This is a genomic window from Staphylococcus sp. 11-B-312 (assembly GCF_016743055.1).
Classification (GTDB): domain Bacteria; phylum Bacillota; class Bacilli; order Staphylococcales; family Staphylococcaceae; genus Staphylococcus; species Staphylococcus ureilyticus.
Map to the genome: position 1 here is coordinate 403701 of NZ_CP068241.1, position 115343 is coordinate 519043.

The following is a 115343-nucleotide window of genomic DNA, read 5'->3' on the forward strand; positions in this document are numbered from 1 at the left end:
CTTAATATTTGTTTTCCATAACTCATGAGCTCTGCTACTGATTTCCCATCGCGTGCGCCTTCTAATAATTCAAAACTAATGATAGCAGCTGCTTCAGGATAGTTTAATTTTAATCCTCTTTGTTGACGTCTACGTGCTAAATCGGATGCAATGACTAACATTAATTTATCTTGCTCACGTTGTGTAAAATGCACGTTTTTCACTCCCTTTCCAAAACTGTTAAAAACAACACTCATGTATAAGTGTCTACATTTTTATAATAAAGGGTTGCTAGGCTAACTACAAGAATTACACATTAGTGAAAAATGCAAAAATAACAAATTCAGTAAAATTTGAAAGACTTTTAATTATAGGTTGTATGATATAAGATGAATAACGTAAATTTTATAGAAATCAGGTGACATTGTGAATGCGATTCAAATATTATTAAAAAATATCGCGCAGGTTTTGTTGTTGAACAATGCATGGACAGGTTTATTTATCTTAATAGGCCTATTTGTAGGTAGTTGGAAAGTCGGTTTAATGGCACTTATTGCTAGTTTAATATCGTTATTATTAGCTAAACATACGAATTATTCAGAGGAAGAGATTAATAGTGGTTTAGCAGGGTTCAATCCAGTATTGACAGCAATTGCATTAACGTTATTTTTAGTACCTGAATGGTACAGCCTATTGATCGTCTTAGTTGCAATAGTCATAACAATGCCATTAGGATCTGCATTCAGGGAATTTTTCAAACCTTTTGGTGTACCAATGTTAACGATGCCATATGTGTTTGTAAGCTGGGTCGTTTTATTGATGTCTTTCCAATTCAAATTTGTAAATGCAGATGTAAAGATATTGCCTAACACAGTCAAAGAAATTACATTTTCGGGACATCAAATCGATTTTATCAGTGCCTTTTTATCAGGTTTTAGTGAAGTTTTTTTATTGAAAAGTGTTTTGGCAGGTACATTCATTTTAATTGGAATTTTTATTGCTTCCAGAAAAGCAGGATGCTACGCAATGATTGCTAATGTTATTGGCTTTGCAGCAGTTACAATACTCGGTGCAAATCATGATCAGATTAATGACGGTTTATTTGGTTATAATGTCATTCTTACAGTTTTAGCGTTAGGCGTGGCATTTAAAACTAGAATTCCAAGGTATATGAGTATTGTACTGGGTGTTTTACTAACAGTGGTTATACATGCAGGCATGATTACATTGCTAACACCATTTGGATTACCTGTATTTACCTTACCGTTTATTATTGCTACATGGATTATGTTATTCGCAGGCAATAGTATGCGTGTACAAAAATAAGTAACCACTGAGGCATGCGGTTTAATTAAATGTACAAACTAAGTATAATGAAAAAGGATGAACTTTGATTATGCGTTTATTATTTAATAAAAATTGTTGAAAAGAGGTATATTTATGAAAAAAATCATCACAGTATTAGCTTCTGCAGCAGTGATTTTGGCTGGTTGTAGTGGCTCTAACAGCGAGTCTAAAGGCAAAACTTTAGATGTAGAGTTACCTTTAAAAACGACATCTATCGCACCATATGAAACGGATGTGCCTGTGAAAATAGGTGCTGCAGAATCATTGTTTAAAGCGACATCTGATGGCAAAGTTCAAAAGTTGTTAGTTAAATCTTATGATCAAACATCACCGACTCAATTAGATTTAACATTAAAAGATAATATTAAATTCCAAAACGGCAAAAAGGTGACAGGCGAAGCGGTTAAAGCTAGTTTGGAGGAAAGTATTCAAAAAAGTGATTTAGTCAAAGGTTCACTACCAATCAAAGATATCAAAGTGAATGGACAAAAGTTGCAAATCACCACTAAATCCGCATATCCTGAGCTCATTTCAGAATTAGCTAGCCCATTCTCAGCTATTTATGATACTAAAGCTAAAGGAGATATCAATAAAACCCCTGTAGGCACTGGTCCATATCAAATCAAAGATTATAAACAATCACAGAAAATTCAATTGGACCGAAATAAAGATTATTGGCAAGGCAAACCTAAACTAGACCACGTCAATGTTACATATCAAGAAGACGGCAATGCCCGCACGAGTGATTTAGATTCTGGAAAAGCAGATGTTATTACAGATGTACCAGTTGAAAAAGTTAAATCATTAAAAGAGAGTGATAAGACAAAAATTTCATCTGTCTCTGGTTTTAGAACTGGATTATTATTATATAATCACACGAGTGACAAAATGACAAAGCAGGTTCGTGAAGCCTTAGATAAAGTCATTGATCGCAAGCGTATTACAGATAATGTTTCAAAAGGTTATGCAACACCAGCAACTGGACCGTTCAACAATAAACTCGACTTTATAGAAAATAAAGATGTGCAAAAACAAGATATTGCGCAAGCTAAGAAAATAATGAAAGATGCTGGATACAGTGAAGCACACCCATTAAAGCTGACGATATCTACGTATAATGGTCGTCCCGAATTACCTAAAATTGCACAAGTGATTCAGTCAGATGCTAAAAAGGCAAATATTGATATCAAATTACGCAATGTGGATGACATACAGGGGTATTTAAAAGATAAAGAACAATGGGACGCCTCACTTTACAGCTTCGGTACAATCCCTAGAGGAGATACAGGTTATTTCTTTAACCAAGCTTATAAACCAAAAGGTGCAATTAATGCAGGGGGTTATGATAATCATAAGGTCGCAGCATTAATAGATGAGTTAAATAAAACAGTGGATAAAGAAGAACGAAATCGCATTACCAATCAAATCATTGATATTACAAATGATGACATCGCAAACAGTTATATTTCTTACAATGACAATATTGTTGGAATGAATAAGGATGTAGAAAATTTAACTTCAACACCAGAAGGTATTTACCTTATTGATTATAAGGTTGATAAAAAAGAATGATATTAAAACAGATACTTTCTAGAATTGGACAAATGATCATTGTATTGTTTGTCCTTTCTACTATTACTTTTATATTAATGAAACTTACACCCGGAGACCCAGTTGACAAGGTTTTGCACTTAGATGTAGCGAATGTTTCGAGTGATCAAATTGAAGCTACGAAAGAGCGATTAGGGCTTAATCAATCCCCGATAATGCAATATTTTCAATGGTTAGGTCAAATAATACAATTGAACTTTGGTACCAGTTATCAAACTGGTGAACCTGTGATTAAGGAATTGATTTTCTATACACCTCCAACCTTAACGATTGCAATATTAACGATAGTTATCGTATTTCTAGTTGCCATTCCTTTGGGTATGTTAGCAGCTAAGCGTTATCATACTTGGGTAGATACATGGATAAGAATACTGACTTCATTTACAGTAAGTGTGCCTTCCTTCTTTTTAGGAACGATATTAATTTATATATTTGCACAACGATTAAATATACTTCCTTCATCAGGTTTAGATTCCATTGCTGGTTATATATTACCTGTCATTGCATTGAGTGTTGGAATGAGTGCATATTATGTAAGATTGATGCGTTCGACTTTAGTTGAATTGTATCAATCTAAAGAAGTTGAAGCGGCTAGATTAAGAGGGATGTCAGAACAATATATATTATGGAAAGATTTATTTAAGCCAGCTATTATTCCCGTGATTACTGTATTAGGAATGTCTGTTGGGAGTTTAATTGGTGGTACGGTAGTGATTGAAAATTTATTTGGTATACCGGGCCTAGGTCACTTTCTTGTGGATAGTATTAGAGCGAGGGACTATCCGGTAGTACAAGGTGCCGTTATCATGATTGGATGCTTTGTGGTGTTAGCCAATACGATTAGTGATTTGTTACTTTTATGGATCGATCCTAAACGTCGTTTTAATAAAATCAATGATACATTAAAACGCCACGGTCAGGATGGTGATATGGAATGAAAGACATGAATAAAAGCAGTTTTATCTTTTACGTGTTTGGTATATACGTATTGTTGCTCATCATTGCTCAATTTTTTATTTCAACAGATAGTGCTTTGGAGGTACATTTGAATCATACACTAGAGCTTCCTAGTAGTTCACATTGGCTAGGTACAGATGATTATGGTCGCGATTTACTAGCAAGAGTAATCATAGGTGCTAGATATACATTAATCATCAGTTTAATCACATTGTTAATTACTGTAATAATCGGTGTACCATTGGGGCTTTTAGCAGGTTATAAAAAAGGCTTTGTTGATACTGTAATTATGCGTGTTATTGACATAGGATTAAGTATTCCAGAGTTTGTGTTAATGATTGCTATGGCAAGTTTCTTTAAACCTAGTATTTGGAATTTAGTGATAGCAATTACGATTATAAAATGGATGACATACACGCGACTGACACGTTCGATTGTAAGTAGTGAAATAGGGAAACCATATATTCAAATGGCTAAACTATTTAATGTACCAACACATCGTATTATTATTAAACATTTTTTCCCACAAGTGATGCCATCTGTGATTGTTTTAATGACCGTAGACTTTGGGAAGATTATACTTTATATTTCTTCACTCTCATTTCTAGGTTTAGGTGCACAGCCACCTTCACCAGAGTGGGGGGCAATGTTAAATGCAGGTAGAGATTATATCAGTTCATATCCTTTACTATTGATTGTACCAGCATTTCTAATCACATTAACTATTTTATTGTTTAATTTAACTGGTGATGCATTGAGAGATAAACTTTTAAAAAGAAAGCGTGATGTAGATGGCTAATAGTAACCTTTTAGCAATAGCGAACTTAACCATCACAGATAACAGCGGACAAAGACTTGTAGATCAACTTGATTTAGCATTACGAAAAAGTAAAGTGAATGTTTTGGTGGGTGAAAGCGGTTCTGGAAAAAGTTTAACTGCAAAAGCACTTGTGCAACAAGTTCCTAATATGCTAACCACACATTTTGATTCACTAGTTTACAAAGGGCAATCCATCACAGGTGTGCGTAATTTACTAGGAAAAGAAATTGGATTTATATCTCAGGATTATACACATAGTTTTAATGATCATACAAAATTAGGTAAGCAATTACTTGCGATTTATAAAATGCATTATAAGGTAGACAAAACAACGGCTAAAAAGTTTGTAAAACAAGCACTTAAATGGGTGGATTTAGATCCAGAAACAGTGATGCCGCGTTATAGATTTAACTTGTCAGGAGGTCAACTTGCAAGGGTGCAAATCGCCAGTGTTTTAATGTTAAAGCCAAGTGTTATTATCGCTGATGAACCTACAGCATCATTAGATGCAATCACTGGCTATAATGTGATGCATTTAATCAAGCACTTAGCGGAAGTCCATAAGGTGACTTTATTGATGATTACACATAATCTATCTCATGTGCTCGATTTTAGTGACTGGATTAGTGTTATTCAACATGGTAAGGTCATAGACTTTAACCATGTACAAGCATTTAAAGAGGGGAATGTAAAACCATATAGTCTTAAATTATTTGATGCGCGTAGTCAGTTAAGGAAGGATGGCATAAATGATTAAGTTGAAACAGGTTAACTTTGCTTATAAAAATGCGCCCATTTTAAAAAATATTAACTTAACTATATCTCCAAATGAAAAACTAGGTATTGTTGGTGAAAGCGGTTCTGGTAAGACGACCTTGGCTCATATCATGCTAGGATTATTAACTGATTACCAAGGTTATTATTCAACACAAGGATTAAGTATGCTTCCAATATTCCAACATGCATATGACAGCTTTAATCCCAAATTCAAAATACAAACCGCGCTTGAAGAGCCATTACGATATTACAAAGGTTCACAATCAACATCAGATATTCGCTCAAACCTAAAATATTTAATGTCATACATGCAGTTAGAAGAAGCATTATTACAAAAATTTCCAGACGAGTTAAGTGGTGGTCAGTTACAACGATTTAACACCATACGCACGTTAATGCTAGAACCTGATATGTTAATCTGTGATGAAATAACAGCGAGCTTAGATGTCATCGCTGAACAAAGAATGATAAAAGTTTTGAAAGATTACTGTGATCAAACAAACAACGGCATCATTATGATTTCTCATGATATCGCATTTTTAAATCAATTTGTTGAGCGTATTGTTGTTATGAAAGATGGAGAAATTGTCGATGATTTTATGATTACTAATTTATTTTCTGAAGATCGCCATCATTATACGAAAGCGCTACTTTCTCTATATTAAGCTGGGCAATAATTAAAGTACAATCAACAAATTTTTGTGGTTTGCTCAATATAAATGAAGTATAATATATAATTAAGCTCAGTTTAAATTGTAATTATATGAAAAGGGGATATTTAGAAATGAAAAAATTATTATTACCATTACTTGCACTTATTTTGGTATTAGCAGCATGTGGTAATCAATCAAATAATGAATCATCCAAAAGTAAGAAAGAAACAAAGACGTATGTTCAAGATTCAGGGGATAAAGTGAAAATTCCTAAAAAACCTAAACGCATTGTCGTACTGGGGGCTACTTATGCAGGTGGCTTAAAACAACTTGATGGGAACATAGTAGGTGTAGCTAACATCGTGAATGATAGCAAAGTGTTAAAAGATAAATTTAAAGATGTCAAAAAAGTAGATGCAGAGAATGTGGAAAGTGTCGCAAAATTAAAACCAGATTTAATTATTACTTACAATACAGATAAAAATTTAAAAAAATTAAATAAAGTTGCTCCTACAATTGCTTTTGATTATTTGAAACATGATTACAAAGAGCAACACCAAGAATTAGGGAAAATTATAGGTAAGGAAAAACAAGCGAATGCATGGATTGATAAGTGGGATAAAAAAACAAAAAATGATGGTAAAACAATAAAAGAAGCTATTGGTGAAAACACAACAGTTTCAATTATTAAAGATTTTGATAAAAAAGTGTATGCACTCGGTAAGACATACGGTCATGGTAGTGAAGTGTTGTATGATGCATTTGGCTTAAAAATGCCAGAGAATGTTGAAAAAGCTACTAAGAAAAATGATTTAGCTGATATCTCTGAAGAGGAAATTCCAGATATGGCGGGTGATTACGTGGTTACACCTGTCGCTAAAGGAACTAAATTATCTTTTGAAAATAAAGATCTATGGAAAAGTACCGAGGCTGTCAAAAATGGACATACAATTAAAGTAGACGAGGGTATTTATTGGCTAAATGATCCTTACTCTTTAGAATATGAACGTAAAGATTTGAAAGATCAATTATTGAAAAAGCAATAAATATAAACCGGATTAATTTTATAAATTAAAACCATTTTAGTTACTATTAACAGTTTAAACACTAATAGAATTGAACTTATTTTATTAGTAGTTGTTGTTAGTACACTAAAATGGTTTTTGTATTATGCTCAATGATAAATAATGTCCTAATTATATAGGGTTGATGAAAGCATATATAATTTTTAAAATGTTTTAAAATGAATGTAGGCAAATGGTTTAGAAAATAACAAAATGATTAGCTGTATATAGTAAGGGTTGTGAGTATCTAGTCTTTAACTCGATATTTTTATCCTTTAAACTAGAAAGAAAATGCTAAAATGTTGAGTATATTGAATGATATAGATTGCCAAATTTATTGTTGAAGCCAAGTATTTATATAGGTAGTGTTAGACAAAACCCAGAAGCTAGAATTAATATTTTTTGTACAACATCATTTAAAAATTAATTAATGAACTAAAGAAACTTTCAAATGTATGGTTAGTGGGGAGATATATCATGAAAAAAGAACAAAAAGTGGATAACTGGATTAAAATGACGAAATATATACATTATATTGAAGCGATGATCGAGAGGAAATTGAAAGAACAATACCATCTAAGTATTAAAGAGTTTTATGTATTATATGAAATTTATAAGTCAAAAAATAAAAAATACAAGATCAATGATTTGATAAAAGTGGTTGATTTAAGTCAAAGTGCGATGTCTAGACTTATTGTAAGGATGGAAAATACAGAGACTGCGCTTGTATATAGACAAGAGTGTGTAGAAGATCAACGAGCCATGTATATTTACTTAACTAGTAATGGAGAAAAAGTAACCCAAAAAGCACTTCATACTTACGACCAATTATTAAAGCAAGTGAATTTAAAGAGTATTAGAACACTAGCAAAAATGGATGATAGTGATTAATGTTTGTCGTATGAAATAAAAATTTTAAAACTTTACGCTATTGAAATGTAAAAATGATTAAGTCATGCGTTCTAATGTATTTTATGTTTTACTATAAGTGTGTAATACATTGAAAAATTTGAAAAGGGAGAGAATGCTGATGGAAATTAACGCTGCATGGCTCAATTTACCAGTACAAGATTTGGAAGCAAGTGAAAAATTTTATGATACGATTGGGTTTACAATCAAAAAACATAAAGACATGATGAATAAAATGCGAGGTATTCAAACGAAAGATGGCCAAATCATTATGCTGATAGAAAAAGAACAATTTGAAAATGTTTCTAGACTTTCATCTATAGGTAGTAATGAAGCATTAGTATCACTTTCAGTTTCAACAAAACCTGAAGTTGATACGTTGGTTTCATTGGTTGAACAGGCAGGTGGAAAAGTACTCGAAACAGGCACAGAACATGAAGGGTATTATGGGGCGTTATTTAGTGATATAGATGGCCATTTGTTCAATGTTATTGTAATGTAATGACTTACAAGACAATCTCATCTTTGAATGATTTGTACAGGAATGGAAGGTGTAACATTTGATAAAAGCAATAGCGGTAGATAAAGATGGTACTTTTTTTAAATCTGATAATACCTTTGATGAAGCTTATTTCAATAAAATTTTTAAGAGCATGATGGACAGGGATATGAAATTTATCATTGCTAGTGGAAACCAATATGCGCAATTGCGTTCGTTTTTTCCTGACAAAGATCAGCAGATAGCATATATAGCCGAAAATGGTGCAGTGACGTATCAAAATAACAAGTTAGAAGCGGCTGAATATTTTGATCAACAATTGGTTTTTGACGTTTTGAATTTGATCATTAATCATTATCATATTGAAGATATTGTGTTAAGTGGAGTTAAAACGGCTTATGTATTAGAAAGTGTGAGTAACGACTTTTTATCATTTTTATATAAATATTATTTTAATATAACAAAAGTTACAGACTTTAACACAATTAATCAAGATAAATTTGTTAAAATTGCGCTTAGAATTAAAGACCCACAATTTTTAGATGAAGTGATGAGAGGCTTGACTGAACAATACGGAGAAGAAATAAAGCCAGTAACGAGTGGAAATGATAGTCTAGATTTAATATTACCTAAAGTGAATAAAGGTGTGGCGATTAAAACACTTTTAGATAAATGGAAGATTCAACCTCATGAATTGATGGCTTTTGGAGATGCAAATAATGATATAGAAATGTTAGCTATGACGCCAAATAGTTATGCAATGGCTGAATGTAGTCCAGAAGTGGCTGAAGTCGCAAATTACAAAGCACCATCTAATGATGAATCAGGTGTGTTGCAAGTCATTGAACGATATTTAAAACAAGCTAACAATATGACAAACTAAAGCAACGACAAAAAACTCATTATTCCATTACGACATATCCTTACAAGAGATTTGTTAACAGAATAATGAGTTTTATTAATGGTGTAACATTATTTTATAATAAGTACAGGAATATTTGCGCTATTAGCGATTTTATGAGTAACATTACCTAGTACATTTTTTATGTCTGGTTTGGCACGTTTATTACTCATAACGACGATATCATAGTTGTTTTCTTCGATTTCATTTAATATTTCTTGTTTAATGTAGCCAGAACGAAACTTCACTTGGATTTTTAAGCCGAGTGATTCTAGTTTTTCTACAAAAGGTGATATCTCTTTGCCTTTTTCTTCAGCTAATTCTTCAAAATGTTTGCCATCATAGCGAACTGAGGTTTGTAAATCACCTTCAGGTATCACGTTGAAAATAGTGATTTTTGCATTATCAACACCAGTAGTTAAATTTTGTAATTCTTGAGGAACATTATTAAAAGAATTATCAAAGTCATATGCTAATAATATATTTTTATACATTTTAGCGCCTCCTTCAGTAATTATTTACCCTATATAATAAAAAATTATCATAATTTCACTATTAATATTTTACAATAAATAATTCGATTAGAAAAACTAAAATATTTTACACATCTAATCCTATGATATCACTGACATGATTGTATCCATTGTTTTGCAAATATTGTACGAGTTGTTTGTTCATCTTTTTAGTTAATCCGGGGCCTTCAAATACGAGAGAACTATAAATTTGCACCAATGATGCACCATGACGTAACATTTTGATGACATCATTCACTGTGAAAATACCGCCCGTACCAATGATCAAAAACTGCCCCTGCGTTTCCCTATATGCTTGTGCAATAAGTTTTAAATTACGTTCGAATAAAGGTTTACCACTTAACCCACCAGTTTCTTTTTGATTAATGGAGTGTAACTGTTCGCGTTTTTGCGTAGTGTTAGCTAAAATGATGCCATCAAACGTTTGTGTGATAGGTTTAAGCATTTGTGATAAACCTTCTGGACTAAGATCAGATGTTAATTTAATAAAAATAGGTACATCTAGTTCATGCTGGATTTTGTAATTTTGTATAGCAGAACATAATTGAGAAAATTCATTTTTATCATGAAAACTTTGCAAGTTTTCCGTGTTAGGCGAACTGATATTAACAGTGAAAAATGTAACGTCATTTTTAAATGTGTCGATGACTTTTATATAATCTTGATAACGTGATTCATATGGTGTTGTTTTATTTACACCTACATTTATACCAATAGGTGTATGGTAACTAAATTTTCTTAAGTTGCTCAATGCTTTGTTCATACCTAAATTGTTGAATCCCATACGATTGATCAGAGCATGGTCCTCTACTAAACGATACATGCGTGGTTTAGCATTGCCAGGTTGTGGTTTAGGTGTTATTCCACCTAATTCTAAAGCACCAAAACCTACTTTATCTAATGCTTTAGGAACTTCACAAGATTTATCAAATCCTGCAGCTAATCCAATTGGATTTTCAAAATGTATCCCTTTCATATTTTGCGATAATATCGGATGTTGATAATGAAATAATTTTTCAAGTATCGGCAACAATTTAGTATGCTTTTGTGGGATTTTAAGAGCATTTATCGTCATGCCATGTGCCTTTTCAGGGTCTAATTGAAATAATATAGGTTTAATTAACTTGTACATGTTGTCATCGCTCCATTTGTTTAAATTAGTAGTAGATGAAATGATTTGTCTTTAATAGACTAGCATTTTAGCATTCATATGCCTAGTGTAAATAAGTAATGTTAATACAACCTTCAAATTATCGGGGAAGACATTGATTTTGATTAAATTTTATATTAAACGGTAATAGTATAATTGTGTGATGGAATGATGGAGGGATAATATTATGAAAACACAATGGCAATCACAATTACCATTAGACAACATACGGTCTATCGTACCAGTAAGTGGTGGAGACGTTAACGAAGCATATAGAGTAGAAACATCTCAATCACCATATTTTTTATTAGTACAGCGTCAGAGAAGTAAAGATTTTTTTGCTGCAGAAGTCGCTGGGCTCAATTTGTTTGAGAAATCTGGCATCACTGCGCCAATCGTTATTGATAGTGGTGAAATCGATGGTGATGCCTATCTGTTGCTAAGCTTTTTAAATGAAGGAACACAAGGAAGCCAAGCCGAGCTTGGATCCTTGGTGGCTAAAATGCATCAACAACAGCAGCCAGATGGTAAGTTTGGCTTTGATTTACCATATGAAGGTGGTGATGTATCGTTTAATAATAATTGGTCAGACAGTTGGATGACTATATTTGTTGAACGACGTTTAGATCATTTAAAAGATAGATTGGTAAATCAAGGTCTATGGATAGAGGATGATGTACAAACTTATCATAAAGTGAGAGAAAAAATTGTAAGTTCATTAAGGAATCATACGAGTAAACCATCATTATTGCACGGTGATTTATGGGGTGGTAACTATATGTTCTTAGAAAATGGACAACCTGCATTGTTTGATCCGGCGCCACTATATGGTGATAGAGAGTTTGATTTAGGTATAACCACTGTGTTCGGTGGTTTTACTCAAGCTTTTTATGATGCTTATAATAAGCATTATCCTTTAAGTAAAGGTGCGAATCAGCGATTAGAATTTTATCGTTTATATTTATTAATGGTGCATTTATTAAAATTTGGAAGTATGTATGCAGGCAGTGTAGATCGCTCCATGGAAAACATATTAAATGGTTAAACATGATAAAGATGATTTTCTATTGTTATAAAGTGATGTGGCACATTGTATTCACGATGAATATACAATTTTTAAAAATGAAATAGACGGTAATAGCCATTTAGAATGATGAGATTAGTATAAAATTAAATATGATGAACTGAATCATTAGTATATTTCAATCTAATTGATATAAAGAAAACCCGTTAAGCATTTGCTGCTTGACGGGTTTCTTATTAATCTAAATTTAGCGTGCCCATTTCTTCACGCAATTTATAAACTTTATCAGGCGTAACATCTTCACCTAAAGGATCCACAACTTTTAAAGTAGAAAATGTGTTAACGACTTGGCCACGAATCATTTGAAGATATTCTTGTCTTAATACTTGCTGTTCTTGTTTTTCTTCTACAGTCAAAGGCTGTACTTTTTCTTTATTTGCTAATTGGTTAATTCTATCTAGTAGTTTCATAAATTTTGTCCTCCTGTAAATGTCGAGGTGGAAAGTGTGGGATTATTTCATTGCCGACCTCTGTTAATATATCTTTATAAGTTCTGTCGTTGGTTATAAACTGCAACATGATATGATTGGTTCCGATGCGTTCGTACGCTTTTAGGATGTTTAACAAAGTGTTTCTTCCTAAGCGATAACCACCTTTAACTGGTTTTACAAGTTCATTTGGATTCGCTGATAAATCAATGACTAAAGGATGCATAAATGGTTTGAATGTTTCATTTTGATGCCATTGCTGTAATAATGCCTTTTGTTGTTGGAATGGTTGAGGATAAAATAGCCACCCATCCAAATGCGTTTTTAACCAATCTATATGCTGTTTGGCGTATCCTGTTGCGAAAATTGGAATATGCTTATGCTTTGGTAATACTTGTAGACCAGAATCTTCATACAGTTCAAATAAATGATTTGACGTTTGTGGTGATGATGATTGCCATAGTTCTTTTAAAGATGATACAGCTGATTGAAAATGTTGACTTAGCTCATTCGGATTGATTTTAAAAGTTGGAAATTCAAATTGCCGATCTCCAGTAGCAATCCCTAATAATAATCGCTCGTTTGATATTAAATCAAGAGAAGCAGATGCTTTAGCTATATGCACAGGATGACGTAATGTTGCAACAATACTAGATGTTCCGAGAGCGATTTTGGATGTGTTGGCAGCGATAAAAGTTAAAAATACAAACGGATCGTAGTTTGTCGTTACATTACCAAGATGCGGACTATATAAAGGACTATCTCGCACAAATAAGCTTGTGAATCCAAGTCTTTCAGCATATTGAACTAATGCTATTTGTTGATCAAACGGCAATGCGATATTTTCAGAATCGTCAAAGGGTAACATTAATCCTAAGGTTAAATGTTCCTGTTGAAAAGTTCGTTTGAAACCATTGTGTGTTTGAATTGTTGTCACGTCTATCCCTCCTCTTCAATCATATTAAACAACGATTGTAAACTAAGAAACATCTGTTGTTTAGATTGATTATATGTCACGACTTATTATAATGCAAACAACATGTTTATAGATTCATTGTGTAAACAACAACGTGAGCAATATGTTGTTTAAGTTATTTAGTTAATGTCTCAATAATTGTTGAATTTGTGAATGAATATTAACGATTTATAAAATCATAATGAAACATTAATGATTATTGATTAAAATCTTAAAATTCTGTAAATTTAAAAAGTAATATCTTTTAAATAGGAGGTACTTTTGTTGAAAAATATTTTAGTTAGCATCGTTATAGGTGTTCTATTATTTTTATCAAGCGCTATCAATGATGAGACGCAAGCACAAACGCAAAATGGAACTTTGCCAGATTCACAACAGAGTAATGAACACAACCAAATAGGTACTGCCACGCCAAGGGTAATGCTACCAGGTGAAAATAGACATCAAATTAAAAATACTCGAACGAGTCATTACCAATCAATTGGCTACATAGAAAAAGGAGAAATGATTGCTACCGGTGTGGTTATTGGTAAAAATACAGTGCTGACGAATAAACATGTAGCGGATAACAATAATGCAAATCTGTCGTTTGCGCCCGCTGCTGAAAATGAAAATAGTTTTCCGTACGGTACTTTTAAGGCAAAAGAAGTGATAGCATATCCTGGTGATGCTGACTTAGTAGTTATTCATTTTAATAAAAACAGTGAAGGACAATCGGTTGGTGATGTTGTGACACCTGCCACTATTGGAGAATCTACCACTGTGTCGAGCAATGAGCCAATAACAGTTACTGGTTATCCAGGTGACAAACCCTTAGCAACGATGTGGGAAAGTTCCGGTAAAGTCAAAAGTAATAATGATAACATATTGACGTATAGTGCTAGCACATTTGGTGGGAATTCAGGCTCACCTGTCTTTAATGATAATAATGAACTAATCGGCCTACATTACGGGGGAGTGGAAGGAGAAAGCAATAATGCAGTGGCGATAACAGGTGAAGTATTAGAATTTATCAAGAAACACAATGTTTAAACAATTGTTGTACTCAAATATATTATCCCCCTCGTGAAATAAAGTTATGATAACTGATGGTTTAACGAGGGGGTGAATGTTTACAGAACAACTATTTTCATTGTCTAAACTCATTGTATGTGAATTATTTTTGTTTTGAAAGTTGTGATGTAATGAAGGGTAATGACTTGTTGATATACGTTTCAGCAGGCAATTTACTTGAATGAAACCAATGTTTGGCAATGCCGTATAACCCCCATGAAAGAAAACGTGCACTTGTAGCAAGCGTTTCTCTATCTATATCTTTGTGCTCATCAGACATTAATTTTAAAAAAATATCTTCTAATTCTTCTTTAATTCTTTTTTCGACAATTTCACCATATGCTTCACTGTTTAGACGGCACTCTTCGTGCGTATCTTGAATATAGCTAGTGATTGTAATAAAACATTGACACAATGCATTTTCATTTAATTCTGCAACCATACTGAGTGATTGATTTAAATTTTTTAAGATTGTTTCAGACAATGTATAATCCATAATGTCATATTTATCGTAAAAATGAGCATAAAAAGTAGCGCGATTGACAGTAGCACGTTCGGTGATATCTTTAACTGTAATCGATACTAACTTTTTTTCTTTTGCAATTTCACGAAAAGCATCCATTAATAATTTCTTTGTTCTTATAATACGGGGATCTATATGAGTATGATTCAATTGATTACACCTCTATATTTGTTATTAGCATCAGACAAATTATCTTGCTTTACGCACAAGTTGTCAATAAACATAACTGACTATAACATTATTTTATTTCTATTTTACGATTATTTATTTTACTATTTAAAAAACAATAGATAATGATACCAAATGTGATGATCATAATACCAACGATACTCAATATATTTGGTAACGCTAAACCTAAAAGTAACATTTCACCAATTAATGTAAAAACGATTTCCATCGCTTGTGTTGCTTCAACTGCAGCTAACTTAGTTTGATTGTGTTTTACCATATTTGTAGCATAGAAGAATAATGTTGTTGCGATAATACCAGAGAAAATTGCAACTAAGAAAGTTTGCATGATTTGATTTGAAGATGGCGGTCCTTGCCTAGCCAATCCAATGAGAAAGATGAGCAACCATAATGGTAAGGTGACTAAGGTCATACCATAAATCCGTTCAATCGTATTTAAGTCATTGCCAACAAGCACCATCATTTTACGATTGCCTAATGGATAACAAAATGCCGCAACGATTAACGGTAAAACCGATAATAAAAATATATGCAAGTCTATATTTGAAATGTGTGGTATTTGTACAATAATAACACCTAGAATCATAATGCTCGATGTAATTAACGGGCGCCATGCGATTCGTTCTCGCACTTTAATTGTAGCTGTATCTTGTTGTATGTATGTGTAGAAAAAAGGAGCAGTGAGAAGGCCGCAAATAATAGTTAATTGCCATGTTGCAGAAATAAGCCAGCCCGGGCTATAATTTGATACAAAAGTTATAGGCACATAGAAAAAGACAAAGGCAAGAGAACTCCACAATAGCCACGCGAAAAAATGTTGTTTAATATGCAACAGAACAACATGATGGCGGGTTTTATGCTTCCCAATAACCATTATTAATAAAAACGGAAACATAAAAATAAAACGTAGTGACGCACTAAAAAGCCAACTTCCGCCGTCGTTAGACATTGCATGGTTTAATATGAATGTAATAGAAAAAAAGAAAGCAGCTAATATACCAATTAAAATTGCTCGCATTTAAGACCACCTCAAGTTGTTTAATGATACTAACTTACCAGTTTTTTTAATTACAGCAAACATAATTCGTACAAATAAGATGATATTTTATAAAAATAAGTGAATTTTCGGAAAAATAAAAAGCGGATGCAATGGAAAAGTAGTATGATAGATTTAACAGTAGTATAAAAAGACAGAGCAATATAATTGAAAGCATGTTGTTGCGATTTAGGTAGTTGTGTTTAATAATAAAATATTAATTTCAAAATGATACTTAGATAAAGTTAGTACAATTTATTTTTATATAGGAAGATTGGAGTGTGTTAAATGACTAAAAAATAATCATGGATTGTGACCCAGGTCATGATGATGCGATAGCATTGATTCTTGCAGGTGCGAAATATAGCACGCTTGATATACTAGCAGTGACCACTGTAGCTGGAAATCAAGCAGTTGAAAAAAACACCAAAAATGCACTTAATGTATTAGAAGTTATGGGAAGACGAGATATCGAAGTATCAGTAGGTGCTTCACGTCCGCTCATAAAACCTGCTTCGTTTGCTTCTGAAATTCACGGAGATTCTGGATTAGATGGACCTAAATTACCAGAAGTACCATCGTTGAAACCAACACAATATCACGCTGCAGATGTAATCATTAAAACATTGAAACAAAGCTCTGACCCTGTAACAATTGTAGCAACGGGGCCGCTTACTAACGTTGCTACCGCATTAATTAAAGATCCTAGTATTGCTCAATACATTGATTCTATTACTATCATGGGGGGCGGTACTTTCGGAAATTGGACACCTACTGCTGAATTTAATATCTGGGTAGATGCAGAAGCTGCTACACGTGTATTTGAAAGTGGTATTAACATTAATGTTTTTGGGCTAGACGTGACACATCAAGTTTTAGCAACAGATGAAGTTATTCAAAGGTTTAGTGCTATTGATAATAAAATATCCAAATTTGTTGTTGAACTACTAAAATTTTTCAAATCTACGTATAAAACGCATTTTAATATGGATGGCGGTCCTATTCATGATGCGTGTACAATTTTATACTTATTGCAGCCAGACTTATTTACCATGCAACAGACACATATCGACATAGAACATCAAAGTTCACTCACTTACGGTACAATGTCAGTCGACTTAAATAATGTTACAAACAAAGAAAAAAATGCATATTTTGCTACATCAGTAGATGTTGAACGCGTTTGGACTTTGATGGAACATATGTTAGAAAGTTATAACGTGTAATTTAAATGAATAGGTATTACTTCATAAATTTTGAAGATATTAATATACATCACTTGTAAGAATGTGCGCGTTAGCATTTCTTAAATTTTATTAAAATAATAGAAAAGCATAGAGCTTAAATATTTGTCACTGAAAATAAACGTCGGTTTCTAGTAAAATAAATTAGAAATTGACGTTTATTTTACATTAATGGTATCAAGAGATTTTCATATCTGAATTCAATGGATATATGTTTACTAAAAGTGTTTTGATATTTTTGTGCCATTCATTTAGTACGAAAGTATGAGAAGATTTTAAGTTGAATAATTAGCAAAATATAGATGAAAGCATTTATTATGATATTAATATCATAATTTAAAAGGTGAATCAGATAGTGAAAAATACATTTAAAATGATACTATTATTAATTATTGTGTTAGTGCCGTTAATACTATTATTAACAAATATAGATACGGTACAACGATATATAAGAGAAAATTTAGTGCAACAAAATGATGGAAATAAAGATGAAAAAGAAACAGATAGAAGTATTTTTAATATTAGTAGAGAGACAGAATCTTTTGGTGATTATGAATATAATGACTTTGATGGTAAACACTATGGCATCGACTATGGTATAGCTAAAAACACACCAGTAACTGCCGCAACAGATGGTAAGGTAACTAGAACTTTTGAAAATGAGTTAGGTGGTAAGGTAGTGCAAATTAGGGAAGAAAATGGTGTATACCATCAATGGTATATGCATTTAAATGAATTTAAAGTGGAACCTGGAGACAAAGTTGAAGCTGGAAAAATCATCGCACTTTCTGGTAATACTGGTTCTCAAACTTCAGGACCGCATCTACATTTCCAAAGAATGAAAGGTGGCGTTGGCAACGATTATGCGGAAAACCCAAGAAAATTTATAGAATCATTGCCAAAAGGTGAAAAAAGTTTGTATAAGCAATAAATGTCTAGAAAATATTTTAGCCTATCACGGCACAATTTACCACATTGAAGGCATAGTTAGGAACTATAAAATTAACTTATTAAGAAGTTGATTTATCTATAACTGAGTCAATAGAATCGTAATTTAATAAATTTCGATGAATTGCTTCCCACAAGTAAAATGCTCTATATGAAGCATATGGATGCCATTGTTTTGCACAGAGAGTGAGCTGTTTTTTTCTTTCTGCGGTTGAGGTTTGATATAGCCATTGTGCAGCTCTCTGTAAACCTACATCAAAAATGGGCAATATATTTTCGCGTTTTAATGTAAAAATTAAAAATATTTCTGATGTCCAACGACCAATCCCTTTGACCTGTGTTAAAACTTGTTTTACAGTTTTATCATCTAATTCATGTAAATTAGCAAAATCCAATTTATTTTGTTCTATATATGCAAGCAAATTTTGAATATAGTTGATTTTAGTTTTTGAAAGACCAATATGTTTCATTTGTGTTTCCTTCAAACTTAAAATCGATTCAAGGGTCCATTGATTGTGTATAGCATCTGAAAATTTTTGGGAAATTGCTGAAGCGGCAGTATTGGTAATTTGCTGTCCAATGATAGAACGAATTAACGATTTTAGCGGATTGGTACGTAGTGTTATTTCTATGTTGCCAATTTGCTTTATAAGTTTTGCAAGTGTCTCATCTTGATTCATAAGTGTTTGTACAACCGGATCATTTATATCAATTTGCCACTGAGTCATCGTACTCACACCTTATTGTAATAATTGTTGCAACACAATTGCTTGGTTATGTTGCTCATCTTTTGCACCATATAGCAAAATGACATCTTGCTTACTGTTAGCAATAATATCTTGCAATTCATTAAAAGCTTCTTGTTGTTCCTCATTTTCACGTAATTCTTTCTCGTATTTTTCTTTAAATGCAGCATAAAGTTGAGGATCGTGATTAAACCATTTTCTTAACTCGGATGTAGGTGCAATATTTTTTAGCCAATGGTCTAAATTGGCCTGATCTTTTGATATACCTCTTGGCCAAACACGGTCTACAAGTACACGAACGCCTTCTTTAAGTGGTTTTTCATAAATGCGTTGTATTTGAATAGTCATAAAATACTCCTTTAATTTGAATTATTTCAATTATTTTTCTATAGCCTAAAATTTAATATTAAAAACATCAGAGGTCTCAGAAGTCATATATTCTACCTTAAAGGGTATAGATAAATACAATGCTGAAAAGGAGATTTTAACTATGACGAATTTTGATCAAGTACAACCACCCGAACAATTTAAATACCGTAGTAATGCAGTGCTTATTAAAAATTATTATGAATTCACTTGTGATAATCGAATATATTTCAGTCAAACAGCACACAAAGATTTAGCAAATCAACATTATAAGTTCGATATTGAAATTTTATCTGAAATAGACGATACCGGATTGGCATTAGATTTTAATGAAGTAGATAAAATATATAATCAAAAAATCGCAACTTATTTGGATGGTCAACTCGTTAATGAAACATTGCCATCAATGAATACAACTGCTGAAAATATTGCCTTTTGGATATGGGAACAATTTGAGCAACACTTGCCAGAGCAAAATACACTACAAAAGCTAGAATTTTTTGAGAATGCAACACAAGGTTTAGTATTGACGCGTGAATTCATGGACGAAAAATAAGGTATGTTAATAACACGGTTTCATCAATAATACGCATGTACTAGAGTATGTTAAATTTTAGCGACAACAAGGTTTAATATCGTTTTGAATAGCAACCAAAGTATATGGATAGACAAGTTCATGCAATAGATATGAATGTCTGTCCGTATTTTGTGTGCAATTTTTGTGATTTGTAAGCATACTGTAGAGTTGGAAAATTTTGAGAATATACTTAACTACATTTTTAATTTGAAATGGAAAATTTTACATAAATAAATATTCTGAAAATTGCGATAATATGGTATATTTTATTTATCACAACATAGGAGGCACACAATGATTAAAGTAAGTCCGAAACAATTTATTAATAATGTATTATCTGGAGTAGCAATTGCAATTGTTGCTGGGCTCATACCTAATGCTATTTTAGGTGAGGTGTTTAAGCTTTTAGCGCCGAAACATGCCATTTTTGAATCTTTACTACAGGTTGTTTTAGGTATTCAATTTACAGTTCCACTATTGGTAGGTGCTTTGATTGCAATGCGCTTTAGTTTAACGCCTTTAGCGACCGCTGTAGTTGCTAGTTCAGCTTTTGTTGGCAGTGGTGTTGCGCAATTTAAAGATGGCGTATGGGTACTTGCTGGAGTAGGAGACTTAATTAATACAATGATTACAGCAGCAATTGCAGTATTTTTTATATTGGTAATTGGTGAACGTTTTGGTAGTCTCACATTGATTATTTTACCAACCATCGTTGGTGTAATTTCAGGTTTGATTGGTTTGACGTTATTACCATACATACAATTAATTACGACTGGTATCGGTAACTTAGTTAATACATTTACAGAATTACAACCTATCATCATGTCAATGCTTATTGCACTTGTCTTTAGTTTCATCATCATTTCACCAATTTCTACAGTGGCTACAGCATTAGCTATTGGTATTAGTGGTTTAGCAGCAGGTTCAGCCTCATTAGGTATCGTAGCATGTGAAGGAGTTCTCGTTGCAGGTACGATGAAAATAAATCGATCAGGTGTACCTATCACAATATTTTTAGGTGGTGTAAAAATGATGATTCCTAATATGGTTCGACATCCTATCATTTTATTACCTATCTTTACCAATGCGCTAATCACTGGTTTTTTTGGTGCATTGCTAGGTATTGCAGGTACCAAAGAATCTGCAGGTTTTGGTATCATTGGACTCGTTGGGCCAATCAGTGCATTTAGACATATGGAAGCGCCGTTACTACTTAATCTATTATATGTATTTATCGCTTTTTTTGTCGTTCCGTTTATGATAGGTTTCTTAATCCATATGTTCTATATGAAAGTTTTGAAATTATATAATAAGGAAGTATTTAAATTTTTAGCATAAAATAAGCAGATATATGCTTGATTAATGTAATATATTGAAAATACGTATAGTTAAAATGTAAGAGAAAACATTAAAAAAGGCCTCAAATCAAAGGTCTTTTTTAATTTTGTACAAAAAAATTTGCAAGTTTGACCCCAATATATAAAAAAAGATATCGAAATATATTATTACAGTTATGTAACAAAACGGTTGTTTGTAATTTTTCAGACAATATAAAAAATGAAGTGGTTCAAGTGAAAATACTTTTTTATGCCAGTATTCATAAATCGTATGAGCAATAATAATTATTTGAGAACGTTGTATAAAATGATTACAAAAGATTGCAATGTTACAAATCAGAATAATTTTTGTAAAGTTTTGTTATGTAAGTGTAATATGTTTGATAAAAATATGTGGTATATTAACTATGGTCAAAAAACAAAACATAAAATTTAAAGAATTTTAGCAAATACGACAAAAAAATTATCGAAAATATATTTTATTAGAAATTAAATTTGGAGGATTTATTTTATTATGAAAAAATCAATTTTAGCTTCATCATTAGCAGTAGCATTAGGCGTAACAGGATATGCAGCAGCATCTGACAACAATCAAGCTCACGCTTCAGAACAAAACATCGACAAAGCACATTTAGCAGAATTAGCATTAAATGATTCAGCTGAATTAAATCAAAAACCATTACACGCTGGTGCGTATAACTATAATTTTGTACTAGATGGTAACGAGTTTACTTTTACATCAGACGGTAATACATGGTCATGGGAATACCATGAAGTTGGTGCACAAGCTTCAACACCTAACACTACACAAGATGTAAGTTCAGAAGTTAGTGTTAATACAAATGAAAAATCTGCAAGTGAAGTACGTTCACAACAATCATATACTGCTCCAGCAGCAGTAGAAGCACCAAAAGCTTCAGCAACTACAAATGTTAGAACAGCACAAACAAGTGCAAAATCTACATCAGTGACTACAAATACGTCAAGTATTGATGCAATTGCTAATCAAATGGCATCGCGTACTGGTGTGTCAGCTGCGCAATGGAAAGGTGTTATTCAACGCGAAAGCGGTGGTAATGCAAATGCTGTTAATGCTTCATCTGGAGCATACGGATTATTCCAACTATTAGGCCATGGCGAACATTCGGGTATGTCTGTTCAAGACCAAATTGATACAGCAGTTGGAGTTTATAAATCACAAGGTTCTGGCGCTTGGGTTGGTTGGTAAGATTCAATCAAAAATTAATGTGATAACTATATAGATAAAGAGTGACTCAAGCGAGTCACTCTTTTTTTATATTGACATGTTAGAATATTCTGATAAAATTAATATTAATTTAATTATAAAGTAACTTATCCAGAGAAGTGGAGGGACTTGACCCGTTGAAACTTCAGCAACAGACTTATCTATTATCATAAGTACTGTGCTACATTCAACAAGTAAAATACTTGATAGATAAGTGTCATGTGAGAGCTATATGTCACTTAAGGGGCATATAGTTTTTTATTTTAAGGAGGACTTTTAATGGTAATATCAGATCGATTATCACAAATTCCGGATAGTTACTTTGGCAAAACGATGGGGCGTAAAATAGAGCCTGGTCCTTTGCCATTGATTAATATGGCAGTAGGTATACCTGATGGTGCAACGCCTAAAGGTATTCTTGATTGTTACGCAGAAGCCATCTATAAACCAGAAAATCAAAAATATGTCGCTTTTCATGGGAAAAAAACATTTAAGCAAGCAATCGTGGATTTTTATAAAAGACAATATGAGGTTGAATTAGATAAGGATGAAGAAGTTTGTATCTTATATGGTACGAAAAACGGCTTAGTCGCTTTGCCTACATGCATCGTTAATCCAGGGGAAAATGTGCTGCTTCCTGATCCAGGTTATACAGATTATTTAGCAGGTGTATTATTGGCAGATGCTAAGCCACAACCACTTGTGTTAAAGCCACCTTATTATTTGCCACAATGGCATACGATAGATAAAGATGTCTTATTGAATACGCGCTTAGTTTATCTAACTTATCCAAATAATCCTACAGGTTCAGTTGCTACAAAAGATGTGTTTGATAAAGCAATTAAACAATTTCAAGGCACAAAAACTAAAATTGTTCATGATTTTGCCTACAGTGCATTTGGTTTTGATTATAAAAATCCAAGTATTTTACAATCAAAGGGTGCTAAAAACTTAGCAATAGAAGTTTTCTCTTTATCAAAAGGATATAATATGTCAGGTTTTAGAGTTGGTTTTGCTGTAGGAAACAAAGATATGATACAAGCATTGAAAAAATATCAAACACATACGCACGCTGGTATGTTTGGTGCACTGCAAGATGCGGCTACCTTTGCTTTAAATCACTATGATGATTTCCTCTTGAGTCAAAATGAAATATTTAAAGTTCGTAGAGATAAGTTCACTGCTAAATTGAATGCAGTGGGAATCCCTTTTGAACCGATGAATGGTGGCATATTTTTATGGTTGAAAACCCCTAAACATTATGATGGTGAAACATTTGAAACGTATTTATTAAAAGAAAAATCCATTTTGGTTGCGCCAGGTGTTCCATTTGGTGAACATGGGCGGCACTATGTACGTATTTCATTAGCAGTGGATGATGATAGCTTAATGGAAGCCGCAGAACGCATTCAATCATTAAAACATTTATATGAAGCAGATTAGGAGTGAAACGATTAATGAAAAGCATTAAACTTTTTGGTGTCAGAGAAGAAGATATCCCTTTTATTAATGAATGGTCAGAAAAAAATCAGGTTTTAGTAGATTTAGATAGTGACATTTTATCTTTGGAAACGGTAGATCGTGTCAAAGGTTTTGATGGGGTGTCATTGTCACAACAAATTGAATTAGATGAAACAGTATATAAAAAATTACATGATTATGGCATTAAGCAAATTGCTCAGAGAAGTGCTGGATTTGATAGTTACAATCTTGAGTTAGCAAAGCAATATGAACTAGTTATAACCAACGTACCTTCATATTCTCCAAATTCAATCGCTGAATATACCGTATCCCAAGCATTAAATTTAATTAGAAATTTTAATGATATACAAAATAAAACTACAACATATGATTTTAGATGGCAACCAAGTATTTTGTCACGTTCTATAAAAGATTTAAAAGTTGCAGTTATTGGTACAGGTCGTATTGGTTCCATTGTTGGTAAAATTTTTGCAGAAGGTTTTGGTTCAGAAGTAGTAGCATATGATATTGAACCTCAAATTTCATGCGAAGCGTATTTGACATATCAGGAAAGCATGAGTGAAGCAATTAAAGACGCGGATATTGTCACTGTACATATCCCAGCGACAAAGGATAATACATATTTGTTTAATGAGACAGTATTTACAGAAATGAAAACTGGTGCCGTGTTTATTAATTGTGCGCGCGGTACGATTGTTGATACAAAAGCGCTTATAGATGCATTGAATAGTGGGAAATTAAAAGGAGCAGCATTAGACACTTATGAAGGTGAGAAAGGCTTATTCCCAAGTGATCAACGCAATACACAATTGGATGATGCAGTATTAGTTGAATTGATAGAGCGACAAGATGTCATTCTATCTCCACATATTGCTTTTTATACAGATGCAGCTGTGAAAAATCTTATTGTGGATGCGCTAGATGCAACATTAGAGGTAATATATACAGGGGATAGTAAACTTCGCGTTAATTAAATAGGTAATATAAAAACAGGGCTAAGACGTTTGATATCGTCTCAGCCCTTATTTTATAAATGTACAGGTTATTTAGCATCATAGCCTTGATCTTCGATAGCATCTTTCATGCTTGTCATTGTAACTTTATTGTCGTCAAAATTGACTTCAACATTACCAGCCTCAAGGTTTACATCAGCTGTTGATACGCCATTTAGATTCGTCAGCGTAGATTCTACTGCATGCTTACAATGATCGCAGCTCATGCCATCAACTTTAATTGTTTCTGTTGCCATAAGAATCACCTCCTTAAATTAAGGATATTTATTATTAGTATTATTACAAAATTGAGTTATAATTTCATTCGTTTTAATCTAAGCGAATTGGTTACTACACTTACGGAGCTTAATGCCATAGCTGCGCCAGCTACCCATGGTGCAAGTAAACCTAAAGCGGCAATAGGGATACCGGCAACGTTATAGCCGAACGCCCAAAATAAGTTTTGTCTGATATTGCTTATCGTTGAATTACTAGCTTTGATTGCTTTAGGAATTAATAATAATTCTCCGCCTAAAATAGTGACATCCGCTGCTTCTATTGCTACTTCTGTACCTGTACCAATAGCAATACCAATATCGGCTTGAACTAATGCTGGTGCGTCATTAACGCCATCTCCAACCATAGCAACAATTTTATTATTATCTTGTAGTTCAGCGATTTTTGAAGCTTTTTCTTCTGGTAATACTTCTGAAATTACAGCGTCTATACCTACTTGTTTAGCAATCGCTTGTGCTGTTCGTGCATTATCTCCTGTAAGCATTGTTACGGAAATACCTAATTCGTGTAGTTGTTGTATTGCTTCCTCGGCAGAGTCTTTGACTGTATCAGCGACTGCAATCACACCTTGCAGTGTTTGATTAATAGCAATGAGCATAGCCGTTTTACCTTCGTATTCATATTTAACTAAATTATCTTCATACATTGAAACATCTATATGCGCATCTTTCATGAATTTACGTGTGCCAACAAATACGTCTTGGTTATGAATCATTGCTTGAATACCGTGTCCAGGTACGGCTTCAAAAGCAGATGTTTCTAATAAGTCGATGTTTTTTTCATTTGCATAATTGACGATTGCTTCAGCTAATGGGTGTTCAGAATCTTTTTCTGCGCTAGCTAATAGTTGTAGGGTTTCATTATTACCCTCAAAATCAGTCACAATTGGTTTACCGTTTGTGATTGTTCCTGTTTTATCTAGAACAACTGTATCGACTTGGTGCGTACGTTCTATGTGCTCGCCGCCTTTAAATAAAATACCATTTTCAGCAGCCTTACCAGTACCCACCATAATTGAAGTGGGTGTTGCGAGGCCCAATGCACATGGGCAAGCGATCACTAATACAGCGATTGCTGCTACAAGCGCAGGTTCAAATTGGCCCGTTTGAACAAAAGCAATCCAAATGATAAATGTGAGTATAGCAATGCCTACGACAATAGGAACAAAGTAACCAGAAATCGTATCAGCTAAACGTTGTATAGGCGCTTTTGAACCTTGAGCGTCTTCAACTACTTTAATAATAGAAGATAAAGCAGTGTCTTTTCCTACTTTTGTTGCTTCTATTGTAATCGTACCGTTTTTATTCATTGTTGATCCTATCACATTATCGTTTAATGTTTTTTCAACAGGGATAGATTCACCGGTTAACATAGATTCATCTATCGCAGTCATACCTTTAATTATTTGACCATCAACTGGTATTTTTTCTCCTGGTTTTACTTGTATATAATCTCCCACAACAACTTCACTGAGTGGCACCATCTGTGTTTTACCATTTCTGATTATACGTGCTTCTTTGGCTTGTAAGCTTAACAATTCACTTAAAGCATTGGTAGTTTGTGTTTTGGCACGACTTTCTAAATATTTACCAAATAAGATAAGTGTTATTAATACGGCACTCGTTTCAAAATACAAATGAGGTGTATTATTTGTATTGCTCAACCATTTTATCATTTCATAAATACTGTAAAAGAATGCTGCGCTCGTACCTAAAGCAACTAATACGTCCATATTGGCTGAGCCATTTCGTAGATTTTTGTAAGCGCCTACATAAAATTGCCAACCAATTATAAATTGAACAGGTGTAGCTAATATGAATTGAAACCAGGGATTCATTAAGAAACTCGGTAATGGTAGTCCGAATAAATGGACAAACATCGTCAATAATAAAGGTAAAGAAAGGATGGCTGAAATGATTATTTTGTTTCGTTTCCCTTTTAATTCTTGAGCTTTGCGTGAATTCTTTTCTGAAGGAGCTGCTTTGGTTTTTGCATCATAGCCGATGTTTTGTATTTTCTTTATCAATCCATCTATAGATGTCACTTCTGGATTATAATTTATCGTTGCATTTTCGGTTGTGAGATTGACGTTGGCTTGTTCAACACCGTCAGTGCGATTAAGAACTTTTTCAATACGATTTGAACATGCAGCGCAAGTCATACCGATGACATCTAAATCAGCTTTTTCAGTGACAACATCATAACCTGTATCTTTAATTTTTTGAGTTAAAGCATCGATTGAAGTATGATCTGAATTATATTCAATCGTTGCTTTCTCGGTTGTGACATTGACATTTGCTGTGACATCTTCCATTTTATTTAAATTCTTTTCGATACGGTTTGCACACGCGGCACAAGTCATGCCCGTAATGCCTAGTGTCGTTTTTTTGTTGTTACTCATCTCAGTGACTGCCTCCTTTTGTTTTATAGATTTATAACGAAACGCTATTTGTATGTCATCTGTTAAATTTAATATACCCCCTATAGGTATAAAAGTCAATGTGTTTGTTTGAAACAAAATAAGCTAACATCAGTATGTATGTAACAAGTGATGTTAGCTTATGATTTAAATCAAAGTTATATTAGATGTTGCTGCTGATTGACTTTGCTGAGTTCAGAAACAATTTTACGGCTGTCTTTATTAAGATGTTTTACATAAATCATATTATTTTTCTTTTTATAATTTTCTATTAAAGTATCTATTGCATTGACAGCTGAATCATCCCATAGATGTGCTTGGCTAAAATCGAGATAAATTGTTTGATCTCTTATTTCTAAATCTAATTGATTCATTAAAGAATCGATAGAGACAAAGAAAATTTGTCCTTTAACTTTATAATAGACGTGATGATTTTGTTCCTCATATTGGACAGAAACATTGGATATCTTTGTAGCAAAACATAATGCGCTGATGATAACACCAACAATGACGCCAAGCGCTAGATTACTTGTGAACAAAACGATAACGACCGTTAATATCATCACAAATGCATCAGAACGTGGGGCTTTTTGAATAAATTTAAATGATCCCCAGTTAAATGTACCTACCGAAACCATCACCATGATGCCTGCTAAAATTGGCATTGGAATTTCAACAACCCAGTCACCAAAGACCATAATCAAGATAATTAAAAATACACCCGCTGTAAATGTGGAAAGTCGTGTGGTTGCACCTGAGCGCACATTAATAACCGACTGTCCAATCATAGCACAACCTCCCATTGCACCGAAAAAGCCTGTGATAAAGTTTGCGATACCTTGTCCACGAGCTTCTTGATTCTTGTTGCTATAACTATCGGTTGCCTGATCGACGATGCGTGAGGTTAATAAGCTTTCTACAAGACCTACGATTGCCATTGATATGGCATAGGGAAATATAATTTTAAAAGTCTCCATATTAAATGGTACATTTGGGATTATTAATTGCGGTAAGCTTTTTTTAATTTCGCCTAAATCTCCAACCGTTTTAACGTCTGCCCCGGTAACTAAATATGCGATTGTTAATACGACGATAGCAATTAATGGTGCAGGTATACGATTGAACACACGAGGTAATAAATAAATGATTAATAGTGTGATAATGACAAATAAGTATGTAGGCATGGAGATGCCAAAGATATGTTTAAGTTGTGTCATAAATATCATTATAGCTAATGCGTTCACAAACCCAATCATTACAGAATTTGGAATAAATTTCATAAGTCTACCTATTTTCAACAACCCAAAGATGATTTGAATGATTCCCATTAAAATGGTGGCAGCAAGTAAATATTGAATACCATGATCTCGAACTAATGGCACAATAACTAAAGCAACAGCACCAGTAGCAGCTGATATCATTGCGGGTCTACCCCCAACTAATGAAATGACAACAGCGATGATAAACGAGGCATATAATCCAACCATTGGATCTACACCTGCAATGATAGAGAATGAGATTGCTTCAGGAATTAACGCAAGTGCTACAACAATACCTGCTAATATATTTGTACCTGGTGCAGTGAGCCATTCTTTCTTTAATTTATTTAGCATAAACTGTGCTCCTTTATTAAAAGTCAATTTTAATAGTATAGCACATAGCATAAAAAAAGTTTATAGTACTTTATGACAAAAAAATTTAAAAAATATAATTTATTACGAAATAAACATGTGACAGTTTTGTAATTTGAAAATATGTATTTGTTAGTAAAATCAAACGAGAAAATAAAGTGAATTCGCTATGATACAAATATAAATAAAAGTAAAGTGATTGAAGGAGTGTAACACATGTCTATTCTTAAAGTAGAAGGATTAACTAAAAATTATGGTAATAAACATAGAAAACAAGAAGTACTCAAAGGCATAGATTTTGCAATAGAAAAAGGTGAATTTGTGACGATTATGGGGCCATCAGGCTCTGGAAAAACGACATTGCTTAATGTGATTAGTTCCATAGATTATATAACGAGTGGTACTGTTGAAATTAATGGCCATCAAATTAATAAAATGAGTAATAAAGCATTAGCAGACTTTCGTAAAAAAGAAATAGGTTTTATTTTCCAAAATTATAGTGTGCTTAATACATTAACTGTTAAAGAAAATATAATGTTACCACTATCTATTCAAAAATTATCTAAACAAGAAAAAGAGCAAAATTATAACGAAGTCACGCAAGCATTAGGTATTAGTCAACTGGGCCATAAATATCCCAATGAGATATCTGGAGGACAACAACAACGTACTGCTGCGGCAAGGGCTTCAGTACACAAACCTGCTATTATTTTTGCAGATGAACCAACGGGTGCCTTAGATTCAAAAAGTGCACAAGACTTACTAAACCGTTTGGAAGAGTTAAATCAAAAGACGAATGCTACCATCGTAATGGTCACTCACGACCCCGTTGCAGCTAGTTATTCAAATCGTGTCATTATGCTAAAAGATGGTGATATACATTCAGAAATATATCAAGGTGAGGATAGTAATCAAGCATTTTATAAAAACATCATTCACATGCAAACTGCCTTAGGTGGTGTGGCAAATGAATTTTAATCAAATCGTTATCAAGAATTTAAGGAAAAACGTTAGACATTATGCCATGTATTTATTTTCCTTAATTGTCAGTATCGTTTTATATTTTAGTTTTGTAACTTTAAAATATACAAATAGTATTAATAATGAGCAATCATTAAAGACAATTCAAAAAGGTTCAGAAATTGGCGCAGTATTTTTATTCTTTATAATTGTTATATTTTTAATGTATGCAAACCAACTATTTATTAAGCGTAGAACGCGTGAATTTGCGCTGTATCAATTGATTGGTTTAACAAGAAACAACATCATGAGAATGTTAGTCATTGAGCAAGCGATGATGCTTTTATTAACTGGCGTTATCGGAATGATTATCGGCATATTTGGTTCGAAATTGCTGCTGATGATCGTGCTCAAAATATTAGACATCAATATGAGCGTATCGTTATCGTTCCAATTGCCAGCAGTAATACAAACATTGATGCTTATTGTGGTGTCATTTGTACTCATACTCATACAAAGCTTTATCTTTTTACGTAAGCGTAGTATTTTAATGATGATGAATGACAATGCACGCACAGAAGCAACCAAATCTCAAATCACTGTGATCGAAGTGATCTTCGGTGTGTTAGGTATTGTGATGATTGGTGTAGGATATTATATCTCAACAGAAATGTTTGGTAAGTTTCTCAATATGGTTATCTATTCACCATTTATCATTTTATTTTTAACGGTGTTAGGGGCATATTTATTTTTCCGTAGTTCCGTTTCGCTTATATTTAAAACGTTAAAACGTTCAAAAAAAGGCAATGTGTCAATCACTGACGTTGTGTTTACATCATCTATCATGCACAGAATGAAGAAAAATGCATTATCATTAACAATCATTGCAACTATTTCAGCGGTAACCGTAACGGTATTATGTTTTGGTGCAATTAGTAAATCAACGATGGATGAAAATACAAAGTTAATGGCACCTCATGACTTAAATTTTAAAGATAGTAAACAAGCAAAACAATTTGAAAGTAAATTACAAAAAGCACACATTGAAGTAAAGAAAGACTATAAAGAAGTGACACGTGGCGATATATTAAATGATCAAGTATTTCAAAAATCAAATATGGGTAATATGAAAACCTTGTTTGTTACGAGCAATCAATACTTTAATGATAAAGCAGTTTCTGGAAATAAAGCTAAATTGATTAACTTAGCAGCTGGTTCTGGAATAGTAAAATATGATTTAAATAAAGAGATTCAGTTAAAAAATAGTCATACGGAAACATTCAAGGTGATTGGCGACAGTAATAAAGCGACATTTATGAGCGAAGTAAGTTATGGTGGTCCAGTATTATTAGTAAGCTCGGATAAATATGAGCAAATCAAGCAAGAAGGTAAAGAAACGAATAAACAATACGGTTATGATTTGAAACATCATACAGATTTGACAAAAGCAACGAAAATTGCACAATCTATTGAACCGAGTATCCAATCACAAGGTATGATAAAACAAGAAATGAATGAAAGTGTCGGCATTTTATTATTTGTCACTTCATTTTTAGGTTTGGCATTTTTAGTGGCAGCAGGATGTATTATTTATATTAAACAAATGGATGAGACTGAAGATGAAATCCCGAACTTTCGCATTTTAAGAAAAATTGGTTATACTCATCAGGATATGTTGAAAGGACTAGGGTTAAAAGTAATTTTCAACTTTGGCTTACCTTTAGTTGTGTCACTGATGCATGCTTACTTTGCAGCAAAAGCTTTTATGGGTATTTATAATGCGACAAGTATGACACCAGTTTATGTTGTCATGATAGTATATTCAATTGTGTATTGTATATTTGCAATTATGTCTTTTATACATTCAAGCCGAATTGTAAAACATTCAATTTAAAAAATAAAACATTCTATTAATAAGCTTAAATAAAATGCTGTGAATGAAGTTATAAACATATAACATGATTCACAGCATTTTTAGTTTATGTATCGGGTTTTTTTAAATATGTTTGTCGTTGTCTATTCGTGGTATGTAGTACACGACACAATGATTACACATGGGGGTATAATGATGAATTTATTAGAATTTCATAAGCAAATTAAAGGTTATACACAAAATAAACAACCAGGTATACAAAAAGAGATGAATCCACAGCCTATAACAGAGATGGAAGGTTATAAAAGCGGTGGCAAATTAACGGGCAAGGTTGCTCTGATTACTGGCGGTGATTCTGGCATTGGGTGTTCTGTAGCGATGCTATTTGCAAGAGAAGGTGCAAATGTTGCTATTGGCTATTATGATGAACATGAAGATGCTCAAAAAGTAGTGGATGATTTGAAAGGAATAGGTGTAAAAGCTAAAGCCTATGCACATGATTTAAAGGTAGTGTCAGACGCTCAAGCTTTAATTGATAAAGTAGTTAAAGACTTTGGAGGTTTAAACATTTTAGTAAATAATGGTGGCGTTCAATTTCCACAGGATAGTTTTCAAGAAATTACGCCAGAGCAAGTGAAAGAAACGTTTGAAACTAATATTTTTGGCATGATGTTTTTATCTCAAGCAGCAGCGCCACATTTAGCAGACGGTGATGCCATTATCAATACTACAAGTGTAACAGCATATAGAGGATCAGCGCATCTTATTGATTATTCAGCAACCAAAGGGGCAATTGTAGCGTTTACAAGATCTTTAGCGACAAGTTTGATAGAACGGGGCGTACGTGTAAATGCTGTTGCACCTGGTCCGATATATACACCTTTAATACCTGCTACATTTTCAGAAGAAAAAGTAGCACATCAAGGTGGAGAAACGCCAATGGGGCGTCGAGGACAACCCGCAGAACTAGCACCGTCGTATGTATTTTTAGCGTCTTATGCAGATAGTTCTTACATTACAGGACAAGTCATTCATGTAAATGGCGGTGATTATATTACTTCTTAAGTATAGTGTGTAGCTTGATTATTATGGACTAACGAAATAACAACTTACTGCAACTTTGATAGTAAAACTTACTCTATAAAATTAGTAATGAATGTAGGGTGTGTCTTGTTTTAAAGTTAATTGAAATATTTGATTTAGCATTATCATTTTGTAGCCCTTAAGGGGATAGACTTTGGTTATGCTTCTATATTAAGTAGTAGTAAAAAACACTTTCATATCAATTCATGTAAAAGCATGAATTGAACGAAAGTGTTTTGTTATATTTTATAGCAAATGTAAAATCCTTTGAAAGATGAAAGTGCTTTTGCAATGTTTGTAAAGTTTTCTAAAGTTGAACGTGTATTGTTAATATGATATTTAACATAGATATGTTATTGATCTAGTTTTGAATTGAGAGAAGCTAGGTTGAATGTACATCTATATCTAAAAAGTATGTTAATCATTTATAACCAAGGCATCAAGTTTGATGCATACGTTTTAAAATGCTAAAAGAAATCTGAAGGAATGAAATCATCGACATTGATATTTTTTAAAGAGTCAAAGTTAACATTTTCAATATTTTGTAGTATTTCTCCTTCTTTAAATTGTTGATAATAATTTGTAGTTTCTGCTACGATATCGTGATCTTGAAATGTTTTTACGACACCTAAGATTAAGAGGACTGCTATTGCACCTTTGATGATTGTTTTCATAAGTAATGACTCCTTTTAATGATAATACATATATTATAAATGAAAATTTAGTCTGTGACATGCGTCCAGAGTATTTACATACTATCGTACCTTAGTTGTATACGACGTGCTTATGAAAATATATGGTTATCAATTCTAATTAAAGTTTCAATTAGAGACCAAAAGCAATTGGTAACCAGAAATAAGCAAATAGTGATATGACAATAATGATGAATATATTTAATATAAAACCAGCTTTTACCATATCTTTCATTTCTAATTCATCAGAACTAAATACCGCTGCATTTGGTGGTGTTGAAATGGGCAACATGAAAGCACATGTTGATGATACTGCTACAATACCCATAATTATGAAAGGGTCTTGGCTGATAGCTGCAGCAAATCCAATACTGATTGGCATTAACATATTTGATACGGCTGTATTAGACATCACTTCGGTAAGGAATAAAATGCCAGTCGTAAGCACGATAACAATTAAAATGAGTGGCAACGGTTTTACAACGCCTAGCATACCCCCAAACCACTTTGTTAAACCAGAGTCTTCAAAAGCAGCAGCTAACGAAAGACCGCCACCAAACAATAGTAATATACCCCAAGGGAGTTTGCTCATATCATCCCAAACAAGTAAACCACCTTTGTGGGATTTAGCTGGAATTAAAAATAAAAGCACTGCACCTATCATTGCAATAACTGTATCTGATAAGTGGAGAGAAGATGGAAGCAGGCTACCACAAATCCATAATATACTGACAAATAGAAATACAATACCTGTTAATTTTTCTTCTAGACTCATAGGTCCTAAATCACGTAATGATTTTTTAGCAAAATCAGAAGATATTTGATCTGCATCTTCAATTTTAAAGAGCCATTTTGTCATTAACAAATATAATATGATAAGTAATATAATTGTTAATGGTAATGCAAAAATCATCCATTGTGCAAAAGAAACTGTTCTATTTAAGCTTGAAGAAGCGATTGCAGCAAAAACTGCATTTGGCACTGAGCCAATTAATGTTGCGAGACCACCTATAGAAGCGGAATAAGCGACCGTAAGTAATAAAGCTTTACTGAACTTATGTGCTGACTCAGGCTTTAAAAATTGTGCGTTTTGGATTTCATGTATTAAAGCTAATGCAATCGGTAACATCATTAAGGCTGTTGCAGCATTTGAAATCCACATCGATATAAATGCCGTTGCAATCATGGTACCTAAAATAATCCTATTGCTATTAGAACCCATCATAGCGATAATCGTCATAGCGATACGTTTATGTAAGTTCCATTTTTCAATTGCCAAGGCAATAATGAAGCCCCCCATATACATAAAGACGATCGGATCAGCATAAGCACTTGCAGCTACTTGTTCGTCTGTGCCTCCACTTAAAGGTAGTAGAATAAGTGGTATGAGTGAAGTAGCCGGAATAGGAATCGCTTCTGTAATCCACCACGTGGCGACAAAAAGTGTTACAGCAAGTACGGCCCTAGGAGCGTCATCTAGCCCAGTAATCTCAGGAATAAAATAAAAAGTAAGAAAAAGCAACGGTCCTAGTATCAAACCAATTTTTTGTTTCATAAAAATCCCCCTTGTTTGTACCCTTGCATTAGTAAGAATATCAAGTTGGAAAAGTAATGACAATTTATTTTTCAGAAAATTGTAAAAAAACAACTGTTTTATTGTTAGAATAAATTTAATCTTATGCATGCAAAATAAAGGGGAGTGATTTTATGGTTTTGGGTACACTAGTAGGAAAAGATGATACATGGGTATTATGGGCGATTATTATAGTTTGGGCCACAATAAGTATCTTTTTAGAACAACGATATCAATGGGCAAGTACGATTTCAGGAGCGATTATTGCATTGGTAGGAGCGATGTTACTTTCTAACTTTAAAGTTATCCCAACGAGTGCACCAGTTTATGATACCGTGTGGGATTATATTGTTCCTTTATCTATACCGTTGCTACTTTTTAGTTCAAATATATTAAAAATTTGGAAAGAAAGTCGGCGATTGTTATTTATTTTTTTAATTGCGTCAATAGGGACCATGATAGGGACAACTGTAGCTTTTATTATATTAAATCATTCAGTGCCTTATTTATCAAAAATAGGGGCGATGATGACTGGAAGTTACATTGGTGGGGGTGTGAATTTTGCGGCATTAAGTTCCAAATTAAAAACGCCTGGAGAAATGGTTTCATCCACAGTTGTTGCAGATAATAGTGTCATGGCATTATATTTTCTGTTATTAATTGCTATACCATCCATTCCGTTTATTAAAAAACACTTTAAAACACATTATCATAGTGATCATACACCGGCAACACAACAATCATTTTGGCAACCAAAAAAAATTCAATTATTAGATATCGCATTTTCAATCGCTGCAGCAATAGCAATCGTTGCAATCAGTTTTAAACTTTCTGAATTAATACAACATGTTGTACCTCAAAGTAATTTGATCTTAACTATACTTGTGTCATTTTTTGGGGATTTCTATCTCTTACTTACAACTTTAACACTTGTCATCGTTGCAATTTGGGGAGACTTCTTTGAAAAATTAGCAGGTGCCTCTGAAATTGGAACATTCTTAATTTATATTTTCTTTGTTGTCATAGGTACACCAGCCTCGTTTGTTACGATTGTAAAAACGGCACCGTTGTTATTTATTTTTGTTATGATAATTTTAATATTTAACTTGGGTTTGAGCTTGTTGTTAGGAAAATTGTTGAAATTCAACATTGAAGAGATATTACTTGCAAGTAATGCAACCGCTGGAGGTCCTACTACTGCAGCTGCATTAGCTATTGGTAAAGGTTGGACTGATTTAGTCGGACCTATATTAATTGTAGGTACATTAGGTTATGTGATTGGCAATTATGCAGGTACATTAATGTATCAATGGTTATCTTATATTGCATAGTGGTAAGACAATTATTTAGAAATATCATGACGCGATGATATAGTTAATCTGGTAAATTATTATAGATGAGTGAGGGATGTAATATGAGGGAAAAAGAAAAAATGTTAGCTGGACAATGGTATGACGCAAATTACGATGAAAATTTGAATAAAGAAAGAAATATAGCTAAAGACTTATGCTTTGAATTAAATCAAACGAAACCTAGCAATAAAGCAAAGCGTCAAACTATTTTGAAGGCATTGTTACATGCTGAACCAAATAATTTGGAATTATTAAGTCCATTTTATGTCGATTATGGTTATAACCTTTTTTTAGGTGAACAGGTGTTTATCAATCATGATTGTTATTTTATGGATGGTGGTAAAATTTTTGTGGGCAATCATGTGTTTATTGGACCAAAATGTGGATTTTACACTGCGATACATCCATTAGCATATCAAGATAGAAATCAAGGATTGGAACAAGCGTTACCGATAAATATAGGAGATAACGTATGGATTGGCGCAAATGTCATAGTCTTACCTGGAGTAACAATAGGTAATGGCTCTGTAATTGGTGCGGGAAGTGTTGTATCTAAGGATATTCCTGAGAATGTAGTTGCAGTTGGTTCTCCGGCAAAACCAATAAAAACGATTGAAAACAACGCATCGACATGATGATATTAAATATTGAACTTTTTCGATAGGAGTTAGTGACATGATTCAACGTTTGCAACGGATCATGTTACGACTCTTTTTTATTTTTCAACAGGATAAATAAAATATTATTGCGTGAAATTTTAAAATAAATTAAATTTGTTTTAAAAAATGTTCCAGGAGCTTAATTAGAAATTAATAAAATTGTTCGGAATATAATAAAAAATTATGTTAGAATATATAAATATGGAAATTGAAAAGTTTATATTTTGTGATTTTCAAATATTTTAATATTTATTTTTTGCAAGTAGCTTTGCCATCCATATTTAGAAAGGATTGAACGATTTATTGCACAAATTTATTGTGTGAGCAGTTCAAAGAAAGAGGAGAATGATTCATGGATATTTTAATAGGGACCTTGTTTTTAATCGTTGTACTAGTGTTATTTACATTATTTACATATCGTGCTCCTAATGGCATGCGTGCAATGGGAGCATTAGCTAATGCAGCGATAGCAACATTTTTAGTGGAAGCTTTTCATAAGTATGTTGGTGGAGATCTGTTTGGTATTAAATTTTTAGGAGATCTTGGTGATGCTGCTGGTGGACTTGGCGGTGTGGCAGCTGCAGGTTTGGTAGCTTTAGCAATCGGGGTTTCGCCTGTGTATGCTTTAGTGATTGCAGCAGCTTGTGGCGGTTTAGATTTAATACCAGGATTTGTTGCTGGTTATGCAATTGGTTATTTAATGAAGTTTGCAGAACATAAAGTGCCGGACGGCGTAGATTTAATAGTGGGTATTTTGATTATAGCGCCACTAGCAAGATTAGTAGCTACTGTAATTACGCCATTAGTAAATAATTCATTATTGAAAATTGGGGATATTATTCAAAGTTCCACAGAAATTAACCCGATTATTATGGGTCTTATACTTGGTGGCGTCATTACAGTTGTTGGAACGGCACCATTAAGTTCCATGGCATTGACTGCGTTATTAGGTTTAACTGGGATGCCAATGGCAATTGCAGCCATGGTATCATTTGCATCATCTTTCATTAACGGTACGATGTTTAATAAACTTAAACTAGGAGATCGTAAATCTAGAATTGCAGTTTGTATTGAACCATTATCACAAGCAGATGTTGTGTCAGCCAATCCAGTACCCGTCTATACCGCTAACTTTATAGGTGGTGCTTTAGCAGGTGCGGTGATAGCATCATCAGGTATGATTAATGATGCGACAGGTACAGCTACCCCGCTCGCAGGTTTTCTTGTTATGTTCGGTTTCAATAACCCGATAAAAATAATTATTTATGGCGCCATTGTAGGTGTTATAGGTTTAATCGTAGGATATGTATGTTCAGTTTGGTTTAAAAATTATCCAGTCGTTTCGAAAGAAGAGATAGAAGCACGATAATGCTACGTTATAAGTAAATGATGTAAATGTTAATCTTAAAATAGTCAACCGTGTTTCATACTGATCATAAAAACCATTATAAAAATGAAAAGCAGCATATAGCAGCCATTTAGTATTTGTGGATGCTATCATGCTGCTTTTTAAATTTCCATCATTAAAATTAGTGTGTAAAAATGTGTATCATGTGAAATTAATCGCTTAACTGACTATCTGGGACGTCAGTGATAAACATATGTCCTGGTGCATGTGTAATCATCAATTCTGGTTTAGCATCTAACGCAACAGATTGAGGCGTAACACCACAGCCCCAAAATACTGGTACTTCATTTTCTTTAATCGTGACAGGTTCGCCAAAATCAGGATTTGTTATGTTTTCGATGCCAATTGTTGATGGATCTCCTATATGTATTGGCGTACCATGAACATTTTTAAAGTGTGTCGTAATTTCTGTTGCTTTTATAGCTTGTTGCATAGTCATCGGTCTCATACTAACAGTGATATTTCCTGAGAAATGACCACTTGGTGCGGCTGGAATATTTGTTATGTACATTGGAACATTATGTTCTTCTTCAATGTGACGTATTGGTAGACCCGCCTCCAACAAAGCATGCTCAAAAGTGAAGCTGCAGCCAATCAAAAAACTGACCATGTCATCATTAAATAAATGAGATATGTCAGTAGGAGATTCTACTAATTCGCCATAACGGTATACTTTATATTGTGCTACTTCATTTGTGATGTTAGCTTCTTTACCATAAGTAGGAAAAGAGATTGAACCAATTTCTGAAACATCTAAAAGTGGGCATGTTTTTGGGTTTCTGAAACAGAATTTAAAAAAATCATATGCATAAATAGAGGGTAATATGACTACATTAGCTTGGACATAACCTTTAGCCATTCCGCTTGTATGACCTGTAAGTTCATTTTTACTAATCATTTTTCTTAATATACTTGGGTGTTGGTTTTGTAAATTCATTAAGTGTTCATCCCCTTAAATTTAACGTCTTAGCTACATTTTAGCAAAAAGTAGCATATAAGTTGTATAAAATGTTCAGAATCTTTTGGAAAATATAAATAGACATCGTATTGAAATTAAAGTACATTTGGATTTCAATACGATGTCCGTTTGTGATATTTAATACTCAATTAAACAATGGTAATTTATTGGGTCAGCTGGATGAGTTTAAACAGTATGATAGATTAATCATCTTTGTTTTTGGTATCTTTATCATGGTTTTTGCCATTATCGTTATGATTACTTGGTTCATTTTCTTCTATCGGGGCATCCTCATCGGTTTCTAAATGATTTGTTTCGCGTTCTTCTAGTGGTATAGAATAATCTTTATCATCATTGATGTAGGTCATTTTAAAGTGTTCCGTTGGTTCTCTTCTCAATGCACGCATTAGAGAAAAAATCATGAGTAATAAAATAATTGAAAATGGTAGACCTGTTACAACTGAGGCAGTTTGTAAACTCGTTAAACCACCTGCAATTGTCATAGAAACAGATATAGCACCAATTAATATGCCCCAAATAATTTTATGTTTGATTTTAGGATTAGCAATACCACCAGTTGCCATACCCGCAACAATATGTGTAGTAGAATCAGCACTTGTAATGATAAATATAAAGATAAGTGCGATTGCTAATGCACTTGTGATGTCAGCGATAGGAAATTTGGATAATAATTCAAAAAGAGCAACAGTATAATCCTTGTCGACAATATTAGCGATATTGTCGTTACCATTCAATGCTATTTTAACAGCTGTACCACCAAATCCAGCTATCCAAGTAAATGAAATTAAAGGTGGGATAATTAATACACCAATAACAAATTCTCTAATCGTTCTACCGCGAGAGACACGAGCTACGAAACCACCAATAAATGGTGACCAAGATATAACCCATGCCCAATAGAAAACAGTCCATTGTTGTATCCAACTGTTATCGCCTGTATATGGGCTGATGCGTAAACTATATTCAATGAAATGACGTAGATAATCACCGATTGCTAATGTATAAGATTCTAAAATAAATTTAAAATCACCAAAAATAAACATGAAGATAAGTAATATTGCGCCTAAGCCAATATTGATATTACTTAACCATTTTACACCTCTATTTAAACCAGTAATCGCTGATGTTAAAAAAATACCTACCATTAAAATAGTGATTGATATTTTGGTAACATTATTGTTAGGAACGTTAAAGACATGTTGTAGACCACCACTAATTTGCATAATACCTAAACCAATAGATGTGGCAATCCCCATTACTGTAGCTATAATGGCTAATACATCTATCACATTTCGATATGGTCGTTTATAAGATTCACCAAATACAGGTTCCATCGCCGTTGAAATGAGACCATCACGTTTTTTTCTAAATTGGAAGTACGCCACTGTTAAACCGGCAATTGCGAAGATAGACCATTGAGAAATACCCCAATGAAAAAAAGTATAGCCCATAGCAACACGCGCTGATTCTGATGAAGCGTCTGGCGTTTTTCCAGGAAATGGAGAGTGTAAATAATGCGTTAATGGTTCTGCTACACCCCAAAATACAATGCCGACACCCAAACCTGCAGAAAAGAGCATCCCAATCCAAGACATCATAGAAAATTCAGGAGCTTCATTATCATCACCCAATTTAAAGCGACCATAACGTGAAATGGCTAACGCAATTAAAAATATATCTAAAATAAAAATAATTACTAAAAACAGCCATCCAAAACTATTTGCTATATAATCGTAGACTTGTTGTGCGTGATTACCAAAACTTTTAGGGAAAATACCTGCAATTAATGTTATAAGTACAATAATTGCAACAGATATCATATAAACAAGATTTCTATGTTTCTTCTTTCTGTCGTGTGCATTTTTGTCACTCATAATAGTGTTAAATCATCCCTTTGTTTCCATTTATATTAAGAAATTACCCTAATACAATGACACTATTCATTGAAAATGCTAGCGAATATTATAATATGGATGACGTTGCATGATTCATATTTTTGTGGGTATAGAACATATGAAAAATTATAAATTGCAAAGGAGGTTGCATATGAAACGTACTTTGGAAAAAGTACTAATTTGGCTAGGAATTTTCATACAATTTGTACTGATTTTTTTAATGGCTATTGCTGCACCATTTTTAAACGATCGGAGTTTTAAACGTTCATTAATGGGTTCTTTTAAAAATCAAGATGCTATTAGCGATAATTTAACTCAAACAGAAACATCACAATTATTAGATAGTATTAGTCAATTATTTATCGTTGCTTTAGGCTTAGTTATTGTAACGACAATCTTAGCATTAATATTTGTTTTATTAATCAAGAAGATACCAAAAACTGCAGGTGTTGTATTTATATTACTTGCAATTGTCTGTGTGTTTACATTAAATATATTTACAGCATTGTTATGGCTAATTGCAGGCATCATACTGTTAGTTAAAAAACCACATAAACATAATAAAAGTCAAAAAAGTACATAAAAATTAAATATTGTTTGTTGACTTGATAAATGTCATTATTCAACGATGGTTGAATTGAATGGACGTTGTAACAATTTTAATGTGACATTATACGAATTAAACACTTTCTTTAAGTTCATAAATGTAAAAAATTTAAAGAAAGTGTTTTTTGAAATCACTTGAACGATATAAATCAAGCGCAATACAGTTTTTAAAAGTAAAAGTTAGACATAAAATACGATTTATTTTTATAAAAGTTATTGTAAGCGATTGCATTTGTTGTGTGATACCTATACAATGAAAATAAGAATGGAATTTTTCCATTTTAGTTTTCTATTTACAAACTTACATGGGGGTAGAAAAAATGGTTGTCAACTATACAAATGAACCAGGCATTGACTTTACTGATAATAACAATGTCGAATCATTCAAAGAAGCATTAAAGAAAGTTAAAGGTGAATTAAATCAAAAACTTCCGTTAGTGATTAATGGGGAGAAAATTTTTACTAAGGATACATTTCAGTCTATCAATCCTGCGAACACTTCTGAAGTTATTGCTGAAGTATCAAAAGCTACAACAAAAGAAGTAGATAAAGCTTTTGATGCAGCTAATGAAGCTTATAAATCTTGGAAACGTTGGACGCACAGAGATCGTGCTGAATTTTTAATTAGAGTTGCAGCTATTATTAGACGACGCAAAGAAGAAATATCAGCAGTGATGGTGTATGAAGCTGGTAAACCATGGGATGAAGCAGTTGGTGACGCAGCTGAAGGTATTGATTTTATCGAATATTATGCTAGATCAATGATGGAATTAGCAGACGGTAAACCAGTATTAGATAGAGAAGGCGAACACAATAAATATTTTTATAAACCAATTGGTACTGGGGTAACAATCCCACCATGGAACTTCCCATTTGCAATTATGGCGGGTACTACTTTAGCGCCAGTTGTTGCTGGTAATACAGTTCTTTTAAAACCTGCAGAAGATACCCCGTTAACAGCGTATAAATTAATGGAAGTATTAGAAGAAGCAGGTTTACCAAAAGGTGTTGTGAATTTTGTACCAGGTGATCCAAAAGAAATTGGCGATTATCTTGTTGATAGTGTTCATACGCACTTTGTTACGTTTACAGGTTCACGCGCAACAGGTACACGAATCTTTGAAAGAGCCGCAAAAGTTCAAGAAGGACAGCAATTTTTAAAACGTGTTATCGCTGAGATGGGCGGTAAAGATGCGATTGTTGTTGACAAAGAGATCGATACAGACTTGGCAGCAGAATCTATTGTTTCATCAGCGTTTGGCTTCTCAGGTCAAAAATGTTCTGCTTGTTCACGTGCGATTGTTCATCAAGATGTATATGATGAAGTATTAGAAAAAGCAGTTAAACTTACACAAGATTTAACTTTAGGAAATACAGAAAATAACACTTCAATGGGACCAGTTATTAACCAAAAACAATTTGATAAAATTAAAAATTATATCGAAATTGGTAAAAAAGAAGGTAAGTTAGAACAAGGTGGCGGTACAGATGGTGCTACTGGTTACTTTGTTGAACCTACGATTTTCTCTGGACTTAAATCAAGCGATCAAATCATGCAAGAAGAAATCTTTGGGCCTGTTGTTGGTTTTGTAAAAGGAAAAGATTTTAATGAGTTATTAGAAATCGCTAATGACACAGATTATGGATTAACAGGTGCAGTTATTACTAATAATCGCGAAAACTGGATTGAAGCTGTTAAAGAATATGACGTTGGTAACTTATACCTAAACCGCGGTTGTACTGCAGCGGTTGTTGGTTATCATCCTTTTGGTGGTTTCAAAATGTCTGGTACAGATGCAAAAACAGGTAGCCCAGATTATCTATTGCACTTCTTAGAACAAAAAGTTGTTTCAGAAATGTTTTAATTGTTAACAATCGGCTAGGATAACATTTCTAGTAAAATAAAGATTCTGGGATAAATCCCAGAAAAATAGCACTCAGATGATTTAATTCAATTCAATTCATCTGAGTGCTTCTTTTTATTCATCATTAACTTGAATATTAATCATTTTATGAAAAAGTGCATCAATGGCTTGAGGCGACATATTATTATTATGTTCATGCATCCACTCCATAAAACCATATAAGGTAGCACCATAAACATAAAACACTAAATCTATTGGAACGCTTTGGTCAACCGTTATACGGTGTTCGTTTGCTTTTATATCATTTTGTAGTATACGGATAAAATGATTTTCAACTGTACGTTCAAATTCTTTATCGTCTTCTTGTTTATGCTTTATTTTACTAAATTCATCAATGTGTGTAATTGATGAATCTAAGCTAGTAAAAGGGTTATTGATACGATCTTTAATATCTGTGGAAAAGTAATCTTGAGTTAAGTAAGTCATTAAATAAATAAGTAAATCGTATTTATCATAGAAATGCTTATAGAAGGTTGTACGATGAACTAACGCTTCATTGCAAATTTGATTAACAGAAATAGTTGAAAACGCATATTTTTCTAATAGTACATATAAGCTTTGAGATAATGCCCGTTTTGTTTTGATTACACGCAAATCTTTTTCATTCATTCTACAATTCTCCTAATCTGTAGTTTAAATATACGGAATTGGATATTTAGTTCTTTTTTAAATAGGGTAAATCATTATAAGATGTCAATAGAAATAATCTACAGTATATGTATAAACTATAACGTTGATTAATTAAGGAGGCAATAGTTTGGCGAAATTTTTATACAAATTAGGTTCATTTGTTGCAAAGCACAAATGGTGGAGTGTTGTTGCTTGGGTGATTATTCTTGCAGCAATTATTATACCGCTTACAATAAGTTCACCTAAGTTTGATAATGATATAACTATGAATGGATTACAGTCATTAGATACGAATGACAAAATAGAAGACGAATTTGGACAAGACAGTGAGAAAGCTCAAATTAGAGCAGTCTTTAAAAGTGATTCAGATAATGGCATAGTGAAGCAAGATATGACTAAAGATATCAAAGATACATTGAAAGATATTAAAGATGATGATGGAGATATTAAAAATATCTCAGACCCTTATGACAATAAACAAATCAGTGAGGATAAATCGACAGCCATCGCTGATATTAATTATGATGTGTCTGCAACATCATTAAAAGAAGATTCAAAAGATAAAGTGAAAGACCAAGTTGAAAAATTAGAAGATGAGCATAATGTACAAGTAGAACTGATGGGTACAGGTATGGAATCGACTGAAATTGGCGGTTCTTCTGAATTAATCGGAGTGATTGTCGCATTTGTTGTACTTCTAATTACGTTTGGATCGTTTATTGCAGCAGGTATGCCAATCATTAGTGCTTTACTTGGTTTAGGCACGGGTGTAGGTATCATATCGTTATTGACGTATGCATTTGATATTCCAAATGTTACTTTAACATTAGCGGTTATGATTGGTTTAGCAGTAGGTATCGATTATGCACTATTTATTTTATTTAGATATCGTCAAATTGTTAAAAGCGAACCAAATCATATTAAAGCAATAGGTTTAGCTGTAGGAACTGCAGGTAGTGCAGTCATCTTTGCAGGTGTTACAGTCATTATTGCTGTTTGTGGATTATCACTTGTTGGTATAGATTTCCTAGCCGTAATGGGCTTCGCTTCTGCAATTAGTGTATTTGTCGCAGTGATTAGTGCATTAACTTTATTACCAGCATTGATTAGTATTTTCCATAAGCAAATTCATCCTAAACAAACGAAAACTGAGTTTGATGGAGATGTAGATACGAAATGGTCCAAATTTGTAGTTGGAAAACCACTTGCAGCAGTGCTTATTGGACTTATTATCTTAGTTGTAGCTGCTATACCGATTAATGATATGCGTTTAGGTATACCTGATGATGGTATGAAACCAGCGGATACAACTCAGAAAAAAGCATATGATATTGTATCTGATAAGTTTGGAGAAGGATATAATGGTCAAATTGCAATGCTTGTCAATGTGAAAGATCAAAATGATAATCCTGAAGCGTTGCAAAAAGACTTACAAAGCTTGAGCAAAGATATTAAAGATATGGATAATGTGAAAATGGTTGCACCGCCACAATTAAGCAAAAATAAAGATTATGCATTAGTAGCGGTAATTCCTGATAAAGGTCCAAATGCTAAATCTACCAATGATTTAGTTCATGATTTGAGAGATTATAATGATGATGCGAGAGACAAATATAATTTCAAAACCGAAGTATCTGGACAAAGTGTAATTAATATAGATATGTCGCAAAAACTAAATGAAGCTATCCCATTATTTGCTGGCGTAATCGTAGCATTAGCGTTCGTACTATTAATGGTTGTCTTCCGTTCTATCATTATTCCACTAAAAGCAGTTCTAGGTTTCGTCCTTTCTTTAGTGGCAACATTAGGCTTTACGACTTTAATAATGCAAGAAGGATTTATGTCTGAACTGTTTGGCGTAGATACAACGGGACCATTACTAGCTTTCTTACCGGTTATTACAATTGGCTTGCTCTTTGGTTTGGCGATGGATTACGAAGTATTTCTTATGTCCCGTATTCATGAAGAGTATAGTAAAACAGGTAATAATGAACACGCGATTAAAGTAGGTATTAAAGAAAGTGGTCCAGTCGTTGTTGCGGCAGCACTTATTATGTTCAGTGTGTTTATTGCATTCGTCTTCCAAGATGATGTGATGATTAAATCTATGGGATTATCACTTGCCTTTGGTATATTGTTTGATGCATTTATCGTACGTTTATTACTGATTCCTGCATTGACACAATTATTTGGCAAAGCATCTTGGTATATGCCAGCATGGTTAAATCGAATATTACCACATGTAGATATTGAAGGGCATGCCTTACAGGGTGAGATGCCAGCATCTAATTATGCACATATCAATCAGTCTGCAGGTAATGATAGCTATGATCGTACATTTAGCATCCGCAAACAACAAAACACATATAATGAAGAAAATAATACAATATCTGTGGATCAAAAAACAAAAAGGCTATATAACGAAATTGCACAACAAACAACACAACAAGCATTCTTATATGAAGCTTTAAAATCATATAAAGAAGATTTAACACAGTTGCAAAATAATAGTGATCAATCAACATCCTTCGCTATACACGTAGAGAATAAAAACGAAAGTACGCGTGGCCATGAAGATGATGAAATTGTTAAGCTATTAGCACAACAAAGTGAAAACATTCGACATTTAAATGAACTAATTGAAAAAACAATTAATAAAAAGTAAAAATTCCGGGAATTAACACTGTTCTCAGAAAAATACTAATCCGTTGTGTACGGATTAGTATTTTTTTTATTTATAATATTCCTAGAGCTAAAGTTTTTTTAAAAGTCTGTTGGAGTATCGTTCGATTCTGTATCTACTTCACTTGAAGTGTTAAAGCATACCAGTTTAACACACTTTAACATCGTTTTAGCATATCCATAAATTAGCAAGATATATTAAGCACATAAATGACCGTCAACAAAATCAGAGACTTTATTTGAAGCTAGGCAGTTTTTTGTCCAATTAACGACAAATTAAAATCAAAATAGAAAATACGCACTTATTTTATTAAAATATATTTTAATAAAGAGGTGTGTTATGGAAAAATTTTATGATATCGAATTTAATCCAAGCAATAATTCAGTATTTAATTTTAATGATGGTGTACGTATCGTTCTCGTATTAAAAAATAAATTAAAATTTGTCAGTGGGACTAGTATTCATAAATTTCAAGCAGGTGATGTTTTTATTATCAATCATCGAGAGCGTTATCGACTGATTGAGGAGGATGACACTTTATATACCGCTATTCATTTGAAAGCATCGTATTTAAAACAATATATCAGTGATTATAATGATAAAGTATATATTTTAAATTCCCAGACATTGCAAAACGTCATTTATCAACAAATTCTGAATGTTGTGGCTAAGATAGGTGTCGTCTATATTCGAAAAGGTAAATTTTATAGATTATATATGGAACAACTGTTAATTGACTTAATGTTTATGATTGTAAGATATTTACCAGCTTATGAAAATATAAATCATGAACATCATGTCAATGATCATCGTCTAGCATTTGTATGTAAATATATTGAAAGAAATTTCACCAAACCAATCACATTAAGTGAAGTAGCTGAAAAGGTGCATTTAAGTCACACATATTTGTCTAAATTATTTACAAAACATATGGGTATCGGTTTCAATCACTATGTTAACCATATTAGAATTGAACATTGTAAAAATGACTTAATACAAACAGATGATGCTATTACTCAAATTGCTTTTAAAAATGGCTTTAGTAACTCTAATATGCTGTTGAAATATTTTAAATTAGACACAGCATTAACGCCTTCGCAATATAGAAAAAAATATCAGGTAGAAGATATAGTGAGCACCGCCGAAAAAACCAGTGAGTCAGAAAACTATCAAATGTATCTATACTATTTAAATTCTTATATACAACAAACGCTAGGTACTATGATCCAATCCCCCTATAATCAAAAAGTTATTGATATTACATTGAATTACGATCAAACACACGATTTATCAGATTATAACCATGTGATTCAAATTGGTAGTTTTGATACATTGCGCCTTCAAAGATACAGAAAACAACTGATAGAAGTTCAACAATTTTTAGGCTTGGATCATGTTTTGATTAAAGATCCTATTTTAAAAGGCTACATTGATCATAAAGTTATTGAAAGTGATGAACTTATTCCTACTATGCATCCTTATATGAAAGTAGATGAATGCTTAAGTTTTTTATTTGAACATCACATAGGTTTAGGAATTGAAATTGATCCTCCAACATTACCATCCCAATTTGCGGAATATACAAAAGAATTAAGATTTTTATTAGAGCATATTTATAATACTGTGCCGAATAGACAACAATTCAAATTAGTCATTTACTTGAAGGGCAAAAAAGCCAATATACTATTAAAAATAATAATGTTATTTAAGGAATACTTTGAACATACTCAGATTATACTTAATACGGATATCACTGATATTAATGAAGTGACAACTGCCCAACAAATCTTGGATAGTTCCAGTGAAGATGTTGATAGTATAGCGTTTAGCGCAAACCAAAATGATATTATTAATTTCAAATCAATTGAAAGTCAACAGTATGATTTAGCTAAAAGACATATCATAGAACAGTATAATAAGATCACTGAACGATTTAATATAAAAGGAAAAGATGTTTCATTTGTCCTACTTAATTGGAACACTTTAACAGGTAATACAAGCCTTACAAATGGTGAATATTTTAGAGCAGGTATCATATTTGAGCAATTGATTGATATGAATCATTAAATTAACGCAATTGGGTATTGGCTCAATCACGAATTACACCATCAATATAATTCAAATGAGGTTACTTCTGAATTAAATGGTATTGATTTATATCATCAGTTTGATGGAAAAAGACCTGCATTTTTTACAAGTATGTTTTTTAAAAAATTATTTAATCAAGTACTTTTTAAAAATGAAGACTGTATGGTTGTAGGACAGAGTGATCATTTTCAAATCGTAATATGGGATGCAGAACATTACAATCCATATTATATGACGAATGAACAAACAGATTATTTAAGTCATAAAGAGTATCAGCTCAATATATTAAATGCTACTACTGGATCATATAAAATAAAGCATTTAACACTAGATAAAAATAATGGTGCGCTTTATCAAGTTTGGCAACAGTACAATACACAACATGGTATGGATATAGAAACAATTAATTATGTGAATAGAATCTCTTATCCTAAATTAGATGTCAGTGAAGTTGATGTCGTAGATACGATATCTTATCATTTGAAATTACAAACCAACGCCATACAGATAATTGAATTTAAAAAATACTTTTAATTATATTTATAGAGAAAAAATACAATATGATTCGCTGAGTAGTATGTTTGACGATAAAATGGTCATCAAATTTGTTTAATGTTAAATGCAAAATGACAAAAATAGCATAGTCCATTTTTGTCATTTAAAACCACAAATGCTATTTAGAAAATAATCGATACTAAAACCACAATTATTATATATTTTAGCAAAATTTATCCGACTACTATATTTTATAGAGAGGATAGCAAGTATCATTTATTGATTTATTGAAAATGTCGAGAGATAAGTACATTTTCCAACTAAGCTAATCTTCCCTATTTGTCATTTTAAAAATATTTTAGGAGGATGAACAAATGACGCAACAGGGAAATACGAAGAGTTATCAAGGTGACAACAAATTAATATTAGGTATTGTATTAGGGGTTGTCACTTTTTGGTTATTTGCGCAATCTTTATTAAACGTAGTTCCTACGTTACAACAATCATTTAATAGTAATATTGGTACAATCAGTATTGCTGTTAGTATTACAGCATTATTCTCAGGGATGTTTGTTGTTGGTGCAGGAAGTCTAGCGGATAAAGTAGGACGTGTGAGAATAACATATTTTGGTTTATGGTTAAGTATCATTGGTTCTTTATTGATTATAATTAGTAATCTACCAATACTACTTATCATAGGAAGGGTAATTCAAGGTTTATCAGCAGCAGCAATCATGCCTTCAACTTTAGCAATTATGAAGACATATTTTGAAGGTAAAGATAGACAGCGTGCACTGAGTTATTGGTCGATTGGTTCATGGGGTGGCTCAGGTTTAGCATCCTTATTCGGTGGTATGGTTTCAACTTTTATTGGTTGGAGATGGATTTTTATTTTATCTATCATTGTTGCACTAATTGCAATGTTATTAATAAAAGGGACACCGGAAACGAAATCTGATAGTACAACAAACTTGAAATTTGATTTTACTGGGCTAATTCTTTTTGTAGTTATGATGTTAAGTATTAATGTCGTGATTACGCAAAGTGGTACATTTGGCATGCTTTCACCTATAATAATAGGATTGCTTATTGTATTTATTATCACAACTATAGCTTTTGTCATAGTTGAAAACAAAAAGCATAATCCATTAATTGATTTTAAATTATTTAAAAATAAAGCTTATACAGGCGCGACATTATCCAATTTCTTACTTAATGGTGTTGCAGGTGCCTTGCTGGTAGCCAATACATTCGTTCAAAAAAGAATAGGTTTCAACGCATTCCAAACAGGACTTTTATCGATTACATATTTGGTTACTGTATTGTTGATGATTAGAGTCGGTGAAAAAGTTTTACAAAAAGTGGGTGCTAAAAAACCGATGTTGTTAGGTACAACATTTAATATGGTTGGTATTATTTTAATATCATTTACATTTTTGCCAAGCGCACTATATGTCGTAGTATGTATCATAGGTTATTTACTATATGGATTAGGATTAGGTTTTTATGCGACACCTTCTACAGATATGGCGATATCTAATTCTCCTGAAGATAAAGTTGGTGTAGCATCGGGTATTTATAAAATGGCTTCCTCATTAGGTGGTGCGTTTGGTATAGCTTTATCAGGAGCATTATATGGCGTTGTTACAGAAGCTACAAATGTGAAATTTGGAGCGATGGCTGGTTTATGGCTAAATGTATTAATGGCATTGCTTTCATTCGTTATTATTCTTTTAGCTGTGCCATCATTTAAGAAACAAAATAAAGCATAATTCAATATTACAACGTTGTCATTTGAAAAGTATATAATGACATTAAGGTATCGTATATTTCATTGGAGGAATGATTATCATGAAACAACTGATTGAAAAATTGAAAGAAAAAGAAGCACGTATGATTGAGATACGTCGATACTTACATCAACACCCAGAACTATCATTTTGTGAAAAAGAAACACCTAAGTATATAGAGTCGTTTTATGAAGGTAAAGATTGTAAGGTTGAAACGAATGTAGGACCAAATGGTTTGAAAGTTATTATAGATAGCGGTAAACCAGGTAAGACAATCGCAATTCGTGCTGACTTCGATGCTTTACCAATTCAAGAAGATACGGGTCTAGCATTTTCTTCTAAAAATGATGGTGTGATGCACGCATGTGGGCATGATGCACATACTGCATATATGTTGATTCTTGCAGAGACACTTATTGAAATGAAAGACCAATTTAATGGTAAAGTGGTTGTTATACATCAACCTGCCGAAGAAGTACCTCCTGGTGGTGCTCAGTCAATGATTAAAGATGGTGTTTTAGATGGTGTTGATCACGTACTAGGTGTTCACGTCATGAGTCATATGCCTGCAGGTAATATCTATTATCGAGAAGGAAATGTACAAACTGGGCGTGACTTCTTTAAGCTTAAAGTCAATGGTCAAGGCGGACATGGCTCTTCTCCACATACAGCAAATGATAGTATTGTAGCAGGTGCATATTTTGTAAATGCTTTACAGACCGTTGTTTCCAGACGCTTAAATCCATTTGAAACAGGTGTTGTTACCATAGGTTCATTTGATGGTAAAGGACAATTCAATGTGATTAAAGATAGTGTTGAAATAGAAGGTGACGTACGTGCGTTAACAGATGATACTAAAAACACAATTAAAAAAGAAGTGACGCGTTTGTCAGATGGATTGGAAGCGATGTTTGGTGTCAAATGTGAATTAGACTACCATGATGATTACCCAGCATTATACAATGATCCTGAGTTTACAAAATTTGTTGTAGACACAATAAAAGAAGCGGATACTGATGCCATTAAAAATGTTGAAAGATGTGAACCACAACCGCCTTCAGAAGATTTTGCTTACTATGCAAAAACAATTCCAGGCACATTTATTTATGCTGGTGCTGCACCAGAAAATGGTGAAATCCATCCCCACCATCATCCTAAATTTAATATCAGTGAAAGTTCAATGCGAGTTTCTGCAGAAGCAGTAGGACTAACAGTATTAAATTATCTTAAATAATAGAATTAATTATGAAAGCTACCATACATTTCTATTGCAGTAGAATACATGATTTACGATAGTAGAATATTGATTAGTGTTATAAACCTAATTAATATTTATAAATAAAAAACAGGCGCATACGAGGTTTATTACTTGATAAACCAACCATACGTATACACCTGTTTTTTGTTGTATAAATCACACGTTGATATAGGACAAAATAAAATTACATTAAATAACTAATGAGGTTTTTCGCTAATTAAAAAAGTGATCATGATAACAAAAGGTTTAATATTAGGTCATTTAGTGTATATGTAAATTGAAAAAAAGAAAGGAATGATTACATTGAATGGCGAGAAAAAAATAAACGCCCTGTTAGATGATTATCAAAAGCAATTAAAGAAATTATTTAAGTATGATAAAGCAAACGCACTGAGTTTTGATAATGAAAGTAGAAGTAAAGTCGCAGAACAAAAAGGTGTTTTTGTAATTTTTGAAAATAAAAAACCAATATTTGTTGGGCAAGCTGGTGGATTTATGACTGGTTTTAAATTTACACAAAAAGATTTATCTGATAAATTAGGCCAATTTAATTCAGCTTCAGACGCTGGTACTGCAAAATTTAGAAAAGCGTATTTAGCGCATCATGGTTTAGATGAAGCAGAAATGAAAAATATTAAGGCAAGTGAAAAAAATTTAAAGTTTCAATACATTAAGGTTAAAGATAATTTAGCTTTTATCAATATTTTAGAAATTTTAGCATTAGAATATGCTAAGAAAAATAAAATAAACTTATTTAATTTTTCTTAGTTAAAATCTATGTGTATTTGAACTGCTGAGAAAGTGGTGATTAAAATGAATATTGGAACATTTAAAATTCATTTTCAACAACATGATATTTTTGTGAAATTGCCCAAAGCATACGATGAAGCAAAAGAAAGTGGTTATTCACTTATATTAGTGCAAGATGGAGACGAGTTATTTAAAGATATTGAGCGAGATATGATATTGGTTGGAGTACAGTCCAATAATAGAAATCAGGATTATAGCCCATGGGAAACGGTTGTAGATGGGGTTCATTATAAAGGGGAAGCGGATGCTTATATTTTATGGATGACTAAGCATTTGCTTCCTTATTTAAGAAAATGTTTTAATATATCACAAAGAAACGAAGATATCTGTATAGCTGGCGCTTCACTAGGTGGATTACTTGCTTTGTATACATTATTTAAAAGTCCAGAAAATTTTGGCAGCTACATATTAATATCACCTTCTGTATGGTACCCAGGATTTGTACAGTTTATGAAACAACAAACCGTTATTAAAGATGGCAAACAAATTTATTGGTATGTCGGAGCGCTCGAAGGACAACAACAATTTAGCATGAAACAAGAGATGTTTGTTCGAACAGAATTCGCTGTAGATATATTAACTGAATTACTGTTTTCTGACAAAGCAATATTTTATTATACTACTAATAGGAACGGTAAACACAATGTATTGTATTTTAAAAGCTATTTTGCTAAAGCAATTAAGAAATTATTTTGATATTGTCAATTTTAAGAAAAAATTAAGTATTTAGTTTAAATTATCAGAAAATTCATAATAATCTGCGGTCAATATCCCCCTTTTCAATAAAACAATGGTAATATTTTAATTATATGTATTTTTATAAATTGTATTATCACTGGTTGAAATTTTCAGATTTGTAAAATACATGAATGAATATATCGTTATTAACATTGAAATAGGGGATGCTTTTATGACAGTGAAAATAGAAAAAGTTTCAGGTAGTAAGTTATTAACTGGCATTGTTTTATCTATATTAACATACTGGTTATTTGCCCAAGCATTTTTAAATATTGGACCTAAAATACAAACTACTTTTGATGCGAGTCCGGATATCGTAAATATTTCAGTGAGTCTAACCTCATTTGTAACAGGTGTATTTATGGTAGTAGCTGGGAATATATCAGATAAATTTGGTAAAGTGAAATTGACGAGAATTGCTTTAGTGTTAAGTATTGTTGGTTCTTTGATGTTGATTGTTTCAGGAAATGTTGTAATGCTACTACTTGGTCGTATTGTACAGGGACTTTCTGCAGCGATTATCATGCCAGCCACAATTTCTATAGTGAACGATTTTTTTGATGGTGACGATAGACAAAAAGCACTCAGTTTTTGGTCAATCGGTGCATTTGGTGGTACTGGGTTATCTTCCTTTTTTGCAGGAGCACTGGCTACATTTATTTTTTGGCAGTCTATTTTTATATTATCGATCATATTATCAATTGTAGCTTTAGTTTTACTGCGCAAATTACCAGAAAGTCGGATTAATAAAGCAGAAACGAGCCCGTTTGATTATATCGGTTTAATCATTTTTATTATTATGATTGGTAGCATTAGTTTTGTCATCACGCAAGGCTATAAAATAGGTTGGTTAAATGCTGTAACAGTAATCTTATTTGTCATATTTTTAATTTGTATATACATATTTTTCAAAGTAGAACGTGTCAAAAAGGTGCCGTTTATCGATTTAGACTTGTTTAAAAATAGGCCTTATATTGGTGCCGTTTTAGCTAACTTTTTATTGAATACCGGTGTAGGTGTGATTGCTTTATTAAATATGTACGTACAATCCGGCTTGAAATTAACAGCTTTCCAAGCAGGATTGTTAACATTACCTTATTTAATTTCATTATTGCTAGTCATTCGCTTAGGTGAGAAGAGTATTAAAAGATTTGGTGCAAAACGCGCAATGATTATTGGCCCAATATTTACTGGCTTGGGTGTATTAATGTTCAGTTTGACATTTTTTGATACTACGCTTTATATTGTTGTAGCGCTAATTGGTGCTATATGTTTTGGTGGCGGTACAGGATTATTTGCGACACCAGCTTTAAGTACGGCGGTTTCTACGACTCCACCGGAAAAAGTAGGTGTTGCTTCAGGGATTTTTAAAATGGGATCTACATTAGGTGGTGCATTCGGTATAGCAATTATGACTTCTATTTTTACTGGTATAATTCAAAGTGGTCAAAGCATACACATTGCAGCGGGTGTAGGTTTTATCATGGGGACTTGTTTAGTATTATGTGGTGTATTAGCAAGTACACTTGTTATACCAACACGGAAAGTGCGTCAGTGAAGGGTATTTCGTTTATTAATCGCTAGGTTGAGTCTAGGTATTATGATTCGTTCCACGCCTTTTTCATTAAATATGTGAAATGGAGTGCTTATGAGGAATATATTTCATGACAAATGTAGTTAATAAGTATATCTGATCTTGTTGCTATACAATGACTTAAAGCGTGATTACCGAGTTTTTCTATCATGACTTGTATCGACTGTATCTATTTTACATTAAAATATAAAAGGATTATGATAATCACAAAATATACTAGAAAGAAGTGGTATGATGCACTATAAAACATATTATGAGTCACCGATTGGTCGGATTGCACTTACGTCAGATGGTGAAGCAATTACAGGCTTGTGGTTACCGAAACACGATGATTTCGAATCAAATTATGACGAGGCATTAACAGAAGCGGAATTACCAGTTTTTGAAAAAGTTATTAGTTGGCTCGATAAATATTTTTCAGGAAATAACCCGAAAATTGATTTTGCACTGAAACCTATAGGAACCGAATTTAGAGAGCAAGTTTGGGATGTTTTATTGAAAATACCATATGGAGAGACTGTTACTTATGGTGAAATTGCTAAAGAAATAGGTATTAAAAGAAATAAGCCAAATATGTCTTCACAAGCAGTTGGTGGTGCGGTTGGTACAAATCCGATTTCTATTATAATTCCATGTCATAGAGTCGTTGGAAAAAACGGCAGTCTTACTGGATACGGTGGTGGCATTGATACAAAAATAGAGTTGTTGAAATTGGAAAAAGTAGATATGCAACCGCTTTACAGACCAAAATATAGTACGAAACCTTAAGCGTAAATCTGCTCATGACTGAAAATTATTGTAAATAAATATTATTATTTTATACATTTTGTATTTTTTATCAATAAAATTTTCTGAAAATATAAAGTTGTTTCTCTTGCTCAGTGTGTTATCCTATAAAACGTCTTTTTTATTATTATTAGAGGGGTGGAAAATTTGGATAATACAAAAAAGTCGTTTTCTAGTGTGTTTATTTATTCAGCACTAGTCGTAGGCTTATTAGTAGTTATTGGAGCTATTTTTCCAGCTAAATTTGGAGAAATTACTGGTGTTATTTCTTCTTGGGTGACGAAAACGTTTGGTTGGTATTATATGTTACTGTATACAGTGATTTTAGGTTTTTGTGTATTTTTAGTATTTAGTCCTATTGGAAAATTGAAATTAGGCAAACCAACAGATAAACCGGAATTTCATACAGTATCTTGGTTAGCGATGTTATTCAGTGCAGGTATGGGCATAGGTCTGGTGTTTTATGGTGCTTCAGAACCGATATCACATTATTTAGCACCGCCAACAGCAGATCCTGAAACGAAAGAAGCGATGGCACAAGCCTTTAGGTCTTCTTTTATTGATTATGGATTTCATCCTTGGGCAGTATATGGCGTAGTGGCATTAGGTTTGGCATATTCTCAATTTCGTAAAGGAGAAAATGGTTTAATTTCTAGAACGCTAAGACCAGTGTTGGGCGATAGAGTAGATGGCCCAATTGGTGTCATTGTTGATGTTTTAGCTGTATTTGCAACTATTATTGGTGTTGCGGTTTCTTTAGGTGTAGGGGCAATACAGATAAACGGTGGTTTAAATTATTTATTTGGTGTGCCGAATAACTCTGTTGTTCAAGGAATTATTATTGCTGTAGTTACCGTATTATTTTTATATAGTGCATGGAGTGGCTTGAGTAAAGGTATCCAATATTTAAGTAATTTAAATATGTTTTTAGCAGCATTGTTGCTTATTGTTATCTTTATTGTAGGACCAACCGTATTGATATTAAATATGATGACAAGCGGTACTGGTGATTACCTTAATTCACTGATTTTTAATAGTTTAGATGTAGCACCATTAAATGAACAAAAAGCTGAGTGGTTGAAAAGTTGGACGATTTATTATTGGGGCTGGTGGATGAGTTGGAGTCCATTCGTGGGTATATTTATTGCGAGAATCTCCAAAGGTCGTAGTATTCGCGAATTTGTAATTGCCGTATTAGGCGTACCAGTTGTGATTAGTATTATTTGGTTTAGTGCTTTTGGTGTAACTGGTATAGATGTTGGACAAGCTCATAGCGAGATATTTAAAATGCCACCAGAAACGCAATTGTTCGGTATTTTTAATGAGTTACCATTTGGTTTTGTATTATCAATTATTGCGTTAGCATTAATTGCTTCATTTTTTATCACTTCTGCAGACTCTGCAACCTTTGTGCTAGGTATGCAAACTGCATATGGTACATTGAATCCTTCAGGATTTATCAAAATTGTATGGGGTCTTGCATTAGCAGCTATCGCTTACGTATTATTATTAGCTGGTGGTGACACTGGACTAGATGCATTACAATCAGCGGCAATTATTTCTGCTTTACCGTTTAGTTTTGTCGTTATCTTAATGATGATTTCCTTATATAAAGATGGAAATGAAGAGCGTAAATATTTAGGGTTATCGTTACAACCTAAAAGAGAGATTGAAACACAAGATTTAAACGAAACAAATCGTGATTAATTCTTATAGAAAATTTCAACATAGTGACTTTAATATGATAAAAGAGGATGCCTTTATGTAAGTGAAGTAAAAGGTATCCTCTTTCTTTTATATAAAAAGACCCGTAAGTGAATATTAAAAATTCATTTACGGGTTTATAAATAATCTTTGATGTTAGATAAAGTTATTCAGATATAGACATTTTTATGTCATTAATCATTCTGAATAAAGTGAGATAAGATTAAGTGAATTGAAACTTAATTTAATGTATTATAATTACGAATATGATCATTGATACTTTCGAGATAGAAAATACCTTTTGTTTCATTTGCTAGCTCAACATCATGGTCAAATTCAAGGTTGTCGAAACGTTTGAAAAATGTTTCATATGTGTCAACAGAGATTTCTGTACGATGATTTAATAGATTTTTATGTTTTTCTATATCAAGCGCATCTTGATAACCTTCCACTAATTTACCGCTAAAGAATTCACCAACAGAGCCTGAACCATAGCTGAATAGACCAATTGTATCACCAGCGTTTAATTCGGTATGTGTTTCTAATAATGAAATCAAGCTTAAGTACAATGACCCAGTATAAATATTACCTACATAACGGTTGTAATAAGTTGCCGCGTCATATCCAGAAGTTAATCGTTCTTTAGTTTCTGTGTTGATATCTTCAGTTAAGATAGAATCAAGTGCTTTTTTACCCATTTTAGTAAATGGCACGTGGAAACATAATGATTTAAATGTATCTAGTGTAGTATTATATCTACGTGCATATTCATTCCAACTTTCTTGAAATGAGTGGATATAGGCATCTTTTGATAATGCACCATCCACAAGTGGATACGGTTGTCCACTTGGACGCCAAAAATCGTATACATCTTCTGTAAATGCAACTGCGTCATCATTTAGTTCAAGAATACGTGGGTTTTGTGTTATCATCATAGCAACTGCACCTGCACCTTGCGTTGGCTCACCGCCAGATTCTAGGCCGTAGCGCGCAGTGTCACTAGCAATAACTAAAACTTTTTCATTGGGACGGCTAGCGATATAATCTTTCGCTAATTGAATTGCAGGCGTGGCAGCGTAGCAAGCTTCTTTCATTTCAATACAACGTGCGAATGGTTGAATACCTAAAAGATTATGTATTTGAACTGCAGATGCTTTAGCAGAATCTATAGCAGATTCAGTTGCAACAATAACCATGCTAATTTGTTTTTTATCATCTTCAGAGATGATTTCTTTGGCAGCATTGGCACCCATAGATACAATATCTTGGCTCATTGGGCTGACTGCCATTTCATTTTGCCCAATACCAACAAGAAATTTATTTGGGTCAACTTGACGAGATTCGGCAAGTTTAGCCATGTCTACATAAAAATTTGGAACATAAAAATTGATTTGATCAATACCAACTGTCATAAAGTGTATCGACACCTTTCTTTAATAAATAAGCAATTGTATCATATCAAATCACATGTATAAAATACAATGATTTACCACATGTTCAGAAGGAGAATAATAATGAAAAAAATAGCAATCGTAAGTGCCAAGCGGACACCTATAGGAAAATTCAGAGGAAAATTAAGTAATTATACTGCAGTAGAATTAGGTACAAAATCGTTAGAAGCTGCAATGTCAGCAATTAATCTCAAACCTGAAATGATAGAGCAGGTCATTTATGGCAATGTACTTCAAGCTGGAAATGGTCAAAATCCTGCGCGACAAGTTAGTATCAACGCAGGTGTACCTAATACTACACCTGCGATGACTATTAATGAAGTCTGTGGTTCAGGATTGAAATCGATTATATTAGGCAAACAACAAATTCAATTAGGTGAAGCAAAAGTAGTAGCAGTAGGCGGCATTGAAAGTATGACCAATGCTCCCCAAATATTACTTAATGAAGATGCAGCGCCAGTAGAAAGTTTTATGCATGACGGTTTAACTGATGCATTTCTAAATGTACCAATGGGCATTACTGCAGAGAAAATAGCAGAAAAATATAATGTTACACGAGCACAACAAGATGAATTTGCGAATGACTCGCAACATAAAGCGGCACAAGCTTCCAGCTCAGGTAAATTTGATAATGAAATTGTTCCCTTAACAGATAGTGAAGGCCAATTAATGACAGCAGATGAAGGTATTCGTGTAAATAGCAGTGTTGAAAAATTAAGCACATTAAAAACAATATTTAAAGAAGATGGTACTGTCACAGGAGGGAATGCTTCAAGTATCAACGATGGCGCATCAACAATTATTTTGATGGATGTAGATTATGCAAAACAAGAAGGATTTGAAATTATTGCAACATTAGGTGAACACGCGGAAATTGGCTGTGATCCTGCCTATATGGGGTACGCACCGTACCATGCAGTGACGGAATTATTAGCAAAAGCTAAGAAAGATATAAATGATATTGAAGTTGTAGAAATGACAGAAGCATTTGCTGCTCAAAGTATACCGGTTAAAAATAATTTGGGGATACATCCTGATAAGCTTAACTTATACGGTGGTGCTATTGCTATAGGTCATCCTATAGGTGCGAGTGGAACGCGGTTGGTGACAACTTTAGTGAATATCTTATCGCAAGAAAATAAACAAAATGGTATTGCAACTGCATGTATTGGTGGCGGTTTAGGTATTGCATTATATGTAGAAAAGGGGGATGCATGATGTTACCATTAGGCAAAGATTTTCGTCATTTATCACGTGAAGAAAAGTTAAACTGTCTAGTCGAATATGGTTGGTTGAATAAAGAAAATCAGGATATGTTATTAACACATCCTTTAATTCCAGAAGAAATAGCTAACAGTTTAATTGAAAATGTGATCGGTCAAGGTGCATTACCTGTCGGATTACTACCTGAAATTATTGTAGATGACAAATCATATGTTGTTCCAATGATGGTTGAAGAACCTTCTGTTGTTGCAGCTGCAAGCTATGGTGCAAAATTAGTTAATGAAACAGGAGGTTTTCATGTCATCGCTAGTGAGCGGTTAATGATTGGACAAATTGTTTTTGATAACGTAAAGGATACCCAACGCTTATCTCAAAATATTAAAAATCTTGAACCAAAAATTAAGCAAATTGCAGATGAGTCTTATCCCAGTATTATTAAAAGAGGTGGCGGTTATCGTCGAGTTGAAATAGATACTTTTCCTGAAGCACAGTTCGTATCACTCAAAGTATTTGTAGATACGAAAGATGCAATGGGCGCTAACATGTTAAATACAATATTAGAGGGGATTTCTGCATATTTAAAAACAGAAATTGAAGATGTAGATATATTGATGAGTATTCTTTCTAACCATGCCACTGCTTCTGTGGTTAAAGTACAAGGCGAGATAGATGTCCAATCACTATCGAAAGATGGACGTGACGGGGCCAAAGTAGCACATAGAATGGAAAGGGCATCTGTGTTAGCGCAAGTAGATATTCATCGTGCAGCAACACATAACAAAGGTGTTATGAATGGTATTCACGCAGTTGTCTTAGCTACAGGTAATGATACACGCGGCGCCGAAGCCAGTGCTCATGCTTATGCGAGTAAAGATGGACAGTATCGAGGCATAGCTACTTGGCAATATGATGCATCACGTCAAAAATTAATTGGTACGATTGAGGTTCCAATGACATTGGCAACAGTTGGTGGAGGGACACGTGTATTACCTATTGCACGTGCTGCCTTAGATTTAATGAAAGTTGACTCGGCACAAGAACTTGGTCATGTTGTAGCTGCAGTTGGTTTAGCTCAGAACTTCGCTGCATGTCGTGCACTTGTTTCAGAAGGTATTCAAAAAGGTCATATGAGTTTACAATATAAATCATTAGCAATTGTCGTAGGTGCTCAAGGTGACGAAATTACGAAAGTCGCTGAATTGTTAAAAGAAAAGCCGAGCGCAAATGCGGCTATGGCAGAACAGATTCTCAATCAAATGAGAGAAGCACATTAGTAATTAAATGATGTTTTTATAATAGGTGTAATCGTGTCTTTAAAACATTTTATATGAAAGGCGGAGTGATGATACATTGTTTTCATTACTCCGTCTTTTTGTACAATCAATCATTATGAATTAAACTATAAATATTTTATTTTGGGATTTGAGTTCAATATAATATAAATGAAAAGATTAAAAGAAATGAGGGAATATGATGGGCAATAATATACCGGCATTATCATATGATCACACGAATCATTCTGTGGTGCCACTTTTAGCATCGGAACAAAGCCTACAAACAATTACTGCAGAACCGTGGCTGGAAATTTCAGATGAAGGATTACAATTAGAAGGGTTATGCTTTAATAGAAATGGAGATTTAACACTTTGTGAAGTATTTGGTGGAACTATCTTTCACGTGACTTTACCAGACAAAAAAGTCACTCAGCTTTTTAAATCACATAAAGAAAATCCTGCAGCTGTTAAAATCCATAAAGATGGAAGACTATTTATTTGTTATTTGGGTGATTTCGAACGTTCGGGTGGCGTGTTTGCGGTTAATGCTGAAGAAAAAGCAGAAGAAACGATTGTGTCAGACATTGATACAGAATACTGTGTGGACGATTTAGTGTTTGATAGTAAAGGTGGATTTTATTTCACTGATTTTAGAGGATACTCTACAAATCCTAAAGGTGGTGTATATTATGTTGCGCCAGATTATAAATCCATAACGCCTGTGATTCAAAATTTAGCAGTTGCTAATGGCATAGCTTTAAGTACTGACGAAAAAACACTATGGGTAACTGAAACAAATGCGAATCGATTACATCGCATTGATTTACTAGAAGATGGCGTGACCATTGCACCATTTGGCGCTTCTATACCTTATCATTTTACTGGCCATGAAGGGCCAGATTCATGTTGTATAGACAGTGATGATAATTTATATGTTGCAATGTACGGACAAGGCAGAGTGTTAGTGTTTAATAAAAAAGGTTATCCTATTGGACAAATTTTAATACCAGGACGCGATCAAGGGCATATGCTTCGTTCAACACATCCTGCATTTATTCCAGGTACGGATCAATTAGTGATTTGTGCCAATGATATTGAACAAGGTGGCGGTTCTTGGATTTATACAGCAAAGGGATTTGCAAAAGGTCATCATAGCTACCAGTTTCATTAAAGTAAGATAAAAAAGCGTTTTAAGTCATTGAGTGGGACAGGAATCTCGATTTCTTAAAAAGGTTTCGTCATCTCATCGCGACAAGAACAACAAGCATTAAACAAAGCATAAAGTGATTAACTGAGCTAAAGTACATGTTTAACTCCTACTAACTTAATGACTGACAATATGAAAGTCTGGGACGAATCAACGTCGTCCCAGGCTTTTTCAGTATACACTACCTTTGTTAGTAGTTTTTATATATTAATTATGTAGAAATCATAGCATTAAATTGTTAATTGAAGTTTATAAACACGATCGTAAGGCGAGGTGCTTTGTTAATTTTAAGTATAACAATAAATTAATTGAGATAAAATTCATTAAAAATTTATAAATACACTATTGAAAGCGCATACATTTTTAAGTATGATATAAATTAACAAAGGTAGGTGTTTGCTATTTTAAAGTCAAAAGATAAGCATAATGATGAAAAACAGGATTTAAAGAAGCCGTTAGGAGTTACGTCGGCAGTTGTTACATTGTCAATTATGATTATTACTATGTTAATAACTGTGGCGGTATTAGAAAAAGAACCTCATATACCATTAATGATAGGTACTGCGGTAGCGATTATTGTGACAATGCTACATGGTTATGAATTTAGTGAAGTAGAAGAAATGATGTACAAGGGTATACGGCATGCGTTGCCAGCGATTGTTATTATTATACTTGTAGGTTTAGTTATTGGTTCATGGATTGGTAGTGGTGTTGTAGCAACGATGATATATTATGGACTACAATTAATAGATCCGCGGTATTTTTTAGCAGTTGTAGTTATATTATGTGGTGTCGTAGCGTTAGCGATTGGAAGTAGTTGGTCTACAATGGCGACTGTTGGTGTAGCTTCAATGGGGATTGGAGTTAGTATGGGGATTTCTCCTGGTATGGTTGCTGGTGCAGTCATTTGTGGTGCTTATTTTGGGGATAAGATGAGCCCATTATCGGATACAACAAATCTTGCTTCAGGCTTATCTGGCGTTGAATTATTTGAACATATTAAGCATATGTTCTATACAACTATTCCGGCAGTAATTATTGCATTAATTGCATTTTTCTTTATTGGTATGCAGTATGGCAATAAAAATTTTGATACGAAACGCATCGATGCAATTCTTAGCACTATGCAAGATAATTTTGTAATTTCACCATGGTTGCTGTTAGTACCTTTAGTTGTTATTGTATTGGTCACGTTCAAAGTCCCAGCGATACCAGCCATTTGCGTCGGTATTATATTTGGTTTTTTTGCTCAAATTTTTGTGCAAGGTGGAACAATAACAGAAGCGCTGACAGCTTTGCAAACAGGATATACGATTGAATCAGGTAATAAACTTGTAGATGAATTATTTAATCGAGGCGGATTAGAATCAATGTTTTATACGATTTCATTGACCTTAGTAGCGATGACTTTTGGTGGTGTGCTGGAATACTCAGGCATGTTATCTGCATTGATTTCAGTGATTTTAAAAGTAGCGAGAACAACTGGTTCATTGATTGCATCAGTCATTGTTTCTTGTATTGGTACTAATTTTACATGTTCAGAACAATACATATCTATCATTGTACCTTCTAGAATGTATGCGAGTGCTTTTAAAGACAAGGGTTTACATCCTAAAAACTTATCTAGGGCATTAGAAGATGGTGGAACGTTGACGTCAGTATTCGTTCCTTGGAACACGTGTGGCGTATTTATTGCATCAACGCTAGGCGTATCGGTAATGGAATATGCACCATTTGCTATTGTGAATTACACTGTTCCTATAATTTCAGTCATTTTTGGCTACATTGGGTTTAAAATAATTAAATTAAAAGATTCAGATAAGGCGCATACAGATAATACTAACTTAGCTTAATTTTTTGAATTTTATAAAAATTAACCATTTAATCTAAACAGAGGAGAAAACAAGTGAAACTTACTTGTTTTCTCCTTTTATAGTGAAATTTAGCACAAAAATTTAATCACTCAAGTTACTTTGGCTTGTCAACGTACTAATCATGCTAATGTTCCAAATGATGAATTGATTTAAAAGATTGAAAAAAAGATATTTAACCGTATACTAGGATATACAAATTGAAGTTTAATATAGAGGAGCATATATATGGATATTAAACATATGAAGTATTTTGTGGAAGTAGTAAATCAACATGGTATGACAAATGCATCTAAATCATTATATATCGCCCAACCAACAATAAGTAAAGCGATTAAAGACATTGAAAAAGAATTGGATATGCCACTGTTTGATCGAAGCAAACGCCAACTTGTACTAACAGATGCTGGTTCAGTTTTTTATCATAAAAGTAAAGAAATCCTATCTTTATACAAAGATTTACCTAAAGAAATTAATAGTCTACTAGGTTTAGAAACAGGTCATATTAGTATTGGTTTGTCTGCAGTCATGAATATGAATAAATTTATACATATTTTAGGTGAATTCCATCAACAATATCCTAATGTAACTTATAATTTAGTGGAAAATGGTGGCAAAATGATTGAACATCAATTAATTAATGATGAAATTGACATCGGTATTACAACTTTACCAGTAGACCAGTCTATTTTCCATTCGTTGCCGTTATATCAAGAAGAGTTGAAATTAGTTTTGAATAAAGAACATCGTCTTGCGCAATATCAACAAGTGAAAATGAGCATGTTAAAAGACGAAGACTTTATCCTTTTTAATGAAGATTTTTACTTGAATGATAAAATTATTGAAGCAGCAAAGAATGCCGGTTATATACCTAATACAATATCTAAGATTTCACAATGGAACTTTATTGAAAATCTGTTAAATGCTCATCTAGGTGTCAGTATTTTACCGGAAAACATCGTAGGTTTATTAGACAGTGACTTTAAAAATATAACACTTGAAGATCCAGGCATGAGTTGGGAATTAGGTGTGATATGGAAACGAGATAAATATTTAAGTTATGCAACCAGGCAGTGGATAGATTTTATGAAACAACGTTTATAAAAGAAGTAGATAGGCGCTACGTACTATTTGTGGGAGTAGTTTGGGAATCAAAAGAATGTTTTGTTTTCAAACCTATTCCCGCTATTTTTTAGCTGTAAAAACCGATACTTAAAAAGTCATTTGAAAAGATACATCGAAAAATAGTCGATCTAATTAATAGGTTATAGCTATTTGGAATATGTAAAATCGCTTTCATAGAAAATAATAATAGGTATTATGAAAAAACAATATTTTTATTATATTTAATGGCGCGTTATACTTAGTCATGTAATCAACAAAGTAGTTAAAAGTCAGCAGTTCAAAAGTATTAAAAAGGGTGATGAGTATTGCAGGTAGCGCTAAAGATTGTCAAAATTATGTTTCAAGCATTAATTATTATGGGTATTACTTTTATTGGTAATAAAATTCAAATGATTTTTGATATTCCGATTGCAGGCAGTATTGTTGGATTAATTTTATTTTTCTTATTACTGCAATTTAAAATTATTCCGACAAAATGGGTAGAAGAAGGCTCTAAATTTTTCTTAGCTACCATGGTATTTTTCTTTGTTCCATCTGTCGTAGGTATTATGGATGTCGCTAGTATGATTAATATTAATTTTGTTTTATTCTTTATCATGATTGTTCTAGGCACATGTTGTGTTGCTTTAATTTCAGGTTTTATTGCTGAAAAAATGGTTAAAGCTGAACAATACGGGAATGGTCAAGATTAGATGGTACTTCTAAAAGCATTGTTAATGATACTATTGACAGTTTGTATGTACGTTGGAGCAAAAAAATTACAATTTCAATACCGGAGCCCATTTTTAAACCCTGCCCTTATATCATCGATTGGAATTATCGTTGTATTATTATTATTTAACTTAGATTATCAACAGTACATGGTCGGTGGTAAGTGGATACACCAACTATTAAATTGTACAGTTGTAACATTAGCATATCCACTATATCAAAATCGTCATAAAATATTAGCTAATGGTAAAATTATATTTAGCAGTGTAATTACAGCAGTAATTTTGAACTTTGCATTTGTTTATGTCATATTAAAAATGTTTGGTTATTCAAAAGAAGTTATTGTTACGATGTTGCCAAGATCAATTACAGCTGCAGTAGGTATTCAGGTATCTCACCAAATGGGTGGTGTTGATGCCATAGCAGTGTTATTTATCGTTGCAACTGGTTTAATCGGGAGCATTTTAGGTGCATATTTGATTAAGTTCGGAAGATTTAAAACTTCTATTGCAAAAGGCCTAACTTTTGGTAATGCATCACATGCTTTTGGTACAGCTCAAGCACTTGATATTGATTTAGAAGCAGGCGCGTTTAGTTCAATTGGAATGATTTTGACTGCATTATTAAGTTCAATCGTTCTCCCGATACTCATAATCTTTTTATATTAAGCAATCGTGTTAAAGCACAGTATTAACTATTTTAAGGGATAATAAATAAATCGTTAAAATTTGGAAGGAGCAATTTTTACAATGGCAAAAATTAAAGCAAATGAAGCATTAGTAAAAGCATTACAAGCATGGGAAATAGATCATTTATATGGTATTCCAGGAGATTCTATAGATGCAGTAGTAGATAGTTTAAGAACTGAAAGAGATAATATTGAATTTGTTCATGTGCGTCATGAAGAAGTAGCAAGTTTAGCAGCTGCCAGTCATACAAAATTAACTGGTAAAATTGGTGTTGCATTAAGTATCGGTGGACCAGGTGTCGTTCATTTACTTAATGGTATGTATGATGCCAAAATGGACAATGTGCCTCAACTTATTTTAGCAGGACAAACAGATAGTACAGCACTAGGAACAAAAGCATTCCAAGAAACAGATATCAGTAAAATGGTAGACGATGTGGCAGTCTATAATCGTCAAATCTCTGAAAATGATAAAGATATATTTGGTATTGTTAATGAAGCTATTCGTACAGCTTATGAGAAAAAAGGTGTTGCAGTTTTAATTCTGCCAAATAACCTATTGACAAACAAAGTGAAAGATACAACAAATACACCAGTGGACACTGCGCCACCAGCACGTATTGCACCAAAACCACGTAGCATCAAAAAAGCTACTAAGTTGATCAACAAAAGTAAACGTCCAGTTATGATTATTGGTACTGGTGCTAAACATGCTAAAGATGAAGTGAAAGAATTTATTGAAGCGGTTAAAATTCCTTCAATCATTACTTTACCAGCAAAAGGTATCTTAGCTGATGCACACCCATATAATTTAGGTAACTTAGGTAAAATTGGTACTAAAGTATCTTATCAAACGATTCAAGATGCCGATTTACTAATAATGGTAGGTACAAACTATCCTTATGTTGACTATTTACCTAAGAAAAATATCAAAGCAATTCAAATCGATACAAATCCAGAAAATATTGGACATCGTTTTGACGTAAATGCTGGTATTATTGGTGATAGTAAATTAGCATTGCAACAATTAACAGATAGTGCTAAACATGTGAAAAATCGTGACTTCTTAAATAAAACATTAGAAAGAAAAGCGACTTGGGATTCTTGGATGGATAAAGATAAAGCAGATGAAAGTTCACCAATTCGTCCAGAACGTCTAATGGATGCAATCAACCAAGTAAAAACAGATGACGCGATTTTCTCAATCGATGTCGGTACATCTACTGTTTGGTCAACACGTTATTTAGATCTAACAGTGAATAATAAGTTTATCGTTTCTAGTTGGTTAGGTACGATGGGCTGTGCGCTACCAGGTGCATTGGCAGCAAAACGTGCTTATCCTAATCGTCAAGTAGTTGGTATAGCAGGCGACGGTGCATTTGAAATGGTAATGCAAGACTTTGCAACAGCAGTTCAATATGATTTACCAATGACTATATTTGTTTTAAACAACCAAGAATTATCATTTATTAAATATGAACAACAAGCTGCTGGAGAGTTAGAATATGCAATTAACTTCACTGACATAGACTTAGCGCAATTTGCTGAAAGTTGTGGTGGTGTTGGTTATACACTTAAAGATCCAAATAGAATTGATGAAGTCGTAGAAGAAGCAATGGCTCAAGATAGACCAACAATTGTCAATGTTTATGTTGATCCAAATGCTGCACCATTACCTGGTAAAATTGTAAAAGATGAAGCTATTAACTATGGTAAATGGGCATACAGATCTATTACAGAAGATAAAAAATTAGATTTAGATGAAATTCCACCAATGTCAACAGCTGTCAAACGTTTCTTCTAAATCATTATAAATAAAAGATTCAGAGACTTTAATTTCTCAGACTAAGATTAAACGCCAATTCCTATTGAAATATGATAGGAATTGGCGTTTTTTGCTTTGTAAAGTTTTGTATCAAGTTGCGGCCGGATTTTAATAAATACAAAGTGATTTTGTAGCGTGCTGACGCCTAGGGAAAAGATATGAGTGAGAGACTACAGGCTCGAATCATATTCCCAGGCAAGCATGCACGGACAAAATCACAATATTTTAATTATCAAGAGATTAATAATACACTTTTTAAAACTTTTTCAAAAAGATGATTTGATGATTTAATTTAAGATATTTAAAAATAGATTGAAAATTCAGCATAATATCTATAAAGTGTATTATTATAATAGTTATTTATTAAATTGATTTATCAGGTCAGTTTTAAGTCACAGTATTTTTCAATTAAAAACAATTTAATGGGGGATATTTAAAATGTTCAAATCAATTTTCAAAAGGATAACATTTAAAACGCCGCATACATATGCATTGTTGTTATTTATCATTGTTGTAGCAAGTCTCCTCACATATATAATACCAGCAGGGGAATATGCACGTGAAAAAAAAGACGGACAAACATTGGTTATATCAGGTTCATATCAAGAAGTATCACAACATGGCGTTTCGTTTTTTGATATATTTCGGGCGATTCCGGAAGGGTTATTGAGTGGAGGAGAAATTGTATTTTACATTTTCTTAGTAGGTGGCGCATTCGGTATTGTCCATAAAACAGGAGCCTTTGAAAATGGTGTGAATAAAGCTATGAGCACACTAGGTTCTTATAAAGTATTGATGATTCCTTTGACTATGACGATATTTTCTATATTAGGATTTTCAATTGGATTAGCAGAAGAAACAATTATCTTTGTTCCTATTGGGATTATTATAGCGAGAACATTAGGATATGATGCGTTGACAGGAGCTGCAATGGTTATACTTGGAGCAGCAAGTGGTTTTATTGGTGGTATGTTAAATCCATTTACTGTTGGTGTCGCGCAATCTGTAGCGGAGTTGCCACTATTTTCAGGATGGGGACTGCGTTCGATTATTTATATTTTTATTTTATTGGCAGCTATAACAACAGTAATGATATATGCGCGTAAAGTGAAACAAGATATGTCGAAAAGTATTGTTTACGAACTGGAACAAGCTGAAGGACAGTCAACGGCAACGATGGATACCCCACGCTTTACAAAGCGACAAAAAGTAGGTTTATTACTCATTGTTGCAGCGATTATATTAAATGTGTTTGGTATTTTTAATTATGGTTGGTCCTTTAACGAAATGAGTGCTAATTTCTTATTAGCAGGTTTACTTGCAGGTGTCATTGGTGGATTGGGCATCAATGGGACTTTTGAAGCTATGATAGAAGGTATGAAAGATATTTTATTTGGCGCAATGATTGTTGGTTTTGCTAAAGGTATTATTGTTATTTTAGAAGATGGGCAGGTAATAGATACTATCGTCCATGGTATGACTACCTTGCTTACAGATGTCCCTTCGTCGGCAGTAATTATCGCGATGTTTATCTTACAATTCTTTTTAAATTTCTTTATACCATCAGGTTCTGGACAAGCATTAACTACTATGCCACTCATGGTGCCAATTTCCGACTTGTTACATATTAATAGACAAATTACTGTACTTGCATTCCAATATGGTGATTCAATCAGTAACGTCTTATTTCCAACTTCTGCAATTTTAATGGGTGCTTTAGCTGTCGGAAAGATATCCTATACACAGTGGCTTAAATTTGCTTGGAAATTAATTTTAGTGTGGGTCATTATATGTTGCATTGGTATGTCAATAGCCCTGATGATAGGTTATTAATCAATATGGATTAAGTTATACAATTAAGTTGAAATTTATATTGTTAGGCGTAGTATCTGATATTAAAGTATGAATTGAATATTGGATATACGCCTATTTTTATATTATTAATTATTAAAATGTTGAAATATTCAGAAATTACAAATAAGATATGAGATAAGACACTAGTAAAGAAGGTGAGGCAATGCAATATAGACCATTTATAGAAATACTGCCAAAAGTTACATTGAGACCGCCAGATCTTAAAATGGCCGAGGCATTATTTGAAACCATTCAAGAAAATTTCGCGCATTTATCTCGATTTTTAGATTTTATTACAGAGGATCTCACTGTAGATGCAGAAAAATCATATTTAAAAATGATGATACAACATCAAGCTGAAAGTAAAGGTCAATTATTTCTAATCTATTACGAAGATAAATTGATTGGCACAATAGATTTACATAAAATAGATTTAAAAAACAGCAAAGCAGAAATAGGTTACTGGCTGGCGAAAGGCTATACAGGTAAACGAATTGCGACAGAAAGTGTTGCATTTATATGTGGCTATGCATTTAAAATTTTAGGACTGAATAAACTCACGATTATTGCTGATGTGCGAAATATTGCTAGCAATAAAGTTGCTGAAAATGCAGGTTTTCATTTTGTCGCTACTGACGTTCAAGACATGAATGATGGTGAAAATTTTCAAGATATGAATCGCTATATTTTATTAAGAGATCATTATGATTTGGCAGAAAATAATTAAACGTAAGATTGATTGTCTATATCAAGCATGCTTAATTGTATCTGGTGTATCCAATACTCAAGCAATTGTTAAATGATTGAAATGACCCATATTTACTTTGGCAATACGCTGACATAAAGATGATAAAAAGGGGGTTACGGACTTGATGGCTAGAGGCATTAATCATATTGGTTTAACTGTACCTGATATTGAAATAGCAACAGCTTTCTTCAAGGAAGGTTTAGGTGGTCGTATTGCTTATGATAGCCAAACTAAAATGGATGAACCTAGAGGAGGTCAATTTGTTGAACATGTATTAGGATTGGAGAATGGCGCTGAAATTGTAAAAAAAAGAATGATGGTGTTTAATGATGGTCCTAATATAGAGATGTTTGAATTTGTACAAGCCAACCAAAAAAGCGCCGTAAATTTACAAGATATTGGTTATACACATATTTCGTTTTACGTGGATGACTTTGAAACATCGCTTAATAAAATTAAACAAGCTGGGGGACGACCTATCTCTGAACCTCATAGTAATACAAAATATGAAGATACAGATGGTAATCGTACTGTATATGTGAAAACACCCTGGGGAAGTTTGATTGAATTACAAACAATACCAAATGGTTATTACTATCCTAAAGATAGCGAGGCAAGCGTATTTATTCCAGACGTGTAAGAAATATTGACACAGGAGGTCAAAAGTAATGATAAGCAAAAAATTAGATGTCGCCAACTTACCCACACCTATTCATAAGTTAGAGCACTTAAGTCAACGTTTAGGCAAAGAAATTTATATTAAAAGAGATGATTATACTGGCACAGAAATATCAGGGAATAAAGTAAGAAAGTTAGAGTATACGATACAATATGTAATTGATCATGGATATGATACGATTATTACAACCGGTGCAATCACATCTAATCATGCTAGAGCAACAGCAGCACTATGTGCAAAGTATCAAATTGAATGTCATCTCGTACTAAAAGGCACCATGAAAGCTTTTGAAGGTAATTTATTTTTAGACGCTATGTTTGGCGCACATATACATGTGATTGACGACAATCAGTCTAGAGAAATAGCGATGACTCAATTGAGACATACAATAGAAGGCAAAAATAAAACACCTTTTATGATACCAACGGGTGCATCAGATTGGATAGGCACGCATGGTTATATCAATGCCTTTGAAGAAATTTTAAGACAAGAAACTGAACTAGGTCGTCATTTTGACTCTATTAATGTCGCCGTAGGTTCAGGTGGCACATATGCAGGTTTATGGTTTGGTAAGCACAGTAATAAACTTGATACTAAGATAATTGGCTATGCAGTCAATGAAAGTGCAGAGGCCTTTAAAAATAAAGTGCAAACAATCATTAATCATTTAGATGAAAGCATAGACACATTCGATACAATCACCATTAACGACAATTATATTGGATTAGGTTATGCGCAAGCAACAGATGAAGAATTAGCATTTTATATTGACATTGCACAACTAGAAGGTATTGTATTAGACCCAACTTATACAGGGAAAGCTTTTAGAGGTATGGTTAAAGAAATTCAAGCAGGAAAATATGATGATCAACAAGCAATTTTGTTTATTCATACGGGTGGTTTACAAGGTTATACAGAAGAAACAAGAACACGTATTCAACAATTGCTGCCACATTTCGATAATAATTTATAATAAATTGAGATTGAGGATTATGATAACTTTTTGTAGTCTAAAGCAAATAAATTGCTAAAAAGACTGTATATAGTGCATAATATTAAACACTTTATAATTAAGGAGGGTGTTCTAAATGACGCAAACATTAACTTCTATGGATGAATATCATTCATTTATTAACAAATATCCGCTCGTAGTCGTTCACGTAATGAGAGAAAATTGTAGTGTTTGTCACGCGGTATTGCCACAAATTGAAGACTTGATGCGCGAATTTCCAGACATACCGTTAGGCGTGATTAATCAAAGTCATGTAGAAGCAATTGCTGGTGAATTATCAATATTTACGGTACCAGTTGATTTAATCTTTCTCAACGGTAAAGAAATGCATCGCCAAGGCAGATTTATTGATATGCAACAGTTAGAACACCAATTATCCATGATGCATGAAAGTTTAAAATCATAAGTGAAATAGATAAAAATTGTATATTATAAGTGCTTAGACATCCTGTTGTTAGTGTATTAACATAAAAGTAATACTAATAATAGGATGTTTCAATTTAAAAGGATTATATTTAAAAATAAATTGCCTAAAATAAAAAAGAGGTAAATTAAAACACAAGTATCATATATAATAAAAATAATGTATGATAAGATTAATCTATTGAATTGAGGAGGAGTATTTATGCGCATAGAAAGAATATGTCCGAATGAAGCTGAAGCGCTGTATACTTGCATGAAAAAGATTGATCAAGAGACACAATACATGCTTTATTTACCTGATGAAAGAAGTTTTAATAAAGATAGCCTTGTTGATGATATTAAACATAATTTTTATATTGGTGTTAAAACAGATGAAAATGATATCTTAGGATATTTATCTGTACATATTAGTAGGTTAGCTAAAATTAAACATATCGGTTACATCGTGACAGGCGTGTTAAATGAACAACATCATCAAGGATTAGCTACAAAGATGTTTCAAGAAACAATAAAGTGGGCAGAGCGGAAAGGGTTAAGAAGACTTGAATTAACGGTCATTACAACCAATACTCCGGCAGTTAAATTTTATGAAAAATTAGGCTTTAAAATTGAAGGTATTAAACATGAATCTATTTATATGGATCATCATTTTTATGATGAACTATATATGTCAATGATGATAAATCAATCATTTTCAATAGATTCAGCTATACTCGAACGTTAACTTAATATAAGTTATCAATACATATTAATATTTTGAGTGACCTATCTAATAATTGAGCTTAACCTTCTAGTCAAAAATCAATCGTTTATTGGAGGTAGTATAAGATGCTAAAAAAAATATTAACCTTTGCAAGTGTTAGCGTGATAGCTTCATACTTATTTGCCAAGCTTATAGAAAAACGTAGCTATCAAAGCTTTTTGTATGAAATAATGATTAGAGCGACAAAGATGAAACAGCCATTTGAAAAGAAAATAAACGCACAAGAGGCGCTTGCGTCTGTAAAAGCACAAACGCAAGGCGAGTATGCAGGCACGGATTATAACTTTGACAATGCCGTTTATACTAAAAAATTGCACGATATAACCAATTATGTTGTGAATGATAGAGAAGATCATCAACAAAAAGTAGTGATATACATTCATGGTGGTGCATGGTTCCAAGATCCGCTGCCATATCATTTCGAATATATAGATATGTTGGCAACAGCATTTGACGCAAAAGTAATCATGCCAATATATCCAAAAATTCCACACGCAACTTATAAGGAAACTTTCGAATTACTAGAAGAAATTTATAGATATGAATTAGATCAAAAGATGAGTTCTGAGCGTATTGTTATTATGGGCGATTCGGCTGGAGGTCAAATAGCATTATCTTTCGCACAATATTTGAGAACGTTGGACTTACCACAGCCAAGTGATATTGTGATGATTTCACCTGTGCTGGATGGTACATTTAGTCATCCAAAAATTCATAGCTATGAAAAAATTGATCCTATGTTAGCTGTTGCAGGAAGCAAATATTTAATTAGCTTATGGGCTGACAAACTGTCATTAACGGATTGGAGAGTATCGCCAATATATGGAACATTCAATGGATTAGGAAGAATGACTATTTCAATAGGTACCAAAGAAACACTTTATCCAGATGCTGTTAAGCTATCGCGAATGTTAAATGCTCAAGGTATTCACCATAACTTTATCCCAGGATACCAACTATTTCATATTCATCCTATTTTCCCAATTCCTGAAAGAGCACAATTTATCAAAAAGTTAAAAAAGATTATAGACTAACATAATCACATATTAACACGGTAAACATTTTGGGTTGATATGATAAAACACCACGATGAGGTTTGAATTCATTGAATATATATTTAGAGGTTTTTCAACAATTTCATTCACATGTCTTTGATATATTATTTGTGGGAATAAGTACTGAAGTTTCCATTGGTAGTGTATGTTGAGCCATGTTATAACCATTATACATAAGTTACCTTGATAATTTAGTATAGTTAGTGTTTATTAAATTATCAAAGTGACTTGTTTTTAAGTGTTTTAATGTAAAATTACATATGGATGCGTTGTATTTTGGCGAGATGCTTGAGGGAACAGGATAAGTTGAAGACGACAGGCTGAAGCTGTCCCCATAAAAGAGCGAGCCAACAATACGAAGTATTGAGTAACAAAAAAGCACGCAGATGAATTGATTTAAATCATTTGCGTGTTTTTTTCTAGGATTTATGTACCAAATTCTATTATGTTTTTATAAGATTATATCAAAAGCGTAATGATGACCGATTTATAATCATGCTTATTTTGAGTTATTTAAATAAGTAGAGAAGAAATCTGTAAATAAATCAACAAATGTTAGATATACATCTTTTTCCACATGCTCATCTACTTGGTGTGCTTGGTTAACAGCACCGGGACCATACATAATAAATGAAAAGTTTTCATCTTTGTCTACCAGTAAATCAGACGCGTCGGTAACACCAGGTGAAGCTTCAGTTGGTAATGTAGTATTTAAATATTTTTCTCCCATTTCAATAGCAAGTTCAGTCAATTTATTTTCTCCTGTAGTATAAACAGGTGGTCTAGACATGTATGTGTCAATATCAATATCCGTTTGTTCAGTTTCGACTTGCTTTAAGATTTCATTGAAATATGAGATGAATTGTTCGTTATCATGCTCAGGGATTGTACGAATATTAAATTCAGATTCAGCATGTTCTGGAATTGAATTTACCTGGTTACCCCCGTTGAAAATTGTGGCATTCATAATTGCATTGCCTAACAAATCATTGCTTTTAGTGAATTTTTCAAAGCCTTCATCAGCTTTATAAACAAATTTTACTAATGGTGAAATTGCATTGAAACCTAGCTGTGGCATAGAACTATGTGAAGCTTTACCGCGGGAAGTGACACGAATGTCCATAGAGCCTTTGTGTGCATAGATAATTCGATCTTGAGAAGGCTCAGCAATCACAAGTGCATCGACATCATTCATGTATCCTTTATCTTGAAAAGTTTTTGCACCTTCACCTACAATTTCTTCACCAGCAGTTGCCAATAAACGAATTTTCCCATGTTGTAATAAGTTTTGATCATGAATATCTATCATACTGATGACTAATGCTGCTAAACCTGATTTCATATCAGCTGAACCACGACCATACAGTTTGCCATCAACTTCAGTAAGTTTGAATGGATCATATGTCCATTTACTTTCATCACCAGCAGAAACAACATCCATATGACCAGAAATGCCCAATATTGGGCCATCTTTACCGATTTCAGCCACTAAGTTTGCACGACTGTCGTTAATTTTAATGATGTCGGAATTTATGTCATGTTCTGCTAATAACTTTTGCAGATATTCACAAACTTCGATTTCATTGTTATTAACGGATTTAATGCTAATCAAGTCTTCTAAAATTTGAATTTTCTCTTGATCAGTAAACTTACTCATAATAAAAACCCCATTTCAGATATAATAAGAAAACTAACACCATAATTATATCTGAAAATTCAGACTGTTTGAAATTAAACCCCTCCGTAAAAAGGCATAATAATGAGAATTTGAACAGATTGTCAAAAATAAGTTACAAAAATTAAACATGGTTTTTAGATGCGTCATTATCTAAAGACCATGTTTTTATCGTTTTATATTGGTTGATTGTTGGTTGACCTATGTGTTTAGATTGCAAATGTTTAGGGGTAGAACGATTTTCTTGTGTAGATGAAGTAGATGGTTCGGAAGATTTTGTGGTGTTGTTAGTCTCATCTACATTTTCAATATGTCTCGTATTATCTGTATCAAGTACTGCACCACGCATATCATTGCCTTGGAAACTGCCTACTAAAATCATGATTAAATAACCACAAGTTATAAGCGCAACAATAATGAGATAGAGTGAAACAGTTAACTTTACAGGTTTGCTCATGTCCATCCTCCTAGAATATCTTTAATTCCTTTCACCCTTAAGATAACATTCGAATTTTAATAATGTGTAAATTTCAAGTAAATATTATATTTCGTATTTTTAACTTTAATTAGTAATTGATGAAAAATTTTTATATTATTTTTTGCTTAAAATTTTTAACTGAAGAAAAAGCATTATCGTTGATATGAAAGTATTTAATATAATCTTTAATATAATTTTACATTAAATGTAAATGTGTATTTACATTCAATTAACAGTTAATTTATAGACTTTATATAAAATCAATAACTACGTGGTAGCATGTCATTATTGAAAGGTATAATGATTAGATTATAAATTTAAGATCATTTTTGTAATGTTTTTTTGCTAAATTAATGATTTTAGCATGTAATTAATAAATACGCTGATGAAAAGAGGGACAGAGTTTGCTACTAATCATAATTTGTGTAGGCGTTATTCTATGGTTAGGAATTGTCGAGAAACGAAGACATTCTGACAGATTAGAAAAGATTCCTATACGTATTAATATAAATGGTATTAGAGGTAAATCAACGATTACACGCTTGATTTACAGTATTTTGCGGGAAGATAAATACCGCGTGATTGGTAAAACAACTGGTACAGATGCACGTATGATGTACTGGTTTACACCAAGAGAATATCCAGTATATAGGAAACCTCAGGGTGCAAATATCGGCGAACAACGAGATATCGTCAGAAAAGTTGTGAAACAAAGAGCTAACGCATTAGTCAATGAGTGTATGGCAGTTAATCCAGACTATCAAATTACATTCCAAAAAGATTTAGTGAAAGCGAACATTGGTGTCATTGTTAATGTGATGGAAGACCATATGGATGTGTTAGGGCCAACTTTAGACGAAGTTGCTCAAGCATTTACAGCAACCATTCCATATAAAGGACATCTCGTGGTAATGAAGGATGACTATACTAAATTTTTTGCTAAAGTAGCTAAACGGCGTAAAACAAAATTAATTGTAGTCGATAAAGAAGAAGTACCAGAATCATATCTACGAGAATTTGGATATATTGTCTTTCCGGATAATGTAGCAATTGCAATGGGAGTTGCTGAAGCATTAGGCATCGACAGAGACACTGCCTTAAGAGGTATGTTAAACGCACCACCAGATGTAGGTGCTGTTGAAGTTAAATACTTTAATGCAAACAATACAACGAATGTCTATGTGAATGCCTTTGCAGCAAATGAGCCACAATCTACTAAAGCAATTTTAAATAAAGTAGAATCATATAATTACCCATATCAAAGAATTGTTATAATCTTAAATTGTCGCTCAGATAGGGTAGATAGAACCCGACAATTTGTAGAAAATTTCATAAAAGATGTACCGTTCGATACATTAATTTGTACTGGAAAAAGTACCCAAATGGTATCGGAAGTGATGAGAGAATTACCCGATAAAAAATATTTGAATTTTGAAGGTAAAAATATAAGTGAAGTTGAACGTGCGCTTTATGCAGAATCACATAATGCTTTGATATTCTGTGTTGGTAATATTCATGGACCAGGAAAAGAAATCGCACAATATATAGAAGGGATACATTAATATGATAGGTTCAGAGTTATATTTTTCATTATTCGTGGGGATTGTTTTAAGCCTCATATTTGCCGAAAAATTCGGCATTAGTCCTGCTGGATTAGTTGTTCCAGGATATCTAGCGCTGATTTTCGATCAACCAATCATGCTGCTATCTGTACTAATCATTAGTTGCATTACATATTTTATTGTGAACCATGGTATTAGCCGCTTTGTTATTCTTTATGGGCGTAGGAAATTTGCTGCAATGATATTAACTGGAATGGTTTTAAAATTTATATTTGATTTAATTTATCCATTAACGCCATTTGAGATGGTAGAAATGTCCGGTATTGGTGTTGTAATACCAGGTATCATCGCAAATACTATACAAAAACAAGGTGTCGTAATAACTTTATCTACGTGTATGTTATTAACATGTATTACATACATTGTCTTATTCTTTTATAGCTTTATTAATTAGTAAGGAGCAGATATATGAAGCAATCTAAACGATTTTCTATCGATGAGCGTGTTTTGAAGTGGACAAAGCGCCATAAAAGAAGGAATTCCATATATACCGGCTTGATATTAATTATAGCGATCATTTTGTTAGTATTTGTATTAAAGCAACAGGATTTTGAACCTGTTAAAGCTATGAATAAAGGAAAAGATGAAATTAAGCTAACATATCTAGGTAATGTGGAATTAAACAATCATACAAGAAAAAACAATATTAATGATACTTTTAGTGCTGTCGAAAACATGTTAAAAGATAGTGATTATTCTACAGCAAGCTTGAATTTAACCAAGTTTTCAGATGATAGAAAAACAAATATTAATAAAAATTTAGAAAATGTAATGTTTTTAAAAAGCTTAAATATTAAAAGTTTAAATATTATAAATCAAGTTACTGATAACATTACAGCAAGAGATTTTAGTAAAGCTGTTGAGGCACAAAATGGATATAATTTTTTAACTGGTAATGGTTCTAATCCTATCAACAGTAAAACAGTACAACAAACAGTAAAAGGTAAAAAAGTAGCTAATGTTTCCTTTACAGACGTTGAGTCTGATTACACAGATCCTTTAAAAAACACTACATCCATTAGCTTGGAACCTAATATTTATGTTCCATTAATAAAAAAATTGAAAGAAAAAAATGATTATGTAGTAGTTAATGTGGACTGGGGTATAACCGATGAAAGGTCAGTAACAACAAGGCAAAAACAGTATGCACACTCACTCGTAGATGCAGGTGCTGATGTCATCGTCGGACATAACACAGTTGTTCAGGAAATTGAAAATTATAAAGATGCCAGCATTTTTTATAGTTTAGGTAATGTAACTTCAGAAGGTTTTTTATCAAAAAATAAACAAGGTTTAGCTGTACAACAGAATTGGAACGGTAAAAATTCTAAATTCATGATTACGCCTATCAAATCAGTGGGCGGTAAATTGACTAAATCTACACCTAACAAAATTGAAGAAACAAAATTATTAAATAATATTAAAGGTGACAATATAAATCTTAAAAAAGAGAATGGAGGTTATACGTATGAACATTAAAGATCATTGGGTAAGTATTACAATAATTGCAGTTGTGTTGATAATATTCTTACTAATTGTATTCGCTAGAGCGAACGAAGGTTTAGACCGTTATGAACAAAATGAACTTAAATCTTCACACCATCAATATTTATCTAAAGGAGCTTAGCTATGAGTATTTATAATAAAAAAACGCTCATCGTAATATTACTCCTTACTATTATCATATCCTTTGCATTTTATATGATTACAAAAAAGGATAATTATGATAAAGATGATTTATATGAAAATAAAATTGCGGATCATCAACAAGACATATCGGATAAAAATTACGGTGTAGCTTCAAATAATCCGATTGCTACACGTGTTGGAGAAAAAATATTGAAAGATGGTGGTAACGCAGTTGACGCGTCAATCGGAGTGTCATATGCCCTTGCTGTCACTGAACCACACTCTTCTGGCCTAGGCGGCGGAGGTGCGATGCTGGCTTACGATGGTCAAGAAAATGTTGCACCAAAACAATGGCAGTATAAAGATATTTCTTCTTTTAATTACAAGCAAAAAGATAAAATTGGTGTTCCAGGTTTCGTTCGAGGTCTTGAAGACGCTCATAAAGAGGCAGGAAAAATGGATAGAAAGAAAATCATGAACTATGTTATTCCTTTAGCTGAAGAAGGCTTTGAAGTTGATTCAGAATTAGAAAGAAGTTTGAAACTATATGGTTCAGATGTAGATAGAGATTCACCTTTCTTTGAAGGAGAGCAAACCAAAAGAGAAGGTGATGTCATTAAGCAACCAGCTTTAGCTAAAACATTAAAAGGTATTAGAGATAACGGTCCTAAATATTTCTATGATAAAGTTGGTAAAAGTATCACTAAGCAAACGGATGACAAACTAACCGAAAAAGATTTCCAAAGTTATAAAACAGAGAAAAAAGAGCCAGTAAGTACAGACTATTTAAATAATAAAGTTTATGCTGCATCTAATCCTTTAGGAGGATCACTGATGCTACAAGGTTTAGAAATTGATGAAGCTACTAATAATCAAGCAGCTCAAGGTGATCGTTTGGATTATATCACTGGTATTTTAAAATCTAGAGACTTGATGTACCGAAATAGGGATATTGTAAATGGACAAGATGAAGACTATGATGAATATCTTTCTCAAGATTACCTATTAGGTAGATTAAATGAAATTAATTTTGAAAGTAATTTCAATACAAATAACATCGATAATACGAGCACAACACACTTTGTGGTTGTTGATAAAGATGGACAGTTGACAAGTACAACGAATACGTTAGCAAGCTTCTTTGGTTCAGGGGAGTATGTAAAAGAAGGATTCTATATGAATAATTCATTAAGTAACTTCTCTTCTAATCCATCTAGTCCAAACTATGGTGCTAAGCATAAGCAACCACGCTCATTTACTTCACCGAGCATCGTAGTTGGACCTGATTATTACATGGGTATAGGAACGCCAGGTGGTAACAAAATTCCGACTACGCTCAATGAGGTTATTATTGATTACTTACGTAGCGATGGCACACTACAAGATTCTATTGATAAACCACGTTTTTATAACGATGGAGGAAAAATCTTTTACGAAAATGCCACAGATCAGCAAGATATAGACATTTTCAAAAGTTTAGGATTTGAAATTGAAGAAAAACGTAATGACCCTAACTTTGGTAGTGTACAAGCTGCACTATATAATAAAAATGATAAAACAGTAGAAATCGGTCATGATGTGGGTAACAGGTAGATTTTTTTAAAAAATGTATAAAAAAAGTCCAAGGCATCAAATGATGTCTTGGACTTTTTTATTGAGTTTTAATTTCTATCATTCATGTACTGTGCTTATTTGAGAAATTATTATATAACGTACGCGCAAAGATAATAACTACAACAATTGCACCTATGTAACCTACAAATGGGTATATAATGGAAACTAATTCTCCAAAAGGTAAAGTACCACAAATAATAAAAATAACACCTAACACAACTGTAACAGGCACGCTAAGTTTTGCTGGAAAAATTTTCATAAATTCATTTTTAACTAACCAATACATTGGTGCAGTTGTAGAATAAATGCCTAATAAAATACATACTGAAAATATAAATGCTATCAATGGCGCAATCGTATTACCTAAATAAAGTACAGGAACCTCTAATTCAAATACATGATCAGAATGCACTAATAGTGCAATAATCATTACAACCACAGTTAACATCAACACAGAGCCACCAACAATACCTGTAATGCCTGCTTCTTTTCTACTATTAGATTGTTGACCAAGCTGTGAAAAGAAAATACTTCCTGCTAAGATGTTATAACAGAAAAATAAACCGCCAGCTTGCCACCAATGTGTTGTTGGTTGTAAATTTTTAGCGCTTTCTGGTAAATAGAGCATATTAGATAAATTACCGATATTTGAGAAAAAGACAATTAGACAAATACCTATTGTTAAGATGACGATAATCGGACCTACAGTACCAATAATATCAACCAATTTTTTTAAACCTAAAATCACTGTAATCATTGCAATAATGCCCATACCTAGTACACCAACTAGATTGGGAAGATGGAATTGCTCTGAAACTACAGCTCCTGTACCAGCAATCATGATGACAACAATGCTAAAAATAAAAATAATTGTAAAGTATTCAATCATTGTTCCAATGATATTGCCACAATAATACTTAAATATTTTGCCAGGTTGTTTTAATTGAAGATCAAATCCCTTCATCATTAAAGTTGAACCAAGTAAACAGAACAATAATGCGCTAACTAAAGCTCCGAATATACCATACATGCCAAAGGAAGCAAAAAATTGCATCACTTCTTGTCCTGTTGCAAAACCAGATCCTATGAGATAAGCGATGTAAGCACCGCTAAGTTTTATAATATTTGTGAGTTTAATTTGTTGTTGCATCATTGATTCCCCCAATTTTACCAACCTTGACCAGCAATGTCGTAATTATCTAATTTTCCAGATGCTAAATCTTCAATTGCAGATTCTAAGACATTTAATGCCGTATCAAGTTGGTTATACGTTATGACTAATGGAGGTTGGAAACGGAGTACGTTTCCAGCTACTGCAATAATCACAACGCCATTATCAAAACAGCGATTACAAACTTTTAATGCCGCTTCCGCATCACGTGTTTTACTATCTTTATCAGCAACGATATCAATACCTATCGACAATCCTTTGCCTCTGACGTCCCCAACTGCTTCGAATCGTTCGATCCACGTATCCATGCGTTTGCGTACATATTCACCTTTTTCTGTACTCGCTTGAAGTAAATGCTCATCCTCAATCATACCAATTGTAGCCAAGGCCGCTTCACAGCTTACTGGGTTAGCTCCTGTTGTAAACAAATGTGCTGGCGCTTCTAATGTGTCCATGATTTCAGCACGTCCTATAATTGCAGACATAGGTAGTCCACCTGCTAATGATTTTCCAAAGGTAATCAAATCCGGTTCAATATGATAATGTGAAACTGAACTCCATTCGCCAGTTCGACCAAGACCTTGTTGGATATCATCCACTGCTAATAAAATGCCATGTGTCTTGCATAAATCTTGTAAAGCTTCAAAGTAGCCATCTATTGGCTCTAATAATCCCCCGTCACCTTGTATTGTTTCAATAACGATACAAGCTACTTCATCAGCAGGTACATACTTTTCAAACATTTCTTTAAGTGGCGCGAGGTATTCATCAACGGTGTTAGCGTTTGGACTACCAAACATGCCTCTGTAGTTATCAGGGAATGGAATATGATAAAAGCCTGGCAACATTGGACCATATTTTTTTCTCATGTTTAGACTTATTGCGGACATCGATAATGACCCATAAGTAGATCCGTGGTAAGCATTCACGAAACTGATGATATAAGGTCTTCCTGTATATGCTCTTGCAAGTTTTACGATACCGTCATTTGCATCTGAACCAGAAAGTCCGAAAAGAACACGTTTTTCGTAGTTTCCTGGTGCGATTTCACAGAGTTTCTTAGCAAGTTTAACTAAAGGCTCATGATACATATAAGCAGGCGTATAGTGTATGAATTTATCTACTTGTGATTTAATAGCATCTGACACTGGTTGGGGTGCATGCCCTACATTTTGTGAGCTAGCACTAGCAAGTAAATCGATATATGTATTGCCGTCCATATCAACAAGTGTTGCACCATAACCATGAGAAATAGCTAATGGATAATATTTTATTCGTCCTGGTTTAGCAAAATACTGACTATCTTCATTGATTAATTGAGTGGCTTTTTCCATTCTGTCCATAAATATCATTCCTCCCATGTATTACTCAATATAAATTGGTTTAAAAGTTATACAAATTCAATTCGCACCTTTAACTTCATATCCCGTTTTTTAAAGAGTGAGGTGTTATTAAATATGTTTTATATAATTTCATTAATATTCTTAAATATAATGAAATGGTGATACGTATGAATATACTAAGAAAATTCGGAATTGTAAATATATTCTGAAAATTTAAAGTTGAATAACACTTAAAATTTGTAATATGACACATATAATCTTGCGTAATGCGTTGTATGAAGACAAAATATGCATTTATTAAAATTTTATAGAAATGATGTATTGATAATTGAGCAAAACATAGGGAAGATGAAATATATAAAACGATGAAATGGATAGTTAGGTTTTGAGAAGTTTTTCGTTTATAATATAAATGATATGAGCGATACAATTCGATGTAATTGATAATTGTTTTCAATTATAGTATCTTGAGTCTACACTAATGTTATAGCATAGTTATGTTTACTTGTATTAATAATATTTATCGTTATATGTAAAGAGGGAGTTTTAGATGAACAATAGTAAGATAGAAGTTAAAGATTTAATAAATATAGGACTCTTTACGGCTATATATTTTATTTTTATAGCACCTCCTGGCATTTTAGGTATTATACCTATATTCATGTTATTGCTTCCTGCAATGGTTGGTTTAGTAGGTGGCATACCTATTATATTACTAATATCAAAAGTTCAAAAATTTGGTGCATTGACAATATGCGGAACGATTGTAAGTCTTATTTTAGCTATTATGGGACATCCATGGATTGCGTTGGTATTTAGTATTCCTGTGATATTACTAGCTGATGGCTTAATGGCTATGAAACGTTATAAAAGTTGGAAACACAATTGTTTAGGGTACATTCTCTTTTCCTTTTGGCCCATTGGTACATTTATACCATTTTACTTTATGAGAAATTCATATTTATCCTTTATTCAAGATAAATACGGTATTGAATATGAGCAAACGGTCGCCACTTTATTTTCTGTAGAAATGATACCAGTTATTATTATTACTACAATCATTGGTGCATGGATCGGCGTTTATATAGCAAAATTAATTTTAAAAAAACATTTCAAACGTACAGGTATGATTTAACATGTATAGTCAAACGATCCCACAAAGCCACTTACTAAATTTAGATCCTAGAATTAAAATTGCGCTTATCTTGATGATATCACTCGTTGCATTAACAGGCGGCGTTACAGGTGTTGAAGTGTATTTAAGGGCAGTAATCATACTTGTGCCAGCATTATTATTATTATGTATTAAAAAATATACTATAGGGCTAGTCATCTTGATATTAACTGTGATGGCGTGGTATGGAGAAGCGTTTGTAACGATTGATGGTAACCAAGTTGCTACATTGTTAATTTTTGTACCGGCAGGCATCATAACACGTTTTTTACCATCCCTCGCAATGGGCTATTATATATTTAAAACCACACAAATTGAAGTGCTAATAACAGGTTTAGAACGAATGAAATTGTCTAGAAAAATCACGATTCCAATTGCCGTTATGTTTAGGTTTTTACCGACAATTAGAGAAGAATCGGCTGCTATAAAGGATGCTATGAAGATGAGAGGTATATCTTTGAAAATTGCTTTTATACATCCAATACAATATGTTGAATATCGAGTTGTTCCATTACTAAACAGTGTTGTGAAAATTGGTAACGAATTAACTATTGCTTCAATTACACGTGGGTTGAATTTAACGCATAGACGTACATCAATCATTTCGCTTAAAATACGTTGGTTAGATTGGTTGTTGTTAGTGTTAATACTGTTCCTTTGTATCATTTATTATGTAATGTGAGGGTAGGATATGATTCAATTTAAAGACGTATCTTTTAAATACGATGAAAGCAAAAGTAAAATATTAAATAATATTAACCTTACTATTGATGATGGTGAGGTTATTTGTTTAACAGGAACTTCAGGTTGTGGAAAAACAACTTTAACAAGATTGCTAAATGGTATTATTCCTAATTTTTATAAAGGACAGATAGAAGGTCAAATTTTAATAAATCATAAAGATGCACAGCAACAAGATGTTTATGAGTTAACACAGCAAAGTGGTTCAGTTTTCCAAAATCCAAGATCACAATTTTTTTGTTTGAATACGACAAGTGAACTGGCATTTGAACTTGAAAATTATGGTGTATCAGCTAGTCGGATTATGACACGAATCAAAGAAACCGCTGAACAGTTTAATTTTAAACACCTTTTAGATAGAGATATATTTAATTTGTCTGGCGGTGAAAAACAATTGCTAGCTTGCAGTGCTATTCAAGTATATGGTCACGAATTGATTATTTTGGACGAGCCATCGTCAAATTTAGATTTTAATACAATGTTAAAGTTACAACAAATGATCGAAACTTGGAAAGCGGAAGGTAAAACAATTATTATTGCTGAACATCGATTACACTATTTAACTAAAATAGCTGACCGTTTTATGATAATGGATGACGGAAAAATAAGTGCAATTTATGAAAATGAACAATTTAATAAGTTATCAAATAAACAATTAGCAAAGCTAGGATTAAGAGCTATTCATTTAGAACAATTGCAAGTAAAAACTAAAGTTAATAATAAAGTGGGGTACTTAAGTTTACAAAATTACTATTTTAGATATAAGAGAAGGCAAAAATTAGCTTTAGATATAGATGATATCAGTATCAGTAAGGGAAAAGTGACAGCGATTATTGGCCATAATGGTTCAGGTAAATCAACATTTGCGCGCTGTCTAACTGGAGTCGAGAAAAAATTTAAAGGGACTATTAATACTGGAGAAAAGTGGGTAACACCACAACAAAGTCTTGCAGAAGCTTATTTGGTATTTCAAGATGTTAACAATCAATTATTTGCTGAAAGTGTGGAAGAAGAACTGAGGTTAAGTAATCCAACTTTAAATGATGAGACAATTAAGCGGTGTTTGCAAAACTATAGTATTTCTGAACATCTAGACAGACATCCTTTGTCACTATCTGGAGGTGAGAAGCAGCGTTTAGCTATTGCTAGTGCAGTAGAAACGAAAAGGGATATATTGATTTTTGATGAGCCTTCTAGCGGTTTAGATGGTCACCATATGCGGGAAATGAGTACAATTATTAACCAATTGGCAAATGAAGGACACACAGTATTAGTTATAACTCATGATTATGACATGTTACTCGCTTGTGCAGATGAAGTGCTTCATTTAGAAAAAGGAAAAGTAAAAAAGCAATATGAAATTAACAACGATACAATTGAATATTTACAATCATTTTTTAATATCATTTGAAAAATACAAGATGTAAATAATTAAACGAGATAGATATTATTGATATCTATCTCGTTTGTCATGTTTTTAATGTATTTTTGATAAATCAAGAATTAATCGGAAACATGATATATTTTATTTCTGATTTTGTAACTGTAATAGCTAGTAAATTATGATAACTATGCATCGTTAACTTAGAAAGTGGAGTATTAGCCTTGTTGATTTGTTCGAGAATTTTGGAATCAATAGCGCTTAAGTCCAGGTTATTTGGGATCAAATGTGAAATGATACCGTGATTTTCGTTAAGCACTCGTGTGTAAACTGGAAAATCAGTGATGTAATTATGAACGATATTTGCAATTAGGTCAGATGTTGGTGTTGAATAGTTTAAACTATTAAATAATAGCATGTGAAAATGATGTTTAGATTTACCAATTAAACCATAAGGGAATTTAGCGATATGCAAATTTAAAAAAGGTTTTAATAAACTGAAAACGTGAACGATTGGCATGGTACTACAATTATGATTAATCAGCATAAATTGTTCATCATCTTCAGAAAAATATGGAAATGCAAAGCCACCAATTAATGTTTGAAAATCAATTAGCAAATGCATCAGTAAGATATGTGGTGAAATGGACATATCTTTATAATAATGTTTTAAATTGGAATGTGTGAGATTATTAAAAACCACTTTTTTGGCAATAGTTGGATGTAATTGGTTTAAAAATAACATAATGGTCTGATGGGTATCAAAAGCATTATCAGTGTTGAACCAGTTTCTTGATATAATGTTTTTTAGTAAATACCAATCTGTATCAATGAAATAAAAATCAGCATTTAATGAACTAATATTTTTTTGAAATCTTGAAAAGTTTCCACTGTTTTCCAAGATATGTCCAACATTAACCGCACATTTTATAGTGGGGAACTGTTGTTTAAAGTTATCAATTAATCTTTGGTCATTTTTAAATGTTTTATGGTTTGTTTCAATAAGTAAACTAACATTTGAAATATGTTCATTAAGCAGCGTTAATGAAGTCAATAGTTTTATAATTTGGTAATCAATTGATTGTGAAAAGGATGGATTATCAACTTTCAAAGTTATTTCAAAACCTTTGATAAGCAATTGTTTGATTGCTGCAAATACATTGTGATGGTCTAATTTGTTTAAATCATCGAAATTAGTGTGAAGTAAAATTAAATTTGGTTTTGAAATTAGCGATAGCATATTAATTGAAAAAGTAGATTGATTAAATGAGATTAACTTATGTATATCATTAAACGTGATAAAAGTACGTGTCATATTAAATTTCTGAGTATACTTCAGTTTATTCAAGACGATTTGATTAGACGAAATATGTTGATTATGAGAAAAATTATATAATTTGTTGATAGTCTTTCTTAAGTTGGGAGTGCTTAACGAAACTTGGTATAGTGAATTTAAATCATTTTTTCTGAATTGATGAATATAGAATTTTGGCGGCATCTTTATATAGAATTTGAAATTTTTAGAATATGTACTAACATTAGTGAAACTATATTTTAATGCGACGTCGTAAATGCTTTGTTCTTTCTCTAATAAATCAAATAAAGATAATGCAATTTTAAGAGAACTTGTATATTGTTTGAAGTTCATATTTAATATTTTGGAAAATAAAATAGATATATATGATTGTGATATATAAAAAGCATTAGATACTTGTTTTGTAGTTAAAGGTTCATTGATGTGTTTATGTATGTATTGAGTCAAACGTTGAACCAGAGGGTGTTTAGTATACAAAATAGGTAGATATTGATCGTCTAAATCAACTTTTGCTTCTTTAAGTAAAAACTCAATAATATTAGATATATAAAGATGCATACATTTTCTATTTTGAGTATGATTCTGTAATTTTTGCAAAACTAAGTTTCGAAATTGCTCTATATATTTAATTTGTTTGATATCAAACAAAGCATTAGCGATGGATTTATCTTTTTCTATAAATAAAGGTAATGGAATCTTAAGTTCTATTAAATTATCAATATCGATATATTGATAAAGGTCTGCATTATTGATTATACAAGCGTGATCAATAGTTATCATCGATCCATTTAAATTTATTTTACATGATTTATTTATAGGAATTAAAATAATAATTTCATTTATGCATCTTGCCAACTTAGTCATATAATGATTTTTTATTGATAGAGAGCTTATCACAAAGATCACCTTTACTTTATTTTGTTACACTCACAATTAAATGATTAACGTTATTGTACAACCGACACAGACAAAATAGTTAGGTTACAAATAAAGTTTGTTAAAATGATATTAAGAATTAATAATTCGTATTTTGGATATGAGTATAGATAGAAAAATCACTATTTTGGAAAATAAAATGCCTTTTGAAGTAATAAAATGATAGGTTTCTATTTAATTTACTTGAAAATGAAAAAATCTCAATATTTATGATAGCGCTTGCATTTATTGTGGTGAATATATATAATGAATCTAGCTGACATGAATAAGTCGAAGCAAATAACTTAAACGTTTAAGGTGAGTGGCATGGAAAAAAATAAACCTACACTTCATGATGTAGCAAAAGTTGCTGGGGTATCAATTGCGACCGTTTCCAATGTATTGAATAACAAAAGTACTGAATTAGGTAAAAAGACGAGGCAGAAAGTATTAGATGCAATTGATAAATTGCATTATGAACCGAATCAATTTGCAAGAAGTTTAAAAACAGGGCAGTCTAATTTAATTGTTTTTATTGTACCTGATCAAAATCCTTTTTTTACTGAGATACTGACAGAATTAAACAACGAATGTCAAAAACATCAATTGCATGTAGCTGTTGTGTCGTCTGAGGAAAACGAGTTAAGACAACAAGCGTTGATAGAAACATTTATCGCGCAAAATGTAAGCGCTATTATATTAGTTCCAGTGAAGTCTAAATTAAAATTTAAGAAAGAGTGGAGCCAAACACCTATCTTGACTATAGATAGGAAAGTAGATGGTACATATTTACCTTCTATAAGCGTGGATAACAAGAAAGCAGCGTTTGATGCAACTCAGAGAATTATTGATAGTACCTGTAAAAATATAGGGTTACTGTTAGCGAATCCTGATATAAGCACAACGTCAGAACGGAAATCTGGATATGAACAAGCGTTGAAAAAAAATAATATTAAGTTAGATGAGCAACTCATTTATTATAGCAATCAGCAATTGGGTACGGATGCACAAATTGACAGTGGGTATCATGCGACTAAATCATTAATTAACAAACAGGTTCAAGCTGTTGTGGCAACTAATCATTTATTGTTATTAGGTGCTTTACAAGCAATAAAAGAAAGTGGCAAAAAAATTTCTCAAGATATGATTATCATTGGTTTTGATGATAGTTACTGGAATGAAATTTATACTCCAAAATTATCTGTCATTTCACAACCTACAAAAGAGATAGGTCGTGTCGCAGGCGAAATGATCAATCATCTAATTCAAGGGGAAAATGTCTCTTCGATTGAACTAAATACAAAACTAATCATACGTGAATCTTGTTCATTTATAAAAGATAAGTCATTATGATAAAAACTAAAATGTATTCCAAGTCTGATACTTGTTGATTGTTGTTATGATTATATACATTGGAGTAGATATTGTATTATGAATTGTTTAAACAAGACGGGTTTTTGAAATCATTTGATTTTAATCCCGTTAACTTAATCGCTAAAACTTAAACGTTTAAGTTTATTTTAGTTATATTTTTAAATAAGGGGGAAATATTTTGAATAACATTACAATTTCTAAAGATAGTCCAAAAACATGGATGGGAATCCCGAAAATTATTTTTATTGCACTTATAGCTATATTTATTTTTATGACAGGAGATGGGATCGAACAGGCATTTTTATCAAAAAATATTGTTGATATCGGTTTTTCTGGTGGTCAAGCTTCCTTAGTGTTTACAGTCTATGGCGTGATGGTAGTTGTGGGTTCTTGGTTAGCGGCTGTTTTATCTGATGTTTACGGTCCTAGGAAAATAATGGCTTTAGGAACAATAATATGGTTAATTTTCCACGTGCTTTTTTTAGTGTTTGGAATAGGAATGGAAAATTTGCCTATGATGTTAGTGTTATATGGTATTAGAGGATTAGGTTATCCTTTGTTTTTATATGGTTTCTTAGTATGGGTAACCTATATCACTGATAAAGCAAGATTAGCCACAGCAATTGGTTGGTTTTGGGCAATGTTCTCAGTTGGAATGGGGGTAATTGGTACTTATTTACCTAGTTTCACTATTCCATTTATAGGTTTTAATGGAACACTATGGATGTCATTAATATGGATTTTTATAGGAGGTTTAATTGCATTTATCGTTGTAGGAAAACGGGATGTAAAGCCGAATATAACGCTTTCGGTTAAACAAAGATATACTAAAGTATTAAAAGATATCGGCGTAGTTTATAAGAATCCAGAAATTATTAAAGTCTTTATCGTACGCATCATTAATCAATTGTCTTTGTTTGGGCTAGTTATTATCTTTCCAGTATTATTCACGGAAACTATTGGATTTTCAATGCAACAATGGTTATGGACATGGGGAACAATGCATGTGACGTGTATCGTTGGTGATGTAGTTTGGGGTATTATTGCTGATAAAATTGGTTGGAAACGTCAAGTGATGTTATTTGGTTGTATCGGTTGTGGCATCACGACATTATTATTTTATTATTTACCAATACTTAGTGGTGATGTGTTTGCAATTGCAATTTTATGTGCAGTATTATTCGGTATTACACAATCAGCATTTGTACCTATTTTTGCAATTTTTACAGCTTTAGAGCCTGATCATATTGGTGCTACACTTTCTTCACATAATCTTGCTGCTGGATTGAGTAATTTTATTGCACCATTAATTGCCACGCTTATATTACCTTTATTCAACGAAGTTGGCGTCGTATGGGCTTTTGCTATTTGTTATTTCGTAGGTGCAGCAATCACTTATTATATTAAAGTTCATCAACCAGGCATTGGGGACGATAAAGTTGAAGCATTAAATGCACAAATTGAAAATTATTAAGAAAGGAAGATGTAAATTGGAACAGGTTGTACTTGGTATAGACAAAGGTACGAGTTCAGTTAAAATTATTGCTGTGAATAAAAGCGGTCATGTTATTGAACAATCAAGTATTCCTTTGAAATTGAGTCAGCCATATATTGGCTACAGTGAACAAGATCCTGAATCATGGGTGGAGGCAGTAAAAGAAGGTATAAAAAAGTTAATAAATACAGAGACAATGACAAATAAACGTATTAGCGCCCTTTCGTTTTCTGGACAAATGCATGGTTTAGTACCACTGGATAAAACATACCAACCTATTAGAAATGCAATACTATGGAATGACACTAGAACTACTAAACAATGCGAGGAATTAGAAAACAAATTTGGGAAGACACTTTTAAATAATCCTATACTTGAAGGTTTTACATTACCTAAACTTTTATGGATGAAACAGAACGAACCAAATTATTGGCAACAATTAGAAGTGTTTTTGTTACCTAAAGATTATGTACGCTATCGACTAACAGGTCATATTGCTATGGAATATAGTGATGCAGCAGGTACGCTTCTTTTCAATCCAAAAACAAATGACTGGGAAAAAGAAATTGGGGACAAGTTGGAACTTGGTGATATATACCCACCGTTAGTACAGTCGCATAGTTATGTAGGTAATGTTACAGAAATAGTTAAAAAAGAACTAAACATTAAAGAAGATATTGCTGTTTTTGCTGGTGGTGCAGATAATGCATGTGGCGCTTTAGGTTCAGGTGTTATTAATGAAGGTCAAACGTTATGTAGTATAGGAACTTCAGGTGTGATTTTATCGTGTACTACAAATAATCAAGTAGATTATGGACATAACATTCACTTCTTTAAACATGCCATGCCTAATATGTCGTATGCAATGGGTGTCACATTAAGTGCAGGTCATAGTTTAAATTGGCTCAAAGAAAAGCTTTTTAAAGCATATTCATTTGATGAAATCTTGAATTTTGCTGAGAAATCTACTATTGGAGCAAATGGTTTGTTGTTTTCACCATACATTCAAGGTGAGCGAACACCACATGGTGATGCATATATTAGAGGAAGTTTCATTGGGATAAATAGTAATACAGAAGAAGCGGATTTTGCACGAGCTACAGTGGAAGGCATTACTTATTCACTATATGAATCCATTGTATATATGAGAGAAAACGGTAGGCATATTGATGAAATTATTTCGATTGGTGGTGGCGCTAGAAGTAGTTTTTGGTTACAAATGCAAGCAGATATTTTCAATACTCAGGTCACTGCATTGAAATATGAAGAAGGTCCAGGTGTAGGAGCAGCCATGTTAGCTGCATATGGATTAGGTTGGTTTAATACAATGCAAGCATGTGCTGAAACATTTATAGCGCTAGGAGAGACATATAAACCAAATATAGAAAATCATAAAAAATATAAACAGTATTTTGAAATTTATAAGAATATATACGCTCAGACAAAAACGATAACAGAAAACTTATTAAATATTAATTAACTATTAGGAGGAATTTAAAATGAATAATAATATTCCAGAAACTATGAACATTTCATTATTAAATAAACCATTTGAGATGGAACTTAAAGAAGTAGACGTTCCTAAATTAGGACCTACAGATGTTTTAGTAAAAGTGATGGCGGTAGGTGTTTGTGGATCGGATGTTCATTATTATGAACACGGTCGTGTAGGGGAATTTGTTGTTGAAAAACCATTGATTTTAGGACATGAATGTTCAGGGATCGTTGCTGATATCGGCTCAAAAGTAACACATTTTAAACCCGGGGATAGAGTTGCTATTGAACCTGGAGTTCCCTGTGGAGAGTGCGAATACTGTAAAGCTGGTAAATATAACTTATGTCCTGATGTTAAGTTTTTAGCTACGCCTCCTATTGATGGTGCTTTTAGTCAATATATAAGTCATCCTGAAGGATTTTTATTCCATATTCCTGATGCACTATCATATGAAGAAGCAACATTAAATGAACCATTTTCAGTTGGCGTACAAGCATGTAAACGTGCAAACGTTCAACCAGGTTCCACGGTAGTAATAATGGGTATGGGCCCAGTTGGTTTGATGGCTGTTGTAGCAGCAAAAGCTTTTGGTGCTACAAGAATTATAGTGTCAGATCTTGAACAAATAAGATTGGATGAGGCATTAGAACTTGGTGCAACACATGTTATAAATATTAAAGAAGAAGATGTTATTACCCGTATCAATGAAATAACAAATCATAACGGTGTAGATTATGCTTTTGAAACTGCAGGTAATCCAACAGCCTTACAAAATGCACTAGCGGTCTTGAACAATGGCGGAACTTTAGCAATAGTTGGCTTGCCACAACAAGAAAATATTGAGTTAAATATACCTTTTATCGCTAACCATGAAATTAATGTCGTAGGTATCTTTAGATATGCCAATACTTATCCAATGGGCCTTGAGATGTTATCTTCAACTGCAGCTAATTTAAATACAATGTTTACCGATTCATATGATTTGGAAGATGCACAAGAGGCAATGGAAAGAGCAAGAACCAATAAAAGCGGATCATTAAAAGTTATGGTTTATCCTAATGGGAAATTAAAGTAATAGTATTATAAGAAGATCTAAAATCACTGCCTGAAAGTGATTTTAGATCTCTTTTCAAATGAGCAACTTTAGCACATTTGTTGAGAATGCAGTGCGATACCATTAGTGTTAATGGGTGCATAAAGTTTAATTCTGGGAATGGAATATAACTATGATGATAGATGGCAATAAAAGCCTAGAGATATAGCACGAAACATTCTCTTAGAATATTATATATCTTAAAATGTATTGTTACAATATAAAATTCAAAAAATTTAAAATAAATAAATGATATGCGTTATAAATAAAAAATAGGTGCTTATTTGTAGTGATATAAAATTAAGCTTTGAATTAATTGAAGAGCAATGATAATTACTTATTTTTTTGATAAAGTTCAAATGCTTTGTACAGAAATATTAGGGAAGATACAATTAAAAATAAAGTGAATAATCCGTTAAAAATAGGATTGCTGAAAAATTGGAAAATAGTAACTGAACTTAATGATTCTAAAAATACTGAACCGGTTGTTTTTATTTGCAAGAAGTCAAAAGAAAGTAAAATCAAAGTAATCATCAACATGTAACCTACGGCGATAAAAAAGAGGTTTAGTAAATCTAATAGAAACATCCTTCTCATAACAACCAGCCTCCCTTCTTACTGTTCTATAACCGATTTGTAGTATAATAAAGCTATATTTAAAGAAATTTACAAAAAATTAATAAACGATAGAGTGAATATCTTTTCAATTGTCCTTATCAATTTACATAAAAATAAAAATGATAATAAACTGTTTGACTTTGTTGAAATGTGATAAAGAATAAGTAAATGTGTGTTTTGAATAGGAGGTTTAAAATGTATAAAGCAATTATTTTTGATGTTTATGGAACACTTTTTGACATGTCCTCTTTAAAAAAAGGTATGACGCAATTTGATGATGAACAAGCAACATCAATTTCAAAGATGTGGAGAAAAACGCAATTAAATCACATGTTTTTAAAACAAATTATGCAAAGATATATTTCCTTTGATGAGTTAACGAAAGAAGCTTTACGTTATACAATGGATGAACACAAAATACAATATGATCGTGAAGATATAAACAGGTTGTTTGATGCTTTTTTAAATTTAGAGTATTTTTACGAAGTACCTAAAATACTCGCGCAACTTAATAATATGAATATCGATGTTGGTATACTATCTAATGGAAATGATAACATGCTTAGACCATTGATTGATAATTCTGAGTTAGGGGAAAATATTAATACAGTTATGAGCGTTAATGAAATTAAACAATATAAACCCAGCCCTGCAAGTTATGCATTGATTTTGAAATATCATCATCTGAAAAGAGAAGAGATATTATTTGTTTCTTCTAATTCTTGGGATGTAACGGGAGCAACCAATTTCGGTTTTGATACAGCTTGCGTGAATAGACAAAATGGACATTTTGATTATAATGGACAAAATCCTACAATAACAGTTAACAATTTAAATGAATTAATTAATTGGTTAGAGATGAATAAATAAACATTTAAGATTGTCCAGAGAGTATTTACAGTCATTAAAAGTGAAAAATCATCATAGTAATTTGAATGAAAAAATGGATGTCAGTTTTGAATGTTTATACTATTTACTCTAGTTAAATATGTGATGGTAAAATTGAAAATGTTAAATACAAAATGGCTAATCCACTTCGTATGGATTAGCCATTTATAGAGTACGCAGTTTCTGTATTAAGCTTTGTTTAGTGATTGTAAGCGTGTTATATCACGTGCTTAGTGATTTTATTTAGCCGTATTTAAATATTGTGGTAATAACTGGCTATATAAATCTATAAAAGTTAGATAAGCATCTTTATAAACATATTCATCAACTTGATGTGCTTGTCCAGTCTCACCTGGGCCATACATTACAAATGAGAAACTTTCATCTTTATCTTTCATTAAATATGATGCATCTGTAGTTGCAGTAGAAGAAGTCACATCCAGATTTCTATCAAAATAGGAATCACCTAAAGATTTAGCTAATTTTAAGAATGTATTATCTCCCTTAGTATATACAGGATCGCGGTTTACATAAGGGTTAACAGTTATATCAGCGTCACTTTCTTGGTTAACTTGATCTTTTATACTGTTAAATAACGCCTCAAATTTATTATTATCATAATCTGGTATGGTACGCATGTTAAACAGTGACTCAGCATACGCTGGTATAGAATTGACTTGGTCACCACCGGATATGATTGTTGAATTCATTGTTGGCGTACCGAGCAACTCACTTTTAATATCAACTTTGTTATACGCTTTATTTAAATAATGAATAAAATCGACCAATGGATTAATCGCATTATAACCTAATTCAGGCATTGAGCTGTGTGAAGATTTACCTTTGGATATCACTTGAATATCCATGGTACCTTTATGTGTATAAACAATGCCATCTTGTGAAGGCTCTGCGATTAATAGGGCTTCGACGTCATCCATATAGCCTTTTTCATGTAATAATGCAGCGCCGTCACTCGTTACTTCTTCTCCTGCAGTCGCCATAAATCTGATAGTACCTTGATTTAATGTACCTGCTTCTTTAATTTCTATTAAACTAATTGCTAAAGCGGCTAGTCCTGATTTCATATCTGCAGAACCACGTCCGTGTAATCTTCCTTGATTATCTTCTGTAAGCTTAAATGGATCATAATTCCATAAATTTTCATCACCTGTAGTGACAACGTCCATATGCCCTGAAATACCAACCACAGGTTTTCCGTTACCAATTTCTGCAACTAAGTTAGCTCTTGTGTTTTCGCCTTCCAGTTTTTCGATTTTGGTTTGAATTCCGAATTTATTAAATAAATCTTGTAAATAATGTGCGACATCAAGTTCTTTTTCGTTCACAGATTGAATTTCAACAATGTCAGACAATATCTTTACACGCTCATCATTAGAAAATACTGACATACAAACACTTCCTTTATATATATTGAATACTTTAGTATCTACCACATTATTAATTTTTAAAACTATAAAAGGATTAATGCAAAAAAAATATGCTTTGTTAGATAATGAGTTGTGCTATACTTATAATGAATGTTTTGATTTGGACAAAGGAGCATGCGTGACATGAAAAAATGGGGAAGTAGACTTGTAACATTAATTGGTGTGGCACTCATTATAATAGCAATTTATTTATTTATGAAACCAAAGATTGATAATTATTTTACTCAAAAAGACAATGAAAATAAAATAGAACATTATGACCAACAATCTAAAACTTCTGAAAAAAAGAAAGTAGAAATACCTAAAGATAAGACAAAGATGGCAGGTTATTTATCAATTCCTGATGCAGATATTAAAACACCTGTTTATCCTGGCCCGGCCACGCCGAAACAATTAGATAGAGGCGTAAGTTTTGTGGAATCAAACGAATCATTAGAGGATCAAAATATCGCAATTGCAGGTCATACATTAACGGGTCATTCGGATTATCAATTTTCTAGGTTACCTGAAACGAAAAAGGGAAGCAAAGTTTATTTTAAAGTTGGAGATGAGCGAAGAACGTATCAGATTACTAAAATTTATGATGTGAAACCAGATGAAGTTGAAGTGTTGGACGAACAAGCATCGAATAAGAAGCAACTAACATTAATTACATGTGATAATTACAATGAACAAACAGGTGAGTGGGAAGATAGAAAAATATTTATTGCCGAAGCACTATAACATGCACCGTTAAATAAAAAATCATATAAAAAGTCCGTATTCATTACCAAGTAAAAACATGGGTTTGAATACGGACTTTTTAAATGTTAATTTTCAATTGCTTGAATAAATCTTTTGGTGATTTCTTTAGGGCGTGTAATCGCACCTCCGACGACTGTACAATGAACATTTAAGGCTGTAACTTGTTTAAACATTTCAGGTGTGATGACATTTCCTTCAGCTATAACTTTTGCATGAACATGTGAAATCACATCTTTTAAAAATTTGAAGTTATCTTCATACAAAATATGTCCTTTAGTATAAGCAGTATAGCCTCGAAGGGTCGTTCCTATGTAATCAAAACCTAATTTATCAGCATATTGTGCTTCTTCAAGTGTAGAGATATCAGCCATAATTTCTATATTTGGTGCTTGCTGACGTATATAAGAAACAAGTTCTTGTAATGATTCTTCAGGACGCTCCTGCTTTGTAGCATCCAAGGCAATAACTTCACATTTGCTTTCTAGTAATTCATCGACTTCTTTACGTGTTGCGGTGATAAAAACATCAGAATTTGCATAGTCTCTTTTGACAATACCGATGATAGGTAAATTCACCTCTTGTTTTATCGCCATAATGTCTTCTTTAGAGTTTGCTCTAATGCCAACAGCACCACCTTCATATGCAGCTAAAGCCATTTTTGACATGATAAAAGATGAATGTAACGGCTCATTTTCCAAGGCTTGACATGAGACAATTAATCCTTGTGGTAACATAATAATACACTCCGTAACTTTAGTAGATTTAATAAAATACTTTACTATCTAATAGATTTATATTTTTAATATAACACCAAGAAAATAATAATCAATATATTTCATTGTTATGAAAAACATTTTCATTTATACTATAGCTATGATTGGGATGGGAGGATAGATAATATGAAATTTGAAAATCGCGTGCAACGTTACCATCATTTATTTACTAAAACAGATAAACAAATCGTAGCGTATATTCAAAACAATGACTTTGACGACACATTTTCAACAATTAATTCATTAGCATATGCGATTGGTACTTCGCCTGCAACGATTACAAGATTTAGTAATAAATTAGATTATGAGAACTTTCAAGATTTGAAATTTAATTTACAGCAAGAAATGTCGGAAAGAGTAATAGAAAATAGTCCTTTAATTCAACGTATTCATAAATATCATCAAAATATTATTCAGCAAACAGGAGAATTTATTTCTGATGAAAAAATTCAAAGCTTTGTTAACCAAATTATTCGAAGTAGACAAATCATTTATGCAGGTCTTGGTAGTTCTGGATTATCAGCTACAGAATTTTACTATCGTATGATGAGAATGGGTTTGAAAGGGAATGTGTCTACAGATGCTCATCAAATGAAAATATTTGCTTCTTTGTTATCAGCATCAGATACATTTGTAGCGATTTCAAATAGTGGTGAAACTACAGAGCTTATAGCTGCAGCCAAAGTAGCACATGAACGCGGGGCTTATGTCGTAGTTATAACGAATTATGAAGGAAGTCCAATTACTGAGTGTGCAGATTTAGTGCTCATAACAACTGATCAATCTAGAAATAAAGACACACAATTTATTAATACTCAAATCGCAACATTGTTTTTAATAGATATTGTCAGTTACTTATTATTAGATGATACATATATGCATAATGTATATCAACATACGAAAAAAGTAGTGTTAAATGAATAGAGTCATTGTGAACGTAAACACGTAAATAAATGTTACGAGGTTCGTTAGGCATATAAGTATCCTTGATTAAAACAAAAGCGCCAAATTCTATTGAGATTATATAGAATTTGGCGCTTTTGTAGTCCATGGACATTAATATGGTGGATATATTTCAAAGTATGAAGAAACAAGTAAGTGCTGTGCTCGCTTAATTGTGTTTATTTATGACCGCTTTCTTCGTGTGCAACAGTAAATACCTGCATAAACGAAAAATTGGCTTAATATCAATATTTCTTTGATAGTAGGATTTTTGATGGTTTTGGTACATAAAGGACGTAATTTTCATGGCTATAACAGCATAACGTCGTCAATAGCTGTTTTAAAATTTAGAGACTGCGCCATAAAGTGCAGCATGATTCTGTGTACGCGTTGTTTGTATATGAGCATGACCGTATTGCTCAGGTAAGTAATGTTCGACTTTAGGTACGATGTATTTTAATAAATTTTGTCCTTGTGAAGAAACACCGCCACCGATCAGAATTAAACCGGGATCATAAATAATCTGTATTTGAGCGATACCTTCTGCGATTGAATCACTCCATTGATTGAGTATAGATAATGCAAGATTATCTTGTTGATCTGCGAGTTCAAATAATTTTGGTACATTGTCTTGATAAATAAATCCTTTTTCTAACATGAGTGTTTTTAAGGCAGTTGTTGAGGCACGTTGTTCAAATGTTTTGTTTGTTTGTCTATCAAAAAGTAAATAACCAATTTCATTAGCACGATTTCGTTCCCCGTTGTATAGTTGGGAATATTTATTATAAAAAGCGCCCCCAATTCCTGTACCCAGTGTTAAGCAAAAAATATTTTGTGCGCTGTAATCATGGAAAACCAATTCCCCTAACAAAGCTGCATTGACATCGTTAAATACGTTCACCTGAGCATTTAATGGTTTAAGCAAACACTTGAAGTCAGTATCTACGTAATTGGGTATGGTTGGACCAGCGTATTCAACTATGCCACGGCGTTCGTCTATAACGCCTGCGCTAGAAATGCCGACATAAAGTGGGGATATTTGATAAGATTTTTGAAACGTCATTACAATGTTATAAATTTTATCCTTAATAAATGTATCTATGTTGTTAGGGGTAGGTGTTTTGATATATTCTATAAAATTTAATGATTGATCAACTACAGCTGCTTTAATTTCTGTCCCTCCAATATCAATAGCAATCTTATATGGATGCATATACAAATCCTCCTTAATTTTTAAAAGAAAATCGATATTGAAAAAATTTTCACTTATATTGTTTCAAAATGATGTATTTTTCAAAATTCTATTGCCACACTCTATGATAGCGTTTACAATTTGAACTGTAAATAGAATAAATAAAAGATATTTTTAAAGCATTATACAGTTATATAAATGATTTTGAATAATAACTTAAATATATAGATGGAGGGTTATACGATGGAAGAGAATTTAAAAGGTTTATATGCAGCATTATTAGTACCATTTGATGAAGATGGTCAGGTTAAAGAGAAAGGATTGGCGCAAATTGCTCAAAATGCCATTGAAACTGAAGGCTTAGATGGACTTTATGTTAACGGCAGTTCAGGTGAAAACTTCTTATTAAATAAAGAACAAAAGAAACAAGTTTTTAAAGTTGTGAAAGAGGCGGTTAATGAAAATGTAAAATTGATTGCTCAAGTTGGGTCGTTAGATTTAAACGAAGCAATAGAGTTAGGTAAATATGCAACTGAATTAGGATATGATGCGATTTCAGCAGTTACACCGTTCTATTATCCATTTTCATTTGAAGAAATCAAAGATTACTATTTTGAATTAATTGAAGCGACACAAAATAATTTAATTATTTATGCAATTCCAGACTTAACTGGCGTTAACATTTCTATAGAACAATTTGGTGAATTATTTAATCATGAAAAAGTGGTTGGCGTAAAATATACAGCTCCTAATTTTTTCCTATTAGAACGTATTCGAAAAGCGTATCCAGATAAATTAATACTTTCAGGTTTTGATGAAATGTTAGTGCAAGCAGCTATTTCTGGTGTGGATGGCGCAATTGGATCTACTTATAACGTGAATGGTAGACGCGCAAGACAAATTTTTGAAAAAGCTAAAAGCGGTCAAATTGATGAAGCATATCAAATTCAGCATGATACTAACGACATAATTGAAAATGTGTTGTCTATGGGCATTTATTCTACATTAAAAGAAATTTTAGCGACACGTGGCATTGACGGAGGTTTACCGAAACGCCCATTTAAACCATTCAATGAAAATAACAGAGCTAAATTAGAAACATTAATTAACAAATACGATTTGTAGGTTACCGTATAAGGGGATGAATTAAATGGAACAAGTAGGTTTTGGTACATGGAACTGGATAGCAGTAGTTATTTACCTTTTAGTTATGCTTTTAGTCGGAGCATATTTTACCAAACGCGCAAGCCAAAGTACAGATAGTTTCTTTACGGCTAGTGGTCGTTTGCCTTCATGGGCAGTAGGGTTCTCTATCTATGCAACGACTTTGAGTGCGATTACTTTTATGTCTACGCCAGAAAAAGCATTTTTAACAGACTGGTCATATATTGCAGGTAATATTGCGATTGTAGCAATTATTCCTTTACTTATTTACTTTTATGTACCATTTTTTAAAAAATTAAAAGTGACATCTGCGTATGAATATTTAGAGGCACGTTTTGGACCTAGTATTCGTGTTATTGGTTCATTACTATTTGTATTATTCCATATTGGGAGAGTAGCCATTGTCATTTATTTACCTACATTAGCGATTACATCTGTGTCAGATATGAACCCTTATGTTGTGGCAAGTTTGGTTGGTATCTTATGTATTCTTTATACATTTCTTGGAGGTTTCGAAGGTGTAGTATGGAGTGATTTCATTCAAGGTGTCATTCTATTAGGTGGGGCAGCAGCAATTATTATTTTAGGTGTCGTCCACATTCAAGGGGGAATGGGCACCGTTGTCAGTGATGCACTGGAACATAATAAAATCATTAGTGCTGATAACTGGAAATTTAATACTGCCGCGGCAGCAATTCCTATCATCTTTTTAGGAAACATTTTTAATAACTTGCATCAATACACAGCAAGTCAAGATGTGGTACAACGTTATCAAGCGTCAGATTCTATATCAGAAACTAAAAAGTCTTTATGGACGAACGGGTTATTAGCTTTAATATCAGCGCCCTTATTCTATGGTATGGGAACAATGATGTACTCATTTTATAGTCATGAAAGTGCATTGCCTAAAGATTTTAATACTTCATCTGTAGTACCATACTTTATACTTACTGAAATGCCACCATTTGTTGCTGGATTATTGATAGCAGCAATATTTGCAGCGGCACAATCAACCATTTCTTCAAGTTTAAATTCAATTTCAGCTTGTATTTCTGTTGATATTAAGCACAGATTCTTCGGCAAGAAAAATGAAAAAAGCGAAGTAGGATTTGCGAGATGGATGATTATTCTTTCAGGTTTATTTGGATTCGGCATGTCTATATATCTAATTGCAGCAGATTCTAATGATCTTTGGGATCTTTTCTTGTTAATTACTGGATTAGTGGGTGTGCCATTGGCTGGTGTGTTTGCGGTTGGTATATTCACACGGCGTACGAATACATTCGGTGTGCTGATGGGATTAATTTTTGGAATTATTTTTGCTTATATCTTTAATGGTATGGGTGGCGGCAATTCTCCATTTTATGTATCAATTATTTCGTTTATAGTAGCCTTTGTTTTCTCTTATATCATAAGTATTATTGTGCCAGGCAAACAAAAAGACATTACTGGTTTAACCATCTATGATATTAAAGAAAAATCTAATTATGTCTCTATAGTCCGTATGAAAGAAGACAATCAAGAAGTCTAAAGCTTTATGTAGTTAGGTATAATAAATGATGCGTTGAATAGTTATAAAACGATTTACTTCTGTTTATCTCAAAATATTTTTGAGAAAATGAATAAGCTATTAAAGGCAGGTAGAATGAAGCATATTGTGTATATGCGCTCTATTCTGCCTCTTTTTTTAATCTTTGAAAACCATGTTATTTACAGCATAAAATATGTGATTCATTTTAATTCCTCGAAAATTATGGATATAATGAATTACAGATATAAGCAGAGTATTCGAGGGGATGAAAAGTATGATAAAAGCAATCGCAGTAGATATGGATGGTACATTTTTGGATTCAAAAAAACAATATGATCAAGAAAGGTTTAATCGTATCTTTCAACAATTAAAAAATGAAAATATTAAATTTATAGCAGCAAGTGGTAATCAATATGCAAAATTAAAATCTATTTTTGGAGATAAAGCTATGTTTTTTGTTGCGGAAAACGGTGCGGTTATTTATGAAGACAATACGTTGTATGATTATCAAGCATTTGAAAAAGATGTTTTCCATAATATTGTTAATTACTTAAACATCACGCGTGGTATCAATGAAATAATTGTTTGTGGCGTAAAAAGTGCTTACATATTAAAGAATAATGCACAATCATTTAAAAAAGATGCACATTTTTATTATCGACAATTAAAAGAAATAGCATCTTTGCAAAATTTACCAGAAGATGCATATGTAAAAATAGCCTTAAATATAGATAGAACAACACATCCAACACTTGATGAAGATTTGTCAAATCGCTTTTCACAAGATTTATCACTTGTATCGAGTGGTCGAGATAGTATCGATATCATTCTACCTGGTATGACCAAAGGCAATGCGTTAGCAAGATTATTAAAAAAATGGGGACTAACGGAAGATGAACTCATGGCTTTTGGAGATGCAAATAATGATTTAGATATGCTGCAATTAGCAACACATAGTTATGTAATGGAAAATTGTGAAGATGAAACCTTATTCGAAATTGCAAAGTATGTAGCACCGTCAAATGATAAACAAGGTGTTTTATCAATTATTGAAGATAAAGTACTAAAATGAAAAATTAATATTTAAAATTTTGGCAGTATTACGCTTAAACATATTACTTTCATCCGTCTAACAACCTATTCTATACTAAAAAATATAAGCTACAAATGGAAAGGAAGGCAAACAAGAAATGAATGATATGCAACAGACAATTATAAATGCGTTTAATTTTAGACATGCAACAAAAAGGTTTGATTCAGATAAAAAGATAAGTGAAAGTGAATTTAACACAATCTTAGAAGCGGGTAGATTGTCTCCAAGTTCTCTAGGATTAGAACCGTGGAAATTTATCGTAGTACAAAATTCTGAAATTAGAAATAAGTTAAAAGAAATAAGTTGGGGTGCAAAAGGGCAGTTAGAGACAGCAAGCCACTTTGTAATTTTATTAGCGCGAAAAAACGTAACTTCTAAATCACCATTTGTACAACATATGATTCGAGACATTAAACAATATAGCGAAGACAGTATACCTGCTACAGAAGAAAAATTTGATAATTTCCAAACAAGTTTCCATATTAATGATAGTGCGCAGACATTGTTGGAGTGGGCTAAAAAACAAACATATATTGCACTAGGTAATATGATGACGAGTGCAGCATTATTAAATATTGATTCTTGCCCTATGGAAGGATTTGATTTAGATGCTGTTACGCAATTTTTAAGTGATGAAGGTTTGATGGATGAAACGCATTTTGCACCATCTGTAATGGTTGCATTTGGTTATAGAGAAAACGCAGCAAAAGAAAAAGTACGTCAACCTCAATCACATGTAGTAGAGTGGGTTGAATAATAAGCGTTACGAGGACTCAAATATTTAAAATTCATAAAAAAGAAAGCCAATTCATTCATACAATGTATTGAATTATAAACGTCAATTTCTGTTGTCATTACAGAAATTGACGTTTTCTTTGTTTTATGAACTTTAAAAGTGAGTTGGATTATTATACTGATGGCGTGTGATGTCAATGTTTTTAAGTTTTATCAGCAATTAATGACATATTATTGTGTAATCTAATACTTAAACCATCTATAAAAAAAGTTTCTTCAGTATCGATACTTGGTTTATAAATATCGATATGGGCTAATCCATAGCTTGTATCATTTTCAACTCTAGGTAAGCGTGATTGCCAATTATTTACTGCAATATGGTGATGATAATATTTAGATGACATAAATAGAGCTTGCGGGAAGTTAGAAATATGCTGGAGACCTAGTTGCTCAATGTAAAAATGTTGAGCGATGGTTAAGTCGGATGTTTTCAAATGCAAATGTCCAATCTTCGCATTATTTGGCATTTCATCCCAGCCCATCTTTGTTCTTTGATTAAGTAAATCATTCGTATCTACTTGTAACGTATCCATTTTCACTTTATCATTTTCCCACAAACATACAGACTTAGGTCTGTCATAATAAACTTCAATGCCATTACCTTCTGGATCATTAAGGTATAAAGCTTCACTTACTAGATGATCTCCACCACCAACCGGAATGTTTGATTGCGAAATATGAAATAAGAAATTAGCTAAGTCTTTGCGGTCGGGCAGTAGAAATGCTACGTGAAATAGTCCTGCTTCACTTAAAGTAGGCTGACGTCCCTCTGGTATTTCACATAACGTAATTGTATGGCCGCTCAAACCTACTTGCAAAACTGCAGAAGTATCATTTGTTGATACCACTTTAAGTCCTAAAATATGTGAATAAAAATTCAACATCGTTTGTAAATTTTTAATGTTTAAGGTGATATTTGTTACTTGAATTGCTGATTTATCGTGAAAAGTCATCGCCTTGCTCCTTTATATTCGGTTATGAGTTATAGATACAAATTAATATAAAAAGTATACCAAGTCAATTTAATTGTCTCATGACGTAGAATTACATAAAGTTTAATATCACTTCTATATTTACATTTAACAACATATGGTAATATGTGAACATGGACAATTTGGAGGATGGAGTGGGGTGAGCGTATGCAAGTTTTTTGGAAATTGGGATGGTTTTTCAAACAACATAAAGGCAGTTATCTTGTTGGATTGAGTACATTATTTTTAATTGCTTTAATTGAAATTTTACCTCCACAGATTATAGGTAAGACTATTGACGATATGGTGGGAAACAAATTAACGCCTAAACTATTAATGATTTATCTTTTGGTATTAGTATTGGTAGCAATTTTAACTTATGTATTAAGGTATATATGGAGATTATCAATATTTGGAACTAGTCAAAAGTTGGGGCAAATATTAAGAACATATTTATATAAAAAGTATACAGTTATGAGTGCTATCTTTTATCAAAATCGAAGAACTGGTGATTTAATGGCACATGCAACTAATGATATAAGAGCAGTGCAAAATGCCGCGGGTGCTGGAATATTGATGATTGCAGATTCTTTGATAACTGGTGGAACAGTGGTGATCACAATGGCTGTAACAGTAAGCTGGAAATTAACATTGATTGCAATGATACCACTACCTTTTATGGTATTGTTAACAAGTTTTTATGGATCGTTACTTAGTAAAGGATTTAAAAAAGCACAAGCAGCGTTTAGTAGATTGAACGATAAGACTCAAGAAAGTGTTGCTGGTATCAAAGTAACTAAGACATTCGGTTATGAAGCGAGTGACCAACAAGATTTTAAAGATTTAAGTGATGATGTAGTTGATAAAAATTTAAAAGTTTCGAAAATTGATGCATTATTTGATCCAACAATCACATTAGTGATAGGAATGAGTTACTTTTTATCAATCGTATTTGGTGCAAAATTGGTTTTTAATAATACAATCACACTTGGTCAACTGATTACGTTCACGACATATTTAGGGATGCTCGTTTGGCCATTATTAGCACTAGGACTATTTTTTAATATCGTTCAAAGGGCAAAGGCATCATATGAACGAATTGAAGAAATAGAAAATACCCCTAATGATATAGATACAGATTATAAACTTAACACTAGACCCGTTGGAAATATTGAGTTTAATATTAAGGAATTTAATTTCCCGGGTGATTCGAAAGAAGGTATCTATAATGTACATTTTGAAGTTAGGGAGGGTACTACTGTGGGCATCGTTGGAAGAACTGGTTCAGGGAAAAGTACGCTGATTAGATTGCTACTTAGAGAGTATGATACAAAAGAAACGCATGAAATCACATATGGTGAGCATCCTATTCGAGATTATAATGTACAGCTTTTGAGAAATCAGTTTGGATATGTACCACAGGAACACTTTTTATTTTCAACTTCAATTCGTAATAATATTGCATTTAGTAATGAAAAAATAGGTGATAATCAAATATTTGCAGCAAGTCAAGCAAGTGATATTCATGAAGATATATTATCTTTTCCTGATCAATATCAAACAGTGGTAGGTGAAAGAGGCGTATCATTGTCAGGAGGACAAAAACAAAGAATTTCCATTGCGAGAGCGCTATTAATAGACCCAGAGGTATTAATACTTGATGATTCCCTTTCTGCAGTAGATGCCAAAACCGAAGAAGTGATACTAAGCAATTTAAAAAAACTAAGAAAAGGAAAAACTAATATTATTACTGCGCATCGGATGAGTGCTGTGAAACAAGCGGATGAAATTATTGTTATGGATAAAGGAACGATTGTGGAAAAGGGCACACATTCTACTTTGATGAATCAAAAAGGATGGTATTACGAAACATATCGAGCTCAAGCTTTACAACAAAAGCTCACGCGTAATTTAGATGACTTAACGAAAGGGGACGATACCAATGGCTGAGAAAGTTAATTTAACTGCAAAAGATCAAGCTCAGGCTTTGATTAGGTTATTTAAGTATACGACCCCTTATAAAGGAACTATTGCTTTAGCATTTTTAACGTTAACAATATCAACGATTGCAAGTATGTTGACGCCTTACTTAGTGAAAGTATTTATTGATGATTATCTTACGCCACGCGTTTTTCCCCAACAAGCAATGATATGGCTGATGATTATCTTTATTAGTATTCAAATAATAGGTGCAGTAACAATGTATTTAAGCCAATATCTTTTTCAATATCTTGCTTTTAAAGTGATCCAACAATTAAGAATTGACGCTTTTAATAAATTAGGTAAATTGGGAATGAAATATTTTGATAAGGTATCAGGTGGTAGTATAGTCTCTAGGTTAACGAATGACACTGAGACAATTGTTGATATGATTATAGGCGTATTTTCAACATTTCTTATAGCCTTTTTTATGATGATTTCTAGTTATATAATGATGTTTATTTTAGAGATGAGATTGGCTTTAATATCTTTAATATTTTTACCAGTTATTATATTTATTCTTGCGAGTTATCGTAAATACTCAGCTGTTTTATTTGCAAAATCTAGACAAAAATTGTCCGATTTAAATACAAAATTAGCAGAGTCTATAGAAGGCATGAAGATAATACAGGCGTTTAACCAAGAAAAAAGATTAAACAGTGAATTCAATCGTATTAATGATGAACATTATCAATATATGTTAAAAACTGTGAAACTTGATAGTTTATTATTGAGACCTGCAATAAGTTCTCTAGCTATTTTTGCGGTAGTTATGATTTTGGGATATTTTGGTATCATTAGCTTTACGACAGGTATTACGGCTGGCGTTGTATTTGCATTTGTTCAATATATGGAACGGTTTTTTGAACCAATTAATCAAGTGAGTCAAAATTTAAATATTTTGCAACAAGCTTTAGTTTCAGCGAGTAGGGTATTTACTTTAATTGATGATGACACATACGAACCTGAACAACAACCTGTACCATCGTACACAATTGAAGAAGGAAAGATTGAATTTAGAGAAGTCAGTTTTAGCTATGACGGAAAGACAGATGTATTAAAAAATATTAATTTTACCGTTAATCCTGGTGAAATGGTAGCTCTTGTTGGTCATACGGGTTCTGGGAAGAGTTCAATTATAAATTTGTTTATGCGTTTTTATGAATTTGAACGAGGGAGCATTAATGTGGATGGATATTCAATAAAAACAATCCCTAAACAAGAATTAAAACAGAAAATAGGGCTAGTGCTTCAAGACGCATTTATATTTTATGGTACGGTTGCATCAAATATTAAACTGTATCATCCAACGATGACATTTGAACAAGTAAAAGCTGCAGCAGAATTTGTACATGCGCATCATTTTATTGAAAAATTGTCAGGTCAGTATCAACATAGAGTGATTGAAAAAGGAAGCTCATTTTCAAGTGGCGAACGACAATTGATAGCATTTGCAAGAACAATTGCTACAAATCCTAAAATACTTATTTTAGATGAAGCGACAGCAAACATTGATTCTGAAACAGAGGAACAAATACAACAATCTTTGAATACAATGAGAAAGGGAAGAACCACTTTAGCCATTGCGCACAGACTTTCTACGATTCAGGATGCAGATAAAATACTTGTATTAAATCACGGAGAAATTGTAGAGCAAGGTACACATGAAACGCTGATTAAAAAAAATGGTATTTATTATAATATGTATGCATTACAAAATGGTTAAATTACCCATTTTCAAACAAAATCAATGAAGTATGGAAATTAACGTTATTACAAAATTTAAATGAAACTAAACAATCAAAAGCCAAAATAAAAGAGGTGCAGTTAAAGAACTATTGAGGTAGCTCTATATTTTATAATTATGGAAGTGCGTTCGTTATGTATTAGAATCGAATGTAGGTTTAAAGAATAAACAAAGCAAATGAGCCTGGGGGACTACTGATTCATCCCAGGCTCATTCAAAATGATGATTTAGTTTAAGATGTTTTATATCCAAATTTATTTTGGACTTTGAAAAGGTTGTAGACACCTAATTAATCTGCATATACATCTTGAAATTCTGGTTTTTTCTCAATAACTGACTTAGCAAAAGGGCATGTCGCGGAGACTTTTAAATTGTTATCACGTGCATAGTCAACTACTGATTTTACAAGTTGTGAACCTAAACCTTGACCACCAAGTTCATCTGGTACACCTGTATGGTCAATGATTATATGGTTGTCACCTTGAGATTGAAATGTAATCTCCGCTTGTGGATTATCTTCGTTATCGCCTACATAAAATTTATTTGTACCTTGTTTGATTTCCGCCATTCTAACACCTCCATGTTATTAACATCATATATATTTAATATCACATTTTGCCTTAAGTTAAACAAATTTTAAAATTAAGCATATATTTCAAACATAAATGATGTTAGTAAAAATTGAAGAATAATAAAAAACCATTGAAAAAATGTGAAAATAAGTTTATAGTTTTAACGGAATAATTTCGATTTGGAGGGGCGTTTTTTGAAAAAAATTATGTTACTTATTCTGACCTGTATATTCATCGTATTGTTAAGTGCATGCGGAAATATAAATTCTGAGAAAAAAGACGTCAGTTCGAACAATAGATTAAAAATATATACGACAGCCTTTGCATTCCAAAGTTTCACTAATCAGATTGGAGGCAAATATGTAGAAGTTGATTCGATTTATCCACCTGGTGCAGATATGCACTCTTTTGAACCGACACAAAAAGAAATGATTAATATCGCTAAAAGTGACTTGTTTATCTATTCGAATGAAGAAATGGATCCCGTTGCCAAGAAAATTGCAAGTTCAATTAAAAATAATAATTTGAAGTTACCTGTTGCTGCACACCTTGATCATCATGATTTAATTTCAAATCATGAAGCACATGACGATCATGACGAACATGAACACCATGAAACACATGAAAGTCATAATCATGGGGGGGAAGATCCACATGTATGGCTAGATCCGGTGTTAAATAAAAAATTTGCTAAGGTGATTAAAAATGATTTGATCGAGAAGGATCCTAAGCACAAAACGTATTACACGCGTAATTATAATCATTTGATAAAGGATATGAATGAAATTGATCATGAGATGAAGCGAATCACACAACATCCTAAACGTGATACAGCCATAATTTCTCATGACTCTATAGGTTATCTTGCAAATCGCTATCATTTTAAACAGCAAGGTGTTAGTGGCATGAATAATGAAGAACCTAGTCAACGTGAACTCATGAATATCGTTCAAAATATAAATAAAACTAAACAACCTTATGTATTATATGAACAAAATATAACATCTAAAGTTACAAATGTTATTCAAAAAGAATCTAATACAACCCCACTAAAATTTCATAATATGGCAACCTTATCAAAAGAAGATATAGAGGATAAGCAAAT

At 32.7% G+C, this 115343-nt stretch carries 103 protein-coding genes, 1 pseudogene and 1 riboswitch (2 of these 105 cut by a window edge); of the genes and pseudogenes, 74 read left to right on the top strand and 30 right to left on the bottom strand.

Annotation, left to right across the window (positions count from 1 at the left end; all coding sequences use genetic code 11):
- Positions 1–194, bottom strand: partial view of an urease subunit gamma gene (locus JG554_RS01695; RefSeq protein ID WP_046206693.1) — the 5' portion only. 109 nt of this gene lie to the left of the window's left edge; only the first 194 of its 303 coding nucleotides appear in the window; the start codon lies at positions 192–194; its stop codon lies off the left edge, out of view.
- A gap of 211 nt (positions 195–405) precedes the next feature.
- On the opposite strand from JG554_RS01695, the gene yut reads away from it, so the two are divergent.
- From yut to JG554_RS01745, 10 genes are all read left to right on the top strand, one after another.
- Entirely contained in the window at positions 406–1305 is a 900-nt protein-coding gene (gene yut / locus JG554_RS01700; RefSeq protein WP_064209211.1) for an urea transporter, read from the top strand.
- A 114-nt stretch (positions 1306–1419) separates the two neighbouring features.
- Complete coding sequence (gene nikA / locus JG554_RS01705) at positions 1420–2898, top strand: nickel ABC transporter substrate-binding protein (protein ID WP_070037249.1); 1479 nt, start codon at positions 1420–1422, stop codon at positions 2896–2898.
- On the top strand, positions 2895–3875 hold the full coding sequence (gene nikB / locus JG554_RS01710; RefSeq protein ID WP_070037252.1) for a nickel ABC transporter permease: 981 nt from the start codon (positions 2895–2897) through the stop codon (positions 3873–3875). Before nikA ends, nikB begins: the two co-directional genes overlap by 4 nt.
- A complete protein-coding gene (gene nikC, locus JG554_RS01715; RefSeq protein ID WP_046206697.1) occupies positions 3872–4693 on the top strand; it encodes a nickel transporter permease in 822 nt (273 codons plus the stop codon). The genes nikB and nikC overlap by 4 nt, the downstream gene beginning before the upstream one ends.
- Entirely contained in the window at positions 4686–5471 is a 786-nt protein-coding gene (locus JG554_RS01720) for an ATP-binding cassette domain-containing protein (protein ID WP_070037255.1), read from the top strand. Before nikC ends, JG554_RS01720 begins: the two co-directional genes overlap by 8 nt.
- The gene (locus tag JG554_RS01725; protein WP_046206699.1) at positions 5464–6156 is read left to right on the top strand and encodes an ABC transporter ATP-binding protein; all 693 of its coding nucleotides are present in this window, start codon (positions 5464–5466) and stop codon (positions 6154–6156) included. Before JG554_RS01720 ends, JG554_RS01725 begins: the two co-directional genes overlap by 8 nt.
- A 119-nt stretch (positions 6157–6275) precedes the next feature.
- On the top strand, positions 6276–7190 hold the full coding sequence (locus tag JG554_RS01730) for an ABC transporter substrate-binding protein (protein WP_046206700.1): 915 nt from the start codon (positions 6276–6278) through the stop codon (positions 7188–7190).
- Positions 7191–7685: 495 nt separating this feature from the next.
- Positions 7686–8099: a MarR family winged helix-turn-helix transcriptional regulator gene (locus JG554_RS01735; RefSeq protein WP_064209217.1), complete on the top strand. Its 414-nt coding sequence runs from the start codon at positions 7686–7688 to the stop codon at positions 8097–8099.
- Between the two features lie 139 nt (positions 8100–8238).
- The gene (locus tag JG554_RS01740; protein ID WP_064209218.1) at positions 8239–8619 is read left to right on the top strand and encodes a VOC family protein; all 381 of its coding nucleotides are present in this window, start codon (positions 8239–8241) and stop codon (positions 8617–8619) included.
- Between the two features lie 58 nt (positions 8620–8677).
- Positions 8678–9499 carry a Cof-type HAD-IIB family hydrolase gene (locus JG554_RS01745; protein WP_070037258.1) on the top strand — a complete coding sequence of 274 codons (822 nt, stop codon included), beginning with the start codon at positions 8678–8680 and terminating at the stop codon, positions 9497–9499.
- An 89-nt stretch (positions 9500–9588) separates the two neighbouring features.
- Here the strand turns inward: JG554_RS01745 and JG554_RS01750 are convergent, their stop codons facing one another.
- Both JG554_RS01750 and JG554_RS01755 read right to left on the bottom strand, forming a co-directional pair.
- Positions 9589–10011: a universal stress protein gene (locus JG554_RS01750; RefSeq protein WP_070037261.1), complete on the bottom strand. Its 423-nt coding sequence runs from the start codon at positions 10009–10011 to the stop codon at positions 9589–9591.
- A gap of 106 nt (positions 10012–10117) precedes the next feature.
- Positions 10118–11182, bottom strand: a complete 1065-nt coding sequence (locus JG554_RS01755) for a quinone-dependent dihydroorotate dehydrogenase (protein ID WP_064209220.1) — start codon at positions 11180–11182, stop codon at positions 10118–10120.
- A gap of 205 nt (positions 11183–11387) precedes the next feature.
- Between JG554_RS01755 and JG554_RS01760 the strand changes: the two genes are divergently transcribed.
- Positions 11388–12245: a fructosamine kinase family protein gene (locus JG554_RS01760; RefSeq protein ID WP_046206706.1), complete on the top strand. Its 858-nt coding sequence runs from the start codon at positions 11388–11390 to the stop codon at positions 12243–12245.
- A gap of 215 nt (positions 12246–12460) precedes the next feature.
- Here JG554_RS01760 and JG554_RS01765 read toward each other — a convergent pair whose 3' ends face one another.
- Positions 12461–12694, bottom strand: coding sequence for a DUF896 domain-containing protein (locus tag JG554_RS01765; RefSeq protein ID WP_046206707.1), 234 nt, complete (start codon positions 12692–12694; stop codon positions 12461–12463).
- On the bottom strand, positions 12678–13649 hold the full coding sequence (locus tag JG554_RS01770; protein WP_046206708.1) for an LLM class oxidoreductase: 972 nt from the start codon (positions 13647–13649) through the stop codon (positions 12678–12680). Before JG554_RS01770 ends, JG554_RS01765 begins: the two co-directional genes overlap by 17 nt.
- Before the next feature lie 303 nt (positions 13650–13952).
- On the opposite strand from JG554_RS01770, the gene JG554_RS01775 reads away from it, so the two are divergent.
- Complete coding sequence (locus JG554_RS01775) at positions 13953–14720, top strand: trypsin-like serine peptidase (RefSeq protein WP_080937841.1); 768 nt, start codon at positions 13953–13955, stop codon at positions 14718–14720.
- 124 nt (positions 14721–14844) lie between these two features.
- On the opposite strand, the gene JG554_RS01780 is transcribed toward JG554_RS01775, so the two are convergent.
- Positions 14845–15414 (bottom strand): TetR/AcrR family transcriptional regulator, encoded by a 570-nt coding sequence (locus JG554_RS01780; protein WP_103161494.1) that lies wholly within the window; start codon positions 15412–15414, stop codon positions 14845–14847.
- Between the two features lie 88 nt (positions 15415–15502).
- Positions 15503–16471: a DMT family transporter gene (locus tag JG554_RS01785; RefSeq protein ID WP_046206710.1), complete on the bottom strand. Its 969-nt coding sequence runs from the start codon at positions 16469–16471 to the stop codon at positions 15503–15505.
- Between the two features lie 323 nt (positions 16472–16794).
- On the opposite strand from JG554_RS01785, the gene JG554_RS01790 reads away from it, so the two are divergent.
- On the top strand, positions 16795–17715 hold the full coding sequence (locus JG554_RS01790; protein ID WP_203265351.1) for a nucleoside hydrolase: 921 nt from the start codon (positions 16795–16797) through the stop codon (positions 17713–17715).
- Between the two features lie 391 nt (positions 17716–18106).
- Positions 18107–18664: a M23 family metallopeptidase gene (locus JG554_RS01795; RefSeq protein ID WP_226857789.1), complete on the top strand. Its 558-nt coding sequence runs from the start codon at positions 18107–18109 to the stop codon at positions 18662–18664.
- Between the two features lie 79 nt (positions 18665–18743).
- Here the strand turns inward: JG554_RS01795 and JG554_RS01800 are convergent, their stop codons facing one another.
- Together JG554_RS01800 and JG554_RS01805 are read right to left on the bottom strand one after the other, a co-directional pair.
- A complete protein-coding gene (locus JG554_RS01800; protein WP_203265352.1) occupies positions 18744–19409 on the bottom strand; it encodes a DNA-3-methyladenine glycosylase family protein in 666 nt (221 codons plus the stop codon).
- Positions 19410–19421: 12 nt separating this feature from the next.
- Positions 19422–19775, bottom strand: a complete 354-nt coding sequence (locus JG554_RS01805) for a DUF488 domain-containing protein (protein ID WP_046206713.1) — start codon at positions 19773–19775, stop codon at positions 19422–19424.
- 142 nt (positions 19776–19917) lie between these two features.
- On the opposite strand from JG554_RS01805, the gene JG554_RS01810 reads away from it, so the two are divergent.
- From JG554_RS01810 to JG554_RS01830, 5 genes are all read left to right on the top strand, one after another.
- On the top strand, positions 19918–20349 hold the full coding sequence (locus tag JG554_RS01810) for a 6-pyruvoyl trahydropterin synthase family protein (RefSeq protein ID WP_046206714.1): 432 nt from the start codon (positions 19918–19920) through the stop codon (positions 20347–20349).
- Between the two features lie 315 nt (positions 20350–20664).
- Positions 20665–21708 carry a PTS sugar transporter subunit IIC gene (locus JG554_RS01815; RefSeq protein ID WP_046206715.1) on the top strand — a complete coding sequence of 348 codons (1044 nt, stop codon included), beginning with the start codon at positions 20665–20667 and terminating at the stop codon, positions 21706–21708.
- A gap of 513 nt (positions 21709–22221) precedes the next feature.
- Positions 22222–22935 (top strand): transglycosylase family protein, encoded by a 714-nt coding sequence (locus JG554_RS01820; RefSeq protein WP_107360051.1) that lies wholly within the window; start codon positions 22222–22224, stop codon positions 22933–22935.
- A 122-nt stretch (positions 22936–23057) separates the two neighbouring features.
- Positions 23058–23170, top strand: a riboswitch (SAM riboswitch).
- Between the two features lie 62 nt (positions 23171–23232).
- Positions 23233–24396, top strand: coding sequence for an aminotransferase class I/II-fold pyridoxal phosphate-dependent enzyme (locus JG554_RS01825; protein WP_070037271.1), 1164 nt, complete (start codon positions 23233–23235; stop codon positions 24394–24396).
- A 14-nt stretch (positions 24397–24410) separates the two neighbouring features.
- Complete coding sequence (locus JG554_RS01830) at positions 24411–25409, top strand: D-lactate dehydrogenase (protein ID WP_070037274.1); 999 nt, start codon at positions 24411–24413, stop codon at positions 25407–25409.
- 68 nt (positions 25410–25477) lie between these two features.
- On the opposite strand, the gene copZ is transcribed toward JG554_RS01830, so the two are convergent.
- From copZ to JG554_RS01845, 3 genes are all read right to left on the bottom strand, one after another.
- Complete coding sequence (copZ, locus tag JG554_RS01835; RefSeq protein WP_070037277.1) at positions 25478–25684, bottom strand: copper chaperone CopZ; 207 nt, start codon at positions 25682–25684, stop codon at positions 25478–25480.
- A 56-nt stretch (positions 25685–25740) separates the two neighbouring features.
- The gene (locus tag JG554_RS01840; protein ID WP_203265353.1) at positions 25741–28125 is read right to left on the bottom strand and encodes a heavy metal translocating P-type ATPase; all 2385 of its coding nucleotides are present in this window, start codon (positions 28123–28125) and stop codon (positions 25741–25743) included.
- Between the two features lie 176 nt (positions 28126–28301).
- Positions 28302–29756, bottom strand: a complete 1455-nt coding sequence (locus tag JG554_RS01845) for a SulP family inorganic anion transporter (protein ID WP_064209231.1) — start codon at positions 29754–29756, stop codon at positions 28302–28304.
- Positions 29757–29990: 234 nt separating this feature from the next.
- Between JG554_RS01845 and JG554_RS01850 the strand changes: the two genes are divergently transcribed.
- The 3 genes from JG554_RS01850 to JG554_RS01860 all read left to right on the top strand — a co-directional run bounded on the left by JG554_RS01850 (position 29991) and on the right by JG554_RS01860 (position 33672).
- Positions 29991–30752, top strand: coding sequence for an ABC transporter ATP-binding protein (locus JG554_RS01850; RefSeq protein ID WP_046206722.1), 762 nt, complete (start codon positions 29991–29993; stop codon positions 30750–30752).
- Entirely contained in the window at positions 30742–32628 is a 1887-nt protein-coding gene (locus tag JG554_RS01855) for an FtsX-like permease family protein (protein WP_070037283.1), read from the top strand. Before JG554_RS01850 ends, JG554_RS01855 begins: the two co-directional genes overlap by 11 nt.
- A 174-nt stretch (positions 32629–32802) precedes the next feature.
- Positions 32803–33672, top strand: coding sequence for an SDR family oxidoreductase (locus JG554_RS01860; RefSeq protein ID WP_046206724.1), 870 nt, complete (start codon positions 32803–32805; stop codon positions 33670–33672).
- 485 nt (positions 33673–34157) lie between these two features.
- Here JG554_RS01860 and JG554_RS01865 read toward each other — a convergent pair whose 3' ends face one another.
- Both JG554_RS01865 and JG554_RS01870 read right to left on the bottom strand, forming a co-directional pair.
- Positions 34158–34364: a hypothetical protein gene (locus JG554_RS01865; RefSeq protein WP_019469992.1), complete on the bottom strand. Its 207-nt coding sequence runs from the start codon at positions 34362–34364 to the stop codon at positions 34158–34160.
- Between the two features lie 151 nt (positions 34365–34515).
- Positions 34516–35937 (bottom strand): SLC13 family permease, encoded by a 1422-nt coding sequence (locus tag JG554_RS01870; RefSeq protein ID WP_203265354.1) that lies wholly within the window; start codon positions 35935–35937, stop codon positions 34516–34518.
- Between the two features lie 152 nt (positions 35938–36089).
- On the opposite strand from JG554_RS01870, the gene JG554_RS01875 reads away from it, so the two are divergent.
- From JG554_RS01875 to JG554_RS01885, 3 genes are all read left to right on the top strand, one after another.
- Positions 36090–37286: a DUF819 family protein gene (locus JG554_RS01875; RefSeq protein WP_070037288.1), complete on the top strand. Its 1197-nt coding sequence runs from the start codon at positions 36090–36092 to the stop codon at positions 37284–37286.
- A gap of 83 nt (positions 37287–37369) precedes the next feature.
- Complete coding sequence (locus JG554_RS01880; RefSeq protein ID WP_070037291.1) at positions 37370–37942, top strand: sugar O-acetyltransferase; 573 nt, start codon at positions 37370–37372, stop codon at positions 37940–37942.
- 376 nt (positions 37943–38318) lie between these two features.
- Complete coding sequence (locus JG554_RS01885; protein ID WP_064209237.1) at positions 38319–39335, top strand: PTS sugar transporter subunit IIC; 1017 nt, start codon at positions 38319–38321, stop codon at positions 39333–39335.
- Positions 39336–39525: 190 nt separating this feature from the next.
- Here JG554_RS01885 and JG554_RS01890 read toward each other — a convergent pair whose 3' ends face one another.
- Both JG554_RS01890 and JG554_RS01895 read right to left on the bottom strand, forming a co-directional pair.
- A complete protein-coding gene (locus JG554_RS01890) occupies positions 39526–40311 on the bottom strand; it encodes a putative hydro-lyase (protein ID WP_070037294.1) in 786 nt (261 codons plus the stop codon).
- Between the two features lie 224 nt (positions 40312–40535).
- A complete protein-coding gene (locus JG554_RS01895) occupies positions 40536–42227 on the bottom strand; it encodes a BCCT family transporter (RefSeq protein ID WP_070037302.1) in 1692 nt (563 codons plus the stop codon).
- A gap of 172 nt (positions 42228–42399) precedes the next feature.
- Between JG554_RS01895 and JG554_RS01900 the strand changes: the two genes are divergently transcribed.
- Complete coding sequence (locus tag JG554_RS01900) at positions 42400–42831, top strand: DUF4064 domain-containing protein (RefSeq protein ID WP_070037304.1); 432 nt, start codon at positions 42400–42402, stop codon at positions 42829–42831.
- 343 nt (positions 42832–43174) lie between these two features.
- Complete coding sequence (gene pruA, locus JG554_RS01905; RefSeq protein ID WP_064209241.1) at positions 43175–44719, top strand: L-glutamate gamma-semialdehyde dehydrogenase; 1545 nt, start codon at positions 43175–43177, stop codon at positions 44717–44719.
- A gap of 114 nt (positions 44720–44833) precedes the next feature.
- Here the strand turns inward: pruA and JG554_RS01910 are convergent, their stop codons facing one another.
- On the bottom strand, positions 44834–45388 hold the full coding sequence (locus JG554_RS01910) for a TetR/AcrR family transcriptional regulator (protein WP_070037306.1): 555 nt from the start codon (positions 45386–45388) through the stop codon (positions 44834–44836).
- A 148-nt stretch (positions 45389–45536) separates the two neighbouring features.
- Here JG554_RS01910 and JG554_RS01915 point away from each other — a divergent pair, with 148 nt between their 5' ends.
- The 10 genes from JG554_RS01915 to JG554_RS01955 all read left to right on the top strand — a co-directional run bounded on the left by JG554_RS01915 (position 45537) and on the right by JG554_RS01955 (position 59358).
- Positions 45537–48074, top strand: a complete 2538-nt coding sequence (locus JG554_RS01915) for an MMPL family transporter (protein WP_070037308.1) — start codon at positions 45537–45539, stop codon at positions 48072–48074.
- A gap of 357 nt (positions 48075–48431) precedes the next feature.
- Complete coding sequence (locus tag JG554_RS01920; protein WP_238394783.1) at positions 48432–50159, top strand: helix-turn-helix transcriptional regulator; 1728 nt, start codon at positions 48432–48434, stop codon at positions 50157–50159.
- Positions 50160–50342: 183 nt separating this feature from the next.
- Entirely contained in the window at positions 50343–50714 is a 372-nt protein-coding gene (locus tag JG554_RS13175; RefSeq protein WP_238394784.1) for a hypothetical protein, read from the top strand.
- A gap of 335 nt (positions 50715–51049) precedes the next feature.
- Positions 51050–52447, top strand: coding sequence for an MFS transporter (locus JG554_RS01925; protein WP_203265355.1), 1398 nt, complete (start codon positions 51050–51052; stop codon positions 52445–52447).
- Between the two features lie 76 nt (positions 52448–52523).
- The gene (locus tag JG554_RS01930) at positions 52524–53699 is read left to right on the top strand and encodes a M20 family metallopeptidase (protein ID WP_064209399.1); all 1176 of its coding nucleotides are present in this window, start codon (positions 52524–52526) and stop codon (positions 53697–53699) included.
- A 327-nt stretch (positions 53700–54026) separates the two neighbouring features.
- Complete coding sequence (locus JG554_RS01935; protein WP_064209246.1) at positions 54027–54491, top strand: hypothetical protein; 465 nt, start codon at positions 54027–54029, stop codon at positions 54489–54491.
- A 45-nt stretch (positions 54492–54536) separates the two neighbouring features.
- On the top strand, positions 54537–55229 hold the full coding sequence (locus tag JG554_RS01940; protein WP_070037311.1) for an alpha/beta hydrolase: 693 nt from the start codon (positions 54537–54539) through the stop codon (positions 55227–55229).
- Positions 55230–55443: 214 nt separating this feature from the next.
- Positions 55444–56829 carry an MFS transporter gene (locus JG554_RS01945; RefSeq protein ID WP_070037314.1) on the top strand — a complete coding sequence of 462 codons (1386 nt, stop codon included), beginning with the start codon at positions 55444–55446 and terminating at the stop codon, positions 56827–56829.
- A 270-nt stretch (positions 56830–57099) separates the two neighbouring features.
- Positions 57100–57633 carry a methylated-DNA--[protein]-cysteine S-methyltransferase gene (locus tag JG554_RS01950; protein ID WP_046206741.1) on the top strand — a complete coding sequence of 178 codons (534 nt, stop codon included), beginning with the start codon at positions 57100–57102 and terminating at the stop codon, positions 57631–57633.
- Positions 57634–57798: 165 nt separating this feature from the next.
- Positions 57799–59358, top strand: a complete 1560-nt coding sequence (locus JG554_RS01955; protein WP_070037317.1) for a BCCT family transporter — start codon at positions 57799–57801, stop codon at positions 59356–59358.
- Positions 59359–59594: 236 nt separating this feature from the next.
- Here JG554_RS01955 and JG554_RS01960 read toward each other — a convergent pair whose 3' ends face one another.
- A complete protein-coding gene (locus JG554_RS01960) occupies positions 59595–60767 on the bottom strand; it encodes a hydroxymethylglutaryl-CoA synthase (protein ID WP_070037320.1) in 1173 nt (390 codons plus the stop codon).
- A gap of 102 nt (positions 60768–60869) precedes the next feature.
- On the opposite strand from JG554_RS01960, the gene JG554_RS01965 reads away from it, so the two are divergent.
- The 15 genes from JG554_RS01965 (at position 60870) to JG554_RS02035 (ending at position 77244) form a co-directional block, all read left to right on the top strand.
- Positions 60870–62024 carry a thiolase family protein gene (locus JG554_RS01965; RefSeq protein WP_070037322.1) on the top strand — a complete coding sequence of 385 codons (1155 nt, stop codon included), beginning with the start codon at positions 60870–60872 and terminating at the stop codon, positions 62022–62024.
- Positions 62024–63304 (top strand): hydroxymethylglutaryl-CoA reductase, degradative, encoded by a 1281-nt coding sequence (locus JG554_RS01970; RefSeq protein WP_070037324.1) that lies wholly within the window; start codon positions 62024–62026, stop codon positions 63302–63304. Before JG554_RS01965 ends, JG554_RS01970 begins: the two co-directional genes overlap by 1 nt.
- 196 nt (positions 63305–63500) lie before the next feature.
- Positions 63501–64475, top strand: coding sequence for an SMP-30/gluconolactonase/LRE family protein (locus tag JG554_RS01975; RefSeq protein WP_070037326.1), 975 nt, complete (start codon positions 63501–63503; stop codon positions 64473–64475).
- A gap of 428 nt (positions 64476–64903) precedes the next feature.
- Positions 64904–66364, top strand: coding sequence for a Na+/H+ antiporter NhaC (gene nhaC, locus JG554_RS01980; RefSeq protein ID WP_081338766.1), 1461 nt, complete (start codon positions 64904–64906; stop codon positions 66362–66364).
- A gap of 246 nt (positions 66365–66610) precedes the next feature.
- Complete coding sequence (cidR, locus tag JG554_RS01985) at positions 66611–67486, top strand: cidABC operon transcriptional activator CidR (protein WP_046206747.1); 876 nt, start codon at positions 66611–66613, stop codon at positions 67484–67486.
- Between the two features lie 356 nt (positions 67487–67842).
- Positions 67843–68199: a CidA/LrgA family protein gene (locus JG554_RS01990; RefSeq protein ID WP_164987245.1), complete on the top strand. Its 357-nt coding sequence runs from the start codon at positions 67843–67845 to the stop codon at positions 68197–68199.
- A complete protein-coding gene (locus JG554_RS01995; RefSeq protein ID WP_046206749.1) occupies positions 68200–68886 on the top strand; it encodes an LrgB family protein in 687 nt (228 codons plus the stop codon). It begins immediately after the preceding gene.
- 81 nt (positions 68887–68967) lie between these two features.
- Positions 68968–70710: a pyruvate oxidase gene (locus JG554_RS02000; RefSeq protein WP_046206750.1), complete on the top strand. Its 1743-nt coding sequence runs from the start codon at positions 68968–68970 to the stop codon at positions 70708–70710.
- Positions 70711–71169: 459 nt separating this feature from the next.
- Positions 71170–72564, top strand: a complete 1395-nt coding sequence (locus JG554_RS02005) for a YfcC family protein (protein ID WP_070037329.1) — start codon at positions 71170–71172, stop codon at positions 72562–72564.
- Positions 72565–72748: 184 nt separating this feature from the next.
- Positions 72749–73312: a GNAT family N-acetyltransferase gene (locus JG554_RS02010; protein WP_070037332.1), complete on the top strand. Its 564-nt coding sequence runs from the start codon at positions 72749–72751 to the stop codon at positions 73310–73312.
- 145 nt (positions 73313–73457) lie between these two features.
- Positions 73458–73973: a VOC family protein gene (locus tag JG554_RS02015; protein ID WP_046206753.1), complete on the top strand. Its 516-nt coding sequence runs from the start codon at positions 73458–73460 to the stop codon at positions 73971–73973.
- 28 nt (positions 73974–74001) lie between these two features.
- Positions 74002–74985, top strand: coding sequence for a D-cysteine desulfhydrase family protein (locus JG554_RS02020; RefSeq protein WP_070037335.1), 984 nt, complete (start codon positions 74002–74004; stop codon positions 74983–74985).
- A gap of 115 nt (positions 74986–75100) precedes the next feature.
- Positions 75101–75430 carry a thioredoxin family protein gene (locus JG554_RS02025; RefSeq protein WP_070037338.1) on the top strand — a complete coding sequence of 110 codons (330 nt, stop codon included), beginning with the start codon at positions 75101–75103 and terminating at the stop codon, positions 75428–75430.
- Between the two features lie 219 nt (positions 75431–75649).
- The gene (locus JG554_RS02030) at positions 75650–76171 is read left to right on the top strand and encodes a GNAT family N-acetyltransferase (protein ID WP_046206756.1); all 522 of its coding nucleotides are present in this window, start codon (positions 75650–75652) and stop codon (positions 76169–76171) included.
- Between the two features lie 104 nt (positions 76172–76275).
- Entirely contained in the window at positions 76276–77244 is a 969-nt protein-coding gene (locus JG554_RS02035) for an alpha/beta hydrolase fold domain-containing protein (protein WP_070037341.1), read from the top strand.
- Between the two features lie 10 nt (positions 77245–77254).
- Here the strand turns inward: JG554_RS02035 and JG554_RS13325 are convergent.
- From JG554_RS13325 to JG554_RS02045, 3 genes and pseudogenes are all read right to left on the bottom strand, one after another.
- Positions 77255–77440, bottom strand: a pseudogene (locus JG554_RS13325) (IS5/IS1182 family transposase); the annotation flags it as partial.
- A gap of 324 nt (positions 77441–77764) precedes the next feature.
- Positions 77765–78922, bottom strand: coding sequence for an ArgE/DapE family deacylase (locus JG554_RS02040; RefSeq protein ID WP_070037344.1), 1158 nt, complete (start codon positions 78920–78922; stop codon positions 77765–77767).
- 142 nt (positions 78923–79064) lie between these two features.
- A complete protein-coding gene (locus tag JG554_RS02045) occupies positions 79065–79397 on the bottom strand; it encodes a hypothetical protein (protein WP_046206759.1) in 333 nt (110 codons plus the stop codon).
- Positions 79398–79822: 425 nt separating this feature from the next.
- Between JG554_RS02045 and pgsB the strand changes: the two genes are divergently transcribed.
- The 5 genes from pgsB to JG554_RS02070 are packed head-to-tail and all read left to right on the top strand — an operon-like array spanning position 79823 to position 84262.
- The gene (gene pgsB, locus JG554_RS02050) at positions 79823–80980 is read left to right on the top strand and encodes a poly-gamma-glutamate synthase PgsB (RefSeq protein WP_046206760.1); all 1158 of its coding nucleotides are present in this window, start codon (positions 79823–79825) and stop codon (positions 80978–80980) included.
- A 1-nt stretch (position 80981) separates the two neighbouring features.
- A complete protein-coding gene (pgsC, locus tag JG554_RS02055; protein WP_046206761.1) occupies positions 80982–81434 on the top strand; it encodes a poly-gamma-glutamate biosynthesis protein PgsC in 453 nt (150 codons plus the stop codon).
- Positions 81435–81448: 14 nt separating this feature from the next.
- Positions 81449–82519, top strand: a complete 1071-nt coding sequence (locus tag JG554_RS02060) for a CapA family protein (RefSeq protein WP_064209259.1) — start codon at positions 81449–81451, stop codon at positions 82517–82519.
- Positions 82509–82667: a hypothetical protein gene (locus tag JG554_RS02065; RefSeq protein ID WP_019470031.1), complete on the top strand. Its 159-nt coding sequence runs from the start codon at positions 82509–82511 to the stop codon at positions 82665–82667. The genes JG554_RS02060 and JG554_RS02065 overlap by 11 nt, the downstream gene beginning before the upstream one ends.
- A gap of 2 nt (positions 82668–82669) precedes the next feature.
- A complete protein-coding gene (locus JG554_RS02070) occupies positions 82670–84262 on the top strand; it encodes a gamma-glutamyltransferase (RefSeq protein ID WP_070037358.1) in 1593 nt (530 codons plus the stop codon).
- Positions 84263–84344: 82 nt separating this feature from the next.
- On the opposite strand, the gene JG554_RS02075 is transcribed toward JG554_RS02070, so the two are convergent.
- Together JG554_RS02075 and JG554_RS02080 are read right to left on the bottom strand one after the other, a co-directional pair.
- Complete coding sequence (locus JG554_RS02075) at positions 84345–85436, bottom strand: YkvI family membrane protein (RefSeq protein WP_226955476.1); 1092 nt, start codon at positions 85434–85436, stop codon at positions 84345–84347.
- Between the two features lie 14 nt (positions 85437–85450).
- The gene (locus tag JG554_RS02080; protein WP_070037725.1) at positions 85451–86788 is read right to left on the bottom strand and encodes an aspartate aminotransferase family protein; all 1338 of its coding nucleotides are present in this window, start codon (positions 86786–86788) and stop codon (positions 85451–85453) included.
- 559 nt (positions 86789–87347) lie between these two features.
- On the opposite strand from JG554_RS02080, the gene JG554_RS02085 reads away from it, so the two are divergent.
- The 3 genes from JG554_RS02085 to JG554_RS02095 are packed head-to-tail and all read left to right on the top strand — an operon-like array spanning position 87348 to position 90123.
- On the top strand, positions 87348–87932 hold the full coding sequence (locus JG554_RS02085; RefSeq protein ID WP_046206765.1) for an MptD family putative ECF transporter S component: 585 nt from the start codon (positions 87348–87350) through the stop codon (positions 87930–87932).
- 1 nt (position 87933) lies between these two features.
- Complete coding sequence (locus JG554_RS02090) at positions 87934–88653, top strand: energy-coupling factor transporter transmembrane component T (RefSeq protein ID WP_046206766.1); 720 nt, start codon at positions 87934–87936, stop codon at positions 88651–88653.
- Between the two features lie 9 nt (positions 88654–88662).
- A complete protein-coding gene (locus tag JG554_RS02095) occupies positions 88663–90123 on the top strand; it encodes an ABC transporter ATP-binding protein (RefSeq protein ID WP_203265356.1) in 1461 nt (486 codons plus the stop codon).
- Between the two features lie 85 nt (positions 90124–90208).
- On the opposite strand, the gene JG554_RS02100 is transcribed toward JG554_RS02095, so the two are convergent.
- Positions 90209–92188 carry a helix-turn-helix domain-containing protein gene (locus tag JG554_RS02100; protein ID WP_081338767.1) on the bottom strand — a complete coding sequence of 660 codons (1980 nt, stop codon included), beginning with the start codon at positions 92186–92188 and terminating at the stop codon, positions 90209–90211.
- Positions 92189–92650: 462 nt separating this feature from the next.
- On the opposite strand from JG554_RS02100, the gene JG554_RS02105 reads away from it, so the two are divergent.
- From JG554_RS02105 to JG554_RS02120, 4 genes are all read left to right on the top strand, one after another.
- The gene (locus tag JG554_RS02105) at positions 92651–93676 is read left to right on the top strand and encodes a LacI family DNA-binding transcriptional regulator (RefSeq protein WP_019470039.1); all 1026 of its coding nucleotides are present in this window, start codon (positions 92651–92653) and stop codon (positions 93674–93676) included.
- A 199-nt stretch (positions 93677–93875) separates the two neighbouring features.
- Positions 93876–95171 carry an MFS transporter gene (locus JG554_RS02110; protein ID WP_225792159.1) on the top strand — a complete coding sequence of 432 codons (1296 nt, stop codon included), beginning with the start codon at positions 93876–93878 and terminating at the stop codon, positions 95169–95171.
- Positions 95172–95187: 16 nt separating this feature from the next.
- The gene (xylB, locus tag JG554_RS02115; RefSeq protein ID WP_238394785.1) at positions 95188–96672 is read left to right on the top strand and encodes a xylulokinase; all 1485 of its coding nucleotides are present in this window, start codon (positions 95188–95190) and stop codon (positions 96670–96672) included.
- A 19-nt stretch (positions 96673–96691) separates the two neighbouring features.
- Complete coding sequence (locus JG554_RS02120) at positions 96692–97762, top strand: NAD(P)-dependent alcohol dehydrogenase (protein WP_070037364.1); 1071 nt, start codon at positions 96692–96694, stop codon at positions 97760–97762.
- Positions 97763–98113: 351 nt separating this feature from the next.
- Here JG554_RS02120 and JG554_RS02125 read toward each other — a convergent pair whose 3' ends face one another.
- Positions 98114–98377, bottom strand: coding sequence for a hypothetical protein (locus JG554_RS02125; protein ID WP_019470044.1), 264 nt, complete (start codon positions 98375–98377; stop codon positions 98114–98116).
- A gap of 216 nt (positions 98378–98593) precedes the next feature.
- Between JG554_RS02125 and JG554_RS02130 the strand changes: the two genes are divergently transcribed.
- Entirely contained in the window at positions 98594–99268 is a 675-nt protein-coding gene (locus JG554_RS02130; protein ID WP_203265358.1) for a haloacid dehalogenase type II, read from the top strand.
- Between the two features lie 257 nt (positions 99269–99525).
- Here the strand turns inward: JG554_RS02130 and JG554_RS02135 are convergent, their stop codons facing one another.
- Positions 99526–100695, bottom strand: a complete 1170-nt coding sequence (locus JG554_RS02135) for an ArgE/DapE family deacylase (RefSeq protein WP_070037366.1) — start codon at positions 100693–100695, stop codon at positions 99526–99528.
- Between the two features lie 162 nt (positions 100696–100857).
- Between JG554_RS02135 and srtA the strand changes: the two genes are divergently transcribed.
- A complete protein-coding gene (gene srtA / locus JG554_RS02140; protein WP_019470047.1) occupies positions 100858–101457 on the top strand; it encodes a class A sortase SrtA in 600 nt (199 codons plus the stop codon).
- Positions 101458–101543: 86 nt separating this feature from the next.
- On the opposite strand, the gene JG554_RS02145 is transcribed toward srtA, so the two are convergent.
- Complete coding sequence (locus tag JG554_RS02145) at positions 101544–102212, bottom strand: N-acetylmannosamine-6-phosphate 2-epimerase (protein ID WP_070037368.1); 669 nt, start codon at positions 102210–102212, stop codon at positions 101544–101546.
- Positions 102213–102377: 165 nt separating this feature from the next.
- Here JG554_RS02145 and JG554_RS02150 point away from each other — a divergent pair, with 165 nt between their 5' ends.
- Positions 102378–103175, top strand: coding sequence for a MurR/RpiR family transcriptional regulator (locus JG554_RS02150; protein WP_019470049.1), 798 nt, complete (start codon positions 102378–102380; stop codon positions 103173–103175).
- Positions 103176–103533: 358 nt separating this feature from the next.
- Here the strand turns inward: JG554_RS02150 and JG554_RS02155 are convergent, their stop codons facing one another.
- A complete protein-coding gene (locus JG554_RS02155) occupies positions 103534–104406 on the bottom strand; it encodes an ROK family protein (protein WP_070037371.1) in 873 nt (290 codons plus the stop codon).
- A gap of 222 nt (positions 104407–104628) precedes the next feature.
- Here JG554_RS02155 and JG554_RS02160 point away from each other — a divergent pair, with 222 nt between their 5' ends.
- The 4 genes from JG554_RS02160 to JG554_RS02175 all read left to right on the top strand — a co-directional run bounded on the left by JG554_RS02160 (position 104629) and on the right by JG554_RS02175 (position 108930).
- Positions 104629–105510, top strand: coding sequence for an N-acetylneuraminate lyase (locus JG554_RS02160; protein WP_070037374.1), 882 nt, complete (start codon positions 104629–104631; stop codon positions 105508–105510).
- 25 nt (positions 105511–105535) lie between these two features.
- Positions 105536–107080: a sodium:solute symporter family protein gene (locus JG554_RS02165; protein WP_064209270.1), complete on the top strand. Its 1545-nt coding sequence runs from the start codon at positions 105536–105538 to the stop codon at positions 107078–107080.
- Positions 107081–107354: 274 nt separating this feature from the next.
- On the top strand, positions 107355–108152 hold the full coding sequence (locus tag JG554_RS02170; RefSeq protein WP_040029771.1) for a Cof-type HAD-IIB family hydrolase: 798 nt from the start codon (positions 107355–107357) through the stop codon (positions 108150–108152).
- A gap of 118 nt (positions 108153–108270) precedes the next feature.
- Positions 108271–108930: an NAD(P)H-dependent oxidoreductase gene (locus JG554_RS02175; protein ID WP_046206776.1), complete on the top strand. Its 660-nt coding sequence runs from the start codon at positions 108271–108273 to the stop codon at positions 108928–108930.
- A 181-nt stretch (positions 108931–109111) separates the two neighbouring features.
- Here the strand turns inward: JG554_RS02175 and JG554_RS02180 are convergent, their stop codons facing one another.
- Positions 109112–109921, bottom strand: a complete 810-nt coding sequence (locus JG554_RS02180) for a VOC family protein (protein WP_203265359.1) — start codon at positions 109919–109921, stop codon at positions 109112–109114.
- Positions 109922–110107: 186 nt separating this feature from the next.
- On the opposite strand from JG554_RS02180, the gene JG554_RS02185 reads away from it, so the two are divergent.
- Positions 110108–111889, top strand: coding sequence for an ABC transporter ATP-binding protein (locus JG554_RS02185; protein ID WP_070037728.1), 1782 nt, complete (start codon positions 110108–110110; stop codon positions 111887–111889).
- Positions 111882–113645, top strand: a complete 1764-nt coding sequence (locus JG554_RS02190) for an ABC transporter ATP-binding protein (RefSeq protein ID WP_064209273.1) — start codon at positions 111882–111884, stop codon at positions 113643–113645. The genes JG554_RS02185 and JG554_RS02190 overlap by 8 nt, the downstream gene beginning before the upstream one ends.
- Before the next feature lie 310 nt (positions 113646–113955).
- Here JG554_RS02190 and JG554_RS02195 read toward each other — a convergent pair whose 3' ends face one another.
- Positions 113956–114234, bottom strand: coding sequence for a GNAT family N-acetyltransferase (locus JG554_RS02195; protein WP_019470056.1), 279 nt, complete (start codon positions 114232–114234; stop codon positions 113956–113958).
- Between the two features lie 198 nt (positions 114235–114432).
- On the opposite strand from JG554_RS02195, the gene JG554_RS02200 reads away from it, so the two are divergent.
- A protein-coding gene (locus JG554_RS02200) for a metal ABC transporter solute-binding protein, Zn/Mn family (protein ID WP_070037377.1) crosses the window boundary here: on the top strand, positions 114433–115343 show its 5' portion. 61 nt of this gene lie beyond the right edge of the window; only the first 911 of its 972 coding nucleotides appear in the window; its start codon is at positions 114433–114435; its stop codon lies beyond the right edge, outside the window.

Coding starts and splice junctions, on each gene's coding strand:
- nikA (WP_070037249.1), top strand. CDS start 1,420: ATGAAAAAAATCATCACAGTATTAGCTTCTGCAGCAGTGATTTTGGCT.
- nikB (WP_070037252.1), top strand. CDS start 2,895: ATGATATTAAAACAGATACTTTCTAGAATTGGACAAATGATCATTGTA.
- nikC (WP_046206697.1), top strand. CDS start 3,872: ATGAAAGACATGAATAAAAGCAGTTTTATCTTTTACGTGTTTGGTATA.
- JG554_RS01720 (WP_070037255.1), top strand. CDS start 4,686: ATGGCTAATAGTAACCTTTTAGCAATAGCGAACTTAACCATCACAGAT.
- JG554_RS01725 (WP_046206699.1), top strand. CDS start 5,464: ATGATTAAGTTGAAACAGGTTAACTTTGCTTATAAAAATGCGCCCATT.
- JG554_RS01730 (WP_046206700.1), top strand. CDS start 6,276: ATGAAAAAATTATTATTACCATTACTTGCACTTATTTTGGTATTAGCA.
- JG554_RS01735 (WP_064209217.1), top strand. CDS start 7,686: ATGAAAAAAGAACAAAAAGTGGATAACTGGATTAAAATGACGAAATAT.
- JG554_RS01740 (WP_064209218.1), top strand. CDS start 8,239: ATGGAAATTAACGCTGCATGGCTCAATTTACCAGTACAAGATTTGGAA.
- JG554_RS01750 (WP_070037261.1), bottom strand. CDS start 10,011: ATGTATAAAAATATATTATTAGCATATGACTTTGATAATTCTTTTAAT.
- JG554_RS01755 (WP_064209220.1), bottom strand. CDS start 11,182: ATGTACAAGTTAATTAAACCTATATTATTTCAATTAGACCCTGAAAAG.
- JG554_RS01760 (WP_046206706.1), top strand. CDS start 11,388: ATGAAAACACAATGGCAATCACAATTACCATTAGACAACATACGGTCT.
- JG554_RS01765 (WP_046206707.1), bottom strand. CDS start 12,694: ATGAAACTACTAGATAGAATTAACCAATTAGCAAATAAAGAAAAAGTA.
- JG554_RS01785 (WP_046206710.1), bottom strand. CDS start 16,471: ATGCGAGCAATTTTAATTGGTATATTAGCTGCTTTCTTTTTTTCTATT.
- JG554_RS01790 (WP_203265351.1), top strand. CDS start 16,795: ATGGATTGTGACCCAGGTCATGATGATGCGATAGCATTGATTCTTGCA.
- JG554_RS01795 (WP_226857789.1), top strand. CDS start 18,107: ATGATACTATTATTAATTATTGTGTTAGTGCCGTTAATACTATTATTA.
- JG554_RS01800 (WP_203265352.1), bottom strand. CDS start 19,409: ATGACTCAGTGGCAAATTGATATAAATGATCCGGTTGTACAAACACTT.
- JG554_RS01805 (WP_046206713.1), bottom strand. CDS start 19,775: ATGACTATTCAAATACAACGCATTTATGAAAAACCACTTAAAGAAGGC.
- JG554_RS01810 (WP_046206714.1), top strand. CDS start 19,918: ATGACGAATTTTGATCAAGTACAACCACCCGAACAATTTAAATACCGT.
- JG554_RS01815 (WP_046206715.1), top strand. CDS start 20,665: ATGATTAAAGTAAGTCCGAAACAATTTATTAATAATGTATTATCTGGA.
- JG554_RS01820 (WP_107360051.1), top strand. CDS start 22,222: ATGAAAAAATCAATTTTAGCTTCATCATTAGCAGTAGCATTAGGCGTA.
- JG554_RS01825 (WP_070037271.1), top strand. CDS start 23,233: ATGGTAATATCAGATCGATTATCACAAATTCCGGATAGTTACTTTGGC.
- JG554_RS01830 (WP_070037274.1), top strand. CDS start 24,411: ATGAAAAGCATTAAACTTTTTGGTGTCAGAGAAGAAGATATCCCTTTT.
- copZ (WP_070037277.1), bottom strand. CDS start 25,684: ATGGCAACAGAAACAATTAAAGTTGATGGCATGAGCTGCGATCATTGT.
- JG554_RS01840 (WP_203265353.1), bottom strand. CDS start 28,125: ATGAGTAACAACAAAAAAACGACACTAGGCATTACGGGCATGACTTGT.
- JG554_RS01845 (WP_064209231.1), bottom strand. CDS start 29,756: ATGCTAAATAAATTAAAGAAAGAATGGCTCACTGCACCAGGTACAAAT.
- JG554_RS01850 (WP_046206722.1), top strand. CDS start 29,991: ATGTCTATTCTTAAAGTAGAAGGATTAACTAAAAATTATGGTAATAAA.
- JG554_RS01855 (WP_070037283.1), top strand. CDS start 30,742: ATGAATTTTAATCAAATCGTTATCAAGAATTTAAGGAAAAACGTTAGA.
- JG554_RS01860 (WP_046206724.1), top strand. CDS start 32,803: ATGAATTTATTAGAATTTCATAAGCAAATTAAAGGTTATACACAAAAT.
- JG554_RS01865 (WP_019469992.1), bottom strand. CDS start 34,364: ATGAAAACAATCATCAAAGGTGCAATAGCAGTCCTCTTAATCTTAGGT.
- JG554_RS01870 (WP_203265354.1), bottom strand. CDS start 35,937: ATGAAACAAAAAATTGGTTTGATACTAGGACCGTTGCTTTTTCTTACT.
- JG554_RS01875 (WP_070037288.1), top strand. CDS start 36,090: ATGGTTTTGGGTACACTAGTAGGAAAAGATGATACATGGGTATTATGG.
- JG554_RS01880 (WP_070037291.1), top strand. CDS start 37,370: ATGAGGGAAAAAGAAAAAATGTTAGCTGGACAATGGTATGACGCAAAT.
- JG554_RS01885 (WP_064209237.1), top strand. CDS start 38,319: ATGGATATTTTAATAGGGACCTTGTTTTTAATCGTTGTACTAGTGTTA.
- JG554_RS01890 (WP_070037294.1), bottom strand. CDS start 40,311: ATGAATTTACAAAACCAACACCCAAGTATATTAAGAAAAATGATTAGT.
- JG554_RS01895 (WP_070037302.1), bottom strand. CDS start 42,227: ATGAGTGACAAAAATGCACACGACAGAAAGAAGAAACATAGAAATCTT.
- JG554_RS01900 (WP_070037304.1), top strand. CDS start 42,400: ATGAAACGTACTTTGGAAAAAGTACTAATTTGGCTAGGAATTTTCATA.
- pruA (WP_064209241.1), top strand. CDS start 43,175: ATGGTTGTCAACTATACAAATGAACCAGGCATTGACTTTACTGATAAT.
- JG554_RS01910 (WP_070037306.1), bottom strand. CDS start 45,388: ATGAATGAAAAAGATTTGCGTGTAATCAAAACAAAACGGGCATTATCT.
- JG554_RS01920 (WP_238394783.1), top strand. CDS start 48,432: ATGGAAAAATTTTATGATATCGAATTTAATCCAAGCAATAATTCAGTA.
- JG554_RS13175 (WP_238394784.1), top strand. CDS start 50,343: ATGGTTGTAGGACAGAGTGATCATTTTCAAATCGTAATATGGGATGCA.
- JG554_RS01925 (WP_203265355.1), top strand. CDS start 51,050: ATGACGCAACAGGGAAATACGAAGAGTTATCAAGGTGACAACAAATTA.
- JG554_RS01940 (WP_070037311.1), top strand. CDS start 54,537: ATGAATATTGGAACATTTAAAATTCATTTTCAACAACATGATATTTTT.
- JG554_RS01945 (WP_070037314.1), top strand. CDS start 55,444: ATGACAGTGAAAATAGAAAAAGTTTCAGGTAGTAAGTTATTAACTGGC.
- JG554_RS01950 (WP_046206741.1), top strand. CDS start 57,100: ATGCACTATAAAACATATTATGAGTCACCGATTGGTCGGATTGCACTT.
- JG554_RS01960 (WP_070037320.1), bottom strand. CDS start 60,767: ATGACAGTTGGTATTGATCAAATCAATTTTTATGTTCCAAATTTTTAT.
- JG554_RS01965 (WP_070037322.1), top strand. CDS start 60,870: ATGAAAAAAATAGCAATCGTAAGTGCCAAGCGGACACCTATAGGAAAA.
- JG554_RS01970 (WP_070037324.1), top strand. CDS start 62,024: ATGTTACCATTAGGCAAAGATTTTCGTCATTTATCACGTGAAGAAAAG.
- JG554_RS01975 (WP_070037326.1), top strand. CDS start 63,501: ATGATGGGCAATAATATACCGGCATTATCATATGATCACACGAATCAT.
- cidR (WP_046206747.1), top strand. CDS start 66,611: ATGGATATTAAACATATGAAGTATTTTGTGGAAGTAGTAAATCAACAT.
- JG554_RS01990 (WP_164987245.1), top strand. CDS start 67,843: ATGTTTCAAGCATTAATTATTATGGGTATTACTTTTATTGGTAATAAA.
- JG554_RS01995 (WP_046206749.1), top strand. CDS start 68,200: ATGGTACTTCTAAAAGCATTGTTAATGATACTATTGACAGTTTGTATG.
- JG554_RS02000 (WP_046206750.1), top strand. CDS start 68,968: ATGGCAAAAATTAAAGCAAATGAAGCATTAGTAAAAGCATTACAAGCA.
- JG554_RS02005 (WP_070037329.1), top strand. CDS start 71,170: ATGTTCAAATCAATTTTCAAAAGGATAACATTTAAAACGCCGCATACA.
- JG554_RS02010 (WP_070037332.1), top strand. CDS start 72,749: ATGCAATATAGACCATTTATAGAAATACTGCCAAAAGTTACATTGAGA.
- JG554_RS02015 (WP_046206753.1), top strand. CDS start 73,458: ATGGCTAGAGGCATTAATCATATTGGTTTAACTGTACCTGATATTGAA.
- JG554_RS02020 (WP_070037335.1), top strand. CDS start 74,002: ATGATAAGCAAAAAATTAGATGTCGCCAACTTACCCACACCTATTCAT.
- JG554_RS02025 (WP_070037338.1), top strand. CDS start 75,101: ATGACGCAAACATTAACTTCTATGGATGAATATCATTCATTTATTAAC.
- JG554_RS02030 (WP_046206756.1), top strand. CDS start 75,650: ATGCGCATAGAAAGAATATGTCCGAATGAAGCTGAAGCGCTGTATACT.
- JG554_RS02035 (WP_070037341.1), top strand. CDS start 76,276: ATGCTAAAAAAAATATTAACCTTTGCAAGTGTTAGCGTGATAGCTTCA.
- JG554_RS02040 (WP_070037344.1), bottom strand. CDS start 78,922: ATGAGTAAGTTTACTGATCAAGAGAAAATTCAAATTTTAGAAGACTTG.
- JG554_RS02045 (WP_046206759.1), bottom strand. CDS start 79,397: ATGAGCAAACCTGTAAAGTTAACTGTTTCACTCTATCTCATTATTGTT.
- pgsC (WP_046206761.1), top strand. CDS start 80,982: ATGATAGGTTCAGAGTTATATTTTTCATTATTCGTGGGGATTGTTTTA.
- JG554_RS02060 (WP_064209259.1), top strand. CDS start 81,449: ATGAAGCAATCTAAACGATTTTCTATCGATGAGCGTGTTTTGAAGTGG.
- JG554_RS02065 (WP_019470031.1), top strand. CDS start 82,509: ATGAACATTAAAGATCATTGGGTAAGTATTACAATAATTGCAGTTGTG.
- JG554_RS02070 (WP_070037358.1), top strand. CDS start 82,670: ATGAGTATTTATAATAAAAAAACGCTCATCGTAATATTACTCCTTACT.
- JG554_RS02075 (WP_226955476.1), bottom strand. CDS start 85,436: ATGATGCAACAACAAATTAAACTCACAAATATTATAAAACTTAGCGGT.
- JG554_RS02080 (WP_070037725.1), bottom strand. CDS start 86,788: ATGGAAAAAGCCACTCAATTAATCAATGAAGATAGTCAGTATTTTGCT.
- JG554_RS02085 (WP_046206765.1), top strand. CDS start 87,348: ATGAACAATAGTAAGATAGAAGTTAAAGATTTAATAAATATAGGACTC.
- JG554_RS02090 (WP_046206766.1), top strand. CDS start 87,934: ATGTATAGTCAAACGATCCCACAAAGCCACTTACTAAATTTAGATCCT.
- JG554_RS02095 (WP_203265356.1), top strand. CDS start 88,663: ATGATTCAATTTAAAGACGTATCTTTTAAATACGATGAAAGCAAAAGT.
- JG554_RS02100 (WP_081338767.1), bottom strand. CDS start 92,188: ATGATAACTATTGATCACGCTTGTATAATCAATAATGCAGACCTTTAT.
- JG554_RS02105 (WP_019470039.1), top strand. CDS start 92,651: ATGGAAAAAAATAAACCTACACTTCATGATGTAGCAAAAGTTGCTGGG.
- JG554_RS02120 (WP_070037364.1), top strand. CDS start 96,692: ATGAATAATAATATTCCAGAAACTATGAACATTTCATTATTAAATAAA.
- JG554_RS02125 (WP_019470044.1), bottom strand. CDS start 98,377: ATGAGAAGGATGTTTCTATTAGATTTACTAAACCTCTTTTTTATCGCC.
- JG554_RS02130 (WP_203265358.1), top strand. CDS start 98,594: ATGTATAAAGCAATTATTTTTGATGTTTATGGAACACTTTTTGACATG.
- JG554_RS02135 (WP_070037366.1), bottom strand. CDS start 100,695: ATGTCAGTATTTTCTAATGATGAGCGTGTAAAGATATTGTCTGACATT.
- srtA (WP_019470047.1), top strand. CDS start 100,858: ATGAAAAAATGGGGAAGTAGACTTGTAACATTAATTGGTGTGGCACTC.
- JG554_RS02145 (WP_070037368.1), bottom strand. CDS start 102,212: ATGTTACCACAAGGATTAATTGTCTCATGTCAAGCCTTGGAAAATGAG.
- JG554_RS02150 (WP_019470049.1), top strand. CDS start 102,378: ATGAAATTTGAAAATCGCGTGCAACGTTACCATCATTTATTTACTAAA.
- JG554_RS02155 (WP_070037371.1), bottom strand. CDS start 104,406: ATGCATCCATATAAGATTGCTATTGATATTGGAGGGACAGAAATTAAA.
- JG554_RS02160 (WP_070037374.1), top strand. CDS start 104,629: ATGGAAGAGAATTTAAAAGGTTTATATGCAGCATTATTAGTACCATTT.
- JG554_RS02165 (WP_064209270.1), top strand. CDS start 105,536: ATGGAACAAGTAGGTTTTGGTACATGGAACTGGATAGCAGTAGTTATT.
- JG554_RS02170 (WP_040029771.1), top strand. CDS start 107,355: ATGATAAAAGCAATCGCAGTAGATATGGATGGTACATTTTTGGATTCA.
- JG554_RS02175 (WP_046206776.1), top strand. CDS start 108,271: ATGAATGATATGCAACAGACAATTATAAATGCGTTTAATTTTAGACAT.
- JG554_RS02180 (WP_203265359.1), bottom strand. CDS start 109,921: ATGACTTTTCACGATAAATCAGCAATTCAAGTAACAAATATCACCTTA.
- JG554_RS02185 (WP_070037728.1), top strand. CDS start 110,108: ATGCAAGTTTTTTGGAAATTGGGATGGTTTTTCAAACAACATAAAGGC.
- JG554_RS02190 (WP_064209273.1), top strand. CDS start 111,882: ATGGCTGAGAAAGTTAATTTAACTGCAAAAGATCAAGCTCAGGCTTTG.
- JG554_RS02195 (WP_019470056.1), bottom strand. CDS start 114,234: ATGGCGGAAATCAAACAAGGTACAAATAAATTTTATGTAGGCGATAAC.